The organism is Enterobacter sp. E12 (assembly GCF_014596715.2).
Classification (GTDB): Bacteria; Pseudomonadota; Gammaproteobacteria; order Enterobacterales; family Enterobacteriaceae; genus Enterobacter; species Enterobacter bugandensis.
Map to the genome: position 1 here is coordinate 2,987,974 of NZ_CP115601.1, position 115,343 is coordinate 3,103,316.

Sequence of the window (115,343 nt, forward strand, 5' to 3'; positions counted from 1 at the left end):
TTATTTTATCGCTGATCCCGATGGTGGCGTTCGACGTGGTTTACCAGCTCTGGAGCAACTTTAAAAAGCTGCGCATGAGCCTGAAGGAGATCAAAGACGAATTCAAAAATCAGGAAGGCGACCCGCTGATTAAAAGTAAGGTTCGCCAGCTTCAGCGTCGGATGGCGCAGCAGCGAATGATGAGCGATGTCCCCACCGCCGACGTGGTGGTGAATAACCCGACCCACTATTCGGTCGCCCTGAAGTATCAGGACGGCGCCATGGGCGCGCCGATGGTGGTTGCCAGCGGCAGCGGATTAATTGCCCTGCGCATCCGCGAGCTGGCCGAAGAGAACCGGGTCCCCATGCTTGAGGCGCCGCCGCTGGCGCGCGCCCTGTATCGCCATTGTGACCCCGGCACACCGGTTCCCGCCGAGCTGTACAGTGCGGTGGCGGAAGTGCTGGCCTGGGTTTATGGCCTTAAGCGCTGGCGTAAAGGCTATGGCTTACGTCCGCTGACACCTAAAGATCTTCCCGTTCCCGCGGGGATGGATTTTGCACAAGAGAGTAGAGAGTGATGGCCAATATCGCCACCAAATTACGATTACCCAACATGAAGGAAACCCAGTGGCAGGTGCTGGCCGGGCCGGTGCTGATCATGACCATCCTGGCGATGATGATCCTGCCGCTGCCGACCTTTGTGCTGGACCTGCTGTTTACCTTCAACATCGTGCTGTCGATCATGATTTTGCTGGTCGCCATGTTTACCCAAAATACGCTGGAGTTTTCGGCGTTTCCGACGGTGCTGCTGTTCTCCACCCTGCTGCGTCTGGCGCTGAACGTGGCCTCCACGCGCGTGATCCTGATGAACGGCCATACCGGCTCGGACGCGGCGGGCCAGGTAGTGGAGGCCTTTGGTCACTTCCTGGTTGGCGGAAATTTCGCCATCGGGATTATCGTCTTCGTCATCCTGATCATTATTAACTTTATGGTGATCACCAAGGGTGCGGGGCGTATTGCGGAAGTGGGCGCGCGTTTCTCCCTCGACGGCATGCCGGGCAAGCAGATGGCAATAGATGCCGACCTGAATGCCGGACTGATTGGCGAAGAAGAGGCAAAACGCCGCCGTAAAGAGGTGACGCAGGAAGCCGATTTCTACGGATCGATGGACGGTGCCAGTAAATTTGTGCGCGGCGATGCCATCGCCGGACTGCTGATTATGGCGATCAATATTATCGGCGGTCTGGTGATTGGCGTGATGCAGCACGACATGTCAGCGGGCGTCGCCGGGGAAACTTATACCCTGCTGACTATCGGTGATGGTCTGGTGGCGCAGATCCCGGGGCTGGTAATTTCTACCGCAGCCGGTGTAGTGGTCACCCGCGTCGCCAACGATCAGGATGTGGGCGAGCAGATGGTTGGCCAGCTGTTTACCTCTCCCCGCGTGATTGTCCTGGCGGCGGGCGTGATTGGTCTGCTGGGTCTGATCCCCGGCATGCCAAATTTTGTTTTCCTGCTGTTTACAGTCGCCCTGCTGGGCGTCGCCTGGTGGCTGCGCGGTCGCGAAGGCGATGTGAAGAAGAGCGGTGGCGTGCAGGCCGATACCGATGCGGCGGAAGCCGAGGTCACGCCAATCAACGAGGCAACCTGGTCTGATGTTCAAATGGAAGATACGCTCGGCCTGGAAGTGGGCTACCGCCTGATCCCAATGGTGGATCATGAGCAACAGGGCCAGCTGTTGACCCGCGTGCGCGGTATTCGTAAGAAGTTCGCCCAGCAGATGGGTTTTCTTCCCCCTGCCGTGCATATTCGTGACAACCTGGATCTGGCTCCGACGCACTACCGCATCCTGCTTAAAGGGGTCACGATTGGTTCAGGCGACGTTCAGCCGGACCGCTGGATGGCAATCAACCCCGGCTGTGCAGAGGGTGAAGTTCCGGGTACACCGTGCACCGAGCCCACCTTTGGGCTGCCTGCCCTGTGGATTGACGAAGTTCACCGTGAACTGGCGCAGACGCTGGGCTACACGGTGGTTGACCCGAGTTCAGTAGTGGCAACGCATCTTAACCACCTTATCAGCACCCATACTGAAGAGCTGTTTGGCCGCCAGGAGGCGCAGCAGTTGCTCGATCAGATCACCAAACAGTCACCGAAACTGGTGGAGGATTTGATCCCGGCGGTCATCAGCCTGACTACCCTGCATAAGGTGCTGCAGAACCTCCTTGCCGAGCGTGTGCCGATCCGCGATATGCGGACCATCATCGATACGCTGGCAGAGTTTGCCACCGCCCATAGCGATGCGGACGAGCTGACCACCCGCGTGCGTGCACGTCTCTCCCGCGCTATTACCCAACAGTGGTTCCCGGGCGACGGGGATATTCAGCTGATTGGGCTGGATTTGTCGCTTGAACAACTTCTGGTACAGGCAACCCAGAGCGGTAGCGCCATCGAACCGGGCATTGCCGAAAACCTGATGAAGCAGACCGAACAGGCGCTGCAGCATCAGGAAGGATTAGGCGCACCGCCGGTGCTGCTGGTCAATCCGGCCCTGCGCCTGATGCTGTCCCGCTACCTGCGTCGTATTTTCCCGCAGATGGCAGTGCTGTCCAGCCAGGAGATCAATACCTCGCGCAACGTGCGGATGACGTATCTGATTGGAGGAAAAGGATGAGGAAATTTGGGCTCGGGCTAATTCTGGCCTCGCCGTTGGCGATAGCGGCTGACGGCTCCTGGAGCAACCAGAGCTTTGGCGGCACAATTACGCGCGAGAATCAGACGCTCAAAAGCAAACCTGTACAAAGCCCCTCTCCCCTGTCTCCGGGCACGGTGGCGACACGCGTATACTGGAAAATTAACACCAGCGGCCCGACGCCAGCCGGGTTTCGGATCCGACTGTGCAGCGCGACGCGCTGTCTGAAACTGCCAGGATTAGCAGGTGAGATGGCTTTGTTTGCAGATATTCCCGCTGGTGGGCCTTTTCGGTTTGAATATGCCTCGCCCAAAGGGGGTACATTCAACTTTCCTCTGACCGTGATGAGCAATCAAATGACGGTGAGTTATTCCTCTCAACATTGAAAAAAGGCTTTGCCGGCATCCCGGCAAAGCCTTAAACGTATATATCTCTGGAAAGCGTATCTGCTAAAAATTAATCCACCAACTCAGGATTAGCTCGCTTTCTTTCCGCCTTAAAGAGCGCAATTTTTCCTTCCACTGTAATCTCTACCTCGTGAAAAGCGTCTGAAAGAATAGACCGTAAATTCTCCACGGTGTCGTTGCGGTTAGAAAAGATACCTTTTTTATTATAAACAGCCATAAGTTTGCGCCCAAAGGCATTATGGTTGACATCATCGCCCAGAATGGTTGCCCCATATAAACAGCCCGCTTTCGTTAACGCAGCGGCAGCATGGCGGATAACGACTGCCTTATCCTGCATTTCTCCAGGCAGACAGTGGAGAAGATAAAACATTGAAAGGGAATCAAACCGATCGTGCAAGTGAGTGGGATAAGGGTTGAAGACATCGTGCTGAATAGACGCTATGATGTTGCCTTTGCCAGCTCGTCTGCTCGCCGCACTGAGGCTTGAAGTATTTAGATCCATCAGCGAAACATTGCAAATATCCGGTATTGTCTTCAGATAGAACCCCGTTCCCACGCCGACGTCCAGATGATTACTTTTCATATTATTTCTGAAATGAGGAATAAGATAACGCTCTGTCGAGCATTTCCATGCGTACTGATTTGATATGCGTAGCACCCACCAGTCATACAATTTCAGTGTTAGCGGGGTATAAACTTTTATTCCATCGTGGGTTTTATTCATCATCTGAATCGCCTGAAGCATAAAATAAGAGAGAAAGGTCAGTCAGGATGACACAAATGCGATATCTTTCAACACCTCAATCACTCAATAAGATCGCACTATTGACGACATTTAATATCATTCCATACAAACCTATATCTGAAAATTTTCTTTAGTTTTCTTTACGAAATAGCAGAGGTTGTGATTACCCTGCAAAAAATTGCTCTAACCGATGCTGTATCAGCATTTCACCTGCCCCGGACGGCTTAACGTGTTCAACAGGTATAGAAAAAGACCCCTTACGTGCTGAAGGGGTCTTTCTTCATATCCTGACGGTGTTCAGAAACGGAACGTAAACTGCGCAATACCGCCAAGGGTACGGGTTCGTCCTGCCATTGCCGTTAAATCAAACTGCATTGATTCCCCGGCTGAAAGGCCCACCCCACCCGTCACAATGCGGTGATCGTTACCACGCATGTCCACGCGATATCCAGCCCGTAGCTGCATCCAGTCGGTGGCCCGGAATTCGCCACCAAACGCCGCATACTGGTTTTTATCCGCATACTGGAAATCACTCACGGGTGTCAGATCGATATCGGTACTCAGGGTAACACGTTCTGTCGTCCATGCTGTCCCTGCCGTAACCTGAGGGCGAATGATAAACGCGGGCTGATAGCCGTTAATTTCCCGCGTTTTCACTTTATTCTCGAAGAGATTTTGTGCAGAGAGCGCAACCATCCACTCGGGAGTCAATGCGGCAAAAAAACCCGCATCAATATTGGCGCTCATGGTCTGGTGCTGCCAGTTCCCGTCACGCAGATCGGAAGAGTCATAATTATTGATGGCGACGTTATAATTCCAGGTTTCAATGCGCTGGATCTTCGGTGTGATCCCCACCCCGACCCGGGTGTCGCCAATCGAAAATGGATGGGCAATGGAAACACCGTATTCCGTCACCAGGGCCGCCATACCTTCCGCGCGAGACGTTAATTTATCAAGATCGTCTTTGCCCGGAATGATGGTGCCATTCGCCACACCGTCCAGATAATCCAGGTCAGCCTGGCTGATTAACGCACGCGCATGGCCTTTGGCCCAGCTGTTCACGGACAGCGCGATCGGAAGAGAATCATCCGGCACCGCCAGCATCATACTCAAACCGAGGTTCGCATTGGCCTTTTCGCCAGCGAGCCCGGAAACGACCTCCGCCAGTTTACCTGCCGCCTCCGCTTCGTTACCGCTGCCAAGGGCGTTTTCCAGATTATCCCACGCCGTGGTGACGTCATCGAACCCGTCAATCAGGTTTGCCGAATCGCTGGCCTGCGCGCCAATCGACGGCGCAATCAGGCTTAAACGATCTTCTCCGCGCGAGGTGGCAAGCAATGCCGGATTGGTTAAGGGAGCCGCACCAAAGTGCGCAGACGCCACGCCTACGCCCCCCATCGCGGTGCTACGGGCGTCGAACCCATTTGTCGATGCGCTGGCGTAAGGCGCCAACACAACAACCCCTGCAGTAATCAGATAATATGTGCGTAATTTATATTTCATCATTCCGGATAGCATATTTATGCCCAGGTGCTGGGCTAGTGGAGTAATAACCTAATTGCTATGGTAGCAATGAGTTCATTATTTCAATTTTGAAATAATGCATCACTAGTGCGCGCTCATTACCGTAATGAAATATTGCCTTCCCGTGGAGGTTCTCCCCAGAGAATATAAGGTGCTTAAGCAATCCCAGCATTTTGCTGACAAGCAGATCTCCGCATTGGAAAAAACGCTATTCGCTTATTCATTTTTTGCTTTTCCACTTATTTGACTCGACGGATTAAAGTGACTTCGGCGGAAGGCGCATTTTCTGAAATTTTTATCTTTGACGATGCCAACAGGACAGGGCTGCGCATACCCGATCTTGCCTATGGGAGTTTTGTCACTGAAACAAAACGGCATAAATGTTTGAATAGCGGCCAGGAGAGGGGCCTGGAACGTGCGGAACATTCCCCTCTGCTCCGTTTTATTGTTGCCTTCATGCCGGGTTCTTTGGCATGTTAACAGCACATCACCTTTCCATTTTGTTCACGTGCGAGTAACGAGCAAAGCGATGATTAAGTGGCCCTGGAAAACGAACGAAGCTGGTCGAAATATGGCGCTGCCCTGGGATGAGGCGCTGGCGATCCCCGTGCTGGCGAATCTCTTGCCTGAAGAGCAATCAAAGCTGGTTCAACTGGCCGAGCGTTTTTTGCAGCAAAAACGCCTGGTGCCGCTGCAGGGGTTCGAGCTGGATCCGCTGAAAAATACGCGCATCGCCCTGCTTTTCTGCCTGCCGGTGCTGGAGCTCGGCATTGAGTGGCTGGACGGTTTTCATGAAGTGCTGATTTATCCTGCACCGTTCGTCGTCGATGACGAGTGGGAGGATGATATCGGGCTGGTACACAACCAGCGGGTGGTGCAGTCCGGGCAAAGCTGGCAGCAGGGGCCAATTATCCTCAACTGGCTCGACATTCAGGACTCGTTCGACGCCTCAGGCTTTAATCTGATTATTCACGAGGTGGCGCATAAGCTTGATACCCGCAACGGCGATCGCGCCAGCGGCGTGCCTTTTATTCCGCTACGTGAAGTCGCAGGATGGGAGCACGATCTGCACGCGGCGATGGATAACATCCAGGATGAGATAGACCTGGTGGGCGAAAGCGCGGCCAGCATTGATGCCTATGCGGCAACTGACCCCGCCGAGTGCTTTGCGGTGCTCTCGGAGTACTTCTTCAGCGCCCCCGAACTCTTCGCGCCCCGTTTCCCGGCGCTGTGGCAGCGTTTCAGCCAGTTTTATCAGCAGGATCCGCTCCAGCGCCTGCGGCAAAATGAGGGCGCTGGCGGCCCTTCACCCCACCACGTCCATTAATTTTTTTCGACAGGGGTACGCTCGGTTAACCGTACCCCGATGCTCAGCGCTAAAAACAGCGCTGCCACGCCAAAGGCCGCCGTCGTTAAATACTGTTCGCCGAAAAAGCGCGTCACGACGGGCACCAGCAGCGCGCTGACGCCATAGCCCAGCGTGTGGCTGGTCGCAATAGCGCCCGCTCCCTTCCCCGTGGTCAGGCGATCGTTCAGCAGCAGCTGATAGCCCGGCGTTGCCATTGCCGCGCCGAGCGAAGTGATAGCAATCCCCACGTAGAACAGCGCCAGTTCGGCGATACACATTAGCGCCAGCCCAGCCACCATCAGCACCGCCGCCATGCAAAGCAGGGTCAGCGGGCTGAAATGCTGCGGACGAACCACCAGGAACTGCGCCGCGAGCGTAGCCAGCGCGGCCAGGCTCAGCAGGAGCGCAACATGATGGCTGATATCCCGGGCGTTGCCGTCCAGCAAGGGGCTGAGGTGCGGTGACAGGCCGAGCTGCATCAGGCTCACCAGCGCCGCCAGCAGCATCGCCAGCAGCAGGAACGGCAGCATGGACATCTGCAGACGGGTCGCCTGATGTGCCACCGGCGGCAGCGGCGGATCCGCCACTTCGCGCAGCACCAGCAGCAGAGCGATTAACGGCGCGATCGCCATCAGCCAGAGCGGCGCGACCGGGTTAACGCTGAGCATCAGCGCCGCCAGCGGAGGCCCCAGCAGGCGGCCGCAGCTGAGGCCGGAACTGATGGTTGCCAGCGCCGCCATGCGTTTATCCAGGCCCGCACGCTGAATGGCCCACGTCTGCGCGGCAGGCACCATGCCCGACACCGTCAGGCCATACAGCAGACGCGAGAGGATCAGCCCCGCCAGCCCCCAAGTGCTTTCCAGCCTCCCTGCTGCCATCGCCCATACCACCAGCGCCATGACGCCAAAGCTGGCGAGATAGCCGCTGAGGGAGGCCACCATAACGACCTTACAGCCGCGGCGCTCGCTCTGGCGTCCCCACCAGGGGGACGCGGGTAAAAAAAGCATGGAGCCGAACATCAGCAGCCCGGCCCAGACCGAGAGTGAAAGTCCGGTCAGGGTCACCAGCTGCGGAAGCATGACCAGCAAACCGTTTTGCCCGATGCCCAGCAGGCCCGCGCAGAGCGCCAGGGGCCAGTTGGCTTTGGAGGTGATGTTTTCGGTCAACGTTTCAGAATCAGCGCGCATGAGAATGTGAACATAGTGTCAATAAATGTGTGGAAATTATGAAGTTAATGAAAACAAATATTGCAAAAATAGTTGCGACTGTAAACAGAATGAATATCATAACGAGAATTATTATCAGTCATGGAATGAGGTACATCTATGCGTGCTCTGCCCCGCTCTGCCGGTACAGACGTTGCAGCCCAGTGTTTTTTAAACGCCCTGTTACGCGAAACGAAGGACTGGCGCTATCTCCCCGCAGCTGCAGCGGATGAGTTAGCGCACATTCATATTCCACTCTCTTCCTCCCAGGCCCTTCGGGTTCCGGTACGCTATTTCTCCCCAACCCAGCACCATCAGTACCGTTTCCCGGCAACGCTTATTCAGAGCGATAGCGACAGTGGTGACGCCGTCACCTTCACTCAACTGATTGATTTAATTCTTGAAAAACCCTCAGTAAAAGGCTCACTGGATGCCGATACGCTGACGCGTTTTAAACAGCGCGCGCTGGAAAGCCATACCCATACCTGGCAGGCGATTGATTTGCGCCACGGCTGGGCAACGCTGCGAGACAAGCCGCTGACGTTTGCCGAAGCGGAACAGGCGCTGCTGGTGGGCCACGCGTTTCACCCAGCGCCAAAATCCCACGAGCCGTTCAACGAAACCGAGGCGCGCCGGTATCTGCCGGATTTCGGCTCCCGCTTCCCGCTGCGCTGGTTTGCCGTTGAGAGCACGCTCGTTGCCGGCGACAGCCTGAACGTCTCTCTGCGCGAGCGTCTACTGCGCTTCGCCGCCCAGAGCGCGCCCGATCTGCTCGGCCACTTCACCGACACCCGCTGGCTGCTGCCGATGCATCCGTGGCAGGCCGACTATCTGCTGGAGCAGGACTGGTGTCAGCGTCTGGCGGCAAACGGTTCATTACAGGACCTGGGTGAAGCGGGCGCACAGTGGCTGCCCACCAGCTCCTCACGCTCGTTGTACAGCGCAACCAACAGCGACATGATTAAATTCTCCCTCAGCGTGCGCCTGACCAACTCCGTGCGCACGCTGTCGGTCAAAGAGGTTAAGCGCGGTATGCGCCTGGCGCGGCTGGCGAAAACAGAACGCTGGCAAGATTTACAGGCCCGCTACCCGACCATGCGCGTGATGCAGGAAGACGGCTGGGCAGGACTCCGTGATGAAAGCGGCATCATTCAGGAAGAGAGCCTGATGGCACTGCGCGTTAACCTGCTGTTCGATACGCCAGACACCCAGACCAACGTGCTGGTCAGCCTGACCCAGGCCGCGCCTGACGGCGGTGACAGCCTGCTGGCCGCAGCGGTGCGCCGTCTTAGCCAGCGTCTGGATTTACCGCTCGCCCAGGCCGCCCGCTGCTGGCTGGACGCCTACTGCGACCGCGTGTTGCTTCCGCTGTTCAGCGCCGAGGCGGACTACGGTCTGGTGCTGCTGGCACACCAGCAAAATATCCTCGTTGAGATGCAGCAGGATTTCCCCGTCGGGCTGATCTACCGCGACTGCCAGGGCAGCGCCTGGACCGAAGGGGCCGACGCGTGGCTGAAAGAGGCGGGCGAAACCGACGTGGAAAACCGCTTCGGTGAAAGCCAGCTGCTGCGCTACTTCCCTTATTACCTGCTGCTGAACTCCACCCTTGCGGTCACCGCCGCTCTCGCCGCCGCCGGTTTCGACAGCGAAGAGCACCTGATGTCCCGCGTGCGTGACGCGCTGGCCGGGCTGCGCACGACGGCGAAGCAGACCCGCTGCCTCGACTACGTGCTCGACAGCCCGACCTGGAACTGCAAAGGCAACTTCTTCTGCTACCTGCACGATCGCAATGAGAACACCATCGTCGATCCGGCGGTGATCTATTTCGACTTTAGCAACCCGTTTTACAAGGAGAAGGCGTGATGGCCATCGCGAATATCGTCCATTCCGGCTACGGCTTTCGCTGCACCGCAACGGAACAAAACCTGCCGCTGACGCTGGGTCTTGACGGCAGCGCGGTGCTGGAGCGCCTGACCGGGATCCCGGCCGGCTGGCTGGTGGAAGCCCTCGATCAGCTGTTTGTTGCCGCGCCGGCCCTGACCGGCATTACCCTGCCGTGGGCGGACTGGCAGGATGAACCCCAGGCGCAGGCGCTGTTTAGCCAGGCCCACGGGGATTATCTGGCGCGAGAAACCTTCTGGCAGCTGCCGCTGTGGCTGCAAGGCGAACGTCCGCAGGCAAGCGGCGGGATGCAGTTTGATGAGAGCCGCCAGCTGTACTTCCCGCTGCGTCCTCGTCGCCCGCAGGGCGAGGTGTATCGCCGTTACGATCCGCAAATCAAGCGCACTTTGAGCTTCCGCGTGGCGGACGTGGCGCTGGACGGCGAGCGTTTCACTCAATGGATGAATAACCCGCGCGTGAACGCCTTCTGGGAGATGGCGGGCCCGCAGGCCGAGCAGGAAAACTACCTGCGCCGCCAGCTTGACTCAACCTACTGCTACCCGGTTATCGGCTGCTTCGACGACCAGCCGTTTGGCTATTTTGAACTCTACTGGGCGGCAGAAGACCGCATTGGCCGCCACTACCGCTGGCAGCCGTTTGACCGCGGGCTGCACATGCTGGTGGGCGAAGAAAACTGGCGCGGCGCGCAGTATATCCGCAGCTGGCTGCGCGGCCTGAGCCACTATCTTTATCTCGATGAACCGCGCACCGCGCGCATCGTGGCCGAGCCGCGCTTCGACAACCAGCGCCTGTTCCGCCATCTGGCCTCCGCCGGTTTCGACACGGTGAAAGAGTTCGACTTCCCGCACAAGCGCTCGCGCCTCATCATGAGCCAGCGTCACCGCTTCTTCAATGAGGTGGGCCTGTGAACGCGCTCTGGCAGAAAGTGAACCGCGAGATGGTGGCGAAGATCCTCGCGGAGCTGGAATACGAACGCACCCTGCGCGCTGAGCCCGTTTCATCGGACGGCTGGCGCATCGCTATGGGCGCCGAGTGCTGGCAGTTTCGCGCCGCGCGCGGGATCTGGGGCTGGCTGCATATCGACCCGGACAGCCTGATCGCCGCCAGCGGCGCCGCCGTGGAAGCGGAAAGCGCGCTGCTGCAGCTGGCGACGGTGCTGGAGATGAGCGACGCGCAAACGGCGGAGCACATGGAAGATCTCTACGCCACGCTGCGCGGCGACATGCAGCTGCTGCAGGCGCGTGAAGCGCTGGACGCGGACGCGCTGATCCACCTCGACCCGGACGAATTACAGTGTCTGATGCGCGGACACCCGAAGTTTATTTTCAACAAAGGCCGCCGCGGCTGGGGTCTGGACGCGCTGCGCCAGTACGCGCCGGAATACCGCGGGCGCTTCCGCCTGCACTGGGTCGCCGTCCAGCGTGAACATCTGGTCTGGAGCAGCGGCGCCGATTGCGACATTCACGCTCTGCTGGCCAGCACCATGGACGATGCCGAGCGCGCCCGGTTTGACGCTCGCTGGCAAGCGCTGGGTCTCGACGACGGCTGGCTGCCCGTGCCGCTGCACCCGTGGCAGTGGCAGCAAAAAATTGCCATTCATTTTCTTGCGCAGCTGGCGCGCGGTGAAATGGTTGAGCTGGGCGAGTTTGGCGATGAGTACCTGGCCCAGCAGTCCCTGCGCACGCTCACCAACGCCAGCCGCCGCGCGCCGTATGACATCAAGCTGCCGCTGACCATCTACAACACCTCCTGCTATCGCGGCATTCCGGGCAAGTATATTGCCGCCGGGCCTCTGGCCTCGCGCTGGCTGCAGCAGCAGTTCGCCGCTGACGCCACGCTGATCCGCTCTGGCGCGCAGGTGCTGGGCGAACCCGCCGCCGGGTATCTGTCGCATCCGGGCTACGCGGCGCTGCCGAAAGCGCCCTACCGCTACCAGGAGATGCTGGGCGTGATCTGGCGAGAGAACCCATCCTGCTATTTACAGGACGGCGAACAGGCGGTGCTGATGGCGGCGCTAATGGAAACCGACAACGCCGGACGTCCGCTGATCGACGCGTGGATCACGCGCTCGGGGTTAAGCGCCGACGCGTGGCTGGAAAAGCTGTTTGAGGCAACGGTGATCCCGTTCTACCACCTGCTCTGCCGCTACGGCGTGGCGCTGATTGCCCACGGCCAGAACGTGACGCTGGTGATGAAGGACTACGTCCCGCAGCGCATCCTGCTGAAGGATTTCCAGGGCGATATGCGCCTGGTGGACGAGGATTTCCCGCAGGCGCAGAGCCTGCCGGAGCAGGTAAAAGCGGTGACGGCGCGCCTGAGCGCGGATTACATCATTCACGACCTGCAGACCGGCAACTTTGTGACGGTGCTGCGCTTTATTTCGCGCCTCACGCTGCAAAGCGGCGTGAGCGAAAACCGCTTCTATCAGATCCTCGTCGGGGTGCTGCACCGCTATATGGCCGCGCACCCGGAGCTTGCGGAGCGCTTTGCGAAATTCGATCTGTTTAAGCCGCAGATTATTCGCGTGATCCTCAACCCGGTCAAACTGACCTTCTCCGAACACGACGGCGGCAGCCGCATGCTGCCGAACTACGTCACCGATCTTGATAACCCTCTTTTTCTGGCCTCCCGGGAGTCCGCGCAATGAAAACCTATGATTTCATCGGCATTGGTATTGGCCCGTTTAACCTCAGCGTCGCCGCCCTCGCAGAAGGTCTGGACGGCTTTAGCTCGCTGTTCCTTGAGCGTAAACCGCACTTCTCGTGGCACCCGGGCATGATGGTGCCGGACTGCCACATGCAGACCAGCTTCCTGAAGGATCTGGTCAGCGCCGTGGAGCCGACCAACCGCCACAGCTTTCTGAACTACCTGGTGCAGCGCAAAAAGTTCTACCGCTTCCTGACCACCGAGCAGCGCACGGTTTCCCGCGAAGAGTTTGCGGACTACCTGTGCTGGGCGGCGGATAACCTCACCAACCTCGCCTTCAGCCAGCAGGTTCAGCAGGTGAGCTTTGATGAGCAACGCAGCCTGTTTGAGGTGGTGACCCAGCGCGACCGCTTCCTCGCGCGCCACGTCTGCGTGGGTATTGGCAAACAGATCAACCTGCCTGACTGCGTCACGGCGCAGGACGATACCTGCTTCCACGCCAGCGAGATGATGCTGCGCACGCCGGATCTCGCCGGCAAGCGCGTCACCGTCGTCGGCGGCGGCCAGAGCGGCGCCGACCTGTTCCTGAATATTTTCCGTGGCGAATGGGGCCAGCCGCTGAGCCTGAACTGGGTCTCGCGCCGCAACAACTACAACGCGCTGGATGAAGCCGCCTTTGCTAACGAGTATTTCACGCCGGAGTATGTGGACAGCTTCTCCACGCTCGGTGAAGAGGCGCGTCGTCAGATGCTGCACGAGCAGAAGATGACCTCCGACGGCATCACCACCGAGTCCCTGCTGGCGATTTACCGCGCCATGTACCACCGCTTCGAAGTGCTGCGTGAAAAACCCTGGGCGCACCTGATGCCGTCCCGCTCGGTGACAACCCTGACGCGTCAGGAAACCGGACATCGCCTGAGCATTCAGCATCACCTCGACGGCGGCCACGAGCAGCTGGAGAGCGACGTGGTGATTTTCGCCACCGGCTACCGCGCCGTGCAGCCCGCGTTCCTCGCGCCGCTGTCTCACCGCCTGCATCTGGATGCGGACGAAGCGTTCTGCATTAACAACGATTTCACCCTCGAATGGGACGGTCCGCAGAGCAACCGCCTGTTCGCCGTGAACGCCGGGATGCACCGTCTCGGCATTGCCGAACCCCAGCTCAGCCTGATGGCCTGGCGCGCGGCGCGAATTCTGAATCGCGCACATGCCGACGAGCCGTTTGAACTGGCCACCACCCCTGGCGTTATCCACTGGCGGAGCACCACCAGCCCGGAGAGCAGCCAGGTTTTTAAATCGTTAGCAAAAACCACTGAGTACTGACACACACAATCAGGATCAACATAACAATGAAACGTTCTCATCTTTGGGTTTTAAATCCTTGCTTGCTTGCAATGCTTTCTACCTCTGCGTGGGCGGAAGAACAAAAGGAAGAAAATATCGTGGTCTCTGCCAGCCGCGCGCACCGCAGCGTGGCCGAGATGGCGCAGACCACCTGGGTCATTGAACGCTCTGAGATCGAGCAGCAGGTTCAGGGCGGGAAAGAGATTAAAGAGGTGCTGGCGCAGCTGATCCCGGGTATGGACGTCAGCAGCCAGGGGCGTACCAATTACGGCATGAACCTGCGCGGCCGCTCCATGATGGTGATGGTGGACGGCGTACGCCTGAACTCGTCCCGCAGCGACAGCCGCCAGCTCGACTCCATCGACCCGTTCAACATTGACCGTATCGAAGTCATCTCCGGCGCCACGTCACTGTACGGCGGCGGCAGCACCGGCGGCCTGGTGAACATCGTCACCAAAAAGGGCCAGCCGGAGACCGAAGTTGAGTTCCAGACCGGAGCAAAAAGCGGGTTTAACAGCCACAATGACCACGATGAGAACGTGTCGGCTGCGGTCAGCGGCGGCAACGACAACGCCTCCGGCCGTCTGTCGGTGTCGTATCAGCGCTACGGCGGCTGGTATGACGGCAACGGCGACGAGGTGATCATCGACAACACCCAGACCGGCTTACAGTATTCCGACCGTATCGATGTGATGGGCACAGGCACCCTCAATATTGACGATCACCAGCAGCTGCAGCTGACCACTCAGTACTACAAAAGCGAGTCCGACGGCAAGCATGGGCTGTATCTCGGGAAGAACTTCTCGGCGGTAACGGGGGATGCAACCGCATACAACAAAGGTAATCTCGACTCTGACCGCGTGCCGGGCACCGAGCGCCATCTGATTAACCTGCAGTACTCCAATACTGATTTCTGGGGCCAGGATCTGGTCGCGCAGATTTACTACCGTGACGAGAGCCTGACCTACTACCCGTTCCCGACCCTGACCAAAGGCGTGGTGAGCAGCATCGGCGCGTCGCAGCAGAAAACCGATTTTTACGGCGGCAAGCTGACGCTGAACAGCAAGCCGGTGGACGATTTGACGCTGACCTGGGGTGTCGATGCCGACCACGAAACGTTCGATGCCAACCAGCAGTTCTTTGACCTGAGCAAAGCGGCGGCGAGCGGCGGCATGGAGCTGGACAACGCCTACAACGTGGGCCGTTATCCGGGTTACAGCATCACCAACCTCGCTCCGTTCCTGCAGGCGAGCTACGACATTGACGCCATCACCCTGAGCGGCGGCGTGCGCTACCAGTACACCGAAAACAAGGTGGATGATTTTGTTGGCTACGCCCAGCAGCAAGCCATCGCCACCGGGAAAGCCACCTCCGCCGACGCGGTGCCGGGCGGGAAAACCGATTACAACAACTTCCTGTTTAACGCGGGGATCCTCGGTCGTCTGACCGAACAGCAGCAACTGTGGTTTAACTTCTCCCAGGGCTTTGAAATTCCTGACCTGGCGAAGTACTACGGCTCCGGCACCTACCAACTCAGCAACGGCCACTATCGCCTGCTGAACAGCGTGAACGTCAACGACTCAACGCTGGACGGCATCAAGGTCAACGCCTACGAGCTGGGCTGGCGCTTCACCGGCGACAACCTGCGCACGCAGGTCGCGGCGTATTACTCGCTCTCGGATAAAACCATCACCATCAACAAGACGGATATGACCATCAACCTGGAAGACGACAAGCGTCGTATCTACGGGATTGAAGGCCAGGTGGACTATTTCTTCACCGACAGCGACTGGAGCACCGGCGCGAACTTTAACGCCATCAAGTCTGAAACCCGCGAAAACGGGAAGTGGGAGAAGCTGACGGTCGACAGCGCCAGCCCGTCGAAAGCCAGCGCATGGGTGAACTGGGCGCCGGGCGACTGGACCCTGCGCGTGCAGAGCACGCAGACCTTTGACGTGTCTGACGCTGACGGCAAGAAGATCGATGGCTATAACACGGTCGACTTCTTGGGCAGCTACGCCCTGCCGGTGGGGAAAGTCAGCTTCAGCGTGGAAAACCTGCTGGACAAAGACTACACCACCGCCTGGGGCCAGCGCGCGCCGGGACTGTATAGCCCAACCTACGGTGCACCGGGCCTGTACACCTATAAAGGCCGCGGACGGACGTTTGGTCTGAACTACTCCGTGCTGTTCTGATCCTTCGCGCCGCCTGCGGGCGGCGCATTTCGTTGAGTAATTTCAACGCGAATTTGCTATAAAATCAGCGATTTGCTGAAATAGTCGGCAAACGAACAAAAAGCGCGTTTTCACCCTTTGACAAGGCGTACCGAGGTCGATAATATGCGCCTCGTTCACACGATTCCTCTGTAGTTCAGTCGGTAGAACGGCGGACTGTTAATCCGTATGTCACTGGTTCGAGTCCAGTCAGAGGAGCCAAATTTGAAAAGCCTGCTTTTAAAGCAGGCTTTTTGCTTTTCTGCGTCTCTGATGCTAACTCAGAATTGCATCCAGCCTGGCAAGCACTTCATTTATAACAGCATCAGGTATGCGTTCCAGCCGCATGCCGTTTCGGGCAGCCATATCAATAGTTCTGGGCTGGTCGCAGCGAATAACGCCCATCGTTTTTGTCCCCGCCCCTTCCAGTGAAACGGTGAAACCTGCCGTGCGAGCAAAGTTACCGCCGCTGGTGACGGGAACCACTACCGGTAGCCGGGTCAGCTTGTTAAACGATGCCTTCGACACGACGAGAACCGGACGTTTTCCGCTTTGCTCATGGCCAGCAATCGGATCCAGTGAAACAAGCCAGATTTCCCCTCTGTCCATTTACAGGATCTCCTTGCCCACCGCAGGCGCATCAATCCATTCCCGATCCTCTTCACTCATTTCAGCGTGCGGATCGCACTGCGCCAGCAGCTCCTCAAGCGAATAATGAGGCCGTTTTTGGGGTTCAATGATCAGGCAGCCATTGTTGATGGTCATGCCGACTTCGCTGTCCATCGACAGCTCCAGCGTTTTCAACACGGCGGGAGGAACCGCCAACATGATGGATCCGCCGACCTTTTTCAGGCGAGTTTTATACATAGCGCACCTCCTGATATTATATTTTAATATAACATTCATGCCAGGAGGTGCGCAATTATTCATCAGATTCATGGTGATTTCCTTTTCGTAATTAAGTGGGCAGAGAGCCGTTATCCATCGAAGGGCAGCGCTGGTGGGAACGAATTGCGTCACTAAGAAGGCTGATAATAAAAAACTGTTTTTACGGTTAAAAGAATTATGGCGGATCGGATAAACGAAATGCGAGGCGGCTTCCGCATCGGGAGCATTGTGGGGGCCAGGCTAAGGTCAACCCCATCATGGCTTCATAACAATACGGCCAAGCGGTTTCGCTGTCTCGGCGTATTCATGGGCCGCGGCGGCGTCAGCCAGGGGGAAGATGCGGTCAATGACAACCCTGATGCGCCCTGCCGCTACAGCCTGCAACATCTCGTCCACGCTTGCCCGAACCTCGGGCCTTTCAAAAAGGGGGCCCATGAATACCCCCATGAGCGTCTGGTTAGACTGCATTGCCGGCCATAAGTCGGCTGTCAGGCTGCCACCGCCCGCATTACCGACGAAAACGAGACGCCCTTCCGGCGCGAGTGCAGAAAGCGACGCAGGCAACGTCGTCCCTACCGGATCGATGACGAGGTTAACACCGGTGCCACGAGTGACCTGTCGGACACTCTCCACGACGTTATTCTCTACACGATCCACAACATGATCGGCCCCCAGTTCCAGCAACCGGTTTTTTCGCTGCGTTCCGCTTGCCACGGCGATGACCGTCGCGCCAGCTTGTGAGGCAAGCTGAACGGCAGCGAGCCCCACGCCACCCGCTGCTGCCTGAATCAGAACGGTTTCTCCGTGCCGGAGCATGCCTCGTGTGAAGAGGCAGTGATATGCTGTTCCAAAGGAGATCGGTACCACCGCCGCTTCTGCTGCATCCACTCCGTCAGGTATAAGCCAGGTTCGTTCCGCAGGCACAGCCCAACGTTCCGCATGCGATCCCTGCATGCTAAAAGCAGTCACTCTGTCTCCAACCTTGCGGCTACGGACTTTCGACCCGACGGCAACCACCGTCCCCGCGGCCGCGTAGCCAACAATCCATGAAGGAAAAGGCGGCGGTGTTGAACGCCGGTTGATCAGATCACCCCCTTCAATCGAGATAGCCTCGACTGAAATCAGCACATCGTCAGGCCCTGCGACCGGATCCGGAACATCGACATATTGCAGGACGCCGGGAGCGCCTTCCACGTCATAAACCGCTGCCTTCATAATTTTTCCTCTGTCTTGCCTTTTGATCGTCGGAAAGATCCGTAACGCTCAGGGTAGCCTGGCAATCACTTTTATCTCAAACTGGAATCCGTACAGCCACGTCACTCCGATCCCGGTCAAGGTTGGGTAAGGTGCTTCCCCCCAGTATTCTGGCAGGACACTCCAGATAGCGTCGAGGTTTGACTCGGGATCGACCACAAAAAGGGTAACGTCAACTACGTCATCGAACGTGCAGCCGGCAGCCGTGAGAACAGCATTAAGGTTATCAAACGCCAGACGGATCTGCGCTTTAATATCCTCTTCAGGCGAACCATCTTCCCGGCTACCCACCTGCCCCGAAACAAACAAGAAGCCATCAGATTTGATGGCGGGTGAATAGCGATTGCGCTCATAGAGCGCCTGGCGCCCGAAGGGAAAAACGGCTTCGCGTGTTGTCATATTTGTACCTTTGTAATGGGGCGAACTCTGCCCGGTGAACGTAAAGAGACTTTACAGCTGCTGAAGCAGAGGGATAAACAGGCGACTTTGTCCATCATTGTTTGTAATATCCAAACAATCGGTGAAAAGAGAGGACATGGGATGGATCGTTTTGATGCGATGCGCGCCTTTGCTCGCGTGGTGGAGGCAGGCAGCTTCACAAAGGCTGCCCAAACGCTCCATATGAGCAAAACCACGGTGACGCAGCTTATTCAGCAGCTGGAAGCGCGCCTGCGCGTCAAGCTGCTCCATCGCACCACCCGCAGGCTCGGCGTCACTCCCGATGGCGCGGTCTACTACGAGCGCGTTATCCGCCTGCTGGCGGACATGGAAGATGCAGAAAACAGCCTGTCCAGTGCGGCGATGACGCCCAGGGGACGCCTAAGGGTGGATGTGCCCACTCCTCTCGCCCGCCTTGTGCTGGTGCCCGCGCTACCGGCTTTTCACGCGCGCTACCCTGATATCCAGTTTGACATGGGCGTAAGTGACCGGGTGGTGGATCTGATCGGTGACAACGTGGATTGCGTCCTGCGGGGTGGCGAAATCAATGGCCAGTCACTGATCGCGCGCCATGTTGGCGATTTGCAAATCGGTGTTTACGTCGCACCGAGTTATGTGGAACGCCTCGGTGCCCCCGCGCATCCGCGAGAGCTGGAAAACACGGACCATCGCATCGTGGGATTCTTGTCCTCACGCACCGGTAAGATTGATCCTCTGGTGCTGCACGGTGAGAGTGAACGTATTGAAATTACGGGCAACTATGTGCTTGCTGTGGATGATGGCAATGCTTACCTCGAAGCTGGGCTAGCGGGATTGGGCGTGATTGCGCTGCCGGTCTATATGGCGGCAGCACATCAGGCTCGCGGTGCCTTGATTCCGCTATTTGAACGCTGGCGTATCGCTCCAATGCCCCTGTACCTGGCATTCCCGCCTAACCGCCATGTCAACGCTAAACTGCGCGTTTTTATTGAATGGATTGTTGAGTTGATGCAGCAGCATGTCCCTACTTCTACCATTAAGTGACTACATCTATTCGCTCATCACCGCCGATTGGTGGTCATTCAGGCGGTTTTGACAGAAAGGGAAATATTTATTTGTTTGTTACTGGCAAAGTCGAACCCATCAGAGGAGCCATTTTTGAAAAGCCTGCTTTTGAAGCCGGCTTTTTGCATCTGTGACTCACTAATAGTTACCAAGCGGATTCTTTTCACAGGCAATACCGCAAATGCCCTCAAGTTCGGCTTCGAGTGTTTTAACCAACGATTGAAGATAGTCTGGCCCTTCCTGATACTGGCGACGTTGTAACTGGTATTCTTCGGTAGAGAGCAAAGTTAATCGTTCTTTGACTCGCTCACCGCATGACGCTATCTCTTCAATAAAATCAACATCATAAAATGGAAGAATTTCTTTAGTTTTGTTATTAAAAACGATGACTTTGACGCTATGAGCATCCAGAACTTCAATGAATTTTTTATCACAGGTTAAGATTGCGGGAAAAAAGAATGCCGCGTTTTTATCAATATTTAAGGTAATAACAAATTCGAGAAAGCGCTGATGGCGTAGATCCCAGGCCATACCTCTAACGTACTCCCAAAATCCCGCCGTATTACGGTTCACTTTGTGAAAAAAGGCTTCCTTAGAACCATTTTCAAAAAAACGCTTAGCGAGCAAAATCTCTCTAATGCCAAAGAAATGGGCTTCATTGTGAGTAAATTCTAGCAGTTCGAGTAATTTTTCCTGCACCTGCTTAGCACTTGTTTTGGGGTTCCGCAGGTGAATCGCGCACATTTTTAACACATATACATATAAGCGATTATAGTCACGAACCAGCTCTTCCATTAGCGACTTATTTATAAACTCATAATTTTTACGTGCCATATATTGCTGCGTTTTAGCTATAATTTCCTGTTCAGACACATTAAATTTTAACTGCCTATGCTGCTGCCAAGCCGCAACATCCAGGTTGCGTAACATCTCATAAGCTCGAATGCGTTCGAAGATTTTTTCCTGTTTATTGAGATCGCTAAAATTACAAAGATTTTCGAGTTCATACAGCAAAGGATCAACATTGACTTCCTCTCTGGCGATGAAGTCAAAAATTTCTTCAAAATCATCGGGAAGTCGCGATCTTTGCCCTTCAAAGAAAGGCTTAAGATAACTTAATACCTGCGTATCGAGCGAGATAGAATAGTCGATGGGAAATGTAACGCGGTTACCAGAGATAAACATTTCTCTGAATATGTCTGGTGTAAGAATAAACACATGCGGCGTTTTGAATAAGCTACGCACGGCAGAACCACTGCTGAAGTTCCTGTTAACCGATAAGCCCGGAGTCGCACCTTTCTCCGCTGCAAAAATGAAGGTATAATCGTCAAGATAGTGGTAATAGAGTGCATATTGTTGAACAGCTGCCTCAAGATTTCCTGAGTGGCAGATATCATAAATAAAATCATGAATAACATTTGCCATTGTGCCCTCCCGGCATCGACCTAGCCTCCATTTTTAACACGCCTAAGCTTTTGCTATCAATATTCAGTATTTATTCCTGCATGCATACTTCATAAAATTTATGCCGCGATACTTACGCACCGGGCATAAACGATAACAGACTGCTTGTCTAAGTTGGATTATTAAATCTGATAATCAATCGCCACTTCTTCCGGCTCCATGACCTGGCGTTTGATCTCGTCCACCGACAGCCCGGCATTGCACAGCTCGATAAAGCGCCACACATAGTTGCGCTGCAGCTGCCCGCGCTTCAGGCCCAGCCATACGGTGTTGGCGTCAAACAGATGACGCGTGTCAAGACGCACCAGGTTCCCGTCTTCGCGTTCGCCGCTGGACTGTTCCGCCACCAGGCCAATGCCCAGCCCAAGCTCGACGTAGGTTTTGATCACGTCAGAGTCCTGCGCGCTCAGCACGATGTCCGGCGTTAATCCTTTACGGTTGAAGGCCTCGTCTATGCGCGAGCGTCCGGTGATCCCCTGGCGGTAGGTAATCAGCGGCCATTTCGCAATGTCTTCCAGCGTCAGGGGAGAGACCTGATTCAGCGGATGATCGACCGGAAGCAATAAGCTGTGGTACCAGCGGAACCAGGGGAACGCCACCAGCAGCGGGTCGTTGCTCAACCGCTCGCTGGCAATGCCGATATCTGCCCCACCGTTTTGCAGCAGCCCTTCAATTTCCTGTGGCGTGCCCTGGATAAGCTCCAGACGGACGTCAGGGAAAAGTTCGCGGAAGGCTTTGATCACCGGCGGCAGGCTGTAGCGCGCCTGGGTGTGGGTGGTGGCGATGGTGAGCACGCCGGAGGCATCGTTGGTGAAGAGATCCGCCAGGCGACGCACGTTGCTGGCTTCGTTGAGGATCCGCTCCGCGATGGTGAGCAATGCTTTACCCGGCTCCGTCATGCCGAGCAGCCGCTTGCCGCGACGAATAAAGATCTCTATGCCCAGCTCCTCTTCCAGCTCGCGGATATGGCGGCTGACGCCGGACTGAGAGGTATAAAGCATATTGGCGACCTCGGTCAGGTTGTAGTCCCGCCTGGCCGCCTCACGGATAATTTTAAGTTGCTGGAAATTCACGATTCACTCCGGCGCATCTGACATAGCTCTATTGTTAGAGTCAGCCGAGCTGCAGAACAAATAATAAAAACCAGCATCTTATGCTTTTATGGAATATCAGCTCACGAGCTGGAGCTCACGGTTCTCAAGCGACGGCTTGCTGACCAGCGACATTAAAATCTCTTTTACCGCCTGCGCCTGCGGCGAAAGCGAGCCGCGAGCGGACATGTTCAGCGACAGCGGCAGGCTCATCGAAGGCGTGGTAATCCGCGCCATCCAGCCGTTTGCCGCACCGCACAGCGAGCGCGCGGCGGATTCCGGCAGTACGGTGACACCCATTCCGCTGGCAATGGCCGCGGTCAGCGTGGAGAGCGAGTCGATTTCGCCGATGATTTTGGCCGTCAGGCGGCGCAGGGAGAACGCTTCGTCCACACGCACGCGCACGGCGCTGTAGTCGCGCGGCAGATAGAGGTTCATCTCTGCCACGGCGGTAAGATCGACGCTCTGGCCCGGACAGTCGCGGGTGCCCACGAGGTAGAGATCTTCCTTGAGCAGCGGCTGGCTGGTGATCCCGGCAACCGGGGAGCGATCGTAAAGGACCGCCATGTCCAGCTGGCCGTTGAGCAGCTTGTCATTCAGTACAGAACCACTGTTTTCATGCAGATAGACCAGCACTTCCGGCAGCTCGGCGCGCACGGCCTGCAGAAGCGGCATGGTGATAGAGGACGCCGCCGTTCCCGGCGCCAGCCCGATAGAAACGTGCCCGCTCAGGGTCTGGCCCACGTTGTTCACCGCCAGCTGCGCCTGTTCACACTGACGCAGGATAGTGCGGGCATGGGTATACAGGATCTTGCCTGCTTCCGTTGGCGTGACGCCGCGTTTGGTGCGGATCAGTAACTGCTGATCCATCTCGCCTTCCAGAGTAGCCACCTGCTGGCTCAGCGCAGGCTGCGCGATGTGCAGCACTTCTGCCGCTTGAGTCAGGCTGCCGATATCGACGATTTTTACGAAGTATTTCAGTCGTCTTAAGTTCATTTTGCCCCCTGTTCGAAATGCATTGCCGGAACCGGCTGTCGTTGTTGAACAGGTTTTGCAATATGAATGCCACTTTTATCGTGCGGTCTGAATTGTTCGCTAACCGCCTGAAAATAAGGAAACCTAATCATGGAGGGGTAATTTATTACTGAAACAGCAGTTTACGATCTGCCCCATTAGAGGTATATCCGCACCATTACGGTGCATTCCGCTGTCAAAAACATCATATTGCCGATTTTGTCAGCAAACGATCAAAAGGCGTTGATCCACCCTTTGACAAGGCGAACGCAGGTCGATAATATGCGCCCCGTTCACACGATTCCTCTGTAGTTCAGTCGGTAGAACGGCGGACTGTTAATCCGTATGTCACTGGTTCGAGTCCAGTCAGAGGAGCCAAATTTGAAAAGCCTGCTTTTAAAGCAGGCTTTTTGCTTTTCTGCGCAAGGTAAATGCAAAACGGCAACTAGGTTGTAATACCGATCAGTTAAGGATCGGTTGACCGATCCAGTGGCTGTGTAAGAATCCGGAAATGTTTACCCGTTTCCGGATTTTTTTATGCACATTGGACAGGCTCTTGATCTGGTATCACGTTACGATTCTCTGCGTAACCCTCTGACTTCTCTGGGCGACTATCTTGACCCGGAACTGATTTCCCGCTGCCTTGAAGAATCCGGCACCGTCACGTTACGCAAACGGCGCCTTCCTCTGGAAATGATGGTCTGGTGCATTATCGGTATGGCCCTTGAGCGTAAGGAGCCGGTTCATCAGATAGTTAACCGGCTGGATATCATGTTACCCGGCAACCGTCCGTTCGTTGCCCCCAGTGCCGTGATCCAGGCCCGTCAGCGGCTGGGAAGCGAAGCCATCCGCCGCGTGTTCACGCAAACAGCGCAGCTCTGGCATAACGCCACACCGCATCCGCACTGGTGCGGCCTGACACTGCTGGCCATCGATGGTGTGTTCTGGCGCACACCGGATACGCCGGAAAACGATAGCGCCTTTCCCCGCCAGACGCATGGCGGAAACCCGGCACTCTACCCGCAGGTAAAAATGGTCTGCCAGATGGAACTGACCAGCCATCTGTTGACGGCAGCGGCCTTCGGCACGATGAAAAACAGCGAAAATGAGCTCGCGGAGCAACTGATAGAGCAGACCGGCGATAACACCCTGACGTTAATGGATAAAGGCTATTACTCGCTGGGGCTGCTGAATGCGTGGAGCCAGGCGGGAGAACACCGTCACTGGATGCTCCCGCTCAGAAAGGGAGCACAGTATGAAGAGGTCAGAAAGCTGGGTAAAGGCGACTATCTGGTGAAGCTGAAAACCAGCCCACAGGCACGAAAAAAATGGCCGGGTCTGGGAGATGAGATGACAGCCCGCCTGCTGACCGTAACGCGCAAAGGGAAAACCAGCCATCTGCTGACGTCGATGACGGACGCCATGCGCTATCCCGGAGGAGAAATGGCAGACCTGTACAGCCATCGCTGGGAAATAGAGCTGGGGTACAGGGAGATAAAACAAACGATGCAACTGAGCAGGCTGACGCTGAGGAGTAAAAAGCCGGAGCTTGTGGAGCAGGAGTTATGGGGCGTGTTACTGGCGTATAATCTGGTGCGATATCAGATGATTAAAATGGCGGGCCATCTGAAAGGATACTGGCCGAATCAGCTGAGCTTCTCAGAATCATGCGGCATGGTCATGAGAATGCTGATGACGCTGCAGGGCGCTTCACCAGGGCGTATCCCGGAGCTGATGCGTGATCTTGAAAGCATGGCGCAACTGGTAAAGTTGCCGACAAGAAGGGAAAGGGCCTTCCCGAGGGTGGTAAAGGAAAGGCCCTGGAGATACCCCACAGCCCCGAAAAAAAGCCAGTCAGTTGCTTAACTGACTGGCATTACAACTAGGTTGCCGTTTTTAGTGTGTTCCCCCTCTCCCGTGGGAGAGGGTTGGGGTGAGGGCACCAGCCCGCACTATGCCCTCACATGCCGATTTTAACCGGCATCCCCGACCGCCGTTCCAGTTCAGCGCCCGCCCCCTCGTTTATCAACTGTGTCTGCTGTGCGGCGGAGATGGGCAGAGGCACTTTCCGGCTCGATTCAAATTCCGCCCGGTTACGCGACAGCGGTTCGTGAACCTCCACCCAGCGGCTGCCGTCCGGCTCCGTGGTCACCTTAACGGGCCGATCGATAAGCTGCACGCGGGTGCCCACGGGGACGTTATCAAAAAGATATTTAATGTCGTTGTTACGCAGACGAATACAGCCCTGGCTCACCCGCAGCCCAATGCCGAAATTGGAGTTTGTGCCGTGTATGGCATATAGCCTGCCGATATATATCGCATACAGCCCCATCGGGTTATCCGGCCCGGCGGGCACGAAGGCGGGCAGCGTTTTCCCCTCTGCCGCATAGGCACGACGCGTGTTCGGCGTAGGTGACCAGGTGGGGCCCTCCTGCTTGCGCTCAACCGCCGTGACCCAGTTACGCGGGGTTTCGCGACCGGCCTGACCAATGCCGATGGGCAATACTTCGACGGTATTGCTGCCCGGCGGATAATAGTAGAGACGCATTTCCGCCACGTTAACGACAATCCCCTCGCGCACGGTGTCGGGTAAAATCAGCTGCTGAGGAATGACCAGCCGGGTGCCGGATTTGGGCAAAAAAGGATCCACGCCCGGGTTCGCTTCCAGCATATTGCTGAGCCCCAGCCCGTGCTGTGCAGCAAAGGCCTCAAGCGGTAACGTATTGCGCTCGGGAACGGTGATGGTAATCGGGGTTCCCACCAGCCGACTGCCTTCCGGCGGTAAGGTATAGGTTACGGCAAACGCGCCGGGTACAGCGGCACACAGCGTAAGGACGAACCAGGTAAATCGCATCATAATTTCCTGTGCTCAAAAAAGAGAAAGCCTGGACTCAGGCAGGCTTTCTCAGTTTACGCTATTACGCCTCGGTTTTGCGCCATCTGCGCGTCAGCACTTTTTCCGCCTCGACAATAAGGAACATCACAAAACCAATCAGGAAGGTGATGACCCAGTAGCGGAACGGCAGCGCTTCGGTACCAAACAGCATCTGCATGAACGGGGCGTAAATGATAAGAAGCTGAAGCGCCAGCAGTACGCCGCTCACGATCCAAATCCCTTTATTCGCCAGCAGACCTTTGCTCAGCGAGAAGCCGTCATTAACGCGACAGTTGAGCATGTAGAACCACTGCGCGGTCACCAGGGTTTGCAGCAGCACGGTGCGGATGAATTCCGCCGAGTAGCCGCGCGGCTGTAGCCAGGCTTCCAGCACGAAGGCGCTAATGGCAATCATCAGACCGACAAACACCACGCGCCAGATGGCGTAGCCGTCCATCACATGCAGATTCGCCTTACGCGGTGGCCGGTTCATGATGTCCTTCTCACCCGCTTCAAACGCCAGGCCAAACGACAGCGTTGCCGACGTCGCCATGTTCATCCACAGGATCAGGACCGGCGTCAGCGGAATCAGGTTCCCCGCCAGCAGCGCGATGATGATCAGCAGGGCCTGCGCGATGTTGCTCGGGATAACGAACAGAATCGTTTTTTTCAGGTTATCGTAAACCCGCCGTCCCTCGTGGACCGCACTGGCAATGGTGGCAAAGTTGTCATCCGTTAACACCATGTCGGCGGCTTCCTTGGTGACCTCAGTCCCCTTAATCCCCATGGCGATACCCACATCCGCCCGCTTGAGCGCCGGGGCATCGTTTACGCCATCCCCGGTCATGCCCACCACTTCCTGTTTACTTTGCAGGGCCTGCACGAGGCGGAATTTATCCTCCGGGCTGGTTCGGGCGAAAATATCATACTGCTGCGCGGCGTCGCTCAGCTGACGGTCATCCATCGCCTCCAGCTCGCGTCCGGTGATCGCGCTTGCGGCGTTACCAATCCCCAGCATTTGCCCGATGCTCATGGCCGTTTGCGGGTGGTCGCCGGTGATCATTTTCACGCGGATCCCGGCCTGCAGACAGTCGGCAATCGCGGTAATGGCCTCCGGACGCGGCGGATCCATCATTCCTGCAATACCGAGCAGGATCACGCCATCCTGCAGGTCCGGGTGATCCAGCTCGCGTTGTCCCTCGTGGGCAGGTTTCCAGGCCGCAGCCACCATGCGCAACCCTTCCCGGGCATATTCTTCAATCTTCCCTTCCCAGTAAGGCTGATCGAACGGCTGCTGTCCGTCATTCGTCTGCTGGTACTGGCAGAGACGGAACAGGACGTCCGGCGCGCCGGTAATTAAAATCACCTCTTCATCACCCAGCCGATACAGCGTGGACATATATTTATACTGCGAATCAAACGGGATTTTACTGCGCATTTCGGTATCAAGCGGTGGGAGCGGGATTTTTGCCGCCAGCACCTTCAGGGCGCCCTCGGTTGGCCCTCCGGTGATTTTCCACAGCCCCTGCTCGTCTTTGATCAGCTGGCTGTCATTGCAGAGGTCAATGGTGCGCAGGTAGCGTTCCAGCAGAGAACCCTGGGTCACGCTGACGGGCGTCGGGTCATCTACGGGGTGAATATTCCCCACCGGTTCGTAGCTGTCGCCCTCCACGCGATAGGTCGTGTCAGCGGTAATCACCGCTTTGACCGTCATTTCATTCATCGTCAGGGTGCCGGTTTTATCCGAGCAGATGACCGTCATTGCGCCCAGGGTTTCCACCGTGGGCAACTTGCGAATAATGGCCTTGCGACGCGCCATGGCCTGTACGCCAAGCGAAAGGATGATGGAAATGATGGCCGGCAGGCCTTCCGGCACGGCGGCAACGGCGAGGCTGATAAGCGACAGTACCAGTTCAGAAACCGGCATATCCCGGAACAGGAGGCTAAAGACGAACAGCGCTACCATCATCACCAGGATAGTGATGAAGATGGTCTTACCGAGCTTGTCCATCTGCACCATCAGCGGCGTGCGGTGCTTTTCAATGTCGGACATCATCTGGTTGATGTGGCCAAGCTCGGTCTCGCCCCCGGTTGCCACCACCACGCCTTTACCGCCGCCGGAGCTGACGGTGGTGCCTGAGTAGAGCAGATTATACCGGTCACCTAAAGGCAGTTCCCCGCTTAACGCATCGCTGTTTTTCTCAACAACGGTGGATTCGCCGGTCAGGATGGCCTCCTCCACGCGAAGGTTATGCGCTTCAATTACGCGCAGGTCCGCAGGGATACGATCCCCGGCGCGGATCACCACGATATCACCCGGGACCAGCGACGTGGTGGGGATCGTTTCATGATTCCCCTGTCGTACCACCACGGCTTCGCTGGCGAGCATATTGCGAATACTCTGCAACGATTTTTCAGCATTGCTCTCCTGGATATGGCCGATCAGCGCGTTAATGATGGCAACCCCGAGGATCACAAACATGTCTACCCAGTGGCCCATAAAGAGCTTAAGCAACGCGGCCACCAGCAGAACGTAAATCAGTACATCGTTAAAATGCGCCAGGAAGCGCAGCCAGGCGGGTTTACCCTTTTTTTGCGGTAACGCATTCTCACCATGCTGCTGAAGTCGGGCTGATGCCTCAGTGCCGCTAAGTCCTTCCAGAGTGGAGTGGATATTCGACAGGGTTTCATCAACGGTTTGTTGATAATACGGACGTTCAGGTTTTCCTGTTTTCATTGTTACTTCCTCAGGTTCTATTCAGAAATCACCTTGCTTTCATGAAATTAACGAATAACGAAAACAGGAACATGGGCGTAACGGACAATACTTGCCGCCTCCGATCCTAACAAATGGGTTTGAATATTTGGATTGCGGGAGCCGACGATAATCGCGCCAGCAGCAAGTTCATCCGCCAGCTTAATAACCTCATCACGAACATTTCCGCTACGAACATGGAGGTGAACGCGCTCTTCTGGCATATTCAATTTTTTGACCAGGTCAGACAGTTTTTCTTTTGAATTATTAATCATATATTCATCCATCTTTCGCGCATCTGAAATAAAACCGCGCGTCAGCTCGGCTGAAAATTTTGGCATGACGTGCAGCAAATGAATGTCACCCAATGCGCTTTGCGCCAGAAACTGTGCATGCTGCAACGCTTTATCCGCCAGGCTTGTCTCGTAGACATCCACCGGAACGAGAATGTTTTTATACATATCGAGCATCCTTTTTATAACCAACATGAGAGTGAATGAAGCAAAAAACGCATTAAATGCAGGGGGTTGCCCTTAATGCCAGTTACGGTAAAAGAGATGAATAATATTAAACGTAGCACAGGAATTTCAGGTTTAGCGCGTCCCCGCTGCTAATGGTTATTTAACATTTATCTTTTCGCCGACTATGCTCATAGTGAGTTACCGCTTCCGGCTCATGGAGGAATGTATGTATGGCATAAGCCTGATCCGACTGGGTATGTTTATTGCGCTTGCCATTATCGCCAGCACGGCGATTGGTTTATTTACCTATATGGTCGTCACTGTTCTGGCAGAATAGTGTCACCCCTGTCCAGGTTATGGAATAAATAAAACAGTTATTTATTAGGGGAATACAGTGAACCGCTACCTCTCTCTTTTACCGTTCGTTTTGTTAACGCTCACGGCGTGCGATCCTAAACCTGAACAAGCCTCCCCCCTGCCCAGAATGGTTAAAGTGGCGGAGGTGACGGTCCCCGGTCATGCCCAGCAGCGCGTTTTTCCCGCCCGCATTGAATCGGGCGATGCCACAGACCTTTCCTTCAAGCGCGCTGGTCAAATTGAAGCGCTCGATGTGCGTCAGGGCGCAGCCATCAAGCAGGGCCAACAGCTTGCAAGATTGAACGCCCGTGAAGCCCAGCAGCGGGTTAACGACAGGCAGACGGCGGCGACGCTGGCCCAGAGGCAGTTCGATCGCTTCCAGACGCTGGCGGGCCGCCAGGCGATTTCGAAAGCCGAAATGGACGTGCAGCGTGCGAACCGCGATTCGGCGAATGCGGCGCTGCAGATTGCCCGAGAAGAGTTGAATCAGATGACGCTCGTCGCCCCCTTCAGCGGGACGGCGGCCAGCGTACATGTCCGAAACCATCAGGTGGTGTCTGCTGGTCAGCCCATCGCGACGTTAACCCGCACCGATCTGCTTGACGTGGTGTTCAGCATCCCTGAAAACCTGTTTAAGACCTTTGATATCCGCAACGCGCAGTATCGTCCGGTAGTGAGAATTAACGCTATTCCGGATCGGGAATTTACCGCCGTCTACAAAGAGCACTCGGGCAGCAGCGACAGTAATACCCTGACCTGGCAGGTGATACTGACCATGCCGCGACCAGAGGATTTTCCCGCCGTCGGTGGCGTAAGCGGTACGGTTACCATCAATTTAACCAACCTCCCGGCTGGCGCGGGCGCTCAGGCGCTGGTTGTACCGGTTGAGGCCGTCTTTAACCCGGACAACAGCCCACGCAATGAGCCGCACGTCTGGGTTGTGGCGGGAGAAGGCGACACGCTCCATCTTGAAGACCGCAAGGTCAGCGTGGGGCAAGTGATAACCGAAGGCGTGACGATCACCAGCGGGCTTAAGGCGGGCGAGCGCGTGGTGGCCGCAGGCGTGGGAGAGCTCCATGCTAACCAGCCGGTGCGTATCTGGACGCGTGAGCGGGGACTGTAATGGATATCACTCGTCAATTTATTAATAACCCGGTTCGCGTCTGGCTAACGATTCTGCTGCTGGGCATTGGGGGGATTTTCGCCCTGTTGAATATCGGCAGGCTGGAAGATCCCGCCTTTACCATCAAAACCGCAGTGGTGGTCACCCACTACCCCGGCGCATCCGCTCAACAGGTTGAAGAAGAGGTGACGCTGCCGCTGGAGAATGCCCTTCAGCAGTTGCCTTATCTGGACAACGTGAGCTCCATCTCTTCAAACGGGCTGTCGCAAATCACCGTCAATATCGCTTCACGCTATCACTCGAACGAACTGCCGCAGATTTGGGATGAGCTGCGCCGCCGCGTGGGCGATGCCTCGCGTCAGTTCCCGCCCGGCGTTGTCACGCCCTTTGTGAATGACGATTTCGGCGACGTATTCGGCTTCTTCTTCGCCATTTCCGGGAATGAATTCAGTAATCCTGAACTGGTGAGATATGCAGAGCAGCTGCGCCGCGCGTTGATTCTGGTTCCCGGCGTTGCGAAGGTCGCCATCGGCGGGGCCATTAGCCAACAGGTCAACATCGATATTTCCCTGACCAAAATGGCCGCGCGCGGCATTACGCTGAACCAGCTTTCCGCCCTGCTCAGCAGGCTCAACGTCGTTTCCAGCGCCGGAGAAATCACCTCCGGCAGCGAATCCATTCGTCTGCACCCGACCGGTGAGTTCGAGAATCTCGATGAACTGGCGGATCTCATCATCACGCCTACCGGCACCGGGGCGGCGACGCGCCTGCGGGATATCGCCACGCTGTCGCGCGGGCTGAACGAATCGCCCGCCAGTATCTACCATGCCAACGGCAAAAAAGCCGTCACCATGGGCGTCTCGTTTATTCCCGGCGTGAACGTGATCGACGTGGGCCACGCGCTGGAGGCGAAGCTAAACCAGATGTCGGCGGAAAAACCGGCAGGCATACAGATAGATCTGTTTTACGATCAGGCAGCCGAAGTGGGCCATTCTGTTAACGGTTTTATTATTAACTTCCTGATGGCGCTGGCGATTGTCATCGGCGTGCTGCTGATCTTTATGGGGGTACGCAGCGGGATCATCATCGCGGTTTCTCTCGCCCTTAACGTGCTGGGCACGCTGCTGATTATGTATCTGTGTGGCATTGAGCTACAGCGCATCTCGCTCGGGGCGCTGATTATCGCCCTCAGCATGCTGGTGGATAACGCCATCGTGATTGTCGAAGGGGTGTTGATTGCCCGGCAGCAGGGCTCCCCGCTGTTAACCGCCGTAAACAACATCATCCGCCGCTCCGCCCTGCCGCTGCTGGGGGCGACGGTGATCGCCATCCTTGCGTTTGCTCCTATCGGGTTATCGCAGGATTCCACCGGGGAATACTGTAAATCTCTGTTCCAGGTGCTGCTGATTTCCCTGATGCTGAGCTGGTTCTCGGCGCTCACCCTCACCCCGGTGCTGATTAAGTGGTGGTTGTTTAAAAACGACAGCGCACCGGACACTACTGACGAGTCAGATCCTTACGATAAACGTCTCTACCGCCTTTACCAGCACCTGCTGAACGCACTGCTGCACCATAAAGCGCCGACGCTGGTAGTGATGGCCGCCCTGCTGGCCGCGTCTGTCTGGGGGTTTGGCGCGGTGCGGCAAAACTTTTTCCCGTCGTCCAATACGCCGATTTTCTTTGTCGACCTCTGGTTACCCTACGGGACAGATATCAAATGGACCGAGAAAATGACCGGCGACATTGAGAAAACCATCAAGGGACGGCCCGGCGTGGAAACCACCGTCTCGACCATTGGTCAGGGGAGCATGCGCTTTATTCTGACCTACAGCGGACAGCGGCAGTACAGCAACTACGCGCAGATCATGGTGCGTATGGATGACCGGCGCAGCATCTCCGCGCTGACGCGCTACGTGGATGAGTACATCGCGCGTAACTATCCGCAGGTCAACGCCAGTACGAAACGGGTGATGTTTGGGCCCTCCGGCGACAGCGCCATTGAAGTGCGCATTAAAGGCCCGGATCCTGACAGGCTGCGTCTGATTGCCAGCCAGGTGGACGATATCCTGGCGCGCGACCCGGCCACGGGGAGCGTCCGAAACGACTGGCAAAACCGCAGCAAAGTGATCCGTCCGCAGTACGTCGCCGCGCTGGGACGCGAGCTTGGCGTGGATAAGCAGGACGTCGACAACGCGCTGGAGATGAATTTCTCCGGCAGCCGGGCGGGGTTGTATCGGGAAGGCAGTGACCTGCTGCCCGTGGTGGTGAGGCCTCCGGAAAGCGAAAGGCTGGACGCCAGCCACCTGAACAACGTGCTGGTGTGGAGCCATGCGCGGCAGCAGTATATCCCGCTGAGTAACGTCGTCAGCAGCTTCACGCTGGAGTGGGAAGATCCGCTCATCCTTCGACGCGACCGCTCGCGGGTACTGACGGTTCAGACGGATCCGGACCCGCTGAGCCAGCAAACCTCCGGTGATATTCTCGCCCGCGTGAAGCCGCAGGTGGATGCCCTTCCCCTGCCACACGGCTACAGCATCGAGTGGGGGGGCGACGCGGAAAACTCCAGCGAAGCGCAGCAAGGGCTGTTCACTACGCTACCTCTCGGGTATCTGGTGATGTTTGTCATTACGGTGCTGATGTTCAGCTCGGTAAAAAATGCCGTCGCGATCTGGCTAACCGTACCGCTGGCGTTGATTGGCGTCACGCCAGGATTTTTAATTACCGGCATTCCCTTTGGCTTTATGGCGCTGATTGGTCTGCTGAGCCTGAGCGGAATGCTCATCCGCAACGGCATCGTGCTGGTGGAAGAGATCGAACAGCAGAAAACGCACAAGGATCAGCACAGCGCGATCGTTTATGCCGCCACCTCGCGCCTGCGCCCTATCCTGCTCACCGCGTTCACGACCGTACTTGGCCTGGCACCGCTGCTGCTGGATGTTTTCTTCCAGAGCATGGCCGTTGTGATTATGTTTGGACTGGGGTTTGCTACAATCCTGACGCTACTGGTACTCCCCGTGATCTATGCTTGTTTCCATCGTAAGGACGAAGCCAAACAACAATGAATGCGACAGGGCTGAACATTATCAAGACGCTGGGCTGTATGACGGCGGTCACCTTCTTCACCATCTACAATACCTGGGATCATTATGACTATGACTATCACTGGATCCTGGGCTTTTTAACCTTTATCTCGACCATCGCCACGCCGCTGTTTTTTGTGGTGTCGGGCTATCTGGACGGGCAATCCCGGCACGGCACGCGCTGGCAGCTGGGTAAAATAAAAAGTCTGGTGATTGTTTTTCTGTTCTGGATAACGATCTACTACCTCTGGGAGCCTTATCAGCGCGGGTATTTAATTCAGCCCTGGTTCGTGTTCGCCTTTGTGGTGATTTACACCTTCCACCCGGCAGTGGAGTGGCTTAGCCAGCGGAGAGCGCTGTTCTGCGGCGCGATTGCTGCTCTGCTGTGCTTTTCCTACGGATACGATCTGCTATCGGCGCTTTATCCTGAAACGCACGTCCTTTCGCTTTCGCCGCAGTATCGGCTGTGGACATGGCTGCTGTTTTATCTGACCGGGCAGCTCTTCTGCGACCCAAAAGTGGCCGAGTGGATAAGCCGCAAAAATGTGGTCCGGGCGGCGGTTGTCGCCATCCCGTTTATCTATCTCTTCACCTGGTTTTACGAGCGCCACTTCTTTTTTGCCCTGTTTAAGGCCGACAGAAACGCCTTTATTCTCACCGGCTCGCAGATCTACATCCTGATTATTGCCCTGGTGATTGCGGCGAACGGCGTTCGCTTTCGCCGCAATGCTGAATTAAAGGAGTCCATTCTGGCCGCCATCAGCAAAACGATGACCGGCGTATATATTGTGCACTACTCGGTGTTTCATCTGCTGACGGCGCTGATACCGGTGACCTCTCTCGGTATGAAGCTGGCGCTGATTGTGCTTACGTTCGTCACCTCTGTTCTCTTCTCCATGCTGGTCTTGTCTAACGCCGTGGCAAAAAAGGTGATCACCCTTTAAAAGCCTAAGCGCAGCCAGGCAAAGAGCACGTTGCCGTTGTTATACGTTCCGGGAATATAGGTGAACTGGACGGTAACGCGCTTATAGCCAGCTGAAAACAGCGGGAAGATGAACGGCAGAGGCACATAGTTTGCAAAATCATCTCGCGCCGTGATGCCCGCGGCGGCACCGAGCCCAAGGCGGAAATCTTTGGCATTATCCAGATACCAGCCCTTCTCCCAGCCATAGCCCATCGCGGGCTGCCATTCGTTGTGCGAGTCCTTGAACATCATTGCGAAAAGCGCGCTCCAGTTGCCCTCTTCGTTATAGCGGGACACGCCCAGGCCGCCGCCCCACGGCATTTCGTTGTAATTGTCGGTTTTTTCTTTGTCGTACATAAAGCGGGCGTGCCAGCTCAGAAACGGCAGGTACAGATCGTAACGTTGCGGCTCTTCCCAGGTCTGGGAGATATCATCCGTCAGCGCATTCCACCAGCCGCTAATACGCTGTTCGCCATAGACTTTCGGCTCGGCATGAAGCGGTGCGGCGAATAAAAACAGGACCATCCAGAATGCCGAAAAGTTACGTTGCATCGTTTTTCCCTCAGCTTTAGTCACGCAGCGGTATCTATTACTGTAATCCATTCAGCACGAACCGGAGCCAAACAGACTGATTTATCTCGAGGCAGGGGAAAATGAAATTTATTTATTCAGCGCCTTCCGGAAAGATAAAAACGTTTTCTCAGGCGTTTTGTCGCGGTAGTCTCATAGGTTCCGTTTATATGACGACAGCTATGTGAGTGACCTTTTCTTATACCAATAATAAAAAACAGTACGGACAGGATAACTATGGACTCCACCCTCATCTCCGATCGTCCCAACGAGGAGACACCTTCGCTCAATCGCGCCCGCCGCGCTGCACTCGGCAGCTTCGCAGGTGCCGTCGTCGACTGGTATGATTTTCTGCTTTACGGCATTACCGCCGCGCTGGTGTTTAACCGCGAGTTTTTCCCTCAGGTTAGCCCCGCGATGGGCACCCTCGCCGCGTTTGCCACCTTCGGCGTTGGCTTTCTGTTTCGCCCGCTTGGCGGGGTGATTTTCGGCCACTTCGGCGACCGGCTTGGCCGCAAGCGGATGCTGATGCTTACCGTCTGGATGATGGGGATTGCCACCGCGCTGATTGGCATTCTCCCGTCGTTTTCCGCTATTGGCTGGTGGGCGCCTGTGCTGCTGGTGACGCTGCGCGCCATTCAGGGCTTCGCCGTGGGCGGCGAATGGGGCGGGGCGGCGCTGTTATCCGTTGAAAGTGCGCCAAAAAACAAGAAAGCGTTTTACAGCAGCGGCGTGCAGGTGGGGTACGGCGTCGGGCTGTTACTTTCTACAGGGCTGGTGTCGTTAATCAGCCAGCTCACCACCGACGCGCAGTTTCTGAGCTGGGGCTGGCGCATCCCGTTTATCTTCAGCATCGTGCTGGTCATTGCCGCCCTGTGGATCCGCAATGGGATGGATGAGTCGGCAGAGTTCGAACAGCAGCAGCGTGAGGAGCCGTCCGTCAAAAAACGGCTGCCGGTGATGGAAGCCCTGATTCGGCACCCTGGCGCTTTTCTGAAAATCATCGCCCTGCGCCTGTGCGAGCTGCTGACGATGTATATCGTCACCGCCTTTGCGCTGAACTACTCGACGCAGAATCTCGGCCTGCCCCGTGAACTGTTCCTCAATATCGGTCTGCTGGTTGGCGGGATCAGCTGCCTGACCATCCCCTGCTTCGCCTGGCTGGCGGACCGGTTTGGTCGCCGCCGCGTCTACATCACCGGCGCGCTGATTGGCACCCTCAGCGCCTGGCCGTTCTTTATGGCGCTGGAGGCTCAGTCTGTGTTCTGGATTGTCTTCTTCGCCATTATGCTCGCCAACATCGCCCACGATATGGTGGTCTGCGTGCAGCAGCCGATGTTTACCGAACTGTTCGGCGCCAGCTACCGCTACAGCGGCGCGGGCGTGGGCTACCAGGTGGCAAGCGTGGTCGGCGGCGGGTTTACGCCGTTTATCGCCGCCGCGCTGGTGACCTTCTCCGGCGGTAACTGGCACAGCGTGGCGATTTATCTGCTGGCCGGCTGCCTGCTGTCGGCAGCGACGGCGCTTCTGATGAAAGAGACGAGCCACGCCTGATCTCCCTTTTGTTTCACAGGCGTGTGACATACTATCGGAAAGAGTCGCACACCTGTGGAACAAGGAGACAGAGATGAATAATAAGGGCTCCAGCCTGACCCCGGCTCAGGCGCTGGAAAAACTCGACGCGCTGTATGAACAGTCCGTCAACGCGCTGCGCAGCGCCATCAGCGAATACATCGAAACGGGGAAACTTCCCGATCAAAAGGCCAGAAACGAAGGCCTTTTTGTTTATCCATCGCTCTCTGTGACCTGGGACGGCAGCGCAAGCACGACGCCGAAAACCCGCGCCTACGCCCGTTTTACCCACTCCGGCTGCTACAGCACCACCGTCACCCGCCCTGCACTGTTCCGCCCCTATCTGGAAGAGCAGCTAACGCTGTTGTATCAGGATTACGGCGCGCACATTGCCGTGGAGCCTTCGCAGCACGAGATCCCGTACCCGTACGTGATTGACGGTTCGGCGCTAACTCTTGACCGCTCCATGAGCGCGGGACTGACCCGCCACTTCCCAACGACGGAACTGTCACAGATTGGCGATGAGACGGCTGACGGGATTTATCACCCGGCAGAGTTTTCACCCCTGTCGCACTTTGACGCCCGTCGGGTGGATTTCTCCCTGGCGCGCCTGCGCCACTACACCGGCACGCCCGCCGAGCATTTCCAGCCGTTTGTGCTGTTTACCAACTACACCCGCTACGTGGACGAGTTCGTTCGCTGGGGCTGTAGCCAGATCCTTGATCCGGACAGTCCATATATCGCCCTCTCCTGCGCGGGGGGGATCTGGATCACCGCTGAAACCGAAGCCCCCGAGCAGGCCATCTCCGATCTGGCGTGGAAAAAACACCAGATGCCCGCCTGGCACCTGATCACCGCCGACGGTCAGGGGATCACCCTGATCAACATCGGCGTCGGCCCGTCGAACGCCAAAACCATCTGTGACCATCTGGCGGTGCTGCGCCCCGACGTGTGGCTGATGATTGGCCACTGCGGCGGCCTGCGCGAAAGCCAGCTGATTGGCGATTACGTGCTGGCCCACGCTTATCTGCGTGATGACCACGTGCTGGACGCGGTGCTGCCGCCGGACATCCCGATCCCGAGCATCGCCGAAGTACAGCGCGCGCTGTATGACGCCACCAAAGAGGTCAGCGGTATGCCGGGTGAAGAGGTTAAACAGCGCCTGCGTACCGGCACGGTAGTGACGACGGATGACCGCAACTGGGAGCTGCGCTACTCCGCCTCCGCGCTGCGCTTCAACCTGAGCCGCGCGGTGGCGATTGATATGGAGAGCGCCACCATTGCCGCGCAGGGATATCGCTTCCGCGTTCCTTACGGCACGCTGCTGTGCGTGTCTGATAAGCCGCTACACGGTGAAATTAAGCTGCCGGGCCAGGCCAACCGTTTTTACGAAGGGGCCATCTCAGAGCATCTGCAGATCGGTATTCGTGCGATTGATTTACTTCGCGCGGAAGGCGACAAGCTGCATTCACGCAAGCTGCGTACCTTCAACGAGCCGCCGTTCCGCTAATAACAAGGAAAAACCATGCACACCACATCACCGCTCTCTGCCCTGCGTCAGTGGCTTCAGGAAAACAGCCTCGACGGGATGATCGTTCCGCGCACCGATGCCTGGCAAAGCGAGAATTGCGCGTCGAACGACGAAAGGCTGGCCTGGCTGACAGGCTTTAACGGCTCTGCTGGCGTCGCGCTGGTACTGAGGGATAAAGCGCTGCTGTTCGTCGACGGGCGCTATCAGGTGCAGGCCCGCGTTCAGGTGAATATGGATGAGGTTGAGATCCACCATCTGCACAACGAGCCGCTGGCAGACTGGCTGACGACCAACGTCGAGGCGGGCACGCGCATCGGTTTTGACCCAATGCTGATGACGAATACCGAGTTTACGCAGCTGTCTGCCAAACCGTGCACGCTCGTGCCGCTGAACGCGTCACCGTTTGACGCCTTATGGACCGATCGCCCTGCCGCACCGGCGGGGCTTATCCGTGAGATGCCGGTTGCGATAAGCGGTGAAAGCAGCGAAGACAAACGTCAGCGCGTTGCCGCCGTGCTGGCCGCGAACAACGCTGACTACCTGGCCGTTACGCTGCCGGATAACATTGCGTGGCTGCTCAACGTGCGCGGCTCAGATATTCCCACCAGTCCGGTACCGCTCTCATTTGCCCTGCTCGGTCGCGACGGCCGCGTTGAGTGGTTTGTTAACGATAATAAGCTCGCAGAACTCCCTGATGCAGTTCTGAACGCCTTCACGATTGCGTCGCAAGACACCTTTATTGAACGCTGTCAGCAACTTGCTGAAGGGAAGCGGGTGATGGTTGATGCCGACTCCGCGCCGGTGGCCCTGCGCTTTGCCATTGAACCGCGCGGTGAAATTGTCTGGCGAACCGATCCCATTACCCTCATTAAGGCTACCAAAAACCCGGTCGAGCTGGCAGGGTATCGCGAGTGCCATCTCCAGGACGGCGCCGCGTGGGTCAACTTCCTGGCCTGGCTGAGCCGCGAAGTGCCGCTGCGTGCGGCGGCGGGACAACCGCTAACGGAGCTGGAAGTGCAGGCGCAGCAGCTGGCATTTCGCAAACAGCAGCCCGGTTTTATCGAGCAGAGTTTCGCGACCATTTCCGCCTCTTCGAGCAATGCGGCGATGTGCCACTATCATTCAAGCGAGGCCAGCAACAAGCCCATCGGTCATGATCATTTTTACCTGAACGATTCGGGCGGTCAGTACGCTAACGGCACCACCGATGCCACGCGCACGCTGGCGTGGGGTAATGTCCCCTCGCAGCAGCGTCTGCACTACACCGCCGTGCTGAGAGGTTTTCTGTCGCTCATTACCCTGCAGTTCCCTTCCGGTACGCAGGGGCACCAGCTGGATGCTTTCGCGCGTCGTCCGCTGTGGGAGATGGGGCTGGATTACGATCACGGTACCGGGCACGGCGTGGGCCACCAGCTTCTGATCCACGAAAACCCGCATCGCATCGCCAAAAAGGTGAACCCGTGGCCGCTGGTGGCAGGGAACATCATGACCATTGAGCCGGGATACTATCTGGGCGATAGCCACGGTATCCGTATTGAAAACCAGGTAGAAATTGTGGAGAGCCGACCGGGGTTCTGCAAGTTTGCCTCGCTGACGCTGATCCCGATCGATCTAAGCCAAGTGGAATTGCAGCTGTTGAGCGAGCAGGAAAAGCAGTGGCTGGATGAGTATCATCAGCAGGTACGTGAGGCACTGACGCCGCTGGTGAATAGCGAGGCGCGTTCGTGGCTGGAGGCGGCGACGGCGCCGGTTCGTGTGTAATTTCGTGCGGTCTGATGCCCTCACCCCATCCCTCTCCCACGGGAGAGAGTGAAAACACTAAAAACGGCAACAAGGTTGTAATGCCAGTCAGTTAAGCAACTGACTGGCTTTTTTTCGGGGCTGTGGGGTATCTCCAGGGCCTTTCCTTTACCACCCTCGGGAAGGCCCTTTCCCTTCTTGTCGGCAACTTTACCAGTTGCGCCATGCTTTCAAGATCACGCATCAGCTCCGGGATACGCCCTGGTGAAGCGCCCTGCAGCGTCATCAGCATTCTCATGACCATGCCGCATGATTCTGAGAAGCTCAGCTGATTCGGCCAGTATCCTTTCAGATGGCCCGCCATTTTAATCATCTGATATCGCACCAGATTATACGCCAGTAACACGCCCCATAACTCCTGCTCCACAAGCTCCGGCTTTTTACTCCTCAGCGTCAGCCTGCTCAGTTGCATCGTTTGTTTTATCTCCCTGTACCCCAGCTCTATTTCCCAGCGATGGCTGTACAGGTCTGCCATTTCTCCTCCGGGATAGCGCATGGCGTCCGTCATCGACGTCAGCAGATGGCTGGTTTTCCCTTTGCGCGTTACGGTCAGCAGGCGGGCTGTCATCTCATCTCCCAGACCCGGCCATTTTTTTCGTGCCTGTGGGCTGGTTTTCAGCTTCACCAGATAGTCGCCTTTACCCAGCTTTCTGACCTCTTCATACTGTGCTCCCTTTCTGAGCGGGAGCATCCAGTGACGGTGTTCTCCCGCCTGGCTCCACGCATTCAGCAGCCCCAGCGAGTAATAGCCTTTATCCATTAACGTCAGGGTGTTATCGCCGGTCTGCTCTATCAGTTGCTCCGCGAGCTCATTTTCGCTGTTTTTCATCGTGCCGAAGGCCGCTGCCGTCAACAGATGGCTGGTCAGTTCCATCTGGCAGACCATTTTTACCTGCGGGTAGAGTGCCGGGTTTCCGCCATGCGTCTGGCGGGGAAAGGCGCTATCGTTTTCCGGCGTATCCGGTGTGCGCCAGAACACACCATCGATGGCCAGCAGTGTCAGGCCGCACCAGTGCGGATGCGGTGTGGCGTTATGCCAGAGCTGCGCTGTTTGCGTGAACACGCGGCGGATGGCTTCGCTTCCCAGCCGCTGACGGGCCTGGATCACGGCACTGGGGGCAACGAACGGACGGTTGCCGGGTAACATGATATCCAGCCGGTTAACTATCTGATGAACCGGCTCCTTACGCTCAAGGGCCATACCGATAATGCACCAGACCATCATTTCCAGAGGAAGGCGCCGTTTGCGTAACGTGACGGTGCCGGATTCTTCAAGGCAGCGGGAAATCAGTTCCGGGTCAAGATAGTCGCCCAGAGAAGTCAGAGGGTTACGCAGAGAATCGTAACGTGATACCAGATCAAGAGCCTGTCCAATGTGCATAAAAAAATCCGGAAACGGGTAAACATTTCCGGATTCTTACACAGCCACTGGATCGGTCAACCGATCCTTAACTGATCGGCATTACAACAAGGTTGCCGTTTTGCATTTACCTGACGCAGAAAAGCAAAAAGCCTGCTTCAAAAGCAGGCTTTTCAAATTTGGCTCCTCTGACTGGACTCGAACCAGTGACATACGGATTAACAGTCCGCCGTTCTACCGACTGAACTACAGAGGAATCGTGTGAACGGGGCGCATATTATCGATGCTCCCCGATGATGTCAAAGGCAGAATGCATATTTCCGATCGTTTGCCGAATTATTCTCCATTTCGCGCAATTGTCAGGCACTTTGTCGCGGATATTTCCACAGCCAGCGCCCGCTGACCATGCGCCAGTAGAACAGCCCCCCGCGTACGGCCCAGTCAAGGAACATCCCCAGCCAGACGCCCACCACGCCCCAGCCCAGCACCACGCCCAGCGTATAGCCCGCCACAACGCGACACCCCCACATGCCAAGCATGGACACCCACATGGCAAAACGGGCATCGCGCGCCCCTTTCAGCCCGGCAGGCAACACCCAGGATGCCGCCCAGATGGGCATAAAGGCGGCGTTGAGCCAGATAAGGATCTTCACCACCTCTTTCACGTCATCTTCGTGGGTATAGAACGCGGCCATCAGCCCGGCAAACGGCGCGGTGCCCCAGGCGATCAGCGTCAGCCCAATCGTCGACAGCCAGAACACATGGCGCAGCTGCCGCTCCGCCTGGCCTATCTGCCCTTTCCCGAGCCGTTTCCCCGTGATGATGGTTGATGCCGACCCAAGGGCGTTACCCGGCAGGTTAATCAGCGAGGCGATGGAGAAGGCGATAAAGTTACCGGCGATAACGTCGGTGCCCATTCCGGCGACAAACATCTGCGTGAGCAGCTTCCCACCGTTGAACAACACGGATTCAATGCTCGCGGGAATACCAATCCCCATCACTTCCCAGATAATGGCGAAATTAAAGGGCCGGAAGTAGCTCTTAAGCGTAAGACGCAGCGAGGGGGTAATCCCCGTCATCAGGACCCCGATGATGGCCGCCGCACCGATATAGCGTGATATGGTTAATCCCAGCCCGGCCCCGACGAACCCCAGACCATCCCACGAGAACGCGCCGTAGATCAGCACGCTGCTGATGATGATATTCAGGATATTCATCCCACCGTTGATCAGCAGCGGGATTTTGGTGTTACCTGCCCCGCGCAGCGCGCCGCTGCCAATCAACGCGATGGCCGCCGCCGGATAGCTTAAGACGGTCATTTCGAGATAGGTCAGCGCCAGGTCTTTGACCTCGTTCGTGGCTTCCCCGGCGACAAAATCGATAATATCTTTACCGAAATAGTGGATCACCGCCGCCAGAACAATCGAAAAGAGGGTCATGATCATCAGCGACTGACGTGCAGCCTCGCGCGCGCGTTTGGGATCCAGCTTGCCGAGACTAAAGGCCACCACAACCGTCGTCCCGAGATCGATGGCGGCAAAGAATGACATCACCACCATGTTAAAGCTGTCTGCCAGCCCGACCCCCGCCATCGCCTCTTTCCCCAGCCAGCTTACCAGGAAGGTGCTCAGCACTCCCATCAGCAGAACGCAGGTATTTTCCAGGAAAATAGGCACGGCAAGAGGGGTGATTTCACGCCAGAACAGAACACGATAGCTTTTACGTTTTGCGTACCATGGCGTGCGCACGATCGCCTGGCGCATAGGGGCAGTGACGTTCAAAATGGACCTTAGCGAGAATAGTTGAAACTCCATTTCAAATGATGGGGGAGAAATGCTAATCCTGCAAAGTATTTTCCTGAAAAAGATGTGTGTATTTACAACAAACTGACGACAGAATCGGCAATCAGTCGATTTTCCCTAAGATCAGGTTTGACAAAAGTTTTTTCGCCGCTAAGATAAGCCTCCACAACGATTCCTCTGTAGTTCAGTCGGTAGAACGGCGGACTGTTAATCCGTATGTCACTGGTTCGAGTCCAGTCAGAGGAGCCAAAATTTAAAAAGCCTGCTTTTGAAGCAGGCTTTTTGCTTTTCTGCGTCGGGTAGAATTGTCGGCTGGTGGCTGCGCCTGACCCGACCTACAAATCAGCGGACCGTTGATCGTCAAATAAAAAAGGCTCCCTGTCACCAGAGAGCCTTTTTCACAATTCGCTGCGATTATTCGCTTTTAGCTTCGGCGTTTTTGATTTCGCCCATCGCTTTCAGCTTTTTAGAGATGTCGCGACGCTCTTTGGACAGCTCGGCATTTTTGATGATGTAATCATCAACGCGGTCTTCATAGTCGCTCTTCATGCTGGCGATGATGCCCTGAATAGCTTCAACGCTCATGCCCGGCTTGATGTAGTCGCTCAGGTTGTCGAGCAGCAGAACACGTTTCTGGTTGTCACGGATCTTCTTCTCAACGTCCTGGATTTCACGCTGCAGTTTGTTTTTGCGGCGGAACAGGCGGACGAATTCCAGAACATCCTGGAACGAAGGCTTGATAGTTTCCATTTTTTACACCCCTGATAATGTGAGATTCGGATTCGTTAAAGCAACCGCTGTAACAATAACCTTACTGACAGCGGCTGCGAATGACAATGGCTATATCGTTTAAAGCTATCATAACCCCAATTGCTGCTGAATCGAAGCAGCAGGCGTCACATCCGCGTTTTATTTGCGCAGCGCCCGACAAATCAGGTGCGATAGCAGCTCAAGCTGTCGCGCCAGCTCCAGGCTCAGCCAGACATAGCCGTGAATGGGCGTTTCCGCCACGTTATCGCCCTGCCGCTCGTTGATTAACTGCTTCAGTTCCGCCACGATTTCATTGAGCCGCTCGCTGTTCGCCAGCACGGGCTGCGGGTTGCCTTCATAGAGCGCATGGGCGATGGTCAGCAGGGTCTGCTGCGTCATCATCTGCGTCTCTTTGAGGGTCTGGGCGTTAAGCATCAACAGATGGCTGGGACGCGTGGCCCAGTGCGCATTGATTTGCAGTTCAAGCATGCACACCAGATTGCGGCTGACCGTCTGGATAGCTTCGAAAATCGCTTTCTGAATATGGGTCTCTTTACTGGCTGGTACTATCAGGCCGCGCATTTTGACCACGTCGTTGAGGATGGTTTGCAGATGCTTTTCCAGCCGGGGACGCTCAACCAGATTCGGTGAAAACCCCGCCTGGTAAACGCGGTTAAACGCCGTGACGTAGTTAGCCATCTGGATACGCCAGTGCAGAAAAGCCCGCTGCGGCCAGATGCCGGTAAACAGCATGGCGAGCAGCGAGCCCAGAATAACATCCCCGCTTCGCCACATCGCCGTGGTCATATCCCCTGCTGGCGCGCCGACCACGACCGCGAGAGTGATACCAATCAGCAGCGCCTGATAAGGCCGTTTGCCCAGCGCCAGCCAGCCGCACAGGAACATGGCGGCACCGCACCATGCCAGCATCACTGGAAATGAGATGAGCTCAAGCTTCAGGGCAATCAGCCCCAGGGCAGAGCCAAGCACGGTACCACCTATTCGCTCGAAGGCGCGCGGGACAACGTTTCCCCAAAATGAGATTGGCCCCATCACCACCACCAGCGTGATCAGCGGCCACGTTCCTTCCGGTATATCCAGCAACCTGACCAGTACAAAGGTCAACACGAACGCCAGCGCGATGCGACACCCGTGCACCACGCGGTAATGTTTATATAAGCGAATTTCAAAAGGGGTTAATGATTTGTCGGGACGCACACCCGCTCTCCAGCAACACGGCAAATCACAATTGTACTGTGTTTTCAGCCGGGCGGATCGCTCCCGGCTGAAAAACCCTTCATTGAGCAGGCTTAAACCGTTTTGTGCTCTACCGCGATAAACATTTCAATATCCCAGTAGCCGTCCGCGTTGCCATCATTGAGATAGCGCTCAAAGCAGGGCTTAAGCACCATCTGATATTTATTATCCTGCAGCAGGGAATTAAAGAACTGATACCACGGGGTTGCAAAGTCGTAGTTTTCCACGCGCGCCGTCGCCACGGCATAATCACCGGCCGCGATTTCGGTCATCATCACCCCTTCGCTGTTTTCCGGGATGACGAAATCATCCGGTACGGTAACGGCCGTATCGCAGCGCAGTTTTTCTGCCGGAACCTCATCGGGGTTATCGTAATAGACCGCCACCCACTCCAGCGGCTCAATGTGACGCCCGTCTACCCACATGACCAGCTGTTCAAAGCCCTGCTTGACCGTTTTTTCCCACGGCCCAACAAGATGAAAACCCGCAATCTTACGTTTCTGTTGCTGCTTGATGCTGTAGTCCATGCTGCCTCCGATTAGCACTGTATATTTATACACCATAAAGCAGGATTTCTATTATCGGCAAACGAGGAGTGTTTATTATGTGAGCAGACTCGCAACCCTGCCAGTCTGCCCATCAGCGGTTAAAGCGTGTGGTGAAGATAATCGCTCAGGCGTGAGAATACGCCTCCCTTATCAACGGCTTCCAGAGTGACCAGAGGCCAGTGCGCCACGACCTTGTCGCGGTCATAGAGCTGGATCTCCCCGACCCGCTGATGCGCGGCAATCGGTGCTTCCAGCTCTTTTTTATCCAGCACGTATTTGGCTTTGATGTTCGGTACTTCCGCTTTCGGCAGGGCCAGCCAGAAGTCCTGGTCGGTGCCCAGTTTCACCTGTTCTTTATCGCCGTACCAGATACGCTCTGTTCCCACTTTTTTACCGTTATGCAGGATCTGCACCGTATCGAAGTTCTGTTGTCCCCAGTGCAGTAGCTTACGCGCCTGGTCCTCGCGCCCTTTCGGGCTGTCCGCTCCCATCACCACCGCAATCAAACGACGCTGACCGTCCACCGCGGAGGCAATAAGGTTAAAGCCTGCTCCTGAGGTATGCCCCGTTTTCAGGCCGTCCACGTTCATGGTTTTATCCCACAGCAGGCCGTTACGGTTTTGCTGGGTGATGCCGTTCCAGGTGAGACTCTTTTCGCTGTACATATGATAAAACTCTGGCTCACCGTGAATGATGGCCCGGGAGAGCACGGCCAGGTCATAGGCCGAGCTGTGCTGGCCCGGCGCGTCCAGACCGTGGACGGTTTCAAAGTGCGTATCACGCAGGTTCAGCTTCTGCACGTAGTCGTTCATCATCTTCACAAACTGCGGCTGCCCGCCCGCCACATGATCGGCCAGCGCCACGCAGGCATCGTTGCCGGAATCGACAATCAGACCGCGGCTTAAATCACGCACGGTGACGCGATCGCCCTCTTTCAGAAACATCAGCGACGAACCGTCAAACACCGGGTTCCCTTTTGCCCACGCGTCACGCCCTACGGTGACAATGTCATCCGGCGAAATGCGATGGCTGTCAATGGCCCGATCCACCACATAGCCCGTCATCAGCTTGGTGAGGCTCGCCGGGTTACGTTGCTGATGTTCGTTGCCCGCCGTTAAAATTTGACCAGTCGTGTAATCCATCAGCACCCATGAACCCGCCTGGATGGCCGGAGGCTGCGGCGAAAAGTCCAGTGGTTCGGCCGCAAAAGCAGATGAGACACTCGATGCGAGTAAAGAAACAGCAATAAACAGACGGCGTTTCAACGGTATATCCTCAGGTCATTAAAAATCGATGACCTTTTTACGGGAGTTCTGATGTCGTTACCTGGCTTAATTGCAAAAAAATGTGACAGAACGCAGATTTTTCTCTGAAGCTGGCGCGCAAATTTGCGACGCGGCGGTGCTTTTTATTCGGTCTGACCCGCACGATCGTTTACCATAGTGACGTCATTTTTTAACAGGATGGTATTACTGGTGTCTGACTCTGCCGCTCGCCCGACTTTTTTATTTCATGACTACGAAACCTTTGGCACGCACCCGGCGCTGGACCGACCGGCGCAGTTTGCCGCCATCCGTACCGACGACGAATTCAACATCATAGGCGAGCCCGAGGTCTTTTACTGCAAGCCTGCGGACGACTACCTGCCGCAGCCCGGCGCGGTGATGGTCACCGGGATCACCCCGCAGGAAGCGCGGGAAAAAGGCGTTAACGAAGCAGAGTTCGCCCGCCGCATCCACGATCTGTTTACCGTGCCTAATACCTGCGTGGTCGGTTACAACAACATCCGCTTCGATGATGAAGTGACGCGCAATATCTTCTATCGCAACTTCTACGATCCGTACGCCTGGAGCTGGCAGAACCGCAATTCACGCTGGGATCTGCTCGACATCATGCGCGCCTGTTATGCCCTGCGCCCTGAAGGCATTAACTGGCCGGAAAATGAGGAAGGGCTGACCAGCTTCCGGCTGGAACACCTGACGCGCGCCAACGGCATCGAGCACAGCAATGCCCACGATGCGATGGCAGACGTTTATGCCACCATTGCCATGGCGAAGCTGGTGAAAACCGCACAGCCCCGGCTGTTTGAATATCTGCTGAGCCACCGAAGCAAGCAGAAGCTCATGACCCTTATCGACGTACCGCAGATGAAGCCCCTGGTGCATATCTCCGGCATGTTTGGCGCCTGGCGCGGCAATACCAGCTGGGTTGCGCCGCTGGCGTGGCACCCGGACAACCGTAATGCGGTTATCATGGTGGACCTGGCGGGCGATATTTCGCCGCTGCTGGAGCTTGACAGCGATACCCTGCGCGAACGGCTTTACACCCCGAAAAATGAACTCGGGGATCTGCCTGCGGTGCCGGTTAAACTGGTGCATATCAATAAATGTCCGGTGCTGGCGCAGGCGAACACGCTGCGTCCGGAAGATGCCGACAGGCTGGGCATTAACCGTCAGCACTGCCTGGATAACCTGAAAGTGCTTCGCGATAACCCGCAGGTACGCGAGAAAGTGGTCGCCATCTTCGCCGAGGCGGAGCCGTTCGTGCCGTCCGAAAACGTGGATGCCCAGCTCTACAACGGCTTCTTCAGCGATGCCGACCGCGCAGCCATGAATATTGTTCTGCAAACCGAGCCGCGTAACTTACCTGCGCTGGACATCACCTTCGCCGATAAGCGCATCGAAAAGCTGATGTTTAACTACCGGGCGCGCAATTATCCCGGCACGCTGGATGAAGCAGAACAGGCGCGCTGGCTGCAGCACCGTCGAAACGTGTTTACGCCAGAGTATCTGCAGCATTACGCGCAGGAGCTTGAGTCGTTATACAACCAGTATGAAGGCAACGCAGAAAAACAGATCCTGTTAAAAGCCCTGTTCCAGTACGCGCAAGAGATAGTCTGAAGTGAGATATAAAAAAACCGGAGACAAGGGTCTCCGGTTTTTTTTTGATACGTTAAGACTTAAGCAACGTCTTCGTACTGAGGAACCGGGTTACGGAAGCTCTTCGTAACGCAGGCCAGGTAAACCAGGCCGATACCTGCCCAAATCAGGCCAAGCACCATCGAGCTCTCTTCCAGGTTAACCCACAGCGCGCCCACGGTCAGGGCACCGCACATCGGCAGGAACAGATACTGGAAGTGATCTTTCAGCGTCTTGTTACGCTTTTCACGGATCCAGAACTGAGAGATAACCGACAGGTTAACAAAGGTGAACGCCACCAGCGCACCGAAGTTAATCAGCGCCGTTGCCATCACCAGGTCAAAGTTAATCGCCAGAAGCGCGATCGCACCGACAAGGATAATGTTCATCGCCGGGGTACGCCAGGTTGGATGCACGTAGCCGAAGAAGCTTTTCGGGAATACGCCATCACGACCCATTACGTACATCAGACGCGCAACGCCTGCATGCGCGGCCATACCGGACGCCAGTACGGTGATAGTGGAGAAGATCAGCGCGCCGACCTGGAACGCTTTACCCGCCACATAGAGCATGATTTCCGGCTGAGACGCATCCGGATCCTTGAAGCGCGAGATATCCGGGAAGTACAGCTGCAGGAAATAGGTCGAGAAAATAAAGATCAAACCGCCAATCAGCGCCGTCAGGAAGATGGCACGCGGGATCACGCGCTCTGCATCCTTCGTTTCCTCAGACAGGTTGCTAATCCCGTCGAAACCGGTAAAGGAGAAGCACAGAATCGTCGCCCCGGTAATCATCGGGATCACATGCGCATCACCAGACCAGAACGGTTTGCTGCTCGCCAGGGTGCCCGCGCCTTCGCCGTGGAATACGCCATAGATCACCATGCCAAGAATCACGGCAATCAGGACAACCTGAAGCACAACGATAACGGAGTTAAAGTTGGCAACGGACTTGATGCTGCGCAGGTTAAAGGCCGTCATAAAGGCTACCAGCGCCACGACGAAGATCCACGAGGGAATCGATGGCACCAGCGCTTCAAAATAGATTTTTGCCAGCAGAATGTTGATCATCGGCGCGAACAGGTAGTCGAGCAGCGAAGACCAGCCCACCATAAAGCCAACCGTCGGGCTGATGGATTTCTGGGCATAGGTGTAGGCGGAACCTGCAGACGGATAGCGACGCACCAGTTTACCGTAGCTCAGCGCGGTAAAGAGGATCGCAATCAGCGCAAAGCCGTAAGCCGTCGGCACATGACCGTCAGTGAGGCCCGATACGATACCGAATGTATCGAACAGCGTCATCGGTTGCATATAGGCAAGGCCCATCATAACAACCGGAATCAACGTAAGCGTTTTACGTAATTCCACGCGAGAGGTGTTTGGAGTTGCGTTATGCGACATAGTTATTCTCCTTTACGGTGATAACCGCCACGTAAGCGAAAAATTGCCCCATTTCTTTCTTCCTCAGCGACAACAACTGTCGGATTTTAGTAAATATCTATCCGGTACGAAGCCCGGCCTCTTGGTTTTTAGTTTCGTTTCGTACATGCAAAAAAAAATAACCGACGCCTTTTATATCGTCGATTATTCATTTAGTTGCAGCGGCGGCATTTTGCCCCACATCGGATACAAAAGGCAATACTTTGCAACGCACCGGGTCATTTTCTTTTTTCTAACTGGCTGATTTCTCGGCGCTCCCCTGAGAGTAAACTGCAGCGATAGCACTATTTGCTAAAATTTCGTCCCGCCACCAGGCGCTGGCCAGCCCGGCGGTTTGTTCATTCCAGCCGACCCACACCGATTCGTTACTGCTTTGCGCAAGCACCTGTTTTTCAACAAGCGCACCGCTATCAATAAAGCGCTGCGCCAGATAGCGCGGCAAATAGCCGCAGCCCAGGCCGCTAATTTGCAGCTCCAGCTTGGTTTTAAAGTCAAAAACGGTAATGGCCTCCTGCTCATCCAGCAGCTGCGAGGAAACCGCACATTCGGGGCGCGAGCTGTCCCCGACTACTATTGCGCGGTACCCCTTAATAACGCGACGGTTAAGAGGATCAGGCTCCTGAGCCAGCGGATGATGGGGCGCCACGGCAAATACCTGCTCCAGCACGCCCAGGCGGGCAAAACCAAAGTCACTCAACTGGGGAGGCTCATGCAGGGCACCGACAAAGATGTCCGCCCTGCCCTGGGTTAAGGCATCCCAGGAGCCGCCCAGCACCCCGTTGATGAAGATCAGCCGGGTGACGCTGTGATGCTGGTAAAACGCTTCAATGAGCGGCGTCAGTAGAGAAAACGGAAAGGTATCATCCACGCCAATCACCAGCTCATTCTCCCATCCCTGATGGAGCTTGACGGCCTGCTTTTCCAGCTCGCGAACGGTATGAAGAACGTCACGGCCTTTTTCCAGCAGCATCTGCCCGGTGCGGGTAAACCGGGCGCGGTGCCCGGAGCGATCGAGGATCTGAATATTGAGGTCGCTTTCCAGTTTTTGAACGGTATAGCTCAGGGCCGAAGGGGTTTTGTAGAGCTTTGCCGACGCAGCCGCAAAGCTCCCCTCTTTTTCCAGTGCATCCAGAATAATAAGAACATCCAGCAGCGGTTTCATGCTCGCCCCCTTCTGGTGTGCGATTGTCTCCGCTGCGGGGCTTATTCCATGGGCATCACCAGCGGATCGGGATACTGATACTCAAACCCCAGCTCATGGCAAATGCGATTGCCATCAACAATTTTGCCTTTACTTTCGTTCTTTGCCTCACCAAAAACCGGCGGAGCCAACCCAAGCTGGCGTGCCATGAGCGGGTAAAACGTGCTGCGCGCCGGATGAGACGGTGCACATATATTATAGATGTGTCCGCCTTTTGGAGCCTGTAAGAGTAGCTCAATCGCGCCAATAACATCTTCAAGATGCACAAGATTCACGCCATGCTGACCGTCTGGTGCCGTCTTACCGGCAAAGAAGCGCCCCGGATGACGCCCCGGGCCAACCAGCCCCGCCAGACGAACGATATCGACCTGCGTGCCGGGAAGGTTATGCAGCCAGTCTTCCAGCTCTTTCAGGACCTGACCGCTCGCGGTTACGGGACGGCGCTCGGAACTCTCTTTCACCACGCCCTCAGCATCGCCATAAACCGACGTCGAGCTGGTAAAAATTATGCGCGGGACGTGATGCGCCAGCGCGCTGTCGACAATCTCCTGCATCGCCTGCAGGTAGAATGATTCGCCCGGGCCACTGCGCCGTGCGGGTAGCGTAATCACCAGCGCATCTACGTTCATCAGCGTGTCCAGATCGTCCGCATCACACACCAGCTCCGGCTCCAGACGCAGTTCAACGCCATCAATACCGCACATGCGCGCCGCTTCGACCCCATCCCGGGTGGTCTTGCTCCCGGTCACCTGCCAGCCTTTCGCGGCTAATGACATCGCCAGCGGCATTCCCAGCCATCCTAAACCGACAATCGCGACCTTTTTCATGCGAATTCTCCTGACTCTCACTCGTCTTTCATAAGGCTACGCCAGCCCGGCAGAACACACAATTCATAGCATCAATATGAAATGAATTAATGATCAAAAAAAGCCCTTGCAATATGTCGTACAACTGGTTTAGGTTAAAAGACATCAAATGAATAAGCATTCATCGAGAATTTATATGACACGCGTTCAATTTAAACACCACCATCATCACCATCATCCTGACTAGTCTTTCAGGCGATGTGTGCTGGAAGACGTTTGGATCTTCCAGTGGTGCATGAACGCATGAAAAAGCCCCCGGAAGATCTTCTTCCGGGGGCTTTTTTTTGGACCAAATTCAGACAGGTTAAAACAGGTTAACGAGGAATAAAGAATGTTAGATAACTCACGTTTACGCATAGCTATTCAAAAATCAGGCCGTTTGAGTGACGATTCACGCGAACTGTTGGCCCGCTGCGGGATTAAAATCAACCTGCACACCCAGCGCCTGATTGCTCTGGCTGAAAACATGCCCATCGACATTCTGCGCGTGCGTGATGACGATATTCCCGGCCTTGTGATGGACGGCGTCGTTGACCTCGGCATCATCGGTGAAAACGTGCTGGAAGAAGAGCTGCTGACCCGCCGCGCGCAGGGTGAAGACCCGCGTTACTTCACCCTGCGTCGTCTGGACTTCGGCGGCTGCCGCCTGTCGCTGGCCACGCCGGTTGATGAAGCGTGGGACGGCCCGGCCGCGCTGAACGGCAAACGTATCGCCACCTCTTACCCTCACCTGTTGAAGCGTTATCTTGACCAGAAAGGCGTGCAGTTTAAATCCTGCCTGCTGAACGGCTCCGTTGAAGTGGCACCGCGTGCGGGTCTGGCGGACGCCATCTGTGACCTCGTCTCGACCGGCGCGACGCTGGAAGCGAACGGTCTGCGCGAAGTGGAAGTCATCTACCGCTCTAAAGCGTGCCTGATTCAGCGCGACGGCGAGATGGCCGACGCCAAACAGCAGCTGATCGACAAGCTGCTGACCCGTATTCAGGGCGTGATTCAGGCGCGTGAGTCCAAATACATCATGATGCACGCCCCAACCGAGCGTCTGGATGAAGTGATTGCCCTGCTGCCGGGCGCTGAGCGCCCAACCATCCTGCCGCTGGCGGGCGATCAGCAGCGCGTGGCGATGCACATGGTGAGCAGCGAAACCCTGTTCTGGGAAACCATGGAAAAACTGAAGGCGCTGGGCGCAAGCTCCATCCTGGTGCTGCCAATTGAGAAGATGATGGAGTAATGGCCATGAGCTTTAACACAATCATCGACTGGAATACCTGTAGCGACGCACAGCAGCGTGAGCTGCTGATGCGCCCGGCGATTTCCGCCTCTGAAAGCATCTCCCGCACCGTGGCGGAGATCCTGGATAACGTCAAAGCCCGTGGCGATGACGCCCTGCGTGAATACAGTGCAAAGTTTGATAAGACGGAAGTCGGCGTATTGCAGGTTACGGAGCAGGAAATCATTGATGCCAGTAATCGTCTGGGTGACGACATCAAGCAGGCGATGGCCGTCGCGGTGAAAAATATTGATACCTTCCACACCGCGCAGAAGCTGCAGACCGTGGATGTCGAAACCCTGCCCGGCGTGCGCTGCCAGCAGGTGACGCGCCCGGTTGCATCAGTGGGGCTTTATATCCCAGGTGGTTCAGCGCCGCTGTTTTCGACCGTATTAATGCTCGCCACGCCGGCGCGTATCGCCGGATGCCAGAAAGTAGTGCTGTGCTCTCCGCCACCGATCGCCGATGAGATCCTCTACGCGGCAAAACTCTGCGGCGTGCAGGCGGTGTATAAAGTGGGCGGCGCACAGGCGATTTCCGCCCTGGCGTTCGGGACAGAGTCCATTTCTAAAGTCGACAAAATCTTTGGCCCGGGCAATGCGTATGTGACCGAAGCCAAGCGTCAGGTCAGCCAGCGTCTCGACGGCACTGCCATCGATATGCCTGCCGGTCCGTCTGAAGTGCTGGTCATTGCCGACAGCGGCGCAACGCCGGACTTCGTGGCCTCCGACCTGCTTTCACAGGCAGAACACGGCCCGGACTCGCAGGTCATCCTGCTGACGCCGGATGCCGATATGGCGAAACGCGTGGGCGAAGCCGTTGAACGCCAGCTTGCCGATCTGCCCCGCGCCGACACGGCACGTCAGGCGTTAGCGGCCAGCCGCCTGATTGTGGCGCGCGATCTCGAGCAGTGCATTGCCATCTCCAACCAGTACGGCCCGGAGCACCTGATCATTCAGACCCGCAACGCGCGCGATCTGGTCGACAGCATCACCAGCGCGGGCTCGGTGTTCCTCGGCGACTGGTCACCGGAGTCCGCGGGGGATTACGCCTCCGGCACCAACCACGTTCTGCCGACGTATGGCTATACCTCTACCTGTTCCAGCCTCGGCCTGGCGGATTTCCAGAAACGCATGACCGTGCAGGAGCTGTCCCGCGAGGGGTTTGCTTCACTGGCTTCTACTATTGAAACCCTGGCCGCCGCCGAGCGTTTGACCGCCCACAAAAACGCCGTGACGCTGCGCGTTGCCGCCCTGAAGGAGCAAGCATGAACATTGAAGAATTAGCCCGCGAAAATGTCCGCCGCCTGACGCCTTACCAGTCTGCGCGTCGTCTGGGCGGAAACGGGGACGTCTGGCTGAACGCCAACGAATTCCCGACTGCGGTGCAATTTGAGCTGTCGCAGCAAACGCTGAACCGCTATCCGGAGTGTCAGCCAAAAGCGGTGATTGAAAACTACGCCCAGTACGCGGGTGTGAAGCCGGAGCAGGTACTGGTCAGCCGCGGCGCGGATGAGGGCATTGAGCTGCTGATCCGCGCGTTCTGCGAGCCGGGCAAAGACGCGGTGATGTACTGCCAGCCCACGTACGGCATGTACAGCGTCAGCGCCGAAACCTTCGGTGTGGCGTGCCGCAACGTCCAGGCGCTGGAGAACTGGCAGCTCGATTTACAGGGCATTGCCGACAATCTCGACGGCGTGAAGGTCGTCTTCGTCTGCAGCCCAAATAACCCCACCGGGCAGATTATTAACCCGCAGGATATCCGCACCCTGCTGGAGATGACCCGTGGTAAAGCGCTGGTGGTGGCCGACGAGGCCTACATCGAGTTCTGCCCGCAGGCGACGCTGACGGGCTGGCTGGAAGAGTATCCGCATCTCGTTGTGCTGCGCACGTTGTCAAAAGCCTTCGCCCTCGCGGGCCTGCGCTGCGGGTTTACGCTGGCGAATAAAGAGGTCATCGACCTGCTGCTGAAAGTGATCGCCCCGTACCCCCTCTCAACGCCGGTTGCCGATATTGCGGCACAGGCGCTGACGCCTCAGGGTATCAACGCGATGCGCGAACGCGTGGCGCAGATCCTGGAGGAACGTCAGTACCTTGTCACCGCGCTGAAAGACATCCCTTGCGTCGAGCAGGTGTTCGACTCGGAAACCAACTACATCCTGGCGCGCTTCACCGCCTCCAGTGCCGTATTTAAATCTTTATGGGATCAGGGCATTATCTTACGAGACCAGAATAAACAACCTTCCCTGAGTGGCTGTTTACGTATCACCGTAGGCACCCGCGCAGAGAGCCAGCGCGTCATTGACGCCCTGAAAGCGGAGAAAGTATGACCCAGAAGATCCTTTTCATCGATCGTGATGGCACCCTTATTTCGGAGCCACCAGCCGATTTCCAGGTCGATCGTTTCGACAAGCTGGCTTTTGAACCGGACGTCATCCCGGTGCTGCTTAAGCTTCAGAAAGCGGGCTATAAGCTGGTAATGATTACCAACCAGGACGGTCTGGGTACGGACAGTTTCCCGCAGGCGGACTTCGACGGCCCGCATAACCTGATGATGCAGGTGCTGACCTCTCAGGGCGTGGTATTTGATGAAGTGCTGATTTGCCCGCATATGCCAGCCGACGAGTGCGACTGCCGTAAGCCAAAGGTGAAGCTGGTTGAGCGCTATCTGGCCGAAGATATGCTGGATAAAACCAACAGCTACGTCATCGGCGATCGCATCACCGATATTACGCTGGCGGAAAACATGGGCATCGCGGGGCTGCGCTACGATCGTAACGACCTTAACTGGGCAAAGATTGGCGAGCAACTGACAAAACGCGACCGCTATTCCCACGTTGAGCGTAACACCAAAGAGACGCAGATTGATGTAAAGGTATGGCTGGACCGTGAAGGCGGCAGCAAGATCCACACCGGCGTCGGTTTCTTTGACCACATGCTGGACCAGATCGCCACCCACGGCGGTTTCCGCATGGAGATCGCGGTAAAAGGCGACCTTTATATTGACGATCACCACACCGTGGAAGATACCGGCCTGGCGCTGGGTGAAGCCCTGAAGCTGGCGCTCGGCGACAAGCGCGGCATCAACCGTTTCGGCTTCGTCCTGCCGATGGACGAGTGCCTGGCGCGCTGCGCCATGGACATCTCGGGTCGTCCGCACCTGGAATACAAAGCTGATTTCACCTACCAGCGCGTCGGCGATCTCAGCACCGAAATGGTGGAGCACTTCTTCCGTTCCCTGTCCTACACCATGGGACTGACGCTGCACCTGAAAACCAAAGGCAAAAACGATCACCACCGCGTGGAGAGCCTGTTTAAAGCCTTTGGCCGTACGCTTCGCCAGGCGATCCGCGTGGAAGGCGATGCCCTGCCCTCGTCGAAAGGAGTGCTGTGATGAACGTGGTGATTCTGGATACCGGATGCGCCAACCTCAACTCCGTGAAATCGGCCATCGCGCGCCACGGCTATGAGCCGGTGGTGAGCCGCGATCCGGACATTGTATTGCGCGCTGACAAGCTTTTCCTGCCGGGCGTTGGCACCGCACAGGCGGCGATGGACCAGATTCGCGAACGCGATTTGGTGGATTTGATCAAAGCCTGTACCCAGCCGGTGCTGGGGATTTGCCTGGGCATGCAGCTTCTTGGCCGCCGCAGCGAAGAGAGCAACGGCGTTGACCTGCTGGGCATTATCGACGAAGACGTACCGAAAATGACCGACCACGGCCTGCCTCTGCCTCATATGGGCTGGAACCGAGTTTACGCCAAAGCGGGTGACAGGCTGTTTCGCGGCATCGAAGACGGCGCGTACTTTTACTTCGTGCACAGTTACGCTATGCCGGTGAACGTCAATACCATCGCCCAGTGCACTTACGGCGAGGCGTTTACCGCGGCGGTGCAGAAAGACAATTTCTTCGGCGTGCAGTTTCACCCGGAACGCTCTGGCGCCGCGGGCGCGCAGCTGCTGAAAAACTTCCTGGAGATGTGATGATTATTCCCGCTTTAGATTTAATTGACGGCACGGTTGTCCGTCTCCACCAGGGCGATTACGGCCAGCAGCGCGACTACGGAAAGGACCCGCTACCGCGCCTGCAGGATTATGCCGCCCAGGGTGCACAGGTGCTGCATCTGGTGGATTTAACGGGCGCGAAAGATCCGGCGAAGCGCCAGATCCCGCTGCTGAAAAAACTGGTTGCTGGTGTGGACGTGCCCGTGCAGGTTGGCGGCGGCGTACGCACCGAAGACGATGTGGCGGCTCTGCTGGATGCGGGTGTGGCGCGCGTGGTGGTCGGTTCAACCGCCGTGAAAGAGCCTGAGACGGTGAAGGGCTGGTTCCGCCGCTTTGGCGCCGACGCGCTGGTACTGGCGCTGGACGTGCGCATTGACGAACAGGGTAATAAACAGGTGGCGGTCAGCGGCTGGCAGGAAAATTCCGGCGTAACGCTGGAAGCGCTGGTCGAGACGTATCTCCCTGTGGGTCTGAAGCACGTGTTGTGCACGGACATCTCGCGCGACGGCACGCTGGCGGGTTCCAACGTTTCTTTATATGAAGAAGTTTGCGCCCGTTATCCGCAGGTGGCATTCCAGTCATCTGGCGGCATCGGTGACTTAGCCGATATCGCCGCGCTGCGCGGAACGGGGGTACAGGGCGTGATTGTGGGCCGGGCCCTGCTGGAAGGTAAATTTACGGTGACGGAGGCGATTCAATGCTGGCAAAACGGATAATTCCTTGTCTTGACGTGCGCGATGGTCAGGTTGTGAAAGGCGTGCAGTTCCGCAACCACGAGATCATTGGCGATATCGTCCCGCTGGCAAAACGCTATGCCGACGAAGGCGCTGACGAACTGGTCTTCTATGATATCACCGCCTCCAGCGATGGCCGCGTGGTCGATAAAAGCTGGGTCGCGCGCGTGGCGGAAGTGATTGATATTCCGTTCTGCGTGGCGGGCGGGATTAAGTCTGCTGATGACGCCGCCAAAATTCTCTCTTTTGGCGCCGACAAGATTTCCATCAACTCCCCTGCTCTGGCCGAGCCGGAACTGATTACCCGCCTGGCCGATCGCTTTGGCGTGCAGTGCATAGTGGTAGGGATTGATACCTGGTTCGACGCCGCGACCGGCAAATATCACGTAAACCAATATACTGGCGATGAAAGCCGGACGCGCGTGACGCAGTGGGAAACGCTCGACTGGGTAGAGGAAGTGCAGAAGCGCGGCGCAGGTGAGATTGTACTGAACATGATGAACCAGGACGGCGTGCGTAACGGTTACGATCTCGAGCAGCTGAAGAAAGTTCGCGCGGTGTGCCACGTTCCGCTGATTGCCTCCGGCGGCGCGGGCACCATGGAACACTTCCTGGAAGCCTTCCGCGATGCGAACGTGGACGGCGCGCTGGCCGCGTCCGTGTTCCACAAACAGATTATCAATATTGGCGAGTTAAAAACGTACCTGGCCGACCAGGGCGTGGAGATCAGGGTATGTTAACAGAGCAACAACAGGCGCAGCTGGACTGGGAAAAAACTGACGGATTATTGCCGGTGGTTGTACAGCATGCCGTCTCAGGCGAAGTTCTGATGCTGGGGTATATGAACCAGGACGCGCTGGCAAAAACGATCGACAGCGGCAAAGTGACGTTTTTCTCGCGCACGAAGCAGCGCCTGTGGACCAAAGGGGAAACCTCGGGGCACTTCCTGAACGTGGTCAGCATGACGCCAGACTGCGATAACGACACCCTGCTGGTGCTGGCCAATCCGATCGGACCAACTTGCCATAAGGGCACCAGCAGCTGCTTCGGCGAGGCGAGCCACCAGTGGCTGTTCCTGTATCAGCTTGAGCAACTCCTGGCGGAGCGTAAATCCGCGGATCCTGAGAGCTCCTATACCGCAAAGCTGTATGCCAGCGGGACTAAGCGTATTGCGCAGAAGGTGGGTGAAGAAGGCGTTGAGACGGCGCTGGCCGCGACCGTACACGACCGGGAAGAGTTGACGAATGAAGCGTCGGATTTGATGTATCACCTGCTGGTGCTGCTGCAGGATCAGGAGCTGGATTTGACGACGGTGATTGAGAATCTTAGAAAGCGTCATAAATAAAAAACCGGGGATTTTCCCCGGTTTTTTTTAATCTGCAAATCAGGCTTTTGGCTTATAGTTGCGTAATGCGTTACGCCCTAATACCACACCGGAACCAATCATTCCGCCCAGCAGCACGGCAAGGATCAGCACAATGGCTTTTTTCGGGCTATCGCGACGAACTGGCAGATCCGGCTTCATGACGTAACGGTAGACGTGTATTGTGTCCGGCTTAACGTTCAGGTTTTGGATGTCCAGCAGGTTTTGCCTGGTCTGATAGTATGCAGCAGAAAAGACCAGGGGACGAGAGGCTTCGTTTTCAATCATCGATTTCAGCCCTACGCTTCCCAGGAGGAACATTGTTTCCTGGGTCACATCCTGAGTTTGTTGAATCTGTGGCGAGGAGATTTTCGCCGCCTCAGCGTTTTTCAGCGCTTCGGTAATTTGTTTAATACGCAGGTCTTTCTGCTCCTGAGCGACCTTCTCCTGGTTTACCAGAGAATCGTTCAGGGTTTTAATCTGCTCTTTGATGCTGTTTTGCAGGTCAACCGTGAGCTCTTTGGAAGTTTGCTCATCAACCTGCTGGATATATTGCGCAAGCTGCTTCTGCGCCGCTTCTGCGGAAGTACTGGTATAGGAAACACTCAACGGGAGCGATTCCCCTTTAACAGCAGGCTCGATTGTCAGTTTTTCAGGTTCGTCCTGATTTTCCAGTGCCTGTGCCAATGCAGAGAAGGAAGAATTGAAACGACCAATAGCGCGTATTTGAACATCAAGCATTGAGGGTGCAGCACTACCGTAGAGGATATTCAACGCATTAGAATATGTTGCAATTTGAGCGACATCAGGTTGCGCAATAATTGCGCTTGAGGTCCACTTTTCTTTCGCGAAAGTAAGATAACCGACAGCAAGTGCAATAAAAACAACAACAAACGTTGCTATCATCCACTTCCCACGCCACAGCTGCAGCACTAAATCAAGTAAATCAATTTGCTCAGGGTCATTGCTTCGGATGACCTGGCTATTGTTGTTGTGCGTCATACATTCCCTAACAGATGAAAAAGGGCAAACATAATTGTGTTTTCATAGTTTATCTATTGCTGGGGATTTTTCTATAAGAATCCGATGAGTTATATCGGAAAGATGCGTTATGTAACTCGCCTCCTTCGCGCTATCATAGTCACTATGTGATGCGTTATCGCATCTGTAAGCGTTGGGTATTTGAGGAAAGATATGAAATTTCTGGTAACGGGCGCAGCTGGTTTTATCGGTTCTAATGTCAGTAAACGCCTGCTTGAAGCCGGCCATCAGGTTGTCGGTATTGATAACCTGAATGATTACTACGACGTCAATTTGAAGCTGGCGCGTCTTGAACGGCTACAATCTGAGCGATTCACCTTCCACAAGATGGAATTAGCTGACCGGGAAGGTATGGCTGCGCTTTTCGCTGACGAGAAGTTCGATCGCGTTATTCACCTGGCCGCACAGGCAGGCGTACGCTACTCCCTGGAAAATCCACACGCTTATGCGGATGCCAACTTAATTGGCCATCTCAACGTGCTGGAAGGTTGCCGCCACAATAATGTTCAACATTTGCTGTATGCTTCATCCAGCTCCGTATATGGCCTCAACCGTAAGATGCCCTTCTCCACTGACGATTCCGTAGATCACCCGGTTTCACTCTATGCCGCGACCAAAAAAGCCAATGAGCTGATGTCGCACACCTATTCGCATCTCTACAACCTGCCGACCACCGGACTGCGCTTCTTTACCGTATACGGTCCGTGGGGACGCCCGGACATGGCGCTGTTTAAGTTTACTAAGGCGATGATTGAAGGCAAAAGCATCGATGTCTATAACTACGGCAAGATGAAACGCGATTTCACCTACATCGATGATATCGCTGAAGCAATTATCCGCCTGCAGGATGTTATTCCCCATCCTGACGCAAACTGGACCGTCGAGACTGGCTCACCGGCAACCAGTTCAGCACCTTACCGCGTTTACAACATCGGTAACAGTTCGCCAGTAGAACTGATGGACTACATCACCGCGCTGGAAGAGGCGCTGGGTAAGAAAGCCGAGAAAAATATGTTGCCACTCCAGCCGGGCGACGTCCTGGAAACCAGCGCCGACACGAAAGCGCTCTATGACGTGATCGGTTTCAAACCGCAAACCTCGGTTAAAGACGGCGTGAAGAACTTCGTTGACTGGTACCGCGAGTTTTACAAGGTCTGAAAATAAAAAACCCGGCAAATCAGCCGGGTTTTTTATTTTAACGTAAGAGAATTAGTCGCTACCGAACAGATCGCGGGTATAGACTTTGTCAGCGACGTCAGCCAGCTCTTCGGCCATGCGGTTCGAGATGATGACATCCGCTTCCTTCTTAAAAGCATCCAGATCGCGGATCACGCGGGAATTGAAGAACTGATCTTCCTGCATGGCCGGTTCATAAATAATAACCTCAACGCCTTTCGCCTTGATGCGCTTCATGATCCCCTGAATGGAAGAGGCGCGGAAGTTATCGGAACCGCTCTTCATGATCAGACGGTACACGCCGACCACTTTCGGCTGGCGCGCAAGAATAGAATCGGAGATGAAATCTTTACGCGTACGGTTAGCGTCAACAATCGCCGATATCAGGTTATTCGGCACAGCCTGGTAGTTTGCCAGCAGCTGCTTGGTATCTTTTGGCAGGCAATAGCCACCGTAGCCAAATGACGGGTTGTTGTAGTGGTTACCAATACGCGGGTCGAGGCAAACCCCTTCAATAATCTGGCGGGTATTCAATCCAAGACTTTCTGCGTAGCTGTCGAGCTCATTGAAGTACGCGACTCGCATTGCCAGATAGGTATTCGCGAAAAGCTTAATCGCCTCTGCTTCGGTGGAGTCTGTGAACAGCACCGGAATATCTTTCTTCACCGCGCCTTCCTGAAGCAGCGCAGCGAAACGTTCAGCGCGCTCAGAGCGTTCACCAATAACGATGCGGGAAGGATGCAGGTTATCATAAAGCGCTCTCCCCTCACGCAGGAACTCAGGCGAGAAGAAAATATTATCGATACCAAACTTTTCTTTGATGGATTTGGTAAAGCCGACAGGAATGGTTGATTTAATAACCATCACCGCATCAGGATTGACCGCAATAACATCTTTGATAACCGCTTCTACGGTTGAGGTGTTGAAGTAATTGGTTTTTGGATCGTAGTCAGTAGGCGTCGCAATGATGACGTAATCCGCATCGCGGTATGCATCTTCTTTATCTGTCGTGGCGCGGAAATTCAGCGGTTTGTTGCTGAGATAGTCCTGGATTTCTTTGTCGACAATCGGCGATTTCTTCTGATTGAGCATATCCACTTTGGCCTGCACGATATCCAGCGCAACCACTTCATGGTTCTGAGCAATCAGAATGCCGTTAGAAAGACCGACATACCCTGTTCCGGAAATTGTTATTTTCATTCGCTAATGACTTCTTTTAGTTAACTGTACTGATGGCCGGCAGACCATCGCGATAAACATAACTGATGGGCTTTGTACCTCCTGGCAAACAGCACTGTCAAGGCAAACCAGGAGTAATCACAACGAGGGGGATGAGATTCAGACTACTTCGAATAATGCGCGGCATTTTTTGCATAAAAAAACCCGGAGACAGGCTCCGGGTTTGATGAAAGCGAGTAAGTTAACTTATTCCATCCATTCGGTGTGGAACACGCCTTCTTTATCCGTGCGCTTGTAAGTATGCGCGCCGAAATAGTCACGCTGTGCCTGAATCAGGTTGGCAGGCAGAACGGCAGCGCGGTAGCTATCGTAATACGCCACCGCAGCCGAGAAGGTTGGAACCGGGATACCGTTCTGTACAGCGTAGGCAACCACGTCACGCAGCGCCTGCTGGTACTCGTCTGCAATCTTCTTAAAGTACGGTGCCAGCAGAAGGTTAGCGATACCTGCGTTTTCAGCATAGGCATCGGTGATTTTCTGCAGGAACTGCGCACGAATGATGCAACCCGCGCGGAAGATCTTCGCGATCTCGCCGTAGTTCAGGTCCCAGTTATTCTCGTCAGACGCCGCACGCAGCTGTGAGAAGCCCTGCGCGTAGGAGACGATTTTACCCAGGTACAGGGCGCGACGAACTTTCTCGACGAACTCAGCTTTGTCACCGGCTGGTTTAGCCTGTGGGCCTGACAGCACTTTAGAAGCCGCAACGCGCTGCTCTTTCAGAGAAGAGATATAACGCGCAAAGACGGATTCGGTGATCAGAGACAGCGGCTCGCCCAGATCCAGAGAGCTCTGGCTGGTCCATTTACCGGTACCTTTGTTCGCTGCTTCATCCAAAATCACATCAACCAGGTATTTACCTTCTTCATCTTTCTTCGTGAAGATATCTTTGGTGATGTCGATCAGGTAGCTGTTCAGCTCGCCTTTATTCCACTCGGTAAAGGTTTCAGCCAGCTCTTCGTTAGAGAGATTCAGGCCGCCTTTCAGCAGGGAGTATGCCTCTGCAATCAGCTGCATATCGCCGTATTCGATGCCGTTGTGCACCATTTTGACATAGTGACCCGCACCGTCCGGACCGATATAGGTCACACAAGGCTCGCCATCTTCAGCAACGGCTGCAATTTTAGTCAGAATTGGCGCAACCAGCTCGTACGCTTCTTTCTGGCCGCCAGGCATAATAGATGGACCTTTCAGCGCGCCCTCTTCACCACCGGAAACACCGGTACCGATGAAGTTGAAGCCTTCAGCGGACAATTCACGGTTACGACGAATGGTGTCCTGGAAGAAGGTGTTACCGCCATCAATGATGATGTCGCCTTTTTCGAGGTAAGGCTTCAGGGAGTCTATAGCTGCATCGGTACCTGCGCCCGCTTTCACCATTAGCAGGATTCGACGAGGCGTTTCCAGAGACTCAACAAATTCTTTTACCGTATAGAAAGGAACGAGTTTCTTGCCTGGGTTTTCGGCAATCACTTCTTCAGTCTTATCACGGGAGCGGTTGAAAACGGAGACGGTATAACCACGGCTTTCGATGTTGAGCGCCAGGTTGCGCCCCATCACTGCCATACCGACAACGCCGATCTGTTGCTTGGACATTACATACTCCTGTCAGGTGTGGTCACTGTCGGGTAACCCCGACAGATATAATTTGCAAGAATCTTAACTCATAAATCAGGGACAGAGGTAGGCATTTGTGGCCTTGATCACGCCAGACGACACAAAACGGGATATATCAAACCCCCACAAAAGGTGCAGGTATATTTTATTTATAAATGAACTAAATCACAACAGATAATAAATTCTCTTATTTATTATGTTTTTTATTAATTGCTTTTTGATAAAGTTCAACCGTTTTATTATACATTGCGTTGAATGAGAAGTTTTCAAGGAAAAATTCATTTCCTGACTTGCCTAATTCAACACGTAAAGCACTATCACTAATTAAGTCAGCGAGTCTGTTTTTAATGGCATCAATATCTGCACGAGGAACGAGATATCCCGTTTTGCCATCAATGACAGATTCAGAAACGCCACCAACGTCTGATGCTAAAACAGGCAAGCCTGCACGCATAGCCTCGAGAATACTGATAGGGAAACCTTCCCAGTTAGAAATTAACAGGAAAATATCACTGTCTGCCAGCAAGGCATCAACGTCTAAACGTTCGCCTGTAAACAGTACATTTTCGCTAATTCCAAGATCCTGTGAAAGCTGTTTCATCTCATCTAATCTGGGGCCTTTTCCTACCAGCGTCAACGCCCAGTTTCTTGTTTCTAATCGACTCAACGCTTTCAATAGGCTTTCATGATCTTTTTGTTCTGAAAAACGAGCTACCGAAATCAACTTCACTACGTCATGAGTATGGTAAACATGAGGAGCAGCACTTTTTAACGGCACGCCATTATGGATCACCGTTTGCTGACTGGCAGACGCAACGTTATGTTCGATTGCAAGTTGTTTATCTTGAGCAGAGACTGTGATTATTTCATCAGTAATTTTACTGAATAATCGTTCAATAACAATGTACAAGCGACGTTTCTTATCATGAACCCCATTTGCGAATGACCAACCGTGTACGGTGAAAACAACAGGAATTTTCAGGAAAAGAGCTGCCAACCTCCCTACAATTCCAGCTTTAGAAGAATGAAGTGCAATAACATCCGGAGAAAATTCTTTTATAATCTTGCGTATAATTAAAGCGCATTTAATATCTTTATAAGGCGATATTTCCCTTACCAGCTCAGGGATAATGTGAACTTTCACATTTAATGCGCGAACATCATCAACCAGAGCGCCTTGCTCTCCAACGATTAACTCAACTTGATGACCATCCTTTACTAAACCAGATGTCATATCACGCAAATGAGTCTGAGCCCCACCGATTTCATTCGCGCGTGTAATTATATAAAGAATTTTCATAGTTTTTGAAACAGTCCGATAAGTATATCGTTACTAACGCTCATTAACTTGCAACGAGACAGCTACACCTGGTATTAATGTCTTTTGAATGGTCCAAATCTTCCAGAAAGACCATCAGAAATACCGTAAAAGATCATCATCAACGTTTTCTTTTTTTCTTTATTAAGAATTAAAGATATTGCAGCACGAGCAAAATTAAGGAAAACCTCACGAACTTTATAACCCACTGGAATATATGACTTTCTGATCATAAAGAAGCTATTTCTGACCAAAAAGTAACGTCGCATCGGGCTATGAACAGATATTTTACGTCCTAACAGATTCAGCCTTGAATCACCAATCGTGTGAGCCATTGACGCCTGATTAGTCATTGCAACGCGATACCCTAATTTTTTAGCACGCAGGGCCCACTCCACATCAATATAATCCACGAACAATGCTTCTTCCATTTTACCAACTTTCTCGTAAACTTCAGAAGAAAAGAAAGAGCCAGATGCAATAACGTAGGTGACATCTGTTATTTCTTCTATTGGCGTTCGTTTAATAAATGGACCGATGTAATTAGTGCCCCAATAAAATTCGTTTGTGTGCGGATCATAAAAAGAAGGACCCAGGATACCAACGTTATTCTGGGTGTACATCTTGCTCATGGCACTGATGAAATTAGCACCTAATACACTGTCTTGATCAAGAAGTAATAAATATTCGGCACCGCGAGATATAGCATTTTCGATACCAATGTTTTGCGCATGCGAAAGACCCATATTCTCGGGCAAACTGATCATGACGAAATTAAATTTTTCTGCTAAATCTTTTATCTCTTCGTAATTTCGAGAGCCGTTATCTATTATAACAGCACTGTCTATTTGGCCTTGCAAAGAAAGAAATTGCTTTTCTAAGCAAAGTATATCAGGGTTAAATGTTACAGTTACAGAACTAATCACGACCTATCACCTATTAATTTTTTTTGTATTTTTTAACAGTATCTTTTACTGCATTCAAATAACCATATCCATTTTTTTTATCCGGCTCAAGATACGTACCCTCAGCCCATTCATTCCATGCATTTATGAATAAGAATGGAACATTAGCAGAAATAGATTTTTTATAAAGTTTATCGAAATTATTCTTAAATACCTGAGGATTACTTCCTTTCATCACGAGTGATTTAGTTTTTTTCCTTGGCGTATTATCCCAATCAACGAATGCACCTGAATAATGTGTTTCACTAAAATCCTTTTCAAGGATTTTATCCCAAATTGATTGATAAGATAATATCTGCTCAACGTAATTTGTTTTTAATTTTTCATTAGAAATACGTTTTATTCTTCCGATCACTTTTCGCAATATCGGTTTAAGTTTCCCCATATTGTGTTCAAAAGTACACATTGGTTCAAAATTTAACTCGGCATCAAAATCTAGCTTACGATGATCTTGAGCGAATGAGGTAAGTGTTGACACAAAATGTATATCACCGAAAGACGTTTCTTTTGCCAGTTTCCGCCAATACTGAATCCACTCATTACACTTTTCAAAGCTAGCAGAACGATATAATAGAAATACAGGCTTACCATTATGTTTAATGTATCTTTCGTCTTCGAAAAATGGCTTGAGATAGTTAAAGTGATTTAGCCAGTCTGATTCGTCACCATAACTTTGGGGCATGATAACATCTCGATGACTACCATCCCAACTACGCGTCCATGGCTCGTTAGCCCATGAAAAAAGGAACGGGAGATGTATATCTTTGTTCTCCAGTAAAAGTTCAGCTGGTTTGTCCAGTAAACGCTTACCATTAAACCAGTAATGATAAAAACAAAAACCATCAATATTATGCTTTTTTGCAAGTTCCGATTGCCATTTTAATGTTTCTACATCGAGCAAATTATAATAATAATCGTTCAGAGGTTCTCTGGGCTGGTTATGATTTTTAAAAAGAGGCGTAGCCTTTTTAACATTGACCCATTCGGTAAAACCCTCTCCCCACCATTTATTATTTTCTTCAATCTCATGAAATTGCGGAAGATAAAATGCTAACGTTTTCAAAAATTGCTCCTTATATTTCTATAACAAACTACAAACAAATGAACTGATAACGAAATCAGGAAATAATCCCAAAAGAAGGATAACTGCACCGGCAAAAACTGATGAGAAAAGAAAATAACAATCAAAGCAAACAGGGAGTTGAAGTTAAGGAATGAGTTCTTATTGATAAAGCAATTGTGATTTCTCGATACAATATATCCAAACAACATACTGAGTACAGCTAACCCTATACTACCGAAATACAGGAAGGGTAATAACAAGGATGTATAAAAGGCATTAAAATAACCAGCACTGCCTAGCAGAACGAAATCTTGGACTTTTGTGAAGAAAGCGCTTTGGTCGTAAAACTTAGCGCCTAGTATACCTAAGAATGAAAATGGACTAGAAAGCTCATACAAGATATCAGTATCACCGCTATCAATTGCATGAGTAAAAAGTGAGTAACCTGCAATCGCATAATTGCGAGTATTAATAAGACTTTGACTTAAGTCGCTATCACCTCTAAAAGTGAATATGGCTAATAACAAAATCAAAAATACACCCAGAGCAAAAATAACTTTCTTCAAAGTCATTTTTCTATCATAGCAATATAATATTAATATTGCTGCCAACACCGGAGCGAAAACATAGTATCTTGAAATCAAGATACTTTCTTTTCCTACCAACATTAAAAATGAGAAAAATAAGATTGCAGATTTATTTTTATTAATCTTCAAATACAAACCATAACTAATGCCAAAAAGCGGCACCAGGGTTGCAAATACAAATAAATAAGCTGCAAATGCTCCATAGTATTCTTTTATTGATTGATCTTTAAATAAACTTTCTCTGTATTCTGCGAACGAAATACCACTCGTCACAATATTTTTAAACAGGAACGCCAGATAAATCAATATGAAGAAGTTGATTACAAGTGAAATTTTTACCTGCAAGGAAATATTAAAGAGCGATTGATTATTTATTAGATTATCTTGCTGATGAAATCTTGTTGTTTTATTACCTATATAGCATCCTAAGAAAAAATATAAATAAGAAACAATTAGGATCATCAAACCAGAATCAAATGTGATGTAGAGGCTACTTTGTGAAACCCATAATACTAATGCAAAGACAACATACAGACATAAATAAAAAGATGGATTTCTAGGTCTTCGTTTAATCATCTTGAATTCTTTTCGCTATTAAAACTCACCAGGACAAAAATAGCCGAAACAATTATTTCTGTAATAATCACGCTAATTGTCACGCCATATGTTGGAGTCAGATGCATTAATAGTATAGAAACTATAATATGCATAAAACTCACAGCAAGATATGTTTTCCTGACAACTTTTGTGAAATGATTAGGTATTAACCACCATTGTCCATATACAACGCCCACTGAAACGATAAATGGCAAAGGAGACATCATCAACAATATCATCGACGATATTCGATATTCTTCACTGTAATAATAAAGTGATACAGGGTATCCTATGACAGCCATTGCGACCGATATTAACAATCCGAACGCAATAAACTTCTTACCATACAAGTGCCAGATTTCATTGAGTGTTTTTCCTTCACTAATCAATGAACTGACTCTTGGGAACATCGCTTGCTGAACAGGACTCATCAAACCTTGCGCTGCAGTTCGGATTTTATCTGCTGCTGAGAAATAACCTGCCAGCGTCGGGCCACCAAAATACCCTATAATTAATATATTTAAAGTCGTATAAAAACTTATAGTTATATTAGATACAAAAAGGTCAAATCCCTTAGATAAAACCGAATAGATTTCTTTTATTGAAACTCTTGTAAATTTGGCCAATTTTTGTTTTTTTATAAAGAAACAAGCCAAAATACCTGAGATAAACATCCCTGATGATTGGCTTATAACGGCCATATTCATATCTTCAGGCGTTTTTACTAAAAGGAAAATCAGAATAAGGGAGACGAATTTTGCAATGGTTGTACATATTGCAATACCCTGCATTTTTTCAATCCCTTGAAATAACCATACAGGGAATAAAACTGTACCTATTACGGATATCATCCCTAACAGGATCAGATAAGAGTATATACTCGTGCCATTGATAATTACATATAAAGCAAAAATACATGAAACTATCAGTAATAACGCTAACTTAGCAGCAGTTACTGCTGTATAAATAGAATCAATTTTGGATTGATTATTCTTATTAACTGAAACCAGTAACGTCGCACTAAAGTTAAAGCCATAATCAACAAAAATTATAATGTATTGTAGCCACGCCTGGACCATAGCTACAATTCCAAAATTTTCAGCCCCTAACACTCGCATTAAATATGGGAGGGTTAACAAAGGGAATAAATAGTTTGAAGCCTGAACAAAAAATAGCAGTATAATGTTTTTTTTCACTGGTATGATACACTCAGTAATGTGAAAAAAGCCTGTATGCTATTTACAGGCCTGAGTAGAAATTAATAGTCTGAATCTTTAAAAGCTTTACCAGCAAGATCTTTCGAAGACAAACTCGGTGAACAATCGTGGCTGACAGGCCATGCAATGTTCAGTTCGCTATCTGACCATAAGATTGAACGCTCATGTTCAGGAGAATAATAATTAGTTGTTTTATACACAAATTCTGCTGTATCGCTCAGAACATAAAATCCATGAGCAAATCCCTCAGGGATCCATAATTGTTTTTTATTTTCTGCAGATAAATGTACGCCAACCCATTTCCCATAATAGGGTGAGTCTTTACGAATATCGACAGCGACATCGAAAACTTCACCGACGACACAACGGACTAATTTACCTTGAGCATAGGGCTGTAGTTGGTAGTGCAAACCACGAAGTACATTTTTGCTGGATTTAGAGTGATTATCCTGAATAAAATTCACTTCTTTACCAACGGCTTCGTTGAAAATTCGCTGATTGAAACTTTCCATAAAGAAACCACGATCATCACCAAAAACTTTCGGCTCAAAAATTAGCACATCGGGTATTTCTGTTTTAATGATATTCATTAATTAATAACCTTTGATCATTTTCAGTAAATATTGTCCGTATTGGTTTTTTGACAACGGAGCAGCGAGTTTTTTAACCTGCTCATCATCAATAAATCCTTTGCGGTAAGCAATTTCTTCAGGACAAGCCACTTTCAGCCCCTGGCGCTCTTCAATAGTTGCAATGAAGTTACTCGCTTCAATCAGGCTCTGGTGAGTCCCTGTATCAAGCCAGGCAAAGCCACGGCCCATCATAGCCACGGAAAGCTTTCCTTGCTCCATGTAAATACGGTTAATATCCGTGATTTCCAGTTCACCACGTGCTGACGGTTTTAAATTCTTCGCCATCTCAACGACACTGTTATCGTAGAAATAGAGTCCCGTCACTGCATAATTACTCTTCGGTTCCAGCGGTTTTTCTTCGAGGCTGATGGCGGTACCATTTTTATCAAACTCGACAACACCGTAACGCTCAGGATCGTTCACGTGATAGGCAAAAACCGTTGCACCATTTTCTTTATTAACCGCTGCATCCATCAATTTAGGAAGGTCGTGACCATAGAAAATGTTATCCCCCAACACCAGGGCGCAATCATCGTTACCAATGAATTCTTCGCCAATAATGAAAGCCTGCGCCAGACCATCCGGGCTTGGCTGGACTTTATATTGCAGATTCAGCCCCCACTGGCTTCCATCACCCAGAAGCTGTTCAAAACGCGGTGTATCCTGCGGAGTACTAATAATTAAAATATCTCGAATACCAGCCAGCATCAGCGTTGAAAGCGGATAGTAAATCATCGGCTTATCATAAATAGGCAATAATTGTTTACTAACAGCCATTGTTACTGGATACAGACGAGTACCAGAGCCACCCGCCAGAATAATACCTTTACGCGTTTTCATTTCATCATCTCTATAGTCATAAGATGCCCACTCCCAGGCATCCCGATCATTATTAAATCGCTGTCGCTGTAAACCACTCAGTCAGCATACGCTTAACCCCCGCGTCCCACTGAGGCAGTACGAGGTTGAAATTCTGCTGGAACTTTAACGTATTGAGGCGCGAGTTTGCCGGACGTTTTGCAGGCGTTGGGTACGCACTGGTCGGCACGCCATGAAGCTGCTGTAATGCCAGTTCAATTCCGGCTTTGCGCGCTTCATCAAATACCAGAGAGGCATAGTCGTACCAGGTTGTTGTACCACTGGCAACCAGATGATAAGTTCCCGCCACTTCAGGTTTATTCAGGGCAACCCGAATAGCATGAGCCGTACAGTCTGCTAATAATTCAGCACCCGTAGGGGCCCCGAATTGGTCGTTAATAACAGACAGCTCAGAGCGCTCTTTTGCCAGTCGCAGCATGGTACGCGCAAAATTATTCCCTTTACCGGCATAAACCCAGCTAGTCCGGAAGATCAAATGGCGTGAGCAATTTTCACTTAAGGCTTTTTCACCCGCAAGTTTGGTCTCGCCATACACATTAAGCGGCGCTGTGGCGTCCGTCTCAAGCCACGGCGTATCGCCATTACCCGGGAATACGTAATCAGTAGAGTAGTGAACAACCCAGGCCCCCAATTTTTGGGCCTCTTTGGCAATCGCCTCGACACTCGTGGCATTCAGCAGCTGAGCAAATTCGGGTTCTGACTCGGCCTTATCGACGGCGGTATGCGCAGCCGCGTTGACGATGACATCAGGCTTAATGCGGCGCACCGTTTCTGCAATGCCTTCAGGGTTGCTGAAATCACCGCAATACTCCTGCGAATGGACGTCAACCGCAATCAAATTGCCCAGCGGTGCCAGAGCACGCTGTAGCTCCCAACCCACCTGACCGGTTTTACCGAACAGAAGAATATTCATCAGGCGCGATCTCCATAGTTTTCTTCAATCCAGGACTTGTAGCTGCCGCTTTTCACGTTCTCTACCCATTTTGTGTTCGCCAGGTACCATTCTACGGTTTTACGAATGCCACTTTCGAAAGTTTCCTGAGGCTTCCAGCCCAACTCCTGACCAATTTTCTCTGCATCAATCGCGTAGCGGCGATCGTGACCCGGGCGGTCAGCCACATACGTTATCTGGTCACGATAGGAACCTTCCTTCGGCACGATTTCATCCAGCAATGAGCAGATGGTATTTACCACATCAAGATTCTGCTTCTCATTGTGGCCGCCGATGTTATAGGTTTCGCCAATCTTGCCCTGGGTTACCACGGTGTATAACGCACGGGCGTGATCTTCTACGTACAGCCAGTCGCGGATTTGGTCTCCTTTACCGTAAACAGGCAGGGCTTTACCCTCCAACGCATTGAGAATGACCAGCGGGATAAGTTTTTCCGGGAAGTGATATGGACCGTAATTGTTAGAACAGTTAGTCACAATGGTAGGGAAACCATAGGTACGCAGCCAGGCACGGACCAAATGATCGCTGGATGCTTTAGAAGCAGAATAGGGACTGCTTGGGGCATAGGCCGTTTTTTCAGTAAACAGCGGCAGTTCAGCTCCCTTGGCCATTTCATCCGGATGCGGAAGATCGCCATAGACTTCATCTGTTGAGATATGGTGGAAACGGAAAGACGCTTTTTTATCAGCATCTAACGCTGACCAGTATTGGCGGCTTGCTTCCAGCAGTACATAGGTACCAACAATGTTAGTCTCAATAAAGGCTGCCGGGCCGGTGATCGAGCGATCAACGTGGCTTTCGGCCGCCAGGTGCATCACCGCATCCGGCTGGTGCTCTGCAAAAATACGCGCCATGGCATTGCTGTCGCAGATATCGGCATGTTCAAAATGATAGCGTTCGCTGTGCGAGACATCGGCCAGCGATTCAAGATTCCCTGCATAAGTCAGTTTATCGACGTTAATAACAGAATCTTGCGTATCATTAATAATGTGTCGTACCACCGCAGACCCAATAAAGCCTGCTCCACCAGTGACCAGAATTTTCACGTTTATTTCGCTCTTAATGTTATCAGAAACAATTAATTAGTTGCTGTCGCCCAGGTAACTATTGATAAGCTTCCAGGGCGGAGAAACTGACAATCTGCTATTTTAACTTACCTTTACATTCCAAAGTAAATCGCAGATACCGTCGGTTGGATTAAATGCTGCAGGTGCCTGTAAAAGTATCTCTCGCACGCGCTCGTAGTCGAACTGACAGCAGGCGTTGTCGAGGTCACGGAGAATAATGCTCATCTCACTCCACGGCAACATCACCTCGTTAGCAGTCCTGATACGCGGGTGCTGCGTAACGGATACATTGTCGCCGATAAGCAACTCTTCATACAGTTTCTCACCAGGCCGCAGACCCGTTGTTTTTATCGCGATATCACCATAAGGGTTTTTATCATCGCGAACGGTAAGCCCTTGCAACGTAATCATGCGGTGCGCAAGGTCGATGATCTTGACGGGTTCCCCCATATCCAGAACAAAAACATCGCCGCCCGTGCCCATGGCTCCCGCCTGGATAACCAATTGAGCCGCTTCAGGAATAGTCATAAAGTAACGCGTGATATCTTCGTGAGTCAGCGTCACCGGTCCACCTGCAGCAATCTGTTTTTCAAATAACGGCACAACTGAGCCTGATGAGCCTAACACGTTGCCGAAACGAACCATACTGAAGCAGGTTTTACTGGATTCCTTCGCCAGCGCTTGCAGCACCAGCTCCGCCATGCGCTTGGTCGCCCCCATGGTGTTGGTAGGGCGAACGGCTTTATCAGTCGAAATCAAGACAAAGTTTTCAACACCGCAACTTGCCGCGGCCTGAGCGCAACTCAACGTACCAAAGATATTATTGCGCACGCCATCAAGTACGTTGAACTCGACAAGCGGTACATGCTTGTACGCCGCAGCATGATAAATTGTGTCGACGTTGAATGCTCTGATTAACCTTTCGAGATGCTCTTTATCCTGAACGTTTCCGAGGATTGGATAGATTTTAACTTTAAAATCCTGACCCAGATTCAGGTTACGCAGTTCGGAATCAATGGAATAGAGGGAGAATTCGGACAGTTCGAACAGAATAAGCTGGTTTGGCTTATTTTTAATTATCTGTCGGCATAGTTCAGACCCTATAGACCCCCCTGCCCCGGTAACCATCACTGTTTTCCCGTTGATATTACGGGATATCAGTTCCGGAATGGGTGAGACAGGATCGCGGCCCAGCAGGTCTGTAATAACGACTTTCCGCAAGGAATCAATACTTGCCTTCCCCTCCACCAGATCGACCATTCCCGGGATCGAGAGCACTTCGCACGGCAGACCTTCCAGGGTTTTAATGACTTCGTTTTTTCTGGCCCGGCTTGCGCTTGGCATGGCCAGCAGAATTTTCTTCGCTTCGTATTTCTCAACCAGCCAGGGCAGTTTTTCTGGTGCGAAGACGCTTACTCCGTGAATCACCTGACCTTGCAGGGCGCGATTATCGTCGACAAAAGCAACGGGGTAGTATTCGTCCATCTGGCTCAGCGCAGGCAGTAATTGACGACCCGAAGCACCTGCACCATAAATAACTACCCGAGTGCCCAGATTCAACCCACGATTCACCAACATCCTCATTCCAAGCCGTGATCCGGCAATAAGCAGCAGACCGAATGAGAAATAGATAAAAGGAATCGTTCTCGGCAAATAGAGGTTGGTATAGAACGCTGCGATAATAAGCAAAATGGACGATATGACCATCCCCATCGTTACTACTAATAATATCTTGGCAGTAATGTAACGGATTACGGCCCGATATAGCCCTAATTTAACAAATATTGCCAGAGTAACTAAAATTATTGAGAAAATAAAAAGCCAATGCTCCGTACTATATATCGGAGTCATTGAATCAATACGCACCCAAAATGCAAACCAAAAAGCAGATAAGAGCAGTATAACATCTATGAAGAGAGTAATAATTCGCTTAATTGGTCTGGGTAAAGATATTAAATAATTTAGCATACTAAAAACTGGTCGCCTCACTAAAGCTTGCATTCAGTTTATAAAATAGTACCAGCAGGACACACTGAGTAATCGTCTACTTTAGTATTATAACCGCCCACTGTCCCCGCCTGGAGAAACGCTGCTTTCCCAATCACAGCGCTGCCCGCAAGATGGACACCAACACCTAAATGAGCGAAATCACCAAGAATGGCATCGTGATCTATTGTCGAGTGGCTATTCACAATCGTCGCCAAACCTAATTTTGCGTTGGCACCCACTACAGCTCCCGCTAACACAACAGTTCCCTCAGCAAGGGTCGCCGATGGACTGACAAATGCAAAGGGATGTATAAGCGTTACAGGATGAATACCTAAGCCGAGCAGTTGCTGATAGAGCTGCTCTCTGACTTTATTGTTTCCGATGCCAATAGCGACATGACTGACCTTACCAATATGTAACTGTAGTTCGGAAATTTTTCCAATAATGAGCTGATTAATTTCCTGGCAGGCAGAGGTATTATCGTCGAGGAAAACGATATCCTTATATCCCAGCAGTCTCGCTGTCTCGTACAGCGTACGGCCATGACCACCCGCGCCCAAAATCAATAAGTCATGCATTGACGTTGCTCTCTTTGTCTTTAACTCCTGCCCCACATTTCAGTGCAACAACGAGAAGCGGGAACCAGGCGATGAGCAGCCCCACAACACCATCAATTTTGCCTGAGGCAATAAAAAAGGCGAAGGGGAAAAGCCACAGCAGATTGACGGCAATTGCCAATGATGTCACCGGAACGTGGCTGCCATATTTTCTTGCTAGGATTTGGTAGCCATGGCTGGCATGTGCTTCATAGACCTTTTTACCTGCTACGAGCCTCCTCAATAGCGTTGTCGTGGCATCGACGATAAATATGCCCAGCAAGCATAATTCTGCAATAAAGAAGTGCGAGTCAACTTTCGCAATATGCAGGATCATCAGTCCGATTGTTATACCAAGAAAACCACTTCCGGCATCGCCCATGAAGATTTTCGCGACCGGGAAGTTCCAGACAAGAAAGCCAGCTCCGGCACCAATAAGGGCAAGCGTGAGAGGATAAAGAGAGCCTGGCGCGTCTGTATACGGGTTGATAGCCATCAATACCGCACTACATGCAGCAAAGGTGATGGCCTCCGAGCTAGCTAAGCCATTAATCCCATCCATAAAATTATATAAGTTAAGCATCCAGACCAGATAAACGCAGCCCAGAATCATACCAACCCAGGATAAGGAAACGTCATAACCAAACAGCGTAATGACAGGGAAAGAACCTAAGAAATAGATGCCGATTGCTGCCGCAAGGAAATGCATCAACAGACGCCAGCGTGCCGCGATATGGCCGTGATCGTCAAGGAAACCGATGATGGCAACAATCAATCCTGGAATAAATAAACCCAGGAAGCTATCCAGCGTCAGCGCGCGGCTGAAATAAAACCAGACTAACGCCGCCAGGAGCGTCAGAACGATAGCCACTCCGCCCCCTCGTGGGGTTGGTACCGAATGCGAACTTCGCTGGTTTGGACGGTCAATAACGTTATGCTTAATGGCATAACCACGTAGCCCCCAGGTCAGCGCGCATGATACTAAAAAAGCGAATATCACAATCCCAAAACTCATCATTATTTATTACCTTCGATATAATATTTCGCCGTTTTTTTCATCGTTTCAAAAAGGGTTATCGGGGGCGTCCAGTTTAAATGTTTCCGGGATTTAGAGGCATCGACTTCCAGATCGCCAAACAGCTGATCGTAAATACCTCGTTTACCAACTGAAGAAAGCAATAACCTGAAGATACCCGTTGGAAATGAGACCAGTTTCGCTTTAATGCCCATTGCTGAGGCAAAGGCATTAATCATATCTTCGGTTGAAGGACGTTCTGCATCGGCGAGTAAATAGAGTTGATTTTTGGATTTCTCATTTACCACGCATTCGCTGATGAAACTGACGACATTATCCAGAGATACCAGCGCTCGCTTGTTCCTGACATTTTTAAATGGCAACGGTAGGTTTTTAGAAACCAGTTTTAAAAGGCGCTGTATATTACCCGGTGCATTTTCACCACAAATCAATGCCGGGCGAACAATGGTGATCGCCATATCGCTTTCTGCAAATTGATTAAGCAGACTCTGCTCGGCTTCTCGCTTAGAAATGGCGTAATCAGAAGTGGGTTGTGGCTCCGAGGCCTCAGTAAATGGGATCCCTGAGGTGGCATTACCGTTAACGCCGATTGAGCTTACAAAGATAAAATGTTTAACTCCGCTGGTCGCAGCATCGCTCGCTAATTTCATCGTTGCGTCGTGATTGACACGGCGAAATTCCGCTAAAGCGTCCTGAGCATCATCATTAAGGATATGCGCCCTTCCTGCGGTATGAATGACAGTGTCGCATCCTTGCAGGAGATTTAACCAGTTGGTATTGGCTGAGATATCACCCAGGTTGTAAATGCCCTGTTCAGGGTTCTCCTGCTTGCGCGTTGTTAATATCACCTCGTGTCCTGATGACTTCAACGCCTGGACTAAAGCAGTTCCAAGAAACCCGGTCCCGCCCGTCACCATTACTTTCATTGACATCCCCTATCCGCTCAATCTGATATTTACGCCCGCACGTAGTGCAGATTTGCGTGAAACTGTCTCGTTCACAACTGTTCGTTTAAAATTCAATTGTAAATGCCAGGCACGCTACCGCCCCTGGCTTAACAGCTACCAGTGCACTGAGCGATGTTTGATTAATGATTTTGCTTGTCTGGATACAGACAATAACAGGCGTTAATTGTCGTCCTAAACGACCAGAGAAACAAGCACAAATCGCTACAAAGCTGCTGAGATTTGAATCAGATAACCCTATGTAATCATTAAAATTAATAACAAAAAACGGCAGTTATCATTTTGGTTATGTCTCAACACCAAAAATGATAACTGCCGTTTGTTCTGGACGCGGAAGGAATATCAGTCGTTAGCCAACAGCTTCTCAATCCGGCTTCTGAACTTCGCCCCTTCCTTCAGGTTGCGCAGCCCATAGTTCACAAACGCCTGCATGTATCCCAGCTTCTTACCACAGTCGTAGCTGTCACCTGTCATCAGCATTGCGTCAACGGACTGTTTTTTCGCCAGTGCTGCAATTGCATCGGTCAACTGGATACGATCCCAGGCGCCTGGCTCAGTTTTTTCCAGCTCCGCCCAGATATCGGCATTCAGAACATAACGGCCAACCGCCATCAGATCCGAATCCAGCGTCTGCGGCTGATCGGGTTTTTCGATGAACTCAACGATGCGGCTCACCTGCCCTTCCGTCTCCAGCGCTTCTTTTGTCTGGATAACGGAGTACTCAGAAAGATCGCCCTTCATGCGTTTCGCCAGCACCTGGCTACGGCCGGTTTCATTGAAACGCGCCACCATTGCCGCCAGGTTGTAACGCAGCGGATCGGCTGAAGCGGTATCGATGATGATGTCCGGAAGAACAACGATGAATGGGTTATCACCCACTACCGGACGGGCACACAAAATCGAGTGACCCAGACCCAGCGGCTGTGCCTGACGCACGTTCATAATGGTTACGCCTGGTGGACAGATAGACTGCACTTCTGCCAGCAGCTGGCGTTTGACGCGCTGCTCAAGCAGCGCTTCGAGTTCGTAAGAGGTGTCGAAGTGGTTCTCAACCGCATTCTTGGACGAATGGGTAACCAGGACGATTTCTTTGATCCCCGCAGCAACAATCTCGTCGACGATGTATTGAATCATCGGTTTGTCGACGATCGGCAGCATCTCTTTAGGAATGGCTTTAGTGGCGGGCAGCATATGCATGCCCAGGCCTGCTACCGGAATGACTGCTTTCAAATTAATCATTATTTCTTCCACCTTAAAATGGTTGACGAATTATAGCTCTTAAACCTGTTTTCGCCAGCATGATTTGCCGTAATCCTCTGACAATGTTACGCCTTAGCCCCACGAATTTCTGTAGTTGTAATCTGAATAGATCACACTTCTGTGCCAGGAATAGTCTCAAAAAAGAAAGTTGTCGATTATCTGTGCGGAAGCGCAAAATTCAGCCTTTCCACATTCACTACCTGCTGATCCACCCGGTCAATATCCACCGAACTCTGCCCCTTCTCATTCACCGCTTTAATGTTCGCCAGCGACAGCAAGGTTTCGTCTTTGGCCATAAATTTACCCCGTACATCTTTACGCAGGTCGAAGTTGATCTTCAGCGCGGGGCCAATAGCTGCCTCCTGCATCACGTTGATATTACGTAAGAAAAGATGCTGCGGCTTATTGTGCAGCTCAAGCGTCGCCCGCTTCATCTCCACGTTGGTGATCGCTACAAAGGAGGTCGCATTACCGGATGAAATTTGAATTCCGCGCAGCTTATACGCAAGTTGGCGATTATCCAGGTGGATATTGTTGAGCTTGAAGTTCTGCGGGATGGACAAATAATCGCCTTTAATTACGCCATAGCCGATTAACATTCCGGCACTGTTGACCATGTCGACATTATCAATAATGAAATTATCACAGCCATAAATGGCGACCGTTGCGTTGTCTATACCCGCCTTTTTACTGAAATCGGGGGTAATATTTTTGGCCTTTATATTGCGGATAACAAAGTGTTTCCCGTTCTCAACGTGCACCAGCTGGCGACAGTTGCTGCCGGTGATATTTGCCACCACGAAGTTCTTCACGGTTTGCTTTTCCGGGTAGTCGTTATCGTAGGTGCTGCCGGCGAGGCCGATGCCGATGCCCCAGTTGATCTTGCCGTTGGTGCAGTTGATGTTATCGATCACATGATCGGAGATGAGGATATTGCGGTCATTGATGGCAACGTTCCACTCGATCGCATCGCCCTGCAGATGGCTGAATTTGCTGTTGGTGATCCGGGCGCCATCAACCTGATTGTGAAAGCCCTGGCGCAGGATGGCGTAGTTAGCCTGGCTCACGCTGATGTTATCAATCACCAGATTGCGCATCACGCGAGGTTTCTTGCCACCAATGTAAATCTGCGTCACCGGCCCAAATCCGCTCATTGCCAGCCCTTTGATCGCGCAGTCCGAGCCGCGAACATCGAGCGTGATGTTCTCCGTGCGCCCGCTGCCTTCACCGATCACTTTGCAGCCTTCCTGCAGCACAAAACGCCCACGTCCGTTGCCGGTCAACGCTCCGCGGATCAGCAGCGTTTTACCGTCGGGAATGAAAATGCCCGTATTGATGTTTTCGCAGGTAAGTCCGGCCGGGACAACGACGGTGTCACCGTCCTTAAACGCCTGCTTAAAAGCGGCGATCCAGTCGTTGTTATTGTACTGATTAATGGAGACCGTCTTTCCGCTTGCCGCCCGCGCCATGCGGGACGACAGCAGCGGCGAGGCCGCCAGAACAGACAGAGAAGAGACAAAGGTGCGTCGGGTAATCTTTTTCAGCATACAACCTCGGCGTTACAGCGTTTGCAGCAGGCTCGCTAACTGGCGATTGATTACCTGCTGGTTAAAATCGGTTTCAACTTTTTGTCGGGCATTCTGGAGCACAGGCTCCAGCGCCTGCTGGTCGATGTCGCTGAAGGCAGCCAATCGATCCGCAAGAGCCATCGCGTTATTCTCCGGCACCAGCCAGCCGGAATGATCAGATTTGATCAGCTCCGGGATCCCGCTGTGCAGCGTCGATACCACCGGGATCCCAACGGCCATCGCCTCCATCAGCGCCACCGGAATGCCTTCCATATCGCCATCGGCGCCCGTTACCGAAGGCAGCAGGAACACGTCAGCCTCATCGAGCATGGCTTTAACCTCATGGCTCGGCTTGAAGCCCGGCATCTCCACGACATCGTCCAGCTGATACTGTTCGATAAGCGTGCGCAGACGACGTTCCCACGGGCCAATGCCGAGAATGCGATAGTGGAACGCCACCCCGCGTGCCTTCAGCTGTCGGCAGGCTTCGATGGCCACGTGCAGACCTTTCTTCTCGGTCAGACGGGCTACGGAGATGATCTGCAGCGGTTTTCCCGGCACCTTAACCGGGCGGCGAGTGAAGCGCGTTAAATCCACGCCCATACGCGACACGGCAATTTTCTCCACCGGACAGCCCATGCTTTTCAGTCGTCCGGCCCACAGGTCGCTGATGGGCAGCATCATGTCGCCGCGGCGGAAAAGCTCCTGATACTCCGGCGTGTAGTGGTTCAGCACCTCGCGGCTGGAAATATCGATACCGTGGAAGATGGTCGCAATTTTGCCGTCAATTACGCCAAGCTCACGCAGTTTCGCGGCGGTGACCCCCGCCGGGCCAAAGTGGGCGATAAACACGTCGGCACGATACGGCTGCGCGGTTTGCCCGCAGATGGCCGACAGGATCAGATTGCGGGATTCCGCCCCATAGCGGGAAACGTTCAGCGCGCGCCACGTCGACGCGCGGTGGATCCCGCGTAACGTCTGGCTGGCCCGGTAGCGTAGCTTGCTCAGCTTCCCGGCCGGTTCGTCCTGCAGCCAGCGGGTCTTGGCCTCCAGCCCATACTGGGTATACGCCGCATGGGTATTTTTGGTGTCGCCCTTTTGCAGGGCGACGATCTCCACGTCATATCCCATATCGATAAACGCGGTAATTTGGTTCAGTACAAACGTTTCAGACGACAGCGGAAATTTCAGTAAGAAGAAACCAACCTTCATTTCCCCTCCCGCACGCGGTCAAGTACCGATTTCACCATCCCAATGCCCTTCTCGCGCTCGGCTTTCACCGCCACCGCCAGGCGTTCATTGATGGCGGGCAGTTGACCCAGGGTGTCCCCCACCATCGCACCGAGCGATCCGTCCAGCAGATGACGAATATCCACGGCCATCTCCGGCATGCCAAGCTGCTGCATAATCCCGGCGGACTTGTGCTCATAGTTAATGGCAATGGCCGGCGTGCCAAAGTTCATGGAGATAATCGCCGAGTGCAGACGGGTACCCACGGTCAGGTCGCAGGCTGCGAGCAGTTTGCCCATCTCCAGGTCGTTCAGCTCGTCCATCACCACGTGGTAGCGGGACGGGTCGTTCACCAGATTGCGCAGGTTCAGCGCTACCATGCGGTCATCTTTATTGTAGCTGTCGATGCCGGTACAGGTTGAGAGCGCCAGCACCTGGTAACCGCTGTCCAGCACGCGATTCACCACGTCGGCGAACGCTTTCTCATAGGCTGCCTGGGTGGTGCCAAGACGCTTATCGAACGGGGCGAGTTCACGCAGGGTAATCGCGACGGTCTTCTGTTTCGCCGTCACGTCGAGCCAGTGCTGCACCGCGTAACTCGGCTGGAAGTTATCGTCCTGGTGATCCACCAGCCAGGCGGTATCCACGCCGTGTTCTACTTTAGAGGTGTCAATTTCGCTACGCTTCATCATGTCGAGGCTGACCGATTCGCGCAGGATCAGCGCGTCGCAGTGGCCAAACACATAATTTGCCAGTTGGTTAAACTGCGGATCCTGGAACGGCCCGACGCTGTGGCCGATCATAAACAGCGGCTTTTTCGCCATGAACGTGCACAGCGCATGCTCAAACTGCGGCACGCCGTAGAGATCGACGAAGAACGAGCCGCCGACCTGAATAATGGCGTCATAGCCGGAAAGCAGACGCACGAAGTCCGTAAATCCCTGCGCGATCGCGATGTTGCGCAGCCTGCCGGTGTCGGTGACGCGGGAAAGCAGCACCTGATGCTGGTAGCGACGGCGCAGCACTTTCTTCACGCGCCCCATCACGCCCGCGGCGTTGTTGTGCTGTTTCATCTGGCTGTAGAGCGGGTCGCCCATCACCGGGCGGTTCAGTAACCAGGATGAGCTGACCGGATAACGGCTCATCACGTCTACTTCAGTCTCAGGCTTAAGGGTGTTAATTGCATCCAGTAAACCGCGCAGGATGGCGCTGTCGCCACGGTTGCCGCAGGTATGGTTGCCAAGAATTAATAATTTCATAATGGCCTCTTAAAGAACTAGCCTGCGCGAAGCAGCGTTTTCATTTTTTCGTTACGGCAAAACTGGCGCTTCATCTCTACCACCAGCGCGTTGCGCGACAGCACAATCATCACGCCAAACGCCAGCGCGCCCGCGGCAACCTGCACCGCCAGCAGCGCGGCCAGCGGCAGATGCCCGCTGAGGATAATGCCCAGACCGTAGCTCACCGCCAGGGTCGGCAATGAGAGATAGAACGGCAGCCACAGGCTCAGGATGTACTGACGGTAGCTGGAGCCCAGCACCGGTTTGATCATGATGAAGTAGCTCAGAACGGTATTAACGATCTGCACCAGCAGGAAGCCCAGCGTGACGCCGATGGCGCCCGCCATATGCCCGCCGATGATAATCGCCGGAATAAACAGGAAAGTTTTGAACACGTTGAACTTAAAGCTGATATCCACGCGCGCCTTCGCCATCAGCAGAGAACCAATCGGATTGCCCACGGAGCGCAGCAGCCCCACCACGCACAGCAGCTGCAGGATCGGGATAATGCCGTTCCACTTCTCGCCAAACACCAGCGGCACGAAGTTGCTGGAAACCACCATCAGCCCCAGCAGCACCGGGAAGTTGATAATCCCCACCACGGAAAGCAGCTTGTAGAAGTTGACGCGCAGCTTCTCGGTGTCGTCCTGAATCTTGGCGAACGCCGGGAACAGCACGCGAGTGATAATGGGGTTCAGCTTCATAGGAGGAACAACCGCAACGTTATAGGCCAGGTTGTAGCCCCCCGCCACGCTCGCGCCCAGGATGCGCGCCAGCACCAGCGTCGAGAGGTTGGTATTCACATAGTTAATAATGCTGTCCGCCGTCAGCCACGCGCCAAAGCGCAGGTTGGACGAGACGGACGCGAGAGAGAAGTGCAGTCCCGGACGGTAAATCTTGCGGCCAAAGTAGCCGAACAGCAGCGTACGCACGGCAGAGTTAACCAGGTAACCGAGGATGGCGGTCATCGCCAGCGGCCAGAAATGGGCGCTCACCACGGTAAAGGTAAAGCCCGCCAGCACGGCGCTGGTCTCGATCATGCCGATCTTGTTGAACTCCAGCTCTTTCTGCATCAGAGCGCGGAACTGCTGCCCGTGGGGGATCACCACAAAGGCAAACGACAGCGTGCGCATCAGCGGGGCGAGATCCGGGTTGTGCAGCACGCTGGCGATGGTATCGCTCAGCAGGAACACCAGCACGAAGACGAAAATCCCCAGCCCCACGTTCAGCCAGTAGAGCGTGGTCAGCTCAAGATGGCTGATCTCTTTGCGCTGGATAATCGAGTTGGCGATACCGAAGTCAGACAGCGTGTCGGCCAGCGCGATAATCACCAGCGAGACGGTCAGCAGGCCGAACTGGTGGTTATCGATAATGCGCGCCAGCACCGTCATCTGCACCAGGCCGAGGCCAATGATGACGATGGTCGCCATCGCTGACCACTTGGCGCCGCTGATGGTTTTTTCACGTAAGCTCATCTTAGTACGCCGCTTTGTTCACGAAACCTTTGAAGATGGTCAGAAAAACAATCTTGATATCGAACCAGAGGCTCCACTCGCGGATGTACTCCAGATCGAACTCGATGCGTTTTTCCATTTTTTCCAGCGTGTCGGTCTCGCCGCGCCAGCCGTTGATCTGCGCCCAGCCGGTGATGCCCGGCTTCACCTTATGGCGCAGCATGTAGCCTTCAATCAGCGAACGGTACTGCTCGTTATGCGCCACCGCGTGCGGACGCGGACCAACAATCGACATGCCGCCGGTAAAGACGTTGATGAACTGCGGCAGCTCGTCAAGCGAAGTACGGCGCAGGAAGTTCCCCACGCGGGTGACGCGCGGATCGTTCTGCGTCGCCTGGGTCACCACCTTGTCGTTCTCCATCACCTTCATGGAGCGGAATTTCCACACCATGATCGGCTTACCGTCCATGCCGTAGCGGGTCTGACGGAAGATAACCGGGCCGGGAGAGCTCAGCTTCACCGCCAGAGCGATGCAGCACAGCACCGGGGAAATGAGCAGTAAAATCAGGGAAGAGAGTACGATATCTTCCACGCGCTTGAGCACGCGGTTAATACCCGACAGCGGCGTGTCATACAGCGGTACCACCGGTACGCCGTTCACCTCTTCAATGCGGGAGTGCAGAATGTTGAAGGTAAAGACGTCCGGGATCAGGATTACCGAGCAGGTGGTGTCTGCCAGCTCGCGCATCAGCTGCTTGATGCGGGTTTCGTCTTTCATCTGCATGGCGATATAGACGTTATGAATTTTTCCGGCCTTCGCGTCTTCAATAAGCTGCGCGTAATTGCCCGCCCAGTCCGCAGGCACGCCGCCCGGCTTCGCGTCGTGGTAAATCCCCACCACCTCAAAGCCTAACCACGGTTCTTTGCGGAAGCTGTCGAGCAGCACTCTCCCGACCGGTAAATCACCCGCCACGGCGACGAAACGACGGTTATAGCCGCGGTTACGCAGCCAGCCCGCGCCAAAGCGGATCAGGGAACGGCACACCACCATGCCGACGCTGGTTAACAGGTACCAGCAGAGATAGGTCACGAAGCGGTTGTCAAAATCATGGCTGAACGCCACCAGACCGGCGCTGAAGATCAGGCTCAGGGTCCAGTTCTGCAGCAGCAGCATCAGTTCGGTGGTCATTTTCACGCCGCGCCACGAGCGGTAGAAATCGGTCATTCCGCCGATCATCTGAAACACAACCAGCGCAATCAGGGCCATCAGAAGATGCATATATAAGAACGGCAGCCCGCTGATCCGACACACCGCCCACAATCCACCGACCATGATGGTGATATCAGAAAAACGCTGCACCATAGAGATTAACGATGCATTCGTTCTCGCTCGTTCGCGTTTTTTTAGATTCGTCATCGTTGTTCCTGTATTCGGTTCCCCCTCCCGCCGGGAGGGGCAATTGTTACTGATTCAACAGCGCCAGAATGTCCTTCGTTCGGGCTTCCATCAGCGCCGTATCAGCGCGGGATTCCACGTTCAGGCGCACCACCGGCTCGGTGTTGGACGAACGCAGGTTAAAGCGCCACTGCGGGAACGCCATGCTGATGCCGTCCGTACGGTCAATCTCCAGCGCGTGAATGGCAAAGTGCTGTTCAACGCGGGCAATCGCCTCGGCCGGCTGCGCCAGCTTGCTGTTGATCTCCCCACTTGCCGGGAAGGCCGCCATGCGGTCGCGCACCAGCTCGCCCAGGCTCTGCCCCTTCAGGCACAGCAGCTCGGTCACCAGCAGCCACGGGATCATCCCGCTGTCGCAGTAGGCAAAATCACGGAAATAGTGGTGGGCGCTCATCTCGCCGCCGTAGATGGCGTCTTCTTCGCGCATGCGCTCTTTGATGAAGGCATGGCCGGTTTTAGACATCACTGGCTCGCCGCCCGCTGCCTTCACCACGTCGACGGTGTTCCAGGAAAGACGCGGATCGTGAATGATCTTCGCGCCCGGATTTTTCTCGAGGAACGCTTCCGCCAGCAGGCCAACGATGTAGTAGCCTTCGATAAACTGCCCTTTCTCGTCGAACAGGAAGCAGCGGTCGAAGTCGCCGTCGAAGGCGATGCCCATATCGGCACCGTGCTCAATCACCGCGTTACGGGTGTCGTCGCGGCACTCCGGCAGCAGCGGGTTAGGAATACCGTTCGGGAAGTTACCGTCCGGCGTGTTGTGTACCTTGACGAAGGTCACCGGCACGTTCAGCGCCTTAAAGCGCGCTTCAAGGGCATCGACAACCGGGCCTGCCGCGCCGTTGCCGGAGTTGATGACCAGCTTCAGCGGCTTGAGGTTCGCCACGTTGATGTAGCCCAGCAGGTGGTCGATGTACTCTTTTTGCAGGTTAATCTGCTTGTAGCTGCCGCGCTTCGCGTCGTTCACCGGCGGGAAGTCGTTGGCTTCCGCGAGGCGCTGCACGTCGCGCAGGCCGGTGTCGCCGCTAATCGGGCGGGCGCCCTTGCGCACCAGCTTCATGCCGTTGTAGTCCATCGGGTTGTGGCTGGCCGTCACTTCGATACCGCCGTCCACGCCGAGGTGGAAGGTGGCAAAATAGATCTCTTCGGTACCGGACAGGCCGATGTCCAGCACGTCCACGCCCGCGTCCTGCAGCCCTTTTGCCAGCGCCAGCTTCAGGGATTCACTGGTCAGACGCACGTCGCCGCCCAGCACGATGGTCTTAGGTTTTAAATATTCGCCGTACGCGCGACCGATGCGCCACGCGATGTCTTCATTCAGCTCTTCGCCCAGCTTGCCGCGAATATCGTAGGCTTTAAAACAGGTTAATTTTTCCATGATGACCCCTTTTTCAGGCAACAGTTGGCCCTGACCACTTAATGGCCAAATTTATTTTTGTCATTCGTAGGCCCGGCAGGCGCAGCGCCGCCGGGCATGATGCGGCGTGCTACACGCGCCCGTAGCGATCCTGGAAGCGCACAATATCGTCCTCTTCCAGATACGAGCCGGAGCGCACCTCAATTAAATCGAGAGGAATTTTTCCCGGGTTTTCCAGACAGTGCGTGGCGCCCAGCGGAATATAAATGGACTCGTTTTCACCCAGCAGCTTCACTTCGCCGTCAATGGTCACTTTGGCCGTACCCGCCACCACCACCCAGTGTTCAGCGCGGTGATGGTGCATCTGCACCGACAGCCCCTCGCCCGGCTTCACGGTGATGCGCTTCACCTGATAGCGGTCGCCCGCGTCGATGGAGTCATATTTGCCCCACGGACGGTACACTTCACGGTGAATGTGGTGTTCGTGACGGCCATCGGCCTTGATCTTCTCAACCACTTTTTTAACGTCCTGCACGGCGTTACGGTCGGCAATCAGCACCGCGTCTTTGGTCTGGACAACCACCAGATCCTTCACCCCGACGGTGGTGACGAGGCCAGACTCGGCGTAAACGTAGCTGTTTTCGGTTTTGTGGCTAATCACATCGCCGTGATGGACGTTACCCTCCGGGGTATGGGCGCTGATCTCCCACAGGGAGGACCAGGAGCCAACGTCGCTCCAGCCTGCATCCATCGGTACCACCACCGCGTCAGCCGTGCGTTCCATCACGGCGTAGTCGATAGACTCTTCCGGGCAGGCGAGGAACGCCTCTTCATCCACGCGGATAAAGTCGAGATCCGGGTCCACCACCGCCATCGCTTTTTCGCAGGCGTTCAGAATATCCGGGCGGTATTTGCGCAGCTCTTCGAGATAGCGTCCGGCGCGGAACAGGAACATCCCGCTGTTCCAGTAATATTCACCGCTGGCGACATAGGCCTGGGCGGTTTCGAGATTCGGTTTTTCGACAAACTGCGCCACGTCAAACGCCACGCTGTCGCCTTCACCCGGCGTTACGCTGCCGCGACGGATGTAGCCGTAGCCGGTTTCCGGCAGATCCGGCACGATGCCGAAGGTCACCAGCTTGCCGCTCTCGGCGTAAGGGATCGCGGCACGCACCGCGTCGCGGAATGCGTCTTCCTGCTGGATAACGTGATCTGCCGCCAGGACCAGCATCAGCGGGTCACAGTCAGGACTGCTGCGTTTTGCCGCCAGCGCCGCCAGGGCGATCGCGGGCGCGGTATTACGTCCGGCAGGCTCCAGGATGATGTTTTCCGTGAGCTTGTTCAGCTGGCGCAGCTGCTCGGCAACGATAAAGCGGTGCTGTTCGTTACAAATCACCACCGGGCTTTCACACTCCACGCCGTGCAGACGGTTTACCGTCGTCTGCAGCATGGTGAGATCCCCTTTCAGGCAGAGGAACTGTTTTGGATAGAGCACGCGGGACAGCGGCCACAACCGGCTACCAGAGCCACCAGCCATCACAACCGGATACAAAGTGGTTTGACTCATGATTTATCCCCGTATATCTGCAATAAATTGGCTCAGCACGTTCTCTTTCTCGAGCGTGCGTTCGGCATATTCACGTGCCACCGTGTTCACTTTTGGCATGGCGAGTGCCTGTTCAATGCCGGTGACCAGCGCCGGGACCGATTCCGGCTCCACGCACACGGCAATTCCCGGATAGCTGCCACACAGCTGGCCTAATTCTGTTTCGGCTTCCGCCGTAATCACCGCGTTACCGCCCACTGCCAGAATGTTGGTCAGCTTGGACGGCAGCACCGCATCCGCCGCGCCGCGTTTTTGCACGACCAGATGGCAATCCGCCATTTTCAGCAGCGCGGGCAGCGCGTCGTACGATTGCAGCGGGAAAAACTTCACGTTGGTCAGGCCGCGTTCACTGGCCATCTTCTCCAGCCGCGCTTTTCCCCCGCCCTGTCCGACAATCACAAACGTCCACGGCTGTTCGATCAGCAGCTGGGCCGCTTCAATAACGCTCTCCAGCCCCTGCTTTTCACCGATGTTGCCTGAGTAAAGAATGATTTTTTGGTCTTCAGGCAAACCGAGCCGGGCGCGCAGCGCCTGAGCCTCTTGCTCCGTCACGTCGCGAAAACGCGCCACTTCGGACCAGTTCGGGAAGAAGATCACCTTCTCCGCCGGGACGCCCTTCTCCTGCGCTTTGTTCATCATCGAGCGCGAGATCGTTGAGACGTAATCCACGTTATGCAGGCCGCTGCGCTCAAAGGCGCTGGCGAGCTTCGCCACCTTGCCGCCCTTGCCTTTCCCGGCCATACCCAGACCGAGCATGGCGTCCACTTCATAATCCTGAATGTGCAGCAGGGTGCGCGCGCCGGAGAGTTTTCCCAGCAGGCGCATGCCCGGCGTGCAGAACAGCGTCGGCACCACGCCGATAATGCGATCCGGCTTCCAGCGACGCTGCGCCATCAGCGGGAAGAAACTGCTGAGGGCAAAGCTGCCCAGATGAATTAAACGTTTCAGCGTCGAGGGCTGTTTCGGCACGTAGAGCGGGCAGCGCCAGACGGTCGCGGTCCCCTCTTCACGGCGATAGCGCCAGCTGGAATAGCGTTCGCCTACCTTCCACTCCGGGTAGTACGGCGGGGCAGTAATCACCCGCACGTCATGTCCCTGGCTCGCCATCCACTCCACCATCTCGCCGGTGTATTTCCCGATACCGGTTAATTCCGGCGAGTAGTTAATTCCGTAGACGAGGATTTTCATAGTCCTGGCACCTCGGCCTGACGTTCCGCGAGGAAGTACGCCCGACTGTTGTCATGGACGTTGTCGCTTGCCAGCAGCGCCTCTGGCGTTAGCCAGCGGTAATCGTCATGCTGAGAATCAGGCAGACGCAGGTCTGCCTCACTCACCTTCAGGCGGAACCCCAGCACGATGTAGTGCGTGGAGAACCCGGTGCCCGAAAAGTTATCGTCATAGAAGTGCTGCCAGACCCCGTAAAACTGGCTCGCTGCCATCGGCAGCTGCAGGCCCAGCTCCGCCAGAGTGAGACGCTCAAACGCATCAACCAGCGTCTCATCCTTCTGCACGCGCCCGCCGGGCACGAACCAGAAGCCCTGTGCAGGACGATTGGTTCGTTTCCCCAGCAAGAACTCGCCGCGTTCGTTCTCCACGATCAAATCAATCGAGATGAGCGGAGTGGAACGCACTACCGTGGCAAAATCTTCCTGACTTAAAAACATCATTACCCCCGGAAGCGGTGCTGGTTTTCCAGGAACCACTGGTAGGTGCTGGCCAGCCCCTGCTCCAGTGAAACCTCGTGATACCAGCCCAGCTGATGCAGACGGGTCACGTCCAGCAGCTTGCGCGGCGTGCCGTCCGGTTTGGTCGCGTCAAACACCACGCGGCCCTTGTAGCCCACCACCTGCGCGATGGTCTGCGCCAGCTCGCGGATGGTGCAGTCCACGCCGGTGCCCACGTTAATGTGCGACAGCATCGGCTCGGTGTTTTCCTGCCACACCTCGCGATCCAGCTCCATCACGTGAATGCTGGCTGCCGCCATGTCGTCCACGTGCAGGAACTCGCGCATTGGCGTCCCGCTGCCCCACACCACCACGTCCGGGGCGTTTTCGGCAGTCGCCTCGTGGAAGCGACGCAGCAGCGCCGGGATCACGTGCGAGTTGCTCGGGTGGAAGTTGTCGTGCGGTCCGTACAGGTTAGTCGGCATCACCGAGCGATAGTCGCGGTTGTACTGACGGTTGTAGGACTCGCACAGCTTGATCCCGGCAATTTTGGCAATTGCATACGGCTCGTTAGTGGCTTCAAGCGTGCCCTGCAACAGTTCGCTCTCGGCAATCGGCTGCTTCGCCATCTTCGGGTAGATACAGGATGAACCGAGGAACAGCAGCTTGTTCACGTTGTGCAGATGCGCCGCGTGAATGATGTTGCTCTCGATCATCATGTTCTCGTAGATGAAATCCGCCGGGTAGGTGTTATTAGCGACAATGCCGCCCACCTTCGCCGCCGCCAGATACACCTGGTCAATGCGTTCGTTGGCAAAGAAGTCCTGTACCGCACGGCTGTCGAGCAGGTTCAGCTCGTCACGGGTGCGGACAATCACCTCTACGTCACCGCGCTGTTCCAGCTGGCGGACAATCGCGGAACCCACCATTCCGCGATGACCGGCGACAAAAATACGTTGTTTTGTCATTCTCAGGACTCCAGCGCGATGGCAACCTCGTAGCCATGAGACTTGAGCAGGGAGTGTTTTTTCGCTGCTTCAAGATCTTTGGCCACCATCTCGGAAACCATCTCCTGCAGAGTGGTTTCTGGTTTCCAGCCCAGCTTCTCGTGCGCTTTGGTTGGGTCGCCCAGCAGGGTTTCCACTTCAGCAGGACGGAAGTAGCGCGGGTCAACCTGGACAATCACGTCGCCTGGCTTCACGCCCGGCGCGTCGTGGCCGGTCACGGATACAACGATACCCTTCTCTTCCACGCCGGTGCCTTCGAAGCGCAGCTTGATGCCCAGCTGCGCCGCAGCCATCTCAACGAACTGACGCACGGAGTACTGCACGCCGGTCGCGATAACGAAGTCTTCTGGCTGTTCCTGCTGCAGCATCATCCACTGCATTTTCACGTAGTCTTTGGCATGGCCCCAGTCACGCAGGGAGTCCATGTTGCCGAGGTGCAGGCAAGATTCCAGACCCTGAGCAATGTTGGCGATCGCGCGGGTGATTTTACGGGTCACGAAGGTTTCGCCGCGGCGCGGGGATTCGTGGTTGAACAGAATGCCGTTACAGGCGTACATACCGTAGGATTCACGGTAGTTCACGGTGATCCAGTAGGCGTACAGTTTCGCCACAGCGTACGGGGAACGCGGGTAGAACGGCGTGGTCTCTTTCTGTGGAATTTCCTGCACCAGGCCGTACAGCTCGGAGGTAGATGCCTGGTAGAAGCGGGTTTTCTTCTCAAGACCGAGGAAGCGAATCGCTTCCAGCAGACGCAGGGTACCCATGGCGTCAACGTCAGCGGTGTATTCCGGGGACTCGAAGGAGACCGCTACGTGGCTCATCGCCCCCAGGTTGTACACTTCATCCGGCTGTACTTCCTGCAGGATACGGGTCAGGTTGGAGGTATCGGTCAGGTCGCCGTAGTGCAGGTGGAATTTCGGGTTTGCCGCGTGAGGATCCTGATAGATGTGATCCACACGTTCGGTGTTGAAAGAAGACGCACGACGTTTAATACCGTGCACTTCATACCCTTTCTCCAGCAGCAGTTCTGCCAGGTAAGAACCATCCTGCCCGGTAACGCCGGTGATGAGAGCGACTTTAGACATGTTTATATTCCTCTACTTATGAATTTAATCAGTTTCAACGCGTTCGCGTATCACCACTGCGGGGTTGCCACGGCAAACTTTATTTGCCGGTAGCGATTTAAAAACGCTGCTGCGGGCACCGACTACCGTGCCATCGCCAACAGAAATACCTGGTGCAACAAAAACATCCGTTGCCAGCCAGCACTTTTCACCGATCACAATAGGCGAAGCGGTAATATCAAAATGCTGGCTCATAAAGTCGTGGCTGCCGGTGCACAAATAACACTTCTGTGAAACCACCGAATTTGCGCCAATCGTAATCTCGCCCAGGGTATATAACACCGCGTCATCCCCTACCCAGGCGTAATCCCCGAGGGTTAATTTCCAGGGGTAGGTAATCTTTACCGAAGGTCGAATAACTACGTTTTTTCCGATTTTTGCGCCAAACAGGCGCAATAAAAAGGCTCGCCAGCGGTACAGTATTTGCGGCGACCAGGCAAATAAGGTTGCCTGAACCGCCCACCATAGCTGTACCTTAATACCGTTCCCGCCCCGAAAACCTTTCGGCACGGAGAAACCTTTTAAATCCTGCATTGCTTTTCCTTATATTCAGGCTTTGTTATATAAGGTTTTCGTTTTACCTGTCGTACGCAGGCGTAATAAATAAGACAATTCCGCCCAGAATCCCGGCACGCGTAATATTTGACGCTGCACCTTTTTTGCATCCTGGCATAATTCCAGATTATTAGACGTTGACACGCCGCCCATCGAAAATTCAGACACCAGCCCTTTAATTCGACGGAACGGGTAACCTGATTTATACAGGCTGGCGGCCAGCGCATAATCGGATGACACCTTGTACTGCAAATCGTAAGGCTGTTTTTTCAGACCGTTTACCGGGAAGAAAATAGCCTGATGGCTGGCCGGCAGGCTGTGGTAGATATACCAGCCTGGCTTGGCGCTGCGGCAGACTTTATGCCCGTCGCCAAAATCGAGCAGCGCATCGCCAATATACATGGCATCCTCTTTCTGGCGCGCCAGCTGACGAGCAAACAGCGCCACGTCGTCGTGGAAAATATCGCCGGAGTTGAGGAAGATGGCATAACGGCCCTGGGCCATAGAAATGCCCTTGTTCATCGCATCGTAGATGCCTTTATCTTTCTCGCTGATGTAGCGTAAGTTGAACTCACCGTTGAGTTTTTCCAGAAACTCCGCCGTGCCATCGTTCGAGCCGCCGTCGACCACGATCCACTCAAAGGTGAGGCTTGGATCGCGCGCCAGGTTGCGCAGCGAGCGCCAGGTTTTTACCACCCCTTCGTAATTACGAAAAGCGACAGTAATGACGCTAAGAAACATAAATCACCTCATTTCGTCATACGTTCGTAATATTAAGCGCCTTACGCAAAATAAACGGACAGACAATCAAGAAAGCATATTCCGGGCTAAATATTGACCCGGTAAAAAACAGCGACACCGGCGTAAAAAGATAAAGCTGCACGCGGAAGTTCTGGTTATCACCAAACGCGTTGATCATCATTTTGAAAACTTTAAACAGATACCACAGCGTCAACAGTACGGCGAACCACGAAAAATAAATAATTAACAGATACAGACCATTGTCTATGGTTTTACCGACATCCGCACCGTTAAAGATTCCGAATGATGCAACATATTCGTAAAGTGAGCCGAATCTTACTACACCATCGATATGGGTTAAGGAATAACCCACCATCACCAGCGGACCAATGATGCGATAATAGGACGATGACCCTTCCGTTCCCAAATCACCCAGACGTTCTGAAATGTACGGAAACGCGAATATGACGCCCACTAAAAATACCGTCAGAGAGATTATCGCCAGCGGCAGTTTTTTCTTAATCGCATCTTTGTTCAGGTACTGGAACGCCCACTCCAGCAGGTAAAACAGGATAAATGTCATTACCCCTGAGAACGATCCAGACAGAACGATTCCTGCAAGAATCATAGCATCGGTCTTAGGCGTTTTGATACCAAACTGTTTGATGCTGAGCCAAATTGAGATTAACGCCAGAGCGAAAAACGCCGGTTCAAAATAGAGCGCCGTTGTACGCTTACCACCAAACTTAATGAAGTTCAGTACATAGCTGTTACTGTAAATGAGATATTTCGAAATTATCTCCATCAGGCTGCTGCCACCGGTCAAAATAATCTGCGCCATTTCCAGTGCGGCAAGCACAACAATTAACGCAACGGCAATATAAAAGAACCTGAGGATTTTCCGATAATTGTGCGGTGAAATAGTTTTGAAGCGAATACTCCAGACCATGCCAATAATAATAACGATATAAACAAACAGCATGGTTGAAGTGACGTATTTACTGGCATCCAGCGACTGGCCAAAGATGTAGTTAAACAGCGTCAGGCCCGTGCCCAGCCCCAGGGCAATCATCAGCTTCTTCAGGTTAATTTTATCGACATACAGCAGAAGCAGAACGGGCAAAAAAGTCACGATGGTTATCGGGAAGCTTTCGCCGAGCTGGGCAATTTTGACGTTGACCAGCAGGTAGATCAGCGGCAGCAGCAGATAACTACAGATTCTGATAGAACGAGACATACTCCTCCAGCATCTGTTGTCCACTGTAGGCCTTGCGGCTGCGGTTGCGGAACGATTCCAGGTCAGTGCCAAAAACGGCCTCGGCGATCTGCGCCTTCGGCAGTTGCACCAGAGGCAGGACCTCGTGCGCGGCGAAGGTTTTTCCGCCAGATTTTTCCAGCACTTCGCGCGCCGCATCGCTGTGGGTAGCAATCACCGGCACGCCGATGGAGAGCGCCTCGCAGAGGATCAAGGGGTAGTTATCCACGCGAGAGCTGAACACCAGCGCGTCCATACCATTCAGGGCGCTCATCAGCTTGCGCTTGTCGGTTTCAAACCCGTGATTCACCACGTTAGCGCCTTCGAACGGCGAGAATTTGCCAAAGGTATGCAGTTCAATTTTGTCGCCGAGCGCCATCATGTCGCGCACCAACTGCTGGTTAGTTTTGCCGTCGTAGCGCAGATCGTGCGCAACGATGGCAATTTTCGGTTTGCCCGCGGTTTCCGCCACCGGCGTCAGCTCGGCCAGGATGGCTTCCGTCGCCACGTCGATACCGTTGTTGATAATCTGACAGCGCCCTGCCCCATACAGGCTGTTGAAGGCGTCGGCCACGTGCTGGCTCGGGGAGATAAACGTGCAGCCTAGCGAAAGCATGTCGCGGAACAACTGACGCTTTCCGTCTACCAGCTGATGCGCGCGATCCACCTTCACCGGCGGATAGTTGCTCAACGTCGGGCATTTCTGGCAGCTATCTTTCCAGCCTTCGCAGCCGTCGGTAAACGCGCAGCGTCCGGTTACGCTCCAGTGATCGTGCAGCGTCCAGACGAAGCGGGTGTCGGGCTTGTGGGCCTGCACCTTCTGACAAAACGCCACCACCTCTTCCAGATTCAGCCAGTAGCTGTGCAGGACGTGAAAATGCAGCACAACCGGGCCGGTAGTGCGGGTCACGGTGCGATAAAGACTGTTCAGGTTGCCAAACAGATCGCGGTTAAACAGGCGGAACAGCGCAATGTTGGCAACAGAGGTCAGACGCGGCGTGTGCTTGTGCACCTGCGGGAAGTTATCATGGCTGACGCTTTTCTTGCCGCCTTTGCCGTAGCCGTAAATAAATCGGGACTGAAGTCCTTTTTGCAGGGCTCGCTGGTGCAGATCCAGCGCCACGCCTGCCGCTCCGCCTTCTGCGAGGCGTACGTTAAATTGCAGAATGTTCATTTAATCACCTTCACGCGGGCTTTCTCTCCCACCACCAGCGCGTTATCGGGGATGCTGTCCAGCACCACGCTGCCCGCCCCGATCGTCACGTTGTTACCAATCGTAATGTCGCCAATGATCACCACGTTCGCGCCCAGCTCGACGTTATTGCCGATCACCGGGCAGGCCAGGCTGTCCGGCCCGCGGTTGCCGATCGTCACCCCGTGGCGAATGGTGAAATCATCGCCCGCAACCACGAACTTGTTAATGACGACCGCATAGCCGTGGTGGATGGTAAAGCGGCGGCCAATGGTGGCAGCGGCCTGAATTTCATAGCCAAAAAAGCATTCGGTGATGATGCGGTACAGCACCAGAATCGGTGCCGCCCAGATATTGTTCAGTACGTTTTTCTTGCGCCACACCGAGCAAAAGTGCGCGATGCGGTACGCCAGAACCATGCAGCACGGGCGCAGGCTCCAGCTGTTTGCGCGGCAATCTTCCAGAAACATTATTTCCCCCGAAGCCCGTCAGCCAGACGCTTGCCGTTACGCACCGACAGCAGCGTCAGCAGCGTGCGCCAGTTCATGCGCTTATTGCGGATCTGATACAGGGTAAAGAGCTGATACTTGCGGCTGGCACGGTCAAACTTGTCCTTGTGCTTGCGGTAAAAATGGAAATAGCCTGAAAACTTCTTCGGTGAGGAGGTGATCTGCATCTCCCCGTGGTTGATGTGCAGGATCTGCGTGGCCTCTTCCACTTTCCACGGCTCGCCGTACTCCACCACCATCCGCAAGAAGATGTCGTAATCCTGCGCGGCCTTCAGCTCGGTATCGAACAGGCACTCCTTAAAGCGCCACGCCCAGGTAAAGACCTGATTACCGATAATGTTGCGCTTGTAGAACAGGCGACGAGAGTACGGTGATTTCGGATACAGCGGCAGGCTCGCGGGCTGCGAGTAAACCTCGCCCTGGCAGACATAGTCGTTGGCATACAGAAAAGCGTGCGTGACCAGCTGCTCTTTATGCGAAAGGAAGACGGACAGGCGGTTCGGCGTCCATTCGTCATCGTCGTCGATGCCGGTCAGATACTGCCCTTTGGCCTGCATAATCGCCTGATTACGCACCGCGCACGCCCCGGAGTTAATCGGGTTATGGGTGTACATCACGCGCGGATCGTTGAGTTCGGTGACAAATTTTTGCAGCTGTTCATACGAGGAAGAACAGTCATCCACGATGATCAGTTCCCAGTTATCGTAATCCTGACGCAAGACCGACTTAATAGCGCGGATCGCCAGCTGCTGACGGTTCCATGTCGGCATATAGATAGAAACTAAAGGGCGTTGTGTGGTCATCTTTTCCTCCTACCCCTCACCCCGGCCCTCTCTCCTGAGGGGAGAGGGTGAAAGGCGGCACCGGACAGTTCCCTCTCCCCTCAGGAGAGAGGGTTAGGGTGAGGGGGGGTGTTTTGTTATTTGCTGTCAGACTTGTATTCGTACTCGTAATAGCCGTAATCCTGGTACCCGGTCGCGCGGCGGAAGATGGAGTTCAGGATGACCCCTTTCACCTCAATGCCGTTCTGCTCGAAGCGGCTCAGGCTGGTTTCCACTTCCTTCAGGGTATTCACCGCATAGCGCGCCACCATCAGCGTGGTACCCGCATGACGGCCAACCACGGCAGCATCGGTCACGGCCAGAATTGGCGGCGTATCGATCAGCACCAGGTCATAGTTTTTGCTCGCCCACTCAATCAGCTGGGTGAAGCGTTCGCTCATCAGCAGTTCAGACGGGTTCGGCGGCACCTGACCACGCGGGATCAGGTCGAATCTCGGAATCGAGGTCGGCTTGGCGCTCTGGCTAATCTCTCCCTGACCCAGCAGGATTTCCGACAGACCGTTCACGTTGTTGGTGCCCAGCAGTTCGTGGGTATAACCCTTACGCATATCACAGTCGATCAGCAGCACGCGCTTGTTGGTCTGGCTCACCACGGCCGCCAGGTTGGCACAGACAAAGGTCTTACCGATTGACGGGCTGACGCCGGTTAACATCAGGACGTTGTTTTTAGCCTGCATCATGGCGAAGTGCAGACTGGTACGCAGGCTGCGGATCGCTTCAATCGCCAGGTCGGTTGGGTTACCCACGGCCAGCAGCTGGCTCTGTTTGTAACGCTTAACGCCCTTGATGGTCTTGACGCTGTCACGGGATTTTTGCCACTCAGACAGCGGAATGCTGGCATAGACGTTGATACCACTCTCTTCCAGCACCTGCGGGCTTTCGATGCCGCGGTTGAACAGCGAGCGCAGCAGGACGCCAACGATAGAGAGCATCAGGCCAAGAATGATGCTGCCGAGAATAATCAGCGCTTTCTTCGGTTTCAGCACGCCAGGCTGGGTAATGGCCGGGTCGACGATACGCACGTCACCCACGGTGCTGGCCTCGGTGATTTTCAGCTCCTGCTGTTTGTTCAGCAGCTGCATGTAAACCTGCTGTCCGGATTCAACGTCGCGGGTAAGACGCACGATCTCCTGCTGCGTTTTCGGCATCGCGGTCACGCGGTCGTTCAGCTTCGCCTTCTCCTCTTCGAGAGTGCGGCGCTTCTCCAGCAGCGTGCGGTAGGCCGGGTGGCGTTTGGTGTAAAGCTTGGAAATCTCTGCCTCTTTGAAGGTCAGCTCGTTGAGCTGCGCATCAATATTCACCATCGAGTCGAGAACCGATTTCGCCTCCAGCGGCAGGTCGACGGAGTCTTTATCCTGACGGTAGGCGTTCAGCTTGTTCTCGGCATCATCCAGACGGGCACGTACTTCCGGGAGCTGTTTAGCGAGGAACGCCAGGCTTTTCGCCGCTTCCGCCGACTTGCGCTCGACGTTCTGCTCAAGGTAGTTGCGGGTAATGCTGTTCAGGATGTCGCGAATTTGATCTTTATCTTCACCGGTAAAGGTCATGCTCAGCACGCCGGTGTCCTTACCGTTTTCGGTGACGGTCAGGTTGTTCTGCAGATTGTTGATCATTCCCAGCGTGGAGAATTTGGTGACGGTGAATTCACCGCCCTCCTGGGCGTGGATCGCGCTAACCATCATGCTAACGCCGTCTTTGTTCAGCATCTGCCCCACTTCGCCGCGTGCGCTAAAGCCCGCATCGCTGGTCAGCTGATACTGTTTCGGGCCCAGCACCGTCAGGGTAAAGGTTTGATCCCCCGCCCCTTTCGGCAGCACAAAGTCAGTGACCTTTACGGTGTCATTGCTGCGCCCCATCAGACGGTCCCAGCCGGCACCGAAGATCGGGAACGTATTTTTGGTGACGGAGATGTCGAGTCCGAGGTCGTGAACCGTTTTACCCAGCACCAGACGCGACTGGATCAGCTGAATTTCAGCGTCGGATGCTGGCGGTTTGTTCGCCAGCGCGGAGCCGATATCCTGCACCAGCGAGTTGCCGGTATTCTGCTCGATCTGCACCAGCGCGTCGGCGCTGTAGATTGGTGTGGCGAACAGCGTATACACGACGGCCGCTGCGGCAAACACGGCAGTAATGCCAAGCACCCACCACTTTGCCTCGATAACCGTGCCGACCAGGCGACCAATATCAATTTCATCACTGCCCGAAGTCGGGGCGGCAGAAGGTCTTGTTTTTTCTGTCATTGTTATCCCTGCTGAGCTTTCAGTGCCTGCGCCCACTGTTGGGCAGACTGGTCAAGTAAGGTGTAAACCGCCTCGAAGGCTTCATGGCTCTTGCGATACGGATCGGGGATTTCGCGTTCGTTGTCCCAGTGACCAAACAGCATCACCTTGCCGCGCATCTCCGGAGCGATATCGCATAGCGCATGAATATGGCGTTTTTCCATTGCCAGAATCAGGTCATACTCCCGGCACATGCGGCCGGTGACCTGGCGGGCGATATGCCCGTCAAGAGAGAGGTTGTGATCGCGGGCCACGCTCGCGGCGCGCTCGTCGGCACCTTTGCCCACCAGCGCGCCCAGCCCTGCGGACTCGACCGTTAACTCGGGCTGGTACTGTTTCAACAGCCGTTCAGCCGTGGGGGAACGGCAAATGTTCCCCACGCATACCACCAGAATTTTGTTAAACATCGCGGATTACCAGGTATGAATGTCGCGCGCCGTATCCGTCATGTAGCGAACGCCACTGATGGTTGGCAGCAACTGGTTGATCAGACGGTTCCAGCGGGCAACCGGCGCGGTGGTGACGTAAACCACATCGTATGGCTGGAGACGGAACTCCGTCGCCATCACCAGAGACGTCGCATCGGACATATCCAGCTGGTAGATGTTGGCAATCTTGCCCTTCGCGCTGCCTTCACCCTTCAGCGGACGGATGACGAAGATACCGGTCGCGTTAGAGGTGGTCAGATCGATACCTTCAGCATTGCCCAGCGCTTCGGTCAGGGTCATGCCGCTGAAGTCCATTTTGAGGGTGCTCTGTTTCTTCACTTCACCCATCACGAAGACTTTCAGATCGTCGTTGCGCGGTACGTAGAGAATATCGCCCGGATAGAGCAGGCGGTTCTGGGTCAGGTCGCCGTTTTGCATCAGCGCCTGCAGCGAAATGCGCTGCTCTTTGCCGTTGTGGGTCAGCACCACGTTGCGCCAGTCGGCGCCGTCAGTTAAGCCGCCCGCGGCGTTAATGGCGTCCAGAACGGTGAGCGGAACGTTGGTGATGGCCTGCTGGCCGGATTTGTTCACCTGACCGGAGATATAGGCTTTTTGCGAGCGGAATGCGGCGATATTAACGTCCACCTGCGGGTCGGCGATGTACTGCGCTAAGCGGCCGGTAATATCACTACGGATCTCGGCAAGCGTTTTCCCGGCGACATGTACTTTACCAATGTACGGATAGAACATGGTGCCATCTGACTGTACCCAGTTCCCGGTGTCGCTTGAGCTACGGTACTGGCCCGCTGGCGTGGTCAGTTCAGGGTGGTCCCAGACGGTCACGTTGATCACGTCGCCCGGCCCCACGCGATACTGATAGGAGGCAATTTCCTGGTCCAGAGACATATTCGGCTGGGCAACATTCGGACGTGGACGTAATTGTTCGACCAGACGTGGCGTAAGTGGGTAAACATTCACCATTTTGTCGAGATCAAAATCGGCATCCTGTTGCTTGATCACATCCTTACCCATTGTTGACATATTGCTGCCGGGAAAGACCGTGCAACCACTCATCAAGGTCACAGACACCAATAATGGCATCAATTTCATTTTGGATTTCATCATTGATTATTTATCACTTTGGCAGAGTAATTATCCTGTGCAATTTAAATAAGCCTGAGACGTATTGGGTTTCAGCATGCAGTTAATCAAATAGAAATATAACTGGCATCAGTCCTAAAAAAAGCTTATTCATCCATTGGCTATTGACAGAATAATCGAGGCTGATTCACACGCTTTCAGGCACGCTACCGCCCTTGGCTTTCAGTTACCAATCCACTGACTAAACAATGTGTTATGGATAGACACCCTCTTGAGTAAGGTCTTCTGGAAATATATCAGCCGCTTGAAATACACAACGGATAATGAATGACCATTCCGAAGACCAAAACAATAATAGCAACAACAAGATTTAACATTTGATGCTGGGAGAATTGTTGCAGCTAACCTAATAGCAGGCAAGGAGACAACTGTCCTAATATCTGTTTTTAAGATTAATATTAAGAGCAAAGTTTTGACCTTTTAGGATTTTCTTTATATTGACAAAGAGAGAGTAAAAACCATTATCTGCGATATATCCTAAAAAGCACTCAGAATAATAAAATATACGTATTTTGCTTATTTACACTCACCTGAGACTGCTCTCTTTTTTACGCATCGTATTAAGAGAAATCTCAGCCCGACATTGCATTTTCCCCCAGCTTTATCCATGATCGAAGTGTGACATTCGTCATATAACAGAAGGTATTGCTATTACTATGGAATGGATTGCCGATCCATCAATCTGGGCCGGGCTGGTGACGCTGGTCGTCATCGAATTAGTGCTCGGTATTGATAATCTGGTGTTTATCGCCATCCTCGCTGAAAAACTGCCCCCTTCCCAGCGCGACCGCGCGCGCGTGACGGGTCTGCTGCTGGCGATGGTGATGCGTTTACTGCTGCTGGCCTCTATCTCCTGGATGGTCACGCTCACTCAGCCTCTGTTCTCCGTTCGTGGCCTGAGCTTTAGCGCGCGCGACCTGATCATGCTCTTCGGCGGGCTGTTCCTGCTGTTCAAAGCCACGGTGGAGCTTAACGAGCGGCTCGAAGGCAAGGACAGCGAGAACCCGACCCAGCGACGCGGGGCGAGATTCTGGCCGGTGGTGGCGCAAATTGTGGTGCTCGATGCGGTCTTCTCCCTGGATTCGGTGATTACCGCCGTCGGGATGGTGGACCATCTCGCCGTCATGATGGCCGCGGTAATCATCGCCATCACGCTGATGGTGATGGCGAGCAAAGCACTGACCCGCTTTGTGAACAGCCACCCGACAATCGTGATCCTCTGCCTCAGCTTCCTGCTGATGATTGGCTTCAGCCTGGTCGCCGACGGTTTCGGCTTCCACATTCCGAAAGGCTACCTGTACGCCGCCATTGGCTTCTCCGTCATGATCGAAGCGCTCAACCAGCTGGCGATATTTAACCGCCGCCGGTTTCTCTCCGCGAATCAGACCCTGCGCCAGCGCACGGCCGACACCGTGATGCGCCTGTTGAGCGGCAGAAAAGAGGATGCCGAGCTGGACGCCGAATCCTCTGCCCTGCTGGCCGATCACAGCGACGGGCAAATCTTTAACCCGCAGGAGCGGCTGATGATCGAGCGCGTGCTCAACCTGAATCAGCGCACGGTCAGCAGCATCATGACCTCCCGGCATGACATTGAGCATATTGACCTCACGGCACCAGAAGAGCAGATCCGCGCCCTGCTGGATAAAAACCAGCACACCCGGGTGGTGGTCACCGGCGGTGAAGAGGAAGAGGAGCTGCTGGGGGTGGTACACGTGATTGACCTGCTCCAGCAGCAGCTGCACGGCGAGCCGCTCAACCTGCGCGCGCTGGTACGCCAGCCGCTGGTCTTCCCGGAAGCGCTTCCGCTGCTCTCCGCGCTGGAGCAGTTCCGCAACGCGCGCACCCATTTCGCGTTTGTGGTGGATGAATTTGGTTCGGTGGAAGGGCTGGTCACGCTCAGCGACGTAATGGAAACCATCGCCGGTAATCTGCCAAACGAGGTGGATGAGATTGATGCCCGCCACGACATTCAGAAAAACGCTGACGGCTCGTGGACGGCCAACGGCCACATGCCGCTGGAAGACCTTGTGCAGTACGTGCCGCTACCGCTGGATGAAAAACGGGAATACCACACCATTGCCGGTCTGCTGATGGAGTATTTGCAGCGCATCCCGCAGCCGGGAGAAGAGGTTCAGGTGGGCGACTATCTGCTTAAAACCCTGCAGATTGAAAACCATCGCGTGCAGAAAGTGCAGCTTATTCCACTGCGGGATGAGGAAGAGCTGGATTTTGAGGTTTAGGTAAACTAAAACGGCAACCCCGTTGCCGTTTTAGTGTTTGCCCCTCTCCCGTGGGAGAGGGTCTGGGTGAGGCCATCAGGCCACACCGCCGTCAAAGCTTATCCAGAAGCTTCTTCACATCCTTGCCGTTCTGGGAATCTTTATTACGATCCGCCCAGCTGTTGAGCCGACGCTTCGCTTCATCCTGCAGATGCTTACGCAGGATCTGATCTACCTGAAGGCTGTAGTTCAGCGCCTGCCATTTGCCGTATACGCTAAGCGGAACCGGCGTCTCTTTGAGGAAGTCAATCAGCTTGCTTTCGCCCTGCCAGCCGGAAAGCACCCGGACGTTAAAGCGCGTGTCCGCCGTCTCTTTGACCAGATCCAGCGAGCCTTCTCCGGTTAACGACAGCATAGATGAAGTTCCCTGCATCCCGGCCAGCGTCAGCACCCCATTATCCAGCGTCAGGTCAGTGGTGAAGCTGTCGAGGCGCGTTGCGCTGTCGTAGTTTTCCTGGGCTTTAACATCGCTGCTGCGCTCCACCGCCTGCTGAACCAGCTGCTGAAAGTTGAGCCCTTCCATTCGCGAATCTTTCAGGTCAACATGCGCCTCGCCCTGCCACTCACGGCGGAAGGCGTTGGCATCAATTTTGGTGCCTGAGAAATCGCCCGCCAGCGTCAACTGACCCGTCAGGGATATCGGATAGTTAAAGGCTTTGAGGATGCTGCCAATCTCAACGTTGTCGAGACGCGGCTGGAATTCAGCGCTGGCAACGTCCTTACGCACGTCCAGCGTACCCGGAAGTGACAGGTGACCCGCCCCCATTTTGCCGCTCAGTTCTGAAATTACCAGCAACCCGTTGTGGTTGAACATCTGGCCGCTCACGTCGGTAAAATCAATACCGCGCCAGCGCACGCTGTTGGCTTTCAGCAGAATATCCGCCGTGAAGCCGCGCAGCACGTTATAGTCAGGCTGTTCAAGGTTGGATGAGATAACCGGACGCGACACCGGTGACTGGCTTTGCCCCGTCTGCACGGCATCGCTGTCCGTTGCGCTTGCCGGCACCGGTGGCAGGATGTTCTCCAGGTTGAGCTTGTCAAACTGCAGGTTCAGCACCCACTTCGGCTTATCGTCGAGCGTGACGCTCGCCTGCCCTTTCAGGTTGCTGTCGTTGGCCTGCAGGTTAAGGTTATCCAGCGCCAGCTGTTTTTGCTCTTCGCGCCATACGGCCTGCAGCGTCCCCTGCCCGGCGATCCCCTGGGTCGGGAGATCCGCTCCCGTCAGCTGCCAGCTAAGCTGCTTGATGTCGGCCGTCAACTGATGCGGGTAGTCCGACGCATTCACGTTTGCATTCAACGAGAGGGACAGATCGCGCTGGTCGCGGTTTATCCGTCCGCTAAATTCCAGCGACGCAAGATGGTGTTCATCCTGTTCCATCTGCAGGTTGATGTTGCGAACGGTGACCTGCTCCTGATCCTCATGCTGGAATACCAGCACGCTATCGGCCACTTTCAGTTTGCCTATATCAAAGGACCAGCCCGTATCGGACGGTTCATCCGGTAAGGTATTCTCGCGCGGCGCAACCGGCGCATTCGCGTCGCGCACGGCTTCGGTCTGCGGGGTAAGCTGAATGACCGCGCCCTTCAGCATCACCTGATTAACCTGCAGCTGATGGGAGATGAGCGGGATCAGCGCCACATCGAGACGCATGTTGTCCGCAGAGACCAGCGGCTGTGCCGCGCCCGGCGCGGTTAACGACATGCGGCCAGAGAGAATGCTGAGCTGCGGCCAGACGTGCCAGCGCAGCGGCCCGTCAAGCTTCAGTTGGTAACCACTGCGTGCCTCGACCTGCCGCACCATGTAAGCGCGGAAATCATTCGGGTTAACCAGCAGAACCAACGCCGAAAGGCCAGCAACCAGCACTACCAGCAAAATCATCAGCGTTGTCAGAACTCTTCTCATGGCATCCTCAATGGACTAACGATCAGTCTTTATCAATACGGCTGGCAACCGCACCCTGCTGGTCGCGGTATTTTGCGTCCTGGCGGCGGTTATAAGGCCTGTCTGCCGGGCCTGTGAGCGGTTCAAAGCTTAACGCACCGATCATCATTCCGGGGCGCAGCGCCAGCGGCAGTTTACCGGCATTGAAGAACTCCAGCACGATACGGCCGGACCAGCCTGGGTCGATACGGTGCGCGGTCACGTGAACCATCAGCCCCAGGCGGGCCAGAGAAGAACGGCCATCAAGCCAGCCGACGAGATCCGCAGGCAGGGTCACGGATTCATACGTCACCGCCAGCGCCAGTTCACCCGGGTGCAGATAAAAAGCTTCGCCTTCGTCAATGATGATTTCATCACTCATGACGCGATCGAGCGCGGCACTGACTTCATCCTTCGGCCCGCTGAGGTCGATGAACGGCGCAGTATGGCCGCTAAAGGTGCGGAATTTATTCCCCAACCGTACATCAACGGTCACCCCATTGATACGCTCCACGGGGGGACGTGGGGTAATAGACAAGCGGCCTTCATCCAGCCAGGCTTCAATATCACGATCGCAAAGACGCATGGTTGTTTCTCCTTTCATGCATCGTACCCTGAGCCGTTGAACGCTTAGGGTAAAACCAGGTTATCTCTGAACGGTACACAATTCGCGCGGCTTATTCAAAAAACTGGCTGATTTTCGCTTTTAAGATATCAATAGCAATGCGGTTTTTGCCCCCGCGAGGCACGATGATATCGGCGTATTGTTTGGAGGGTTCAATAAACTGCAGGAACATCGGACGGACCGTTTTCTGGTATTGCGCCATGACGGAGTCCATCGAACGGCCGCGCTCGTTAACGTCACGCTTGATGCGGCGCATCAGGCAGATATCCAGCGGGGTATCGACGAAGATGGAGAAGTTCATGGATTCACGCAGGCGGGCATCGGTCAGGAGCAGGATGCCTTCAAGGATAATGACCTTCTTCGGCTCGATGCGGATCGTTTCCTGGGTACGGGTGTGTTCTACGTAACTGTAAACGGGCAGTTCAATCGCCTGGCCGCTCTTAAGCGCTTCTAAATGCTGGAACAGTAAACTGTGATCCATCGCATTCGGGTGGTCGTAGTTGGTTTTTACACGTTCTTCCATCGACAGATGGGATTGATCTTTGTAGTAGCTGTCTTCGGGAATGACGCCGATATGCTCATCACCTACCTGTTCACGCAGTTCGCGATAAAGCGTACTGGCAATTAGACTTTTACCTGAAGCCGATGCGCCGGCGATGCCTATAATGACGCACTGATGAGACTTATCAGTCATAAATTTAGCGACCTGAATAACCTGGATGTTAAGGAAGGACGACGCCGGAGCGTCAAACGCGGCAATTATAGGGATTTCGCGGGCGTGATACCAGTCGAATGCGCAGGTTCTGCGAGACAGGCTGAAAAGTGGCGCATTGCTCCCTGAGAGAAATTTTAATGACCGTTTTTTCAGCGTTTAACAGGAATTTTTTAGCGAGTAACTATTTAATAAGTCTATGATGTCAAATTATGAGCAGTCGCCATATGAATTGTAAATTGTTTGTACTAGCATAAACCAAATTATCAAATTCACTCGTGCGCACTTCTCTCCTGACGGCATGGCGTCTCTGGATAAAGCGGTAATGAATAAACAATACCAGCGGGTTTTGGTTACCACCCCACATCCTTTATTACGACTTGTCTGTCTGGGCCTGGTCACCTTTATCTTTACCTTATTTTCGCTGGAGCTTACCCGCTTCGGTACCCTGCTGGCGCCACTCTGGTTTCCTACCGCCATTATGATGGTGGCGTTTTACCGCCATGCAGGAAAAATGTGGCCCGGGATAGCCCTGGCCTGTTCATTTGGCAATATTCTGGCCTCGTGGATGATGTTCTCCTGGGCGTCGATAAACCCCACCTACACCGCAATAAACGTTATTGAGGCCATCATCGGTGCCGTGTTACTGCGCAAGCTGCTTCCGTGGTACAACCCGCTGCAAAATCTAAACGACTGGATCCGCCTGGCAATAGGCAGCGCGCTGGTGCCGCCGCTGGTGGGCGGTATTCTGATGACGCTTCTGATCCCCGGCCCTGAGCCGCTGCGTAATTTCATCGTCTGGGTGCTATCTGAATCCATTGGCGCGCTGGCGCTGGTGCCGCTGGGGCTGCTGTTTAAATCCCATTACCTGCTCCGCCACCGTGATCCGAGATTGCTGCTGGAAACCCTGGTTACCATGGCCGTAACGCTGGCCCTCAGTTGGGCATCCATCACCTGGCTGCCGTGGCCCTTTACCTGCGTGATTGTCCTGCTGATGTGGAGCGCTGTGCGCTTGCCGCGGATGGAAGCGTTCATGGTGTTTCTGGTTACCGTGATGGTCGTTTCACTGATGATTGCCCATAACCCTTCGGCGCTGACCACCCAACATGCCGGGCCGATGATGAACGCGCCGTGGCTGCCGTTCCTGATGCTCCTCCTCCCCGCTAACGTGATGACCATGGTGATGTATGCCTTCCGTGCCGAACGCAAACACATCACCGAGAGCGAAGAGCGCTTTCGTAATGCAATGGAGTATTCCGCCATCGGTATGGCGTTAGTCAGCATGGAGGGCCAGTGGCTTCAGGCCAACAAGGCGCTGTGCAATTTCCTCGGTTACAGCCAGACCGAGCTACAGTCGCTCACCTTCCAGCAGCTCACCTGGCCGGAAGATTTGCATACCGACCTGGAACAGCTGGAACAGCTGGTCAACGGCGAGATCAACACCTACACCCTTGAAAAGCGCTATTACACACGCAACGGAGAGGTCGTCTGGGCGCTTCTGGCCGTCTCCGTCGTGCGCCATGCCGATGGCTCGCCGCTCTATTTCATCGCCCAGATTGAAGACATTAACGACCTGAAGCAGACCGAGTGGGTCAATAAGCGCCTGATGGAGCGCATTACGCTGGCCAACGAAGCGGGCGGCATCGGCATCTGGGAGTGGGATCTGGAGCCAGACATCATCAGCTGGGATAAGCGAATGTTTGAACTGTATGAAATTCCGCCGCACATTAAGCCCACCTGGCAGCTCTGGCACGAAAGAATATTGCCGGAGGATCGCGCCCATGCGGAGCAGGTGCTGCGGGATTCACTGGTTTCTCGTCTGCCGTTTAAGCTTGAATTCCGTATCCGCGTGAAGGAAGGCGTGCGCCATATACGATCCCTGGCCAACCGGGTGCTGAATAAAGAGGGTGAAGTCGAACGTTTGCTCGGCATCAATATGGACATGACCGAGGTGAAGGAGCTTAACGAAGCGCTGTTTCAGGAAAAAGAGCGTCTGCACATCACGCTCGACTCCATCGGCGAAGCGGTGCTCTGTACCGATATCGACATGAACGTCACCTTTATGAACCCGGTCGCCGAGAAGATGAGCGGCTGGCTGCAGACCGAGGCCATCGGCCAGCCGATCCTGAAGGTGTTACACATCACCTTTGGGGAACGGGGCCAGCTGATGGAGAATATTCACAGCGGCGATATGTCACGCTCCGATATCGACCAGGATGTAGTGCTGAACTGCCGCACCGGCGGATCGTTTGATATCCACTACAGCATTACGCCACTCAGTACCCTTGATGGGCACAGTATTGGCTCGGTGATCGTTATTCAGGACGTCACCGAGTCGCGCAAAATGCTGCGTCAGCTAAGCTACAGCGCGTCGCACGATGCCCTCACCCACCTGGCAAATCGGGTCAGCTTCGAAAACCATCTCAAACGGCTTCTGCAAACCGTTCGCGAGACGCGTCAGCGTCATGCGCTGGTCTTTATCGATCTGGACCGCTTCAAAGCCGTCAATGATAGCGCAGGCCATGCGGCGGGAGATGCCCTGCTGCGGGAACTCTCTTCCATGATGTTAACCATGCTTCGCTCCAGCGACGTGCTGGCGCGCCTGGGCGGCGACGAGTTTGGGCTGCTGCTGCCGGACTGCAATATTGAGAGCGCGCGCTATATCACCGGTCGTTTGATCCATACCATCAATGACTATCACTTTATGTGGGAAGGTCGCCTGCACCGGATTGGCGCCAGCGCAGGGATCACGCTGATTGATGAGCATAATAACCAGGCGTCAGAAGTGATGTCGCAGGCGGATATTGCCTGTTATGCCTCGAAAAACAGCGGCCGCGGCATCGTGACGGTGTACGAACCGCAGCAGGAGCGGGATCGGAGCGCGCGCAGCATGATGTCGCTGGACGAACAGTGGCATATGATCAAAGACAATCATCTGATGATGATAGCCCGCAGCGTCGCCTCCCCGCGCATACCGGAAAGCTGTAACTTCTGGCTGATTTCGCTACGCCTGTGGACCAGCCAGGGTGAAGTCCAGGAGGAGCACGCCTTCCGTTCTGGTCTGGCGGAGCCCGAACTGCTGCACGCCCTCGACAGACGTATCTTTGGTGAGTTTTTCCGCACCTCTGCCGCACAGGTCGCCCGTAAAGGGATGGGGGTAGCACTGCCGCTTTCTGCCGCCGGTTTAGCCAGCGTAACGCTGGTCGATGAACTCCTCGAGCTGCTCGATAACAGCCCCATGCCGGGCCGTCTGCTGCATCTGGTTATCGCGAGCGACGTGGTGTGTAACCCGGATGAGAACCTGCAGCGAGGGCTGCAAAAGCTTCGCCAGGCGGGCTGCCGGGTGATCTTCAGCCAGATAGGGCGCGACATGAACGTCTTCAGCCACCTGAGCCCGAACATGGCCGATTATCTGATGCTGGACGCCGAGGTGGTGAGCAACGTGTATGGTAATCTGATGGATGAGATGATGGTGACCATCGTTCAGGGCCACGCCCAGCGTCTGGGGATGAAAACCATCGCGGGTCCCTGCAACCAGCCCATCATGATGGATACGCTTTCCGGCATCGGCATTGATTTTATCTTTGGCGACACCATCGCCGAGCCGCAGCCGCTGGATCTACTGCTCAACACCAGTTATTTCGCCATCAACTGACGGCATCCAGCCGTCGGTATACCAGATGTGCAGCAGCGCGTAGGAGCGCCACGGCTGCCAGCGCTCGGCGTAACGACGGATCTGCGCGGGGGTCATCCCGGCGAAGCGTTGCTTAATCAGATAATCATCCGGCAGGAACACATCTTTCGCCTGCCAGCCTCTCAGGGCCAGGTAATTTGCCGTCCAGCGCCCGATGCCCGGCCGCTGCTGCAGCGCCTTCATGCCCGCCTCAACGTCCTCGGGCGGCGTCAGCGGAAACGTCCCGTCAACAACCGACTGCGCCAGATGAATCAGCGCCTCCGCGCGTTTTACCGGCATCCCGAGCGCCTTGAGCGCCAGCGGATCGGCAGCGGCCAGCGCTTGCGGGGAGGGAAAGCAGACATAACCCGGTGCATCCTTCACCGGCTCACCGCACAGGGCGACAACGCGGGAAGCCAGTTTCGCCGCCATCGCCACGCTGACCAACTGCCCGAGAATGGCCCGTACGCCCTGCTCGTACGCATCCATCGCCCCCGGCAGACGCAAGCCGGGGCGGGCAGCGCCGAGATCCCCCAGCGTATCCGCGATGTGCTGCGGGTTACAGGCGAGATCGAACAGGCGCGCGATGCGTTCAAGACACGTCTGCGCAACCGGAACCAACCCCGGGCTGAGCGTCACAATCAGCGTATGGGTAGCGATATCCGGCGTCACGCGAAATATCCCCTGATGGCCGTCGCAGGCAAAGCTGCGCTCGTAGTAGTCGCTCGTGACGGTTTCAATGCCCGTCACCGCACGCGCGCCAAGAAAGCCAAACATCCACTGCCAGTCGTAAGGGGGTTGCCACGTCAGGGTATACATCGCTGCTCCTTTTTTATTTTTATCAGCATAAACGGAAAGACCTTGTTTCGCCTTGCTTTCATATTCCTGTTGTCGCGATGCAGACATTTCGTTAAAGTCTCGCCCCTTCTCACCGGCATGGGGATTAATCGTGTTTATTGGATTTGACTACGGTACGGCAAACTGCTCGGTTGCGATCATGCAAAACGGCCAACCGCAGCTTCTGAAAATGGAAAAAGAGAGCACGCTGCTGCCGTCAATGCTCTGCGCGCCGACGCGCGAAGCGGTGAGCGAGTGGCTGTTCCGCCACCATCAGGTTCCGGCTACCGCGGCGGAGACCCAGGCGCTGCTGCGTCGGGCGGTCAGCTTTAACCGCGAGGAAGACATCGACGTTACCCCTTCCAGCGTGCAGTTTGGCCTCTCCTCGCTCGGGCATTACATTGAAGACCCGGAAGAGGTCTACTTCGTTAAATCGCCAAAGTCCTTCCTCGGCGCGAGCGGCCTGAAGCCGCAGCAGGTGGCGATGTTTGAAGATCTGGTGTGCGCCATGATGTTGCATATCCGCAATCAGGCGCAGTCGCAGGTGCCGGATACTATCACCCAGGCGGTGATTGGCCGCCCGATCAACTTCCAGGGGCTGGGCGGTGACGAAGCCAACCAGCAGGCGCAGGGGATCCTTGAACGTGCGGCGCACCGGGCGGGATTCCGCGACGTGGTGTTTCAGTACGAGCCGGTTGCGGCGGGGCTGGATTTTGAAGCCACGCTGACGGAAGAGAAGCGCGTGCTGGTCGTCGACATCGGGGGCGGTACAACGGACTGCTCGCTGCTGCTGATGGGGCCGCAGTGGCATCACCGTCGTGACCGCGAAAACAGCCTGCTCGGGCACAGCGGCTGCCGCGTAGGCGGCAACGATCTGGATATCGCCCTGGCCTTTAAGAGCCTGATGCCGCTGCTGGGCATGGGCGGGCAAACGGAAAAAGGCATTGCCCTGCCGATCCTGCCGTGGTGGAACGCGATTGCCATCAACGATGTTCCGGCGCAGAGTGATTTTTACAGCACCGCGAACGGGCGCTTCCTCAACGACCTGGTGCGCGACGCGCAGGATGCCGAGAAGGTCGCCCTGCTCTATAAAGTGTGGCGTCAGCGCCTGAGCTACCGCGTGGTGCGAACTGCGGAGGAGTGCAAAATCGCCCTTTCCGACCGTCCTGAACATGCGGTCTCCTTGCCGTTTATCAGCGAGGATCTGGCCACGGCGATTTCACAGGAGGGGCTGGAGACGGCGCTTGCTCAGCCGCTGCAGCGCATTCTGGAGCAGGTCCAGCTGGCGCTGGAGAACGGCAAAGAGAAGCCGGATGTGATCTACCTGACCGGCGGTAGCGCCCGTTCGCCGCTGATCAAGAAAGCGCTGGCGGAACAACTGCCGGGCATTCCGATTGCCGGTGGGGATGACTTTGGCTCCGTTACCGCAGGGCTGGCGCGCTGGGCGCAGGTGATGTTTAGCTAGTGCGGTTGTGCCGGGTGGCGGCTTCGCCTTACCCGGCTAAAACGATCGCCACACTCAGACCATTCCTGACAGTCTTCCATATTTCCTCCATTTTTCCGCTGTGTTAGCTGACTAAACTAGTATCATTCCCCGAAGTATTCAGGATGAGAACGTATAACGATGAAAGGCAGTAACAAATCCCGCTGGGCAATCGCCGCTGGCATCATTGTGGTGGTCCTTGCCGCCGCCTGGTACTGGCACAGTCAATCTGCGAACTCCGCCGCTCCCGCTGGCGCCAGCAGCCAGGCCCAGCGCCCGGCTGGCGGCGGCCGTCACGGCATGCGCGGCGGCGCGCTGGCACCGGTTCAGGCGGCGACGGCGGTGAGCAAAGCCGTTCCGCGTTATCTGACGGGGCTCGGAACCATTACCGCCGCCAACACCGCCACGGTGCGCAGCCGCGTTGACGGTCAGCTCATCGCGATCCACTTCCAGGAAGGTCAGCAGGTCAAAGCGGGCGATCTGCTGGCGGAAATCGACCCGAGCCAGTTTAAAGTCGCCCTCGCTCAGGCGCAGGGGCAGCTCGCGAAAGACAAAGCCACCCTCGCCAACGCCCGTCGCGATCTGGCGCGCTACCAGCAGCTGGTGAAAACCAACCTCGTTTCTCGTCAGGAGCTGGACACCCAGCAGTCGCTGGTCAGCGAAACGCAGGGCACCATCAAAGCCGACGAGGCCGCCGTCGCCAGCGCGCAGCTGCAGCTGGACTGGAGCCGCATCACCGCGCCGATTGACGGACGCGTGGGCCTGAAGCAGGTCGATATCGGTAACCAGATCTCCAGCGGCGACACCACGGGCATCGTGGTGATCACCCAGACCCACCCGATTGATTTAGTCTTTACCCTGCCGGAAAGCGATATCGCAACCGTCATGCAGGCGCAAAAAGCCGGCAAAGGCCTGGTGGTGGAAGCCTGGGACCGCACCAACAAGCAGAAGCTGAGCGAGGGTTCCCTGCTTAGTCTGGACAACCAGATCGATACCACCACCGGCACCATCAAGCTGAAGGCGCGCTTTAACAACCAGGACGATGCTCTCTTCCCGAACCAGTTCGTCAACGCGCGAATGCTGGTCGCTACCGAAGAGAACGCGGTAGTGATCCCCA

At 54.4% G+C, this 115,343-nt stretch carries 97 protein-coding genes, 4 tRNA genes and 1 other annotated feature (2 of these 102 only partly in view); of the genes, 35 read left to right on the forward strand and 66 right to left on the reverse strand.

The annotated features are described in order from the left end of the window. The 3 genes in view from flhB to IB212_RS14320 are tightly spaced (each overlapping or abutting the next) and all read left to right on the forward strand, a layout consistent with a single transcriptional unit that may run on beyond the window. Positions 1-557 carry the end of a flagellar biosynthesis protein FlhB gene (flhB, locus tag IB212_RS14310; protein WP_041909229.1) on the forward strand. Its footprint begins 589 nt before the window's first position, so only the last 557 of its 1,146 coding nucleotides appear in the window; the start codon falls outside the window, past its left edge; it ends in the stop codon at positions 555-557. Continuing rightward, complete coding sequence (flhA, locus tag IB212_RS14315; protein WP_041909227.1) at positions 557-2,650, forward strand: flagellar biosynthesis protein FlhA; 2,094 nt, start codon at positions 557-559, stop codon at positions 2,648-2,650. Before flhB ends, flhA begins: the two co-directional genes overlap by 1 nt. After that, positions 2,647-3,054, forward strand: coding sequence for a flagellar protein FlhE (locus IB212_RS14320; RefSeq protein ID WP_041909225.1), 408 nt, complete (start codon positions 2,647-2,649; stop codon positions 3,052-3,054). Before flhA ends, IB212_RS14320 begins: the two co-directional genes overlap by 4 nt. 70 nt (positions 3,055-3,124) lie before the next feature. Here the strand turns inward: IB212_RS14320 and IB212_RS14325 are convergent, their stop codons facing one another. Further along, positions 3,125-3,802, reverse strand: coding sequence for a class I SAM-dependent methyltransferase (locus IB212_RS14325; protein ID WP_041909223.1), 678 nt, complete (start codon positions 3,800-3,802; stop codon positions 3,125-3,127). A 315-nt stretch (positions 3,803-4,117) separates the two neighbouring features. Beyond that, the gene (gene traF, locus IB212_RS14330; protein WP_051486075.1) at positions 4,118-5,323 is read right to left on the reverse strand and encodes a conjugal transfer protein TraF; all 1,206 of its coding nucleotides are present in this window, start codon (positions 5,321-5,323) and stop codon (positions 4,118-4,120) included. A gap of 550 nt (positions 5,324-5,873) precedes the next feature. Here traF and mtfA point away from each other — a divergent pair. Further along, a complete protein-coding gene (mtfA, locus tag IB212_RS14335; RefSeq protein WP_041909219.1) occupies positions 5,874-6,671 on the forward strand; it encodes a DgsA anti-repressor MtfA in 798 nt (265 codons plus the stop codon). Here mtfA and IB212_RS14340 read toward each other — a convergent pair. Then, positions 6,668-7,879 (reverse strand): MFS transporter, encoded by a 1,212-nt coding sequence (locus IB212_RS14340; RefSeq protein WP_041909217.1) that lies wholly within the window; start codon positions 7,877-7,879, stop codon positions 6,668-6,670. The genes mtfA and IB212_RS14340 overlap by 4 nt on opposite strands. 138 nt (positions 7,880-8,017) lie before the next feature. On the opposite strand from IB212_RS14340, the gene IB212_RS14345 reads away from it, so the two are divergent. The 6 genes from IB212_RS14345 (at position 8,018) to IB212_RS14370 (ending at position 16,224) form a co-directional block, all read left to right on the forward strand. Further along, positions 8,018-9,760 (forward strand): IucA/IucC family siderophore biosynthesis protein, encoded by a 1,743-nt coding sequence (locus tag IB212_RS14345; protein WP_041909215.1) that lies wholly within the window; start codon positions 8,018-8,020, stop codon positions 9,758-9,760. Further along, complete coding sequence (locus IB212_RS14350) at positions 9,760-10,707, forward strand: GNAT family N-acetyltransferase (RefSeq protein ID WP_041909213.1); 948 nt, start codon at positions 9,760-9,762, stop codon at positions 10,705-10,707. The genes IB212_RS14345 and IB212_RS14350 overlap by 1 nt, the downstream gene beginning before the upstream one ends. Continuing rightward, a complete protein-coding gene (gene iucC / locus IB212_RS14355; protein ID WP_317616881.1) occupies positions 10,704-12,446 on the forward strand; it encodes an aerobactin synthase IucC in 1,743 nt (580 codons plus the stop codon). The genes IB212_RS14350 and iucC overlap by 4 nt, the downstream gene beginning before the upstream one ends. Then, the gene (locus IB212_RS14360) at positions 12,443-13,768 is read left to right on the forward strand and encodes a lysine N(6)-hydroxylase/L-ornithine N(5)-oxygenase family protein (protein WP_041909209.1); all 1,326 of its coding nucleotides are present in this window, start codon (positions 12,443-12,445) and stop codon (positions 13,766-13,768) included. Before iucC ends, IB212_RS14360 begins: the two co-directional genes overlap by 4 nt. Positions 13,769-13,794: 26 nt before the next feature. After that, positions 13,795-15,984 (forward strand): TonB-dependent siderophore receptor, encoded by a 2,190-nt coding sequence (locus IB212_RS14365; RefSeq protein WP_045629797.1) that lies wholly within the window; start codon positions 13,795-13,797, stop codon positions 15,982-15,984. Between the two features lie 164 nt (positions 15,985-16,148). Further along, positions 16,149-16,224, forward strand: a tRNA-Asn gene (locus IB212_RS14370). A gap of 54 nt (positions 16,225-16,278) precedes the next feature. Here IB212_RS14370 and IB212_RS14375 read toward each other — a convergent pair. The 4 genes from IB212_RS14375 to IB212_RS14390 all read right to left on the reverse strand — a co-directional run bounded on the left by IB212_RS14375 (position 16,279) and on the right by IB212_RS14390 (position 18,543). After that, complete coding sequence (locus tag IB212_RS14375; protein ID WP_045629798.1) at positions 16,279-16,611, reverse strand: type II toxin-antitoxin system PemK/MazF family toxin; 333 nt, start codon at positions 16,609-16,611, stop codon at positions 16,279-16,281. Then, on the reverse strand, positions 16,612-16,869 hold the full coding sequence (locus tag IB212_RS14380; protein WP_153657100.1) for an antitoxin: 258 nt from the start codon (positions 16,867-16,869) through the stop codon (positions 16,612-16,614). It lies immediately after the preceding gene. 276 nt (positions 16,870-17,145) lie between these two features. Then, positions 17,146-18,105: a zinc-binding alcohol dehydrogenase family protein gene (locus tag IB212_RS14385; protein WP_188245999.1), complete on the reverse strand. Its 960-nt coding sequence runs from the start codon at positions 18,103-18,105 to the stop codon at positions 17,146-17,148. Between the two features lie 48 nt (positions 18,106-18,153). Next, positions 18,154-18,543 (reverse strand): RidA family protein, encoded by a 390-nt coding sequence (locus IB212_RS14390; protein WP_045629800.1) that lies wholly within the window; start codon positions 18,541-18,543, stop codon positions 18,154-18,156. A gap of 141 nt (positions 18,544-18,684) precedes the next feature. On the opposite strand from IB212_RS14390, the gene IB212_RS14395 reads away from it, so the two are divergent. Then, positions 18,685-19,605: a LysR family transcriptional regulator gene (locus tag IB212_RS14395; RefSeq protein ID WP_188246000.1), complete on the forward strand. Its 921-nt coding sequence runs from the start codon at positions 18,685-18,687 to the stop codon at positions 19,603-19,605. A 159-nt stretch (positions 19,606-19,764) separates the two neighbouring features. Here the strand turns inward: IB212_RS14395 and IB212_RS14400 are convergent, their stop codons facing one another. From IB212_RS14400 to nac, 3 genes are all read right to left on the reverse strand, one after another. Next, positions 19,765-21,051, reverse strand: a complete 1,287-nt coding sequence (locus IB212_RS14400) for a hypothetical protein (protein WP_188246001.1) — start codon at positions 21,049-21,051, stop codon at positions 19,765-19,767. 161 nt (positions 21,052-21,212) lie between these two features. Further along, on the reverse strand, positions 21,213-22,163 hold the full coding sequence (gene cbl, locus IB212_RS14405; RefSeq protein ID WP_041909200.1) for an HTH-type transcriptional regulator Cbl: 951 nt from the start codon (positions 22,161-22,163) through the stop codon (positions 21,213-21,215). A 96-nt stretch (positions 22,164-22,259) separates the two neighbouring features. Then, positions 22,260-23,177 (reverse strand): nitrogen assimilation transcriptional regulator NAC, encoded by a 918-nt coding sequence (gene nac / locus IB212_RS14410; RefSeq protein ID WP_163332530.1) that lies wholly within the window; start codon positions 23,175-23,177, stop codon positions 22,260-22,262. Between the two features lie 320 nt (positions 23,178-23,497). On the opposite strand from nac, the gene IB212_RS14415 reads away from it, so the two are divergent. Together IB212_RS14415 and IB212_RS14420 are read left to right on the forward strand one after the other, a co-directional pair. Then, positions 23,498-23,573, forward strand: a tRNA-Asn gene (locus IB212_RS14415). A 159-nt stretch (positions 23,574-23,732) separates the two neighbouring features. Then, positions 23,733-25,061 (forward strand): IS4 family transposase, encoded by a 1,329-nt coding sequence (locus IB212_RS14420; protein WP_409033779.1) that lies wholly within the window; start codon positions 23,733-23,735, stop codon positions 25,059-25,061. Between the two features lie 94 nt (positions 25,062-25,155). On the opposite strand, the gene ldtA is transcribed toward IB212_RS14420, so the two are convergent. From ldtA to IB212_RS14435, 3 genes are all read right to left on the reverse strand, one after another. Beyond that, entirely contained in the window at positions 25,156-26,052 is an 897-nt protein-coding gene (ldtA, locus tag IB212_RS14425) for a L,D-transpeptidase (protein WP_041909198.1), read from the reverse strand. A gap of 61 nt (positions 26,053-26,113) precedes the next feature. Then, positions 26,114-28,807 carry a cation-transporting P-type ATPase gene (locus IB212_RS14430; protein ID WP_188246119.1) on the reverse strand — a complete coding sequence of 898 codons (2,694 nt, stop codon included), beginning with the start codon at positions 28,805-28,807 and terminating at the stop codon, positions 26,114-26,116. A gap of 47 nt (positions 28,808-28,854) precedes the next feature. Then, on the reverse strand, positions 28,855-29,286 hold the full coding sequence (locus tag IB212_RS14435; RefSeq protein WP_045629804.1) for a universal stress protein: 432 nt from the start codon (positions 29,284-29,286) through the stop codon (positions 28,855-28,857). A 394-nt stretch (positions 29,287-29,680) separates the two neighbouring features. Here IB212_RS14435 and IB212_RS14440 point away from each other — a divergent pair, with 394 nt between their 5' ends. From IB212_RS14440 to IB212_RS14450, 3 genes are read left to right on the forward strand one after another with little or no spacing between them, the layout of a single operon-like run. Continuing rightward, on the forward strand, positions 29,681-30,766 hold the full coding sequence (locus IB212_RS14440) for an efflux RND transporter periplasmic adaptor subunit (RefSeq protein ID WP_045629805.1): 1,086 nt from the start codon (positions 29,681-29,683) through the stop codon (positions 30,764-30,766). Then, complete coding sequence (locus tag IB212_RS14445) at positions 30,766-33,828, forward strand: efflux RND transporter permease subunit (protein ID WP_188246118.1); 3,063 nt, start codon at positions 30,766-30,768, stop codon at positions 33,826-33,828. Before IB212_RS14440 ends, IB212_RS14445 begins: the two co-directional genes overlap by 1 nt. Further along, positions 33,825-34,790, forward strand: coding sequence for an acyltransferase (locus tag IB212_RS14450; RefSeq protein WP_188246117.1), 966 nt, complete (start codon positions 33,825-33,827; stop codon positions 34,788-34,790). The genes IB212_RS14445 and IB212_RS14450 overlap by 4 nt, the downstream gene beginning before the upstream one ends. On the opposite strand, the gene pagP is transcribed toward IB212_RS14450, so the two are convergent. Beyond that, positions 34,787-35,362, reverse strand: a complete 576-nt coding sequence (pagP, locus tag IB212_RS14455; RefSeq protein WP_028013749.1) for a lipid IV(A) palmitoyltransferase PagP — start codon at positions 35,360-35,362, stop codon at positions 34,787-34,789. The two genes, IB212_RS14450 and pagP, sit on opposite strands and share 4 nt — an antisense overlap. A gap of 255 nt (positions 35,363-35,617) precedes the next feature. Between pagP and shiA the strand changes: the two genes are divergently transcribed. The 3 genes from shiA to IB212_RS14470 all read left to right on the forward strand — a co-directional run bounded on the left by shiA (position 35,618) and on the right by IB212_RS14470 (position 40,244). Beyond that, positions 35,618-36,934, forward strand: a complete 1,317-nt coding sequence (gene shiA, locus IB212_RS14460) for a shikimate transporter (protein WP_153657106.1) — start codon at positions 35,618-35,620, stop codon at positions 36,932-36,934. 73 nt (positions 36,935-37,007) lie between these two features. Then, positions 37,008-38,462, forward strand: coding sequence for an AMP nucleosidase (locus IB212_RS14465; protein ID WP_047363003.1), 1,455 nt, complete (start codon positions 37,008-37,010; stop codon positions 38,460-38,462). A gap of 15 nt (positions 38,463-38,477) precedes the next feature. Further along, entirely contained in the window at positions 38,478-40,244 is a 1,767-nt protein-coding gene (locus IB212_RS14470) for an aminopeptidase P family protein (RefSeq protein WP_188246116.1), read from the forward strand. Positions 40,245-40,335: 91 nt separating this feature from the next. On the opposite strand, the gene IB212_RS14475 is transcribed toward IB212_RS14470, so the two are convergent. From IB212_RS14475 to emmdR, 3 genes are all read right to left on the reverse strand, one after another. Next, positions 40,336-41,664 (reverse strand): IS4 family transposase, encoded by a 1,329-nt coding sequence (locus IB212_RS14475; protein WP_409033779.1) that lies wholly within the window; start codon positions 41,662-41,664, stop codon positions 40,336-40,338. Between the two features lie 159 nt (positions 41,665-41,823). Beyond that, a tRNA-Asn gene (locus IB212_RS14480) sits at positions 41,824-41,899 on the reverse strand. A gap of 103 nt (positions 41,900-42,002) precedes the next feature. Continuing rightward, positions 42,003-43,457, reverse strand: coding sequence for a multidrug efflux MATE transporter EmmdR (emmdR, locus tag IB212_RS14485; protein ID WP_155963349.1), 1,455 nt, complete (start codon positions 43,455-43,457; stop codon positions 42,003-42,005). Positions 43,458-43,618: 161 nt separating this feature from the next. Here emmdR and IB212_RS14490 point away from each other — a divergent pair. Continuing rightward, a tRNA-Asn gene (locus tag IB212_RS14490) sits at positions 43,619-43,694 on the forward strand. Between the two features lie 165 nt (positions 43,695-43,859). Here IB212_RS14490 and IB212_RS14495 read toward each other — a convergent pair. From IB212_RS14495 to dacD, 4 genes are all read right to left on the reverse strand, one after another. Further along, on the reverse strand, positions 43,860-44,195 hold the full coding sequence (locus IB212_RS14495; protein WP_041909178.1) for a DUF496 family protein: 336 nt from the start codon (positions 44,193-44,195) through the stop codon (positions 43,860-43,862). Between the two features lie 159 nt (positions 44,196-44,354). Next, complete coding sequence (locus IB212_RS14500; protein WP_028013755.1) at positions 44,355-45,413, reverse strand: FUSC family protein; 1,059 nt, start codon at positions 45,411-45,413, stop codon at positions 44,355-44,357. A gap of 92 nt (positions 45,414-45,505) precedes the next feature. Further along, entirely contained in the window at positions 45,506-45,979 is a 474-nt protein-coding gene (sbmC, locus tag IB212_RS14505) for a DNA gyrase inhibitor SbmC (RefSeq protein ID WP_041909176.1), read from the reverse strand. Between the two features lie 119 nt (positions 45,980-46,098). Then, complete coding sequence (gene dacD, locus IB212_RS14510; protein WP_028013757.1) at positions 46,099-47,265, reverse strand: serine-type D-Ala-D-Ala carboxypeptidase DacD; 1,167 nt, start codon at positions 47,263-47,265, stop codon at positions 46,099-46,101. Between the two features lie 198 nt (positions 47,266-47,463). Between dacD and sbcB the strand changes: the two genes are divergently transcribed. Beyond that, positions 47,464-48,900 (forward strand): exodeoxyribonuclease I, encoded by a 1,437-nt coding sequence (sbcB, locus tag IB212_RS14515; RefSeq protein ID WP_153656654.1) that lies wholly within the window; start codon positions 47,464-47,466, stop codon positions 48,898-48,900. A 59-nt stretch (positions 48,901-48,959) separates the two neighbouring features. Here sbcB and plaP read toward each other — a convergent pair whose 3' ends face one another. The 4 genes from plaP to IB212_RS14535 form a co-directional block, all read right to left on the reverse strand. Continuing rightward, positions 48,960-50,318 carry a putrescine/proton symporter PlaP gene (gene plaP / locus IB212_RS14520; RefSeq protein ID WP_028013759.1) on the reverse strand — a complete coding sequence of 453 codons (1,359 nt, stop codon included), beginning with the start codon at positions 50,316-50,318 and terminating at the stop codon, positions 48,960-48,962. Then, the gene (yoeI, locus tag IB212_RS14525) at positions 50,308-50,370 is read right to left on the reverse strand and encodes a membrane protein YoeI (protein WP_099458931.1); all 63 of its coding nucleotides are present in this window, start codon (positions 50,368-50,370) and stop codon (positions 50,308-50,310) included. The genes plaP and yoeI overlap by 11 nt, the downstream gene beginning before the upstream one ends. A 219-nt stretch (positions 50,371-50,589) precedes the next feature. Beyond that, the gene (locus IB212_RS14530; protein ID WP_041909174.1) at positions 50,590-51,519 is read right to left on the reverse strand and encodes a LysR substrate-binding domain-containing protein; all 930 of its coding nucleotides are present in this window, start codon (positions 51,517-51,519) and stop codon (positions 50,590-50,592) included. 41 nt (positions 51,520-51,560) lie between these two features. Further along, the gene (locus tag IB212_RS14535; RefSeq protein ID WP_028013761.1) at positions 51,561-52,385 is read right to left on the reverse strand and encodes an SDR family oxidoreductase; all 825 of its coding nucleotides are present in this window, start codon (positions 52,383-52,385) and stop codon (positions 51,561-51,563) included. Between the two features lie 175 nt (positions 52,386-52,560). Between IB212_RS14535 and hisL the strand changes: the two genes are divergently transcribed. The 9 genes from hisL to hisIE all read left to right on the forward strand — a co-directional run bounded on the left by hisL (position 52,561) and on the right by hisIE (position 59,777). Beyond that, positions 52,561-52,611: a his operon leader peptide gene (hisL, locus tag IB212_RS14540; protein ID WP_001364200.1), complete on the forward strand. Its 51-nt coding sequence runs from the start codon at positions 52,561-52,563 to the stop codon at positions 52,609-52,611. Next, positions 52,587-52,710, forward strand: a sequence feature (His leader region). It overlaps the preceding gene by 25 nt. 45 nt (positions 52,711-52,755) lie before the next feature. Then, positions 52,756-53,655, forward strand: coding sequence for an ATP phosphoribosyltransferase (gene hisG, locus IB212_RS14545; protein WP_000886595.1), 900 nt, complete (start codon positions 52,756-52,758; stop codon positions 53,653-53,655). A 5-nt stretch (positions 53,656-53,660) separates the two neighbouring features. Continuing rightward, positions 53,661-54,965, forward strand: a complete 1,305-nt coding sequence (gene hisD, locus IB212_RS14550; protein WP_041911993.1) for a histidinol dehydrogenase — start codon at positions 53,661-53,663, stop codon at positions 54,963-54,965. Next, entirely contained in the window at positions 54,962-56,023 is a 1,062-nt protein-coding gene (gene hisC, locus IB212_RS14555; RefSeq protein WP_028013763.1) for a histidinol-phosphate transaminase, read from the forward strand. The genes hisD and hisC overlap by 4 nt, the downstream gene beginning before the upstream one ends. Continuing rightward, positions 56,020-57,087, forward strand: a complete 1,068-nt coding sequence (gene hisB / locus IB212_RS14560) for a bifunctional histidinol-phosphatase/imidazoleglycerol-phosphate dehydratase HisB (protein ID WP_028013764.1) — start codon at positions 56,020-56,022, stop codon at positions 57,085-57,087. Before hisC ends, hisB begins: the two co-directional genes overlap by 4 nt. Next, positions 57,087-57,677, forward strand: a complete 591-nt coding sequence (gene hisH / locus IB212_RS14565; RefSeq protein WP_028013765.1) for an imidazole glycerol phosphate synthase subunit HisH — start codon at positions 57,087-57,089, stop codon at positions 57,675-57,677. The genes hisB and hisH overlap by 1 nt, the downstream gene beginning before the upstream one ends. Beyond that, positions 57,677-58,414, forward strand: coding sequence for a 1-(5-phosphoribosyl)-5-[(5-phosphoribosylamino)methylideneamino]imidazole-4-carboxamide isomerase (gene hisA, locus IB212_RS14570; RefSeq protein ID WP_041909171.1), 738 nt, complete (start codon positions 57,677-57,679; stop codon positions 58,412-58,414). Before hisH ends, hisA begins: the two co-directional genes overlap by 1 nt. Next, complete coding sequence (gene hisF / locus IB212_RS14575; RefSeq protein WP_041909169.1) at positions 58,396-59,172, forward strand: imidazole glycerol phosphate synthase subunit HisF; 777 nt, start codon at positions 58,396-58,398, stop codon at positions 59,170-59,172. Before hisA ends, hisF begins: the two co-directional genes overlap by 19 nt. Next, positions 59,166-59,777, forward strand: coding sequence for a bifunctional phosphoribosyl-AMP cyclohydrolase/phosphoribosyl-ATP diphosphatase HisIE (gene hisIE, locus IB212_RS14580; protein ID WP_041909167.1), 612 nt, complete (start codon positions 59,166-59,168; stop codon positions 59,775-59,777). The genes hisF and hisIE overlap by 7 nt, the downstream gene beginning before the upstream one ends. A gap of 39 nt (positions 59,778-59,816) precedes the next feature. Here the strand turns inward: hisIE and wzzB are convergent, their stop codons facing one another. Next, positions 59,817-60,797: an LPS O-antigen chain length determinant protein WzzB gene (gene wzzB / locus IB212_RS14585; protein ID WP_041909165.1), complete on the reverse strand. Its 981-nt coding sequence runs from the start codon at positions 60,795-60,797 to the stop codon at positions 59,817-59,819. 192 nt (positions 60,798-60,989) lie between these two features. Between wzzB and IB212_RS14590 the strand changes: the two genes are divergently transcribed. After that, positions 60,990-61,994 (forward strand): NAD-dependent epimerase, encoded by a 1,005-nt coding sequence (locus IB212_RS14590; protein ID WP_041909163.1) that lies wholly within the window; start codon positions 60,990-60,992, stop codon positions 61,992-61,994. A gap of 51 nt (positions 61,995-62,045) precedes the next feature. Here the strand turns inward: IB212_RS14590 and ugd are convergent, their stop codons facing one another. The 36 genes from ugd to IB212_RS14770 form a co-directional block, all read right to left on the reverse strand. Then, complete coding sequence (gene ugd / locus IB212_RS14595; RefSeq protein ID WP_041909161.1) at positions 62,046-63,212, reverse strand: UDP-glucose 6-dehydrogenase; 1,167 nt, start codon at positions 63,210-63,212, stop codon at positions 62,046-62,048. Positions 63,213-63,437: 225 nt separating this feature from the next. After that, positions 63,438-64,844 (reverse strand): NADP-dependent phosphogluconate dehydrogenase, encoded by a 1,407-nt coding sequence (gene gndA, locus IB212_RS14600; RefSeq protein ID WP_028013772.1) that lies wholly within the window; start codon positions 64,842-64,844, stop codon positions 63,438-63,440. 208 nt (positions 64,845-65,052) lie between these two features. Further along, complete coding sequence (locus IB212_RS14605) at positions 65,053-66,165, reverse strand: glycosyltransferase family 4 protein (RefSeq protein WP_041909159.1); 1,113 nt, start codon at positions 66,163-66,165, stop codon at positions 65,053-65,055. Between the two features lie 74 nt (positions 66,166-66,239). Then, complete coding sequence (locus IB212_RS14610) at positions 66,240-67,109, reverse strand: rhamnosyltransferase (protein ID WP_041909157.1); 870 nt, start codon at positions 67,107-67,109, stop codon at positions 66,240-66,242. A gap of 13 nt (positions 67,110-67,122) precedes the next feature. Beyond that, positions 67,123-68,211 (reverse strand): glycoside hydrolase family 99-like domain-containing protein, encoded by a 1,089-nt coding sequence (locus IB212_RS14615; RefSeq protein ID WP_041909156.1) that lies wholly within the window; start codon positions 68,209-68,211, stop codon positions 67,123-67,125. Continuing rightward, complete coding sequence (locus IB212_RS14620) at positions 68,208-69,374, reverse strand: O-antigen polymerase (RefSeq protein WP_071993713.1); 1,167 nt, start codon at positions 69,372-69,374, stop codon at positions 68,208-68,210. The genes IB212_RS14615 and IB212_RS14620 overlap by 4 nt, the downstream gene beginning before the upstream one ends. Further along, positions 69,371-70,591: an oligosaccharide flippase family protein gene (locus tag IB212_RS14625; RefSeq protein ID WP_041909152.1), complete on the reverse strand. Its 1,221-nt coding sequence runs from the start codon at positions 70,589-70,591 to the stop codon at positions 69,371-69,373. The genes IB212_RS14620 and IB212_RS14625 overlap by 4 nt, the downstream gene beginning before the upstream one ends. 62 nt (positions 70,592-70,653) lie before the next feature. Beyond that, positions 70,654-71,202: a dTDP-4-dehydrorhamnose 3,5-epimerase gene (rfbC, locus tag IB212_RS14630; protein WP_041909150.1), complete on the reverse strand. Its 549-nt coding sequence runs from the start codon at positions 71,200-71,202 to the stop codon at positions 70,654-70,656. A 3-nt stretch (positions 71,203-71,205) separates the two neighbouring features. After that, a complete protein-coding gene (gene rfbA, locus IB212_RS14635) occupies positions 71,206-72,084 on the reverse strand; it encodes a glucose-1-phosphate thymidylyltransferase RfbA (RefSeq protein ID WP_041909149.1) in 879 nt (292 codons plus the stop codon). Between the two features lie 52 nt (positions 72,085-72,136). Then, entirely contained in the window at positions 72,137-73,036 is a 900-nt protein-coding gene (gene rfbD / locus IB212_RS14640) for a dTDP-4-dehydrorhamnose reductase (protein WP_041909148.1), read from the reverse strand. Then, positions 73,036-74,121 (reverse strand): dTDP-glucose 4,6-dehydratase, encoded by a 1,086-nt coding sequence (gene rfbB, locus IB212_RS14645; RefSeq protein ID WP_041909146.1) that lies wholly within the window; start codon positions 74,119-74,121, stop codon positions 73,036-73,038. Before rfbB ends, rfbD begins: the two co-directional genes overlap by 1 nt. A gap of 102 nt (positions 74,122-74,223) precedes the next feature. Further along, complete coding sequence (locus IB212_RS14650; protein WP_041909144.1) at positions 74,224-76,110, reverse strand: nucleoside-diphosphate sugar epimerase/dehydratase; 1,887 nt, start codon at positions 76,108-76,110, stop codon at positions 74,224-74,226. A gap of 38 nt (positions 76,111-76,148) precedes the next feature. Then, a complete protein-coding gene (locus tag IB212_RS14655) occupies positions 76,149-76,709 on the reverse strand; it encodes a hypothetical protein (protein ID WP_022648623.1) in 561 nt (186 codons plus the stop codon). Beyond that, positions 76,702-77,745, reverse strand: a complete 1,044-nt coding sequence (locus tag IB212_RS14660) for a glycosyltransferase family 4 protein (protein WP_041909140.1) — start codon at positions 77,743-77,745, stop codon at positions 76,702-76,704. Before IB212_RS14660 ends, IB212_RS14655 begins: the two co-directional genes overlap by 8 nt. Beyond that, positions 77,745-78,695 carry an NAD-dependent epimerase/dehydratase family protein gene (locus tag IB212_RS14665; protein ID WP_081752967.1) on the reverse strand — a complete coding sequence of 317 codons (951 nt, stop codon included), beginning with the start codon at positions 78,693-78,695 and terminating at the stop codon, positions 77,745-77,747. The genes IB212_RS14660 and IB212_RS14665 overlap by 1 nt, the downstream gene beginning before the upstream one ends. A 375-nt stretch (positions 78,696-79,070) precedes the next feature. Beyond that, the gene (gene galF / locus IB212_RS14670) at positions 79,071-79,967 is read right to left on the reverse strand and encodes a GalU regulator GalF (protein ID WP_041909139.1); all 897 of its coding nucleotides are present in this window, start codon (positions 79,965-79,967) and stop codon (positions 79,071-79,073) included. Positions 79,968-80,143: 176 nt separating this feature from the next. Continuing rightward, positions 80,144-81,535, reverse strand: coding sequence for a colanic acid biosynthesis protein WcaM (wcaM, locus tag IB212_RS14675; RefSeq protein ID WP_041909137.1), 1,392 nt, complete (start codon positions 81,533-81,535; stop codon positions 80,144-80,146). 12 nt (positions 81,536-81,547) lie between these two features. Further along, positions 81,548-82,768, reverse strand: a complete 1,221-nt coding sequence (wcaL, locus tag IB212_RS14680; RefSeq protein ID WP_060571638.1) for a colanic acid biosynthesis glycosyltransferase WcaL — start codon at positions 82,766-82,768, stop codon at positions 81,548-81,550. After that, the gene (gene wcaK / locus IB212_RS14685) at positions 82,765-84,045 is read right to left on the reverse strand and encodes a colanic acid biosynthesis pyruvyl transferase WcaK (protein WP_041909132.1); all 1,281 of its coding nucleotides are present in this window, start codon (positions 84,043-84,045) and stop codon (positions 82,765-82,767) included. Before wcaK ends, wcaL begins: the two co-directional genes overlap by 4 nt. Before the next feature lie 17 nt (positions 84,046-84,062). Then, positions 84,063-85,541 carry a colanic acid undecaprenyl disphosphate flippase WzxC gene (wzxC, locus tag IB212_RS14690; RefSeq protein WP_041909130.1) on the reverse strand — a complete coding sequence of 493 codons (1,479 nt, stop codon included), beginning with the start codon at positions 85,539-85,541 and terminating at the stop codon, positions 84,063-84,065. A 1-nt stretch (position 85,542) separates the two neighbouring features. After that, on the reverse strand, positions 85,543-86,937 hold the full coding sequence (wcaJ, locus tag IB212_RS14695; RefSeq protein ID WP_041909129.1) for an undecaprenyl-phosphate glucose phosphotransferase: 1,395 nt from the start codon (positions 86,935-86,937) through the stop codon (positions 85,543-85,545). Between the two features lie 46 nt (positions 86,938-86,983). After that, a complete protein-coding gene (gene cpsG / locus IB212_RS14700; protein WP_041909126.1) occupies positions 86,984-88,354 on the reverse strand; it encodes a colanic acid biosynthesis phosphomannomutase CpsG in 1,371 nt (456 codons plus the stop codon). Positions 88,355-88,463: 109 nt separating this feature from the next. Continuing rightward, positions 88,464-89,900 carry a mannose-1-phosphate guanyltransferase gene (cpsB, locus tag IB212_RS14705; protein ID WP_028013792.1) on the reverse strand — a complete coding sequence of 479 codons (1,437 nt, stop codon included), beginning with the start codon at positions 89,898-89,900 and terminating at the stop codon, positions 88,464-88,466. Between the two features lie 3 nt (positions 89,901-89,903). Further along, positions 89,904-91,127: a colanic acid biosynthesis fucosyltransferase WcaI gene (gene wcaI, locus IB212_RS14710; protein ID WP_041909124.1), complete on the reverse strand. Its 1,224-nt coding sequence runs from the start codon at positions 91,125-91,127 to the stop codon at positions 89,904-89,906. Beyond that, on the reverse strand, positions 91,124-91,603 hold the full coding sequence (locus IB212_RS14715) for a GDP-mannose mannosyl hydrolase (RefSeq protein WP_072201675.1): 480 nt from the start codon (positions 91,601-91,603) through the stop codon (positions 91,124-91,126). The genes wcaI and IB212_RS14715 overlap by 4 nt, the downstream gene beginning before the upstream one ends. A gap of 2 nt (positions 91,604-91,605) precedes the next feature. Beyond that, a complete protein-coding gene (locus tag IB212_RS14720; RefSeq protein ID WP_024908102.1) occupies positions 91,606-92,571 on the reverse strand; it encodes a GDP-L-fucose synthase in 966 nt (321 codons plus the stop codon). A 2-nt stretch (positions 92,572-92,573) separates the two neighbouring features. Next, positions 92,574-93,695 carry a GDP-mannose 4,6-dehydratase gene (gene gmd / locus IB212_RS14725; RefSeq protein WP_003863514.1) on the reverse strand — a complete coding sequence of 374 codons (1,122 nt, stop codon included), beginning with the start codon at positions 93,693-93,695 and terminating at the stop codon, positions 92,574-92,576. A gap of 24 nt (positions 93,696-93,719) precedes the next feature. Beyond that, complete coding sequence (wcaF, locus tag IB212_RS14730; RefSeq protein WP_041909117.1) at positions 93,720-94,268, reverse strand: colanic acid biosynthesis acetyltransferase WcaF; 549 nt, start codon at positions 94,266-94,268, stop codon at positions 93,720-93,722. 15 nt (positions 94,269-94,283) lie between these two features. Next, positions 94,284-95,030: a colanic acid biosynthesis glycosyltransferase WcaE gene (gene wcaE / locus IB212_RS14735; protein ID WP_041909116.1), complete on the reverse strand. Its 747-nt coding sequence runs from the start codon at positions 95,028-95,030 to the stop codon at positions 94,284-94,286. Between the two features lie 16 nt (positions 95,031-95,046). After that, positions 95,047-96,267: a colanic acid polymerase WcaD gene (gene wcaD, locus IB212_RS14740; RefSeq protein WP_028013797.1), complete on the reverse strand. Its 1,221-nt coding sequence runs from the start codon at positions 96,265-96,267 to the stop codon at positions 95,047-95,049. Continuing rightward, positions 96,242-97,459, reverse strand: a complete 1,218-nt coding sequence (wcaC, locus tag IB212_RS14745) for a colanic acid biosynthesis glycosyltransferase WcaC (RefSeq protein WP_041909114.1) — start codon at positions 97,457-97,459, stop codon at positions 96,242-96,244. Before wcaC ends, wcaD begins: the two co-directional genes overlap by 26 nt. Next, positions 97,456-97,947, reverse strand: a complete 492-nt coding sequence (gene wcaB, locus IB212_RS14750) for a colanic acid biosynthesis acetyltransferase WcaB (protein WP_041909112.1) — start codon at positions 97,945-97,947, stop codon at positions 97,456-97,458. The genes wcaC and wcaB overlap by 4 nt, the downstream gene beginning before the upstream one ends. Then, positions 97,947-98,789 (reverse strand): colanic acid biosynthesis glycosyltransferase WcaA, encoded by an 843-nt coding sequence (gene wcaA, locus IB212_RS14755; RefSeq protein WP_028013800.1) that lies wholly within the window; start codon positions 98,787-98,789, stop codon positions 97,947-97,949. The genes wcaB and wcaA overlap by 1 nt, the downstream gene beginning before the upstream one ends. Before the next feature lie 116 nt (positions 98,790-98,905). After that, complete coding sequence (gene wzc, locus IB212_RS14760) at positions 98,906-101,068, reverse strand: tyrosine-protein kinase Wzc (protein ID WP_041909110.1); 2,163 nt, start codon at positions 101,066-101,068, stop codon at positions 98,906-98,908. 2 nt (positions 101,069-101,070) lie between these two features. Further along, positions 101,071-101,514 (reverse strand): low molecular weight protein-tyrosine-phosphatase Wzb, encoded by a 444-nt coding sequence (wzb, locus tag IB212_RS14765; protein ID WP_041909108.1) that lies wholly within the window; start codon positions 101,512-101,514, stop codon positions 101,071-101,073. A 6-nt stretch (positions 101,515-101,520) separates the two neighbouring features. Next, positions 101,521-102,660, reverse strand: a complete 1,140-nt coding sequence (locus IB212_RS14770) for a polysaccharide export protein (RefSeq protein ID WP_014170829.1) — start codon at positions 102,658-102,660, stop codon at positions 101,521-101,523. A gap of 692 nt (positions 102,661-103,352) precedes the next feature. Here IB212_RS14770 and IB212_RS14775 point away from each other — a divergent pair. Beyond that, positions 103,353-104,936 carry a TerC family protein gene (locus IB212_RS14775; RefSeq protein WP_047363153.1) on the forward strand — a complete coding sequence of 528 codons (1,584 nt, stop codon included), beginning with the start codon at positions 103,353-103,355 and terminating at the stop codon, positions 104,934-104,936. Between the two features lie 91 nt (positions 104,937-105,027). On the opposite strand, the gene asmA is transcribed toward IB212_RS14775, so the two are convergent. The 3 genes from asmA to udk form a co-directional block, all read right to left on the reverse strand. Further along, positions 105,028-106,878, reverse strand: coding sequence for an outer membrane assembly protein AsmA (asmA, locus tag IB212_RS14780; protein ID WP_188245669.1), 1,851 nt, complete (start codon positions 106,876-106,878; stop codon positions 105,028-105,030). A 22-nt stretch (positions 106,879-106,900) separates the two neighbouring features. Then, positions 106,901-107,482: a dCTP deaminase gene (gene dcd / locus IB212_RS14785; RefSeq protein WP_028013805.1), complete on the reverse strand. Its 582-nt coding sequence runs from the start codon at positions 107,480-107,482 to the stop codon at positions 106,901-106,903. Between the two features lie 91 nt (positions 107,483-107,573). Next, the gene (udk, locus tag IB212_RS14790; RefSeq protein WP_008500855.1) at positions 107,574-108,215 is read right to left on the reverse strand and encodes a uridine kinase; all 642 of its coding nucleotides are present in this window, start codon (positions 108,213-108,215) and stop codon (positions 107,574-107,576) included. A gap of 343 nt (positions 108,216-108,558) precedes the next feature. Here udk and IB212_RS14795 point away from each other — a divergent pair, with 343 nt between their 5' ends. Further along, positions 108,559-111,888: a diguanylate cyclase gene (locus tag IB212_RS14795; protein ID WP_188245670.1), complete on the forward strand. Its 3,330-nt coding sequence runs from the start codon at positions 108,559-108,561 to the stop codon at positions 111,886-111,888. On the opposite strand, the gene alkA is transcribed toward IB212_RS14795, so the two are convergent. Continuing rightward, the gene (alkA, locus tag IB212_RS14800; protein WP_188245671.1) at positions 111,853-112,725 is read right to left on the reverse strand and encodes a DNA-3-methyladenine glycosylase 2; all 873 of its coding nucleotides are present in this window, start codon (positions 112,723-112,725) and stop codon (positions 111,853-111,855) included. The two genes, IB212_RS14795 and alkA, sit on opposite strands and share 36 nt — an antisense overlap. A gap of 130 nt (positions 112,726-112,855) precedes the next feature. On the opposite strand from alkA, the gene yegD reads away from it, so the two are divergent. After that, on the forward strand, positions 112,856-114,208 hold the full coding sequence (gene yegD, locus IB212_RS14805; RefSeq protein ID WP_041909098.1) for a molecular chaperone: 1,353 nt from the start codon (positions 112,856-112,858) through the stop codon (positions 114,206-114,208). Positions 114,209-114,367: 159 nt separating this feature from the next. Then, positions 114,368-115,343 carry the 5' portion of an MdtA/MuxA family multidrug efflux RND transporter periplasmic adaptor subunit gene (locus IB212_RS14810; RefSeq protein ID WP_041909096.1) on the forward strand. 227 nt of this gene lie beyond the right edge of the window, so 976 of the gene's 1,203 nt are visible here — the first part of the coding sequence; the start codon lies at positions 114,368-114,370; the stop codon falls past the right edge of the window.

Excerpts from the sequence above, each read along its gene's own strand:
- hisG (WP_000886595.1), top strand. The coding sequence starts at position 52,756 with ATGTTAGATAACTCACGTTTACGCATAGCTATTCAAAAATCAGGCCGT.
- IB212_RS14650 (WP_041909144.1), bottom strand. The coding sequence starts at position 76,110 with ATGCTAAATTATTTAATATCTTTACCCAGACCAATTAAGCGAATTATT.
- pagP (WP_028013749.1), bottom strand. The coding sequence starts at position 35,362 with ATGCAACGTAACTTTTCGGCATTCTGGATGGTCCTGTTTTTATTCGCC.
- wzzB (WP_041909165.1), bottom strand. The coding sequence starts at position 60,797 with ATGACGCACAACAACAATAGCCAGGTCATCCGAAGCAATGACCCTGAG.
- hisC (WP_028013763.1), top strand. The coding sequence starts at position 54,962 with ATGAACATTGAAGAATTAGCCCGCGAAAATGTCCGCCGCCTGACGCCT.
- cpsG (WP_041909126.1), bottom strand. The coding sequence starts at position 88,354 with ATGGAAAAATTAACCTGTTTTAAAGCCTACGATATTCGCGGCAAGCTG.
- IB212_RS14365 (WP_045629797.1), top strand. The coding sequence starts at position 13,795 with ATGAAACGTTCTCATCTTTGGGTTTTAAATCCTTGCTTGCTTGCAATG.
- ugd (WP_041909161.1), bottom strand. The coding sequence starts at position 63,212 with ATGAAAATAACAATTTCCGGAACAGGGTATGTCGGTCTTTCTAACGGC.
- asmA (WP_188245669.1), bottom strand. The coding sequence starts at position 106,878 with ATGAGAAGAGTTCTGACAACGCTGATGATTTTGCTGGTAGTGCTGGTT.
- rfbC (WP_041909150.1), bottom strand. The coding sequence starts at position 71,202 with ATGAATATCATTAAAACAGAAATACCCGATGTGCTAATTTTTGAGCCG.
- IB212_RS14385 (WP_188245999.1), bottom strand. The coding sequence starts at position 18,105 with ATGAAGGCAGCGGTTTATGACGTGGAAGGCGCTCCCGGCGTCCTGCAA.
- IB212_RS14360 (WP_041909209.1), top strand. The coding sequence starts at position 12,443 with ATGAAAACCTATGATTTCATCGGCATTGGTATTGGCCCGTTTAACCTC.
- hisD (WP_041911993.1), top strand. The coding sequence starts at position 53,661 with ATGAGCTTTAACACAATCATCGACTGGAATACCTGTAGCGACGCACAG.
- rfbA (WP_041909149.1), bottom strand. The coding sequence starts at position 72,084 with ATGAAAACGCGTAAAGGTATTATTCTGGCGGGTGGCTCTGGTACTCGT.
- IB212_RS14390 (WP_045629800.1), bottom strand. The coding sequence starts at position 18,543 with ATGACAACACGCGAAGCCGTTTTTCCCTTCGGGCGCCAGGCGCTCTAT.
- udk (WP_008500855.1), bottom strand. The coding sequence starts at position 108,215 with ATGACTGATAAGTCTCATCAGTGCGTCATTATAGGCATCGCCGGCGCA.
- wcaC (WP_041909114.1), bottom strand. The coding sequence starts at position 97,459 with ATGAACATTCTGCAATTTAACGTACGCCTCGCAGAAGGCGGAGCGGCA.
- IB212_RS14320 (WP_041909225.1), top strand. The coding sequence starts at position 2,647 with ATGAGGAAATTTGGGCTCGGGCTAATTCTGGCCTCGCCGTTGGCGATA.
- IB212_RS14325 (WP_041909223.1), bottom strand. The coding sequence starts at position 3,802 with ATGATGAATAAAACCCACGATGGAATAAAAGTTTATACCCCGCTAACA.
- IB212_RS14535 (WP_028013761.1), bottom strand. The coding sequence starts at position 52,385 with ATGAAAAAGGTCGCGATTGTCGGTTTAGGATGGCTGGGAATGCCGCTG.
- galF (WP_041909139.1), bottom strand. The coding sequence starts at position 79,967 with ATGATTAATTTGAAAGCAGTCATTCCGGTAGCAGGCCTGGGCATGCAT.
- IB212_RS14435 (WP_045629804.1), bottom strand. The coding sequence starts at position 29,286 with ATGTATAAAAACATTCTCGTTCCGGTGGATGTCTACGAGACAAGCCTG.
- wzc (WP_041909110.1), bottom strand. The coding sequence starts at position 101,068 with ATGACAGAAAAAACAAGACCTTCTGCCGCCCCGACTTCGGGCAGTGAT.
- wcaK (WP_041909132.1), bottom strand. The coding sequence starts at position 84,045 with ATGAAATTATTAATTCTTGGCAACCATACCTGCGGCAACCGTGGCGAC.
- wcaD (WP_028013797.1), bottom strand. The coding sequence starts at position 96,267 with ATGTCTCGTTCTATCAGAATCTGTAGTTATCTGCTGCTGCCGCTGATC.
- ldtA (WP_041909198.1), bottom strand. The coding sequence starts at position 26,052 with ATGATGCGATTTACCTGGTTCGTCCTTACGCTGTGTGCCGCTGTACCC.
- wzxC (WP_041909130.1), bottom strand. The coding sequence starts at position 85,541 with ATGAGCTTACGTGAAAAAACCATCAGCGGCGCCAAGTGGTCAGCGATG.
- wcaM (WP_041909137.1), bottom strand. The coding sequence starts at position 81,535 with ATGCTGAAAAAGATTACCCGACGCACCTTTGTCTCTTCTCTGTCTGTT.
- wcaE (WP_041909116.1), bottom strand. The coding sequence starts at position 95,030 with ATGTTTCTTAGCGTCATTACTGTCGCTTTTCGTAATTACGAAGGGGTG.
- gndA (WP_028013772.1), bottom strand. The coding sequence starts at position 64,844 with ATGTCCAAGCAACAGATCGGCGTTGTCGGTATGGCAGTGATGGGGCGC.
- IB212_RS14475 (WP_409033779.1), bottom strand. The coding sequence starts at position 41,664 with ATGCACATTGGACAGGCTCTTGATCTGGTATCACGTTACGATTCTCTG.
- IB212_RS14620 (WP_071993713.1), bottom strand. The coding sequence starts at position 69,374 with ATGATTAAACGAAGACCTAGAAATCCATCTTTTTATTTATGTCTGTAT.
- IB212_RS14445 (WP_188246118.1), top strand. The coding sequence starts at position 30,766 with ATGGATATCACTCGTCAATTTATTAATAACCCGGTTCGCGTCTGGCTA.
- traF (WP_051486075.1), bottom strand. The coding sequence starts at position 5,323 with ATGAAATATAAATTACGCACATATTATCTGATTACTGCAGGGGTTGTT.
- IB212_RS14665 (WP_081752967.1), bottom strand. The coding sequence starts at position 78,695 with ATGTCAATGAAAGTAATGGTGACGGGCGGGACCGGGTTTCTTGGAACT.
- emmdR (WP_155963349.1), bottom strand. The coding sequence starts at position 43,457 with ATGGAGTTTCAACTATTCTCGCTAAGGTCCATTTTGAACGTCACTGCC.
- IB212_RS14770 (WP_014170829.1), bottom strand. The coding sequence starts at position 102,660 with ATGATGAAATCCAAAATGAAATTGATGCCATTATTGGTGTCTGTGACC.
- IB212_RS14775 (WP_047363153.1), top strand. The coding sequence starts at position 103,353 with ATGGAATGGATTGCCGATCCATCAATCTGGGCCGGGCTGGTGACGCTG.
- wcaJ (WP_041909129.1), bottom strand. The coding sequence starts at position 86,937 with ATGACGAATCTAAAAAAACGCGAACGAGCGAGAACGAATGCATCGTTA.
- alkA (WP_188245671.1), bottom strand. The coding sequence starts at position 112,725 with ATGTATACCCTGACGTGGCAACCCCCTTACGACTGGCAGTGGATGTTT.
- gmd (WP_003863514.1), bottom strand. The coding sequence starts at position 93,695 with ATGTCTAAAGTCGCTCTCATCACCGGCGTTACCGGGCAGGATGGTTCT.
- IB212_RS14345 (WP_041909215.1), top strand. The coding sequence starts at position 8,018 with ATGCGTGCTCTGCCCCGCTCTGCCGGTACAGACGTTGCAGCCCAGTGT.
- wcaF (WP_041909117.1), bottom strand. The coding sequence starts at position 94,268 with ATGCAGGATTTAAAAGGTTTCTCCGTGCCGAAAGGTTTTCGGGGCGGG.
- IB212_RS14720 (WP_024908102.1), bottom strand. The coding sequence starts at position 92,571 with ATGACAAAACAACGTATTTTTGTCGCCGGTCATCGCGGAATGGTGGGT.
- wcaB (WP_041909112.1), bottom strand. The coding sequence starts at position 97,947 with ATGTTTCTGGAAGATTGCCGCGCAAACAGCTGGAGCCTGCGCCCGTGC.
- rfbD (WP_041909148.1), bottom strand. The coding sequence starts at position 73,036 with ATGAATATTCTTCTGTTCGGTAAAACCGGTCAGGTGGGTTGGGAGCTA.
- IB212_RS14655 (WP_022648623.1), bottom strand. The coding sequence starts at position 76,709 with ATGCATGACTTATTGATTTTGGGCGCGGGTGGTCATGGCCGTACGCTG.
- IB212_RS14340 (WP_041909217.1), bottom strand. The coding sequence starts at position 7,879 with ATGCGCGCTGATTCTGAAACGTTGACCGAAAACATCACCTCCAAAGCC.
- IB212_RS14380 (WP_153657100.1), bottom strand. The coding sequence starts at position 16,869 with ATGTATAAAACTCGCCTGAAAAAGGTCGGCGGATCCATCATGTTGGCG.
- hisB (WP_028013764.1), top strand. The coding sequence starts at position 56,020 with ATGACCCAGAAGATCCTTTTCATCGATCGTGATGGCACCCTTATTTCG.
- dcd (WP_028013805.1), bottom strand. The coding sequence starts at position 107,482 with ATGCGTCTTTGCGATCGTGATATTGAAGCCTGGCTGGATGAAGGCCGC.
- IB212_RS14715 (WP_072201675.1), bottom strand. The coding sequence starts at position 91,603 with ATGTTTTTAAGTCAGGAAGATTTTGCCACGGTAGTGCGTTCCACTCCG.
- IB212_RS14530 (WP_041909174.1), bottom strand. The coding sequence starts at position 51,519 with ATGAAACCGCTGCTGGATGTTCTTATTATTCTGGATGCACTGGAAAAA.
- IB212_RS14605 (WP_041909159.1), bottom strand. The coding sequence starts at position 66,165 with ATGAAAATTCTTTATATAATTACACGCGCGAATGAAATCGGTGGGGCT.
- flhA (WP_041909227.1), top strand. The coding sequence starts at position 557 with ATGGCCAATATCGCCACCAAATTACGATTACCCAACATGAAGGAAACC.
- wcaA (WP_028013800.1), bottom strand. The coding sequence starts at position 98,789 with ATGACCACACAACGCCCTTTAGTTTCTATCTATATGCCGACATGGAAC.
- IB212_RS14400 (WP_188246001.1), bottom strand. The coding sequence starts at position 21,051 with ATGGCAAATGTTATTCATGATTTTATTTATGATATCTGCCACTCAGGA.
- hisF (WP_041909169.1), top strand. The coding sequence starts at position 58,396 with ATGCTGGCAAAACGGATAATTCCTTGTCTTGACGTGCGCGATGGTCAG.
- IB212_RS14375 (WP_045629798.1), bottom strand. The coding sequence starts at position 16,611 with ATGGACAGAGGGGAAATCTGGCTTGTTTCACTGGATCCGATTGCTGGC.
- IB212_RS14660 (WP_041909140.1), bottom strand. The coding sequence starts at position 77,745 with ATGATGAGTTTTGGGATTGTGATATTCGCTTTTTTAGTATCATGCGCG.
- IB212_RS14470 (WP_188246116.1), top strand. The coding sequence starts at position 38,478 with ATGCACACCACATCACCGCTCTCTGCCCTGCGTCAGTGGCTTCAGGAA.
- sbcB (WP_153656654.1), top strand. The coding sequence starts at position 47,464 with ATGGTATTACTGGTGTCTGACTCTGCCGCTCGCCCGACTTTTTTATTT.
- plaP (WP_028013759.1), bottom strand. The coding sequence starts at position 50,318 with ATGTCGCATAACGCAACTCCAAACACCTCTCGCGTGGAATTACGTAAA.
- sbmC (WP_041909176.1), bottom strand. The coding sequence starts at position 45,979 with ATGGACTACAGCATCAAGCAGCAACAGAAACGTAAGATTGCGGGTTTT.
- wcaL (WP_060571638.1), bottom strand. The coding sequence starts at position 82,768 with ATGAAGGTTGGTTTCTTCTTACTGAAATTTCCGCTGTCGTCTGAAACG.
- IB212_RS14450 (WP_188246117.1), top strand. The coding sequence starts at position 33,825 with ATGAATGCGACAGGGCTGAACATTATCAAGACGCTGGGCTGTATGACG.
- IB212_RS14465 (WP_047363003.1), top strand. The coding sequence starts at position 37,008 with ATGAATAATAAGGGCTCCAGCCTGACCCCGGCTCAGGCGCTGGAAAAA.
- IB212_RS14395 (WP_188246000.1), top strand. The coding sequence starts at position 18,685 with ATGGATCGTTTTGATGCGATGCGCGCCTTTGCTCGCGTGGTGGAGGCA.
- IB212_RS14795 (WP_188245670.1), top strand. The coding sequence starts at position 108,559 with ATGAATAAACAATACCAGCGGGTTTTGGTTACCACCCCACATCCTTTA.
- IB212_RS14350 (WP_041909213.1), top strand. The coding sequence starts at position 9,760 with ATGGCCATCGCGAATATCGTCCATTCCGGCTACGGCTTTCGCTGCACC.
- wzb (WP_041909108.1), bottom strand. The coding sequence starts at position 101,514 with ATGTTTAACAAAATTCTGGTGGTATGCGTGGGGAACATTTGCCGTTCC.
- nac (WP_163332530.1), bottom strand. The coding sequence starts at position 23,177 with ATGAACTTAAGACGACTGAAATACTTCGTAAAAATCGTCGATATCGGC.
- mtfA (WP_041909219.1), top strand. The coding sequence starts at position 5,874 with ATGATTAAGTGGCCCTGGAAAACGAACGAAGCTGGTCGAAATATGGCG.
- hisIE (WP_041909167.1), top strand. The coding sequence starts at position 59,166 with ATGTTAACAGAGCAACAACAGGCGCAGCTGGACTGGGAAAAAACTGAC.
- IB212_RS14495 (WP_041909178.1), bottom strand. The coding sequence starts at position 44,195 with ATGGAAACTATCAAGCCTTCGTTCCAGGATGTTCTGGAATTCGTCCGC.
- shiA (WP_153657106.1), top strand. The coding sequence starts at position 35,618 with ATGGACTCCACCCTCATCTCCGATCGTCCCAACGAGGAGACACCTTCG.
- hisH (WP_028013765.1), top strand. The coding sequence starts at position 57,087 with ATGAACGTGGTGATTCTGGATACCGGATGCGCCAACCTCAACTCCGTG.
- wcaI (WP_041909124.1), bottom strand. The coding sequence starts at position 91,127 with ATGAAAATCCTCGTCTACGGAATTAACTACTCGCCGGAATTAACCGGT.
- IB212_RS14420 (WP_409033779.1), top strand. The coding sequence starts at position 23,733 with ATGCACATTGGACAGGCTCTTGATCTGGTATCACGTTACGATTCTCTG.
- cpsB (WP_028013792.1), bottom strand. The coding sequence starts at position 89,900 with ATGAGTCAAACCACTTTGTATCCGGTTGTGATGGCTGGTGGCTCTGGT.
- hisA (WP_041909171.1), top strand. The coding sequence starts at position 57,677 with ATGATTATTCCCGCTTTAGATTTAATTGACGGCACGGTTGTCCGTCTC.
- IB212_RS14430 (WP_188246119.1), bottom strand. The coding sequence starts at position 28,807 with ATGAAAACAGGAAAACCTGAACGTCCGTATTATCAACAAACCGTTGAT.
- IB212_RS14590 (WP_041909163.1), top strand. The coding sequence starts at position 60,990 with ATGAAATTTCTGGTAACGGGCGCAGCTGGTTTTATCGGTTCTAATGTC.